At 55.6% G+C, this 115,343-nt stretch carries 106 protein-coding genes, 1 tRNA gene and 1 pseudogene (2 of these 108 cut by a window edge); 72 read left to right on the top strand and 36 right to left on the bottom strand.

Features of this window, described 5'->3' with window-relative positions; all coding sequences use genetic code 11:
* From pyrH to MDG893_RS20870, 15 genes are all read left to right on the top strand, one after another.
* Positions 1-723, top strand: partial view of a UMP kinase gene (gene pyrH, locus MDG893_RS00765; protein ID WP_007151790.1) — the 3' portion only. The gene continues 6 nt to the left of window position 1, outside the view; only the last 723 of its 729 coding nucleotides appear in the window; the start codon falls outside the window, past its left edge; its stop codon occupies positions 721-723.
* Positions 724-765: 42 nt separating this feature from the next.
* Positions 766-1,323 (top strand): ribosome recycling factor, encoded by a 558-nt coding sequence (frr, locus tag MDG893_RS00760; protein WP_040474182.1) that lies wholly within the window; start codon positions 766-768, stop codon positions 1,321-1,323.
* Positions 1,324-1,398: 75 nt separating this feature from the next.
* Entirely contained in the window at positions 1,399-2,169 is a 771-nt protein-coding gene (gene uppS / locus MDG893_RS00755) for a polyprenyl diphosphate synthase (RefSeq protein WP_007151788.1), read from the top strand.
* Between the two features lie 22 nt (positions 2,170-2,191).
* Positions 2,192-3,031, top strand: coding sequence for a phosphatidate cytidylyltransferase (locus MDG893_RS00750; RefSeq protein ID WP_040474181.1), 840 nt, complete (start codon positions 2,192-2,194; stop codon positions 3,029-3,031).
* The gene (ispC, locus tag MDG893_RS00745) at positions 3,025-4,218 is read left to right on the top strand and encodes a 1-deoxy-D-xylulose-5-phosphate reductoisomerase (RefSeq protein ID WP_007151786.1); all 1,194 of its coding nucleotides are present in this window, start codon (positions 3,025-3,027) and stop codon (positions 4,216-4,218) included. The genes MDG893_RS00750 and ispC overlap by 7 nt, the downstream gene beginning before the upstream one ends.
* Before the next feature lie 49 nt (positions 4,219-4,267).
* Positions 4,268-5,617 (top strand): RIP metalloprotease RseP, encoded by a 1,350-nt coding sequence (gene rseP, locus MDG893_RS00740; RefSeq protein WP_007151785.1) that lies wholly within the window; start codon positions 4,268-4,270, stop codon positions 5,615-5,617.
* Positions 5,618-5,660: 43 nt separating this feature from the next.
* Positions 5,661-7,979 carry an outer membrane protein assembly factor BamA gene (gene bamA / locus MDG893_RS00735; protein WP_007151784.1) on the top strand — a complete coding sequence of 773 codons (2,319 nt, stop codon included), beginning with the start codon at positions 5,661-5,663 and terminating at the stop codon, positions 7,977-7,979.
* 51 nt (positions 7,980-8,030) lie between these two features.
* Complete coding sequence (locus tag MDG893_RS00730) at positions 8,031-8,528, top strand: OmpH/Skp family outer membrane protein (RefSeq protein ID WP_007151783.1); 498 nt, start codon at positions 8,031-8,033, stop codon at positions 8,526-8,528.
* A gap of 50 nt (positions 8,529-8,578) precedes the next feature.
* The gene (gene lpxD, locus MDG893_RS00725; RefSeq protein ID WP_040474179.1) at positions 8,579-9,604 is read left to right on the top strand and encodes a UDP-3-O-(3-hydroxymyristoyl)glucosamine N-acyltransferase; all 1,026 of its coding nucleotides are present in this window, start codon (positions 8,579-8,581) and stop codon (positions 9,602-9,604) included.
* A gap of 11 nt (positions 9,605-9,615) precedes the next feature.
* The gene (gene fabZ, locus MDG893_RS00720) at positions 9,616-10,053 is read left to right on the top strand and encodes a 3-hydroxyacyl-ACP dehydratase FabZ (protein ID WP_007151781.1); all 438 of its coding nucleotides are present in this window, start codon (positions 9,616-9,618) and stop codon (positions 10,051-10,053) included.
* Complete coding sequence (lpxA, locus tag MDG893_RS00715) at positions 10,053-10,844, top strand: acyl-ACP--UDP-N-acetylglucosamine O-acyltransferase (RefSeq protein WP_007151780.1); 792 nt, start codon at positions 10,053-10,055, stop codon at positions 10,842-10,844. Before fabZ ends, lpxA begins: the two co-directional genes overlap by 1 nt.
* Before the next feature lie 19 nt (positions 10,845-10,863).
* Entirely contained in the window at positions 10,864-12,048 is a 1,185-nt protein-coding gene (gene lpxB / locus MDG893_RS00710; RefSeq protein WP_007151779.1) for a lipid-A-disaccharide synthase, read from the top strand.
* The gene (rnhB, locus tag MDG893_RS00705) at positions 12,045-12,722 is read left to right on the top strand and encodes a ribonuclease HII (protein ID WP_007151778.1); all 678 of its coding nucleotides are present in this window, start codon (positions 12,045-12,047) and stop codon (positions 12,720-12,722) included. The genes lpxB and rnhB overlap by 4 nt, the downstream gene beginning before the upstream one ends.
* 70 nt (positions 12,723-12,792) lie before the next feature.
* Positions 12,793-12,869, top strand: a tRNA-Met gene (locus tag MDG893_RS00700).
* Between the two features lie 330 nt (positions 12,870-13,199).
* Entirely contained in the window at positions 13,200-13,652 is a 453-nt protein-coding gene (locus MDG893_RS20870; protein WP_157132718.1) for a fibronectin type III domain-containing protein, read from the top strand.
* 45 nt (positions 13,653-13,697) lie between these two features.
* On the opposite strand, the gene MDG893_RS00690 is transcribed toward MDG893_RS20870, so the two are convergent.
* The 4 genes from MDG893_RS00690 to MDG893_RS00675 all read right to left on the bottom strand — a co-directional run bounded on the left by MDG893_RS00690 (position 13,698) and on the right by MDG893_RS00675 (position 20,943).
* Positions 13,698-16,265 (bottom strand): CHASE2 domain-containing protein, encoded by a 2,568-nt coding sequence (locus tag MDG893_RS00690; protein WP_007151776.1) that lies wholly within the window; start codon positions 16,263-16,265, stop codon positions 13,698-13,700.
* Between the two features lie 33 nt (positions 16,266-16,298).
* Positions 16,299-17,936, bottom strand: coding sequence for a FecR domain-containing protein (locus MDG893_RS00685; RefSeq protein ID WP_007151775.1), 1,638 nt, complete (start codon positions 17,934-17,936; stop codon positions 16,299-16,301).
* A gap of 1 nt (position 17,937) precedes the next feature.
* On the bottom strand, positions 17,938-18,663 hold the full coding sequence (locus MDG893_RS00680; protein WP_007151774.1) for a response regulator transcription factor: 726 nt from the start codon (positions 18,661-18,663) through the stop codon (positions 17,938-17,940).
* Between the two features lie 114 nt (positions 18,664-18,777).
* A complete protein-coding gene (locus tag MDG893_RS00675) occupies positions 18,778-20,943 on the bottom strand; it encodes a DNA topoisomerase III (RefSeq protein WP_007151773.1) in 2,166 nt (721 codons plus the stop codon).
* 123 nt (positions 20,944-21,066) lie between these two features.
* Here MDG893_RS00675 and MDG893_RS00670 point away from each other — a divergent pair, with 123 nt between their 5' ends.
* Positions 21,067-21,411 (top strand): BolA family protein, encoded by a 345-nt coding sequence (locus MDG893_RS00670; protein WP_007151772.1) that lies wholly within the window; start codon positions 21,067-21,069, stop codon positions 21,409-21,411.
* A complete protein-coding gene (locus tag MDG893_RS00665) occupies positions 21,408-22,031 on the top strand; it encodes an L-threonylcarbamoyladenylate synthase (protein ID WP_007151771.1) in 624 nt (207 codons plus the stop codon). Before MDG893_RS00670 ends, MDG893_RS00665 begins: the two co-directional genes overlap by 4 nt.
* Positions 22,032-22,036: 5 nt before the next feature.
* Here MDG893_RS00665 and MDG893_RS00660 read toward each other — a convergent pair whose 3' ends face one another.
* The 3 genes from MDG893_RS00660 to MDG893_RS00650 all read right to left on the bottom strand — a co-directional run bounded on the left by MDG893_RS00660 (position 22,037) and on the right by MDG893_RS00650 (position 24,793).
* Positions 22,037-22,690 carry a hypothetical protein gene (locus MDG893_RS00660; RefSeq protein WP_007151770.1) on the bottom strand — a complete coding sequence of 218 codons (654 nt, stop codon included), beginning with the start codon at positions 22,688-22,690 and terminating at the stop codon, positions 22,037-22,039.
* Positions 22,691-22,788: 98 nt separating this feature from the next.
* Positions 22,789-24,141, bottom strand: coding sequence for an ATP-binding protein (locus MDG893_RS00655; RefSeq protein WP_040474142.1), 1,353 nt, complete (start codon positions 24,139-24,141; stop codon positions 22,789-22,791).
* Positions 24,128-24,793 carry a response regulator transcription factor gene (locus MDG893_RS00650; RefSeq protein ID WP_007151768.1) on the bottom strand — a complete coding sequence of 222 codons (666 nt, stop codon included), beginning with the start codon at positions 24,791-24,793 and terminating at the stop codon, positions 24,128-24,130. The genes MDG893_RS00655 and MDG893_RS00650 overlap by 14 nt, the downstream gene beginning before the upstream one ends.
* Before the next feature lie 202 nt (positions 24,794-24,995).
* Between MDG893_RS00650 and MDG893_RS00645 the strand changes: the two genes are divergently transcribed.
* The 5 genes from MDG893_RS00645 to MDG893_RS00625 all read left to right on the top strand — a co-directional run bounded on the left by MDG893_RS00645 (position 24,996) and on the right by MDG893_RS00625 (position 32,006).
* Entirely contained in the window at positions 24,996-25,523 is a 528-nt protein-coding gene (locus tag MDG893_RS00645) for a cupredoxin domain-containing protein (RefSeq protein ID WP_007151767.1), read from the top strand.
* Positions 25,524-25,609: 86 nt separating this feature from the next.
* The gene (locus MDG893_RS00640; protein ID WP_040474141.1) at positions 25,610-27,391 is read left to right on the top strand and encodes a copper resistance system multicopper oxidase; all 1,782 of its coding nucleotides are present in this window, start codon (positions 25,610-25,612) and stop codon (positions 27,389-27,391) included.
* A complete protein-coding gene (locus tag MDG893_RS00635; protein WP_007151765.1) occupies positions 27,388-28,137 on the top strand; it encodes a copper resistance protein B in 750 nt (249 codons plus the stop codon). Before MDG893_RS00640 ends, MDG893_RS00635 begins: the two co-directional genes overlap by 4 nt.
* A 129-nt stretch (positions 28,138-28,266) precedes the next feature.
* The gene (locus MDG893_RS00630; RefSeq protein ID WP_007151764.1) at positions 28,267-29,622 is read left to right on the top strand and encodes an APC family permease; all 1,356 of its coding nucleotides are present in this window, start codon (positions 28,267-28,269) and stop codon (positions 29,620-29,622) included.
* A 29-nt stretch (positions 29,623-29,651) separates the two neighbouring features.
* Positions 29,652-32,006: a heavy metal translocating P-type ATPase gene (locus tag MDG893_RS00625; protein ID WP_007151763.1), complete on the top strand. Its 2,355-nt coding sequence runs from the start codon at positions 29,652-29,654 to the stop codon at positions 32,004-32,006.
* Between the two features lie 90 nt (positions 32,007-32,096).
* Here the strand turns inward: MDG893_RS00625 and MDG893_RS21020 are convergent, their stop codons facing one another.
* From MDG893_RS21020 to MDG893_RS00595, 6 genes are all read right to left on the bottom strand, one after another.
* Entirely contained in the window at positions 32,097-32,285 is a 189-nt protein-coding gene (locus tag MDG893_RS21020; protein ID WP_007151762.1) for a hypothetical protein, read from the bottom strand.
* Positions 32,286-32,434: 149 nt separating this feature from the next.
* The gene (locus MDG893_RS00615) at positions 32,435-32,722 is read right to left on the bottom strand and encodes a hypothetical protein (RefSeq protein WP_007151761.1); all 288 of its coding nucleotides are present in this window, start codon (positions 32,720-32,722) and stop codon (positions 32,435-32,437) included.
* Positions 32,723-32,926: 204 nt separating this feature from the next.
* On the bottom strand, positions 32,927-33,355 hold the full coding sequence (locus MDG893_RS00610) for a c-type cytochrome (protein WP_007151760.1): 429 nt from the start codon (positions 33,353-33,355) through the stop codon (positions 32,927-32,929).
* The gene (locus MDG893_RS00605) at positions 33,348-34,202 is read right to left on the bottom strand and encodes a beta propeller repeat protein (protein ID WP_040474140.1); all 855 of its coding nucleotides are present in this window, start codon (positions 34,200-34,202) and stop codon (positions 33,348-33,350) included. The genes MDG893_RS00610 and MDG893_RS00605 overlap by 8 nt, the downstream gene beginning before the upstream one ends.
* Positions 34,203-34,212: 10 nt before the next feature.
* A complete protein-coding gene (locus tag MDG893_RS00600) occupies positions 34,213-34,725 on the bottom strand; it encodes a DUF411 domain-containing protein (RefSeq protein WP_007151758.1) in 513 nt (170 codons plus the stop codon).
* A gap of 100 nt (positions 34,726-34,825) precedes the next feature.
* Positions 34,826-35,104, bottom strand: a complete 279-nt coding sequence (locus MDG893_RS00595; protein ID WP_007151757.1) for a hypothetical protein — start codon at positions 35,102-35,104, stop codon at positions 34,826-34,828.
* A 222-nt stretch (positions 35,105-35,326) separates the two neighbouring features.
* Between MDG893_RS00595 and MDG893_RS21015 the strand changes: the two genes are divergently transcribed.
* A complete protein-coding gene (locus MDG893_RS21015) occupies positions 35,327-35,464 on the top strand; it encodes a hypothetical protein (protein WP_167319380.1) in 138 nt (45 codons plus the stop codon).
* Between the two features lie 817 nt (positions 35,465-36,281).
* Here MDG893_RS21015 and MDG893_RS00585 read toward each other — a convergent pair.
* Together MDG893_RS00585 and MDG893_RS00580 are read right to left on the bottom strand one after the other, a co-directional pair.
* Positions 36,282-37,865: a multicopper oxidase family protein gene (locus MDG893_RS00585; RefSeq protein ID WP_007151755.1), complete on the bottom strand. Its 1,584-nt coding sequence runs from the start codon at positions 37,863-37,865 to the stop codon at positions 36,282-36,284.
* Positions 37,862-38,086 (bottom strand): hypothetical protein, encoded by a 225-nt coding sequence (locus tag MDG893_RS00580; RefSeq protein WP_007151754.1) that lies wholly within the window; start codon positions 38,084-38,086, stop codon positions 37,862-37,864. The genes MDG893_RS00585 and MDG893_RS00580 overlap by 4 nt, the downstream gene beginning before the upstream one ends.
* 170 nt (positions 38,087-38,256) lie before the next feature.
* On the opposite strand from MDG893_RS00580, the gene MDG893_RS00575 reads away from it, so the two are divergent.
* The 27 genes from MDG893_RS00575 (at position 38,257) to MDG893_RS00450 (ending at position 69,765) form a co-directional block, all read left to right on the top strand.
* Positions 38,257-38,658 (top strand): MerR family transcriptional regulator, encoded by a 402-nt coding sequence (locus tag MDG893_RS00575; protein ID WP_007151753.1) that lies wholly within the window; start codon positions 38,257-38,259, stop codon positions 38,656-38,658.
* Positions 38,659-38,730: 72 nt separating this feature from the next.
* Positions 38,731-41,217 carry a heavy metal translocating P-type ATPase gene (locus MDG893_RS00570; protein WP_007151752.1) on the top strand — a complete coding sequence of 829 codons (2,487 nt, stop codon included), beginning with the start codon at positions 38,731-38,733 and terminating at the stop codon, positions 41,215-41,217.
* A gap of 31 nt (positions 41,218-41,248) precedes the next feature.
* Positions 41,249-41,434, top strand: a complete 186-nt coding sequence (locus tag MDG893_RS00565; RefSeq protein WP_007151751.1) for a hypothetical protein — start codon at positions 41,249-41,251, stop codon at positions 41,432-41,434.
* A complete protein-coding gene (locus MDG893_RS00560; protein WP_007151750.1) occupies positions 41,412-42,161 on the top strand; it encodes a TVP38/TMEM64 family protein in 750 nt (249 codons plus the stop codon). The genes MDG893_RS00565 and MDG893_RS00560 overlap by 23 nt, the downstream gene beginning before the upstream one ends.
* Positions 42,162-42,804: 643 nt before the next feature.
* Positions 42,805-43,623: a thiol:disulfide interchange protein DsbG gene (dsbG, locus tag MDG893_RS00555; RefSeq protein WP_007151749.1), complete on the top strand. Its 819-nt coding sequence runs from the start codon at positions 42,805-42,807 to the stop codon at positions 43,621-43,623.
* Positions 43,623-44,813, top strand: a complete 1,191-nt coding sequence (locus MDG893_RS00550; protein ID WP_007151748.1) for a protein-disulfide reductase DsbD family protein — start codon at positions 43,623-43,625, stop codon at positions 44,811-44,813. Before dsbG ends, MDG893_RS00550 begins: the two co-directional genes overlap by 1 nt.
* Positions 44,814-44,829: 16 nt before the next feature.
* The gene (locus MDG893_RS00545; RefSeq protein WP_007151747.1) at positions 44,830-45,423 is read left to right on the top strand and encodes a protein-disulfide reductase DsbD domain-containing protein; all 594 of its coding nucleotides are present in this window, start codon (positions 44,830-44,832) and stop codon (positions 45,421-45,423) included.
* 44 nt (positions 45,424-45,467) lie between these two features.
* Positions 45,468-46,172 carry an SCO family protein gene (locus tag MDG893_RS00540; protein WP_007151746.1) on the top strand — a complete coding sequence of 235 codons (705 nt, stop codon included), beginning with the start codon at positions 45,468-45,470 and terminating at the stop codon, positions 46,170-46,172.
* Positions 46,173-46,229: 57 nt separating this feature from the next.
* Positions 46,230-46,811 (top strand): TlpA family protein disulfide reductase, encoded by a 582-nt coding sequence (locus MDG893_RS00535; protein ID WP_007151745.1) that lies wholly within the window; start codon positions 46,230-46,232, stop codon positions 46,809-46,811.
* A gap of 98 nt (positions 46,812-46,909) precedes the next feature.
* Positions 46,910-47,548, top strand: coding sequence for a peroxiredoxin (locus MDG893_RS00530; protein ID WP_007151744.1), 639 nt, complete (start codon positions 46,910-46,912; stop codon positions 47,546-47,548).
* Between the two features lie 81 nt (positions 47,549-47,629).
* Positions 47,630-48,430, top strand: a complete 801-nt coding sequence (lgt, locus tag MDG893_RS00525) for a prolipoprotein diacylglyceryl transferase (RefSeq protein ID WP_040474139.1) — start codon at positions 47,630-47,632, stop codon at positions 48,428-48,430.
* Positions 48,431-48,556: 126 nt separating this feature from the next.
* Positions 48,557-48,994, top strand: coding sequence for a MerR family transcriptional regulator (locus MDG893_RS00520; protein WP_244264359.1), 438 nt, complete (start codon positions 48,557-48,559; stop codon positions 48,992-48,994).
* Positions 48,995-49,088: 94 nt separating this feature from the next.
* Positions 49,089-49,484, top strand: coding sequence for a hypothetical protein (locus tag MDG893_RS20865; protein WP_157132715.1), 396 nt, complete (start codon positions 49,089-49,091; stop codon positions 49,482-49,484).
* Positions 49,485-49,563: 79 nt separating this feature from the next.
* Positions 49,564-51,090: an efflux RND transporter periplasmic adaptor subunit gene (locus tag MDG893_RS00515; RefSeq protein WP_007151741.1), complete on the top strand. Its 1,527-nt coding sequence runs from the start codon at positions 49,564-49,566 to the stop codon at positions 51,088-51,090.
* A complete protein-coding gene (locus MDG893_RS00510) occupies positions 51,083-54,229 on the top strand; it encodes an efflux RND transporter permease subunit (RefSeq protein WP_007151740.1) in 3,147 nt (1,048 codons plus the stop codon). Before MDG893_RS00515 ends, MDG893_RS00510 begins: the two co-directional genes overlap by 8 nt.
* Positions 54,226-55,467 (top strand): TolC family protein, encoded by a 1,242-nt coding sequence (locus MDG893_RS00505; protein WP_007151739.1) that lies wholly within the window; start codon positions 54,226-54,228, stop codon positions 55,465-55,467. Before MDG893_RS00510 ends, MDG893_RS00505 begins: the two co-directional genes overlap by 4 nt.
* Before the next feature lie 149 nt (positions 55,468-55,616).
* Entirely contained in the window at positions 55,617-56,402 is a 786-nt protein-coding gene (locus MDG893_RS00500) for an HpcH/HpaI aldolase family protein (protein ID WP_040474138.1), read from the top strand.
* Positions 56,403-56,443: 41 nt separating this feature from the next.
* Complete coding sequence (locus MDG893_RS00495) at positions 56,444-57,655, top strand: ATP-grasp domain-containing protein (RefSeq protein ID WP_007151737.1); 1,212 nt, start codon at positions 56,444-56,446, stop codon at positions 57,653-57,655.
* The gene (locus MDG893_RS00490) at positions 57,655-59,451 is read left to right on the top strand and encodes an IucA/IucC family protein (protein ID WP_007151736.1); all 1,797 of its coding nucleotides are present in this window, start codon (positions 57,655-57,657) and stop codon (positions 59,449-59,451) included. Before MDG893_RS00495 ends, MDG893_RS00490 begins: the two co-directional genes overlap by 1 nt.
* Positions 59,448-60,632, top strand: coding sequence for an MFS transporter (locus tag MDG893_RS00485; RefSeq protein ID WP_007151735.1), 1,185 nt, complete (start codon positions 59,448-59,450; stop codon positions 60,630-60,632). Before MDG893_RS00490 ends, MDG893_RS00485 begins: the two co-directional genes overlap by 4 nt.
* Positions 60,633-60,655: 23 nt before the next feature.
* A complete protein-coding gene (locus MDG893_RS00480) occupies positions 60,656-62,506 on the top strand; it encodes an IucA/IucC family protein (RefSeq protein ID WP_007151734.1) in 1,851 nt (616 codons plus the stop codon).
* Positions 62,499-63,695 (top strand): type III PLP-dependent enzyme, encoded by a 1,197-nt coding sequence (locus MDG893_RS00475; protein ID WP_007151733.1) that lies wholly within the window; start codon positions 62,499-62,501, stop codon positions 63,693-63,695. Before MDG893_RS00480 ends, MDG893_RS00475 begins: the two co-directional genes overlap by 8 nt.
* Before the next feature lie 105 nt (positions 63,696-63,800).
* Positions 63,801-65,909 (top strand): TonB-dependent receptor family protein, encoded by a 2,109-nt coding sequence (locus MDG893_RS00470; RefSeq protein WP_007151732.1) that lies wholly within the window; start codon positions 63,801-63,803, stop codon positions 65,907-65,909.
* An 89-nt stretch (positions 65,910-65,998) separates the two neighbouring features.
* Complete coding sequence (locus MDG893_RS00465) at positions 65,999-66,832, top strand: ABC transporter substrate-binding protein (RefSeq protein ID WP_007151731.1); 834 nt, start codon at positions 65,999-66,001, stop codon at positions 66,830-66,832.
* Positions 66,829-67,833, top strand: a complete 1,005-nt coding sequence (locus tag MDG893_RS00460) for a FecCD family ABC transporter permease (protein WP_007151730.1) — start codon at positions 66,829-66,831, stop codon at positions 67,831-67,833. The genes MDG893_RS00465 and MDG893_RS00460 overlap by 4 nt, the downstream gene beginning before the upstream one ends.
* Before the next feature lies 1 nt (position 67,834).
* Entirely contained in the window at positions 67,835-68,911 is a 1,077-nt protein-coding gene (locus MDG893_RS00455) for a FecCD family ABC transporter permease (protein WP_007151729.1), read from the top strand.
* Positions 68,912-68,925: 14 nt separating this feature from the next.
* Positions 68,926-69,765, top strand: coding sequence for an ABC transporter ATP-binding protein (locus MDG893_RS00450; protein ID WP_007151728.1), 840 nt, complete (start codon positions 68,926-68,928; stop codon positions 69,763-69,765).
* On the opposite strand, the gene MDG893_RS00445 is transcribed toward MDG893_RS00450, so the two are convergent.
* The 3 genes from MDG893_RS00445 to MDG893_RS00435 are packed head-to-tail and all read right to left on the bottom strand — an operon-like array spanning position 69,762 to position 71,950.
* Positions 69,762-70,697, bottom strand: a complete 936-nt coding sequence (locus MDG893_RS00445) for an NHL repeat-containing protein (RefSeq protein WP_007151727.1) — start codon at positions 70,695-70,697, stop codon at positions 69,762-69,764. The two genes, MDG893_RS00450 and MDG893_RS00445, sit on opposite strands and share 4 nt — an antisense overlap.
* 28 nt (positions 70,698-70,725) lie before the next feature.
* Entirely contained in the window at positions 70,726-71,643 is a 918-nt protein-coding gene (locus tag MDG893_RS00440; protein WP_007151726.1) for a transporter family protein, read from the bottom strand.
* Positions 71,633-71,950 carry a heavy-metal-associated domain-containing protein gene (locus MDG893_RS00435; protein WP_007151725.1) on the bottom strand — a complete coding sequence of 106 codons (318 nt, stop codon included), beginning with the start codon at positions 71,948-71,950 and terminating at the stop codon, positions 71,633-71,635. Before MDG893_RS00435 ends, MDG893_RS00440 begins: the two co-directional genes overlap by 11 nt.
* 464 nt (positions 71,951-72,414) lie before the next feature.
* Between MDG893_RS00435 and MDG893_RS00430 the strand changes: the two genes are divergently transcribed.
* The 5 genes from MDG893_RS00430 (at position 72,415) to MDG893_RS00410 (ending at position 77,557) form a co-directional block, all read left to right on the top strand.
* Positions 72,415-72,804, top strand: coding sequence for a GtrA family protein (locus MDG893_RS00430; RefSeq protein ID WP_040474169.1), 390 nt, complete (start codon positions 72,415-72,417; stop codon positions 72,802-72,804).
* The gene (locus MDG893_RS00425) at positions 72,788-73,816 is read left to right on the top strand and encodes a glycosyltransferase family 2 protein (RefSeq protein ID WP_007151723.1); all 1,029 of its coding nucleotides are present in this window, start codon (positions 72,788-72,790) and stop codon (positions 73,814-73,816) included. The genes MDG893_RS00430 and MDG893_RS00425 overlap by 17 nt, the downstream gene beginning before the upstream one ends.
* Positions 73,817-73,841: 25 nt before the next feature.
* Positions 73,842-75,326: an ArnT family glycosyltransferase gene (locus MDG893_RS00420; protein ID WP_244264358.1), complete on the top strand. Its 1,485-nt coding sequence runs from the start codon at positions 73,842-73,844 to the stop codon at positions 75,324-75,326.
* 378 nt (positions 75,327-75,704) lie between these two features.
* Entirely contained in the window at positions 75,705-75,947 is a 243-nt protein-coding gene (locus tag MDG893_RS00415) for a hypothetical protein (protein ID WP_007151721.1), read from the top strand.
* A 20-nt stretch (positions 75,948-75,967) separates the two neighbouring features.
* A complete protein-coding gene (locus MDG893_RS00410) occupies positions 75,968-77,557 on the top strand; it encodes a multicopper oxidase family protein (protein ID WP_007151720.1) in 1,590 nt (529 codons plus the stop codon).
* A 55-nt stretch (positions 77,558-77,612) separates the two neighbouring features.
* Here MDG893_RS00410 and sorU read toward each other — a convergent pair whose 3' ends face one another.
* The 6 genes from sorU to MDG893_RS20555 all read right to left on the bottom strand — a co-directional run bounded on the left by sorU (position 77,613) and on the right by MDG893_RS20555 (position 83,185).
* The gene (gene sorU / locus MDG893_RS00405; protein WP_007151719.1) at positions 77,613-77,927 is read right to left on the bottom strand and encodes a SorU family sulfite dehydrogenase c-type cytochrome subunit; all 315 of its coding nucleotides are present in this window, start codon (positions 77,925-77,927) and stop codon (positions 77,613-77,615) included.
* Between the two features lie 66 nt (positions 77,928-77,993).
* On the bottom strand, positions 77,994-79,223 hold the full coding sequence (gene sorT / locus MDG893_RS00400; protein WP_050776447.1) for a SorT family sulfite dehydrogenase catalytic subunit: 1,230 nt from the start codon (positions 79,221-79,223) through the stop codon (positions 77,994-77,996).
* 115 nt (positions 79,224-79,338) lie between these two features.
* A complete protein-coding gene (locus MDG893_RS00395) occupies positions 79,339-80,184 on the bottom strand; it encodes an anti-sigma factor family protein (RefSeq protein WP_007151717.1) in 846 nt (281 codons plus the stop codon).
* Positions 80,177-80,800, bottom strand: a complete 624-nt coding sequence (locus MDG893_RS00390; protein WP_007151716.1) for an RNA polymerase sigma factor — start codon at positions 80,798-80,800, stop codon at positions 80,177-80,179. The genes MDG893_RS00395 and MDG893_RS00390 overlap by 8 nt, the downstream gene beginning before the upstream one ends.
* A 44-nt stretch (positions 80,801-80,844) precedes the next feature.
* On the bottom strand, positions 80,845-82,296 hold the full coding sequence (locus MDG893_RS20860) for a cytochrome D1 domain-containing protein (protein ID WP_007151715.1): 1,452 nt from the start codon (positions 82,294-82,296) through the stop codon (positions 80,845-80,847).
* A 214-nt stretch (positions 82,297-82,510) separates the two neighbouring features.
* Entirely contained in the window at positions 82,511-83,185 is a 675-nt protein-coding gene (locus MDG893_RS20555; RefSeq protein ID WP_007151714.1) for a MerR family transcriptional regulator, read from the bottom strand.
* A gap of 163 nt (positions 83,186-83,348) precedes the next feature.
* Between MDG893_RS20555 and merT the strand changes: the two genes are divergently transcribed.
* The 4 genes from merT to merR all read left to right on the top strand — a co-directional run bounded on the left by merT (position 83,349) and on the right by merR (position 85,956).
* The gene (gene merT, locus MDG893_RS00370) at positions 83,349-83,711 is read left to right on the top strand and encodes a mercuric ion transporter MerT (protein ID WP_007151713.1); all 363 of its coding nucleotides are present in this window, start codon (positions 83,349-83,351) and stop codon (positions 83,709-83,711) included.
* A gap of 13 nt (positions 83,712-83,724) precedes the next feature.
* Positions 83,725-84,015 carry a mercury resistance system periplasmic binding protein MerP gene (merP, locus tag MDG893_RS00365; protein WP_007151712.1) on the top strand — a complete coding sequence of 97 codons (291 nt, stop codon included), beginning with the start codon at positions 83,725-83,727 and terminating at the stop codon, positions 84,013-84,015.
* 11 nt (positions 84,016-84,026) lie between these two features.
* Positions 84,027-85,430, top strand: a complete 1,404-nt coding sequence (gene merA / locus MDG893_RS00360) for a mercury(II) reductase (RefSeq protein ID WP_007151711.1) — start codon at positions 84,027-84,029, stop codon at positions 85,428-85,430.
* 97 nt (positions 85,431-85,527) lie between these two features.
* The gene (gene merR, locus MDG893_RS00355; RefSeq protein WP_007151710.1) at positions 85,528-85,956 is read left to right on the top strand and encodes an Hg(II)-responsive transcriptional regulator; all 429 of its coding nucleotides are present in this window, start codon (positions 85,528-85,530) and stop codon (positions 85,954-85,956) included.
* Between the two features lie 53 nt (positions 85,957-86,009).
* Here the strand turns inward: merR and MDG893_RS21335 are convergent.
* The 8 genes and pseudogenes from MDG893_RS21335 to MDG893_RS00320 form a co-directional block, all read right to left on the bottom strand.
* Positions 86,010-86,126, bottom strand: a pseudogene (locus MDG893_RS21335) (cytochrome c biogenesis protein CcdA); the annotation flags it as partial.
* Between the two features lie 344 nt (positions 86,127-86,470).
* Complete coding sequence (locus tag MDG893_RS00350; RefSeq protein ID WP_007151709.1) at positions 86,471-87,091, bottom strand: SCO family protein; 621 nt, start codon at positions 87,089-87,091, stop codon at positions 86,471-86,473.
* The gene (locus tag MDG893_RS00345; RefSeq protein WP_007151708.1) at positions 87,088-87,930 is read right to left on the bottom strand and encodes a cytochrome c oxidase assembly protein; all 843 of its coding nucleotides are present in this window, start codon (positions 87,928-87,930) and stop codon (positions 87,088-87,090) included. Before MDG893_RS00345 ends, MDG893_RS00350 begins: the two co-directional genes overlap by 4 nt.
* A 22-nt stretch (positions 87,931-87,952) precedes the next feature.
* Complete coding sequence (locus MDG893_RS00340) at positions 87,953-88,591, bottom strand: DsbA family protein (RefSeq protein ID WP_007151707.1); 639 nt, start codon at positions 88,589-88,591, stop codon at positions 87,953-87,955.
* Positions 88,592-88,840: 249 nt separating this feature from the next.
* The gene (locus MDG893_RS00335; RefSeq protein ID WP_007151705.1) at positions 88,841-89,746 is read right to left on the bottom strand and encodes a cation diffusion facilitator family transporter; all 906 of its coding nucleotides are present in this window, start codon (positions 89,744-89,746) and stop codon (positions 88,841-88,843) included.
* Between the two features lie 102 nt (positions 89,747-89,848).
* Positions 89,849-90,199 (bottom strand): DUF3703 domain-containing protein, encoded by a 351-nt coding sequence (locus MDG893_RS00330; RefSeq protein ID WP_007151704.1) that lies wholly within the window; start codon positions 90,197-90,199, stop codon positions 89,849-89,851.
* A gap of 12 nt (positions 90,200-90,211) precedes the next feature.
* Positions 90,212-90,748 carry a signal peptidase II gene (gene lspA, locus MDG893_RS00325; RefSeq protein ID WP_007151703.1) on the bottom strand — a complete coding sequence of 179 codons (537 nt, stop codon included), beginning with the start codon at positions 90,746-90,748 and terminating at the stop codon, positions 90,212-90,214.
* Between the two features lie 4 nt (positions 90,749-90,752).
* Positions 90,753-91,649: a cation efflux transmembrane domain-containing protein gene (locus tag MDG893_RS00320; protein ID WP_007151702.1), complete on the bottom strand. Its 897-nt coding sequence runs from the start codon at positions 91,647-91,649 to the stop codon at positions 90,753-90,755.
* 182 nt (positions 91,650-91,831) lie between these two features.
* Here MDG893_RS00320 and MDG893_RS00315 point away from each other — a divergent pair, with 182 nt between their 5' ends.
* The 4 genes from MDG893_RS00315 (at position 91,832) to MDG893_RS00300 (ending at position 97,457) form a co-directional block, all read left to right on the top strand.
* Positions 91,832-92,959 (top strand): saccharopine dehydrogenase NADP-binding domain-containing protein, encoded by a 1,128-nt coding sequence (locus MDG893_RS00315; protein WP_007151701.1) that lies wholly within the window; start codon positions 91,832-91,834, stop codon positions 92,957-92,959.
* 241 nt (positions 92,960-93,200) lie between these two features.
* Positions 93,201-94,190 carry a porin gene (locus tag MDG893_RS00310; RefSeq protein WP_050776441.1) on the top strand — a complete coding sequence of 330 codons (990 nt, stop codon included), beginning with the start codon at positions 93,201-93,203 and terminating at the stop codon, positions 94,188-94,190.
* Between the two features lie 248 nt (positions 94,191-94,438).
* Positions 94,439-95,845: a hypothetical protein gene (locus MDG893_RS00305; RefSeq protein ID WP_007151699.1), complete on the top strand. Its 1,407-nt coding sequence runs from the start codon at positions 94,439-94,441 to the stop codon at positions 95,843-95,845.
* 73 nt (positions 95,846-95,918) lie between these two features.
* Positions 95,919-97,457 (top strand): hypothetical protein, encoded by a 1,539-nt coding sequence (locus MDG893_RS00300; RefSeq protein WP_007151698.1) that lies wholly within the window; start codon positions 95,919-95,921, stop codon positions 97,455-97,457.
* A 30-nt stretch (positions 97,458-97,487) separates the two neighbouring features.
* Here MDG893_RS00300 and MDG893_RS00295 read toward each other — a convergent pair whose 3' ends face one another.
* Positions 97,488-98,801 carry an ATP-binding protein gene (locus MDG893_RS00295; protein WP_040474136.1) on the bottom strand — a complete coding sequence of 438 codons (1,314 nt, stop codon included), beginning with the start codon at positions 98,799-98,801 and terminating at the stop codon, positions 97,488-97,490.
* A gap of 202 nt (positions 98,802-99,003) precedes the next feature.
* On the bottom strand, positions 99,004-99,300 hold the full coding sequence (locus MDG893_RS00290) for a hypothetical protein (protein WP_007151696.1): 297 nt from the start codon (positions 99,298-99,300) through the stop codon (positions 99,004-99,006).
* Between the two features lie 336 nt (positions 99,301-99,636).
* Here MDG893_RS00290 and MDG893_RS00285 point away from each other — a divergent pair, with 336 nt between their 5' ends.
* The 8 genes from MDG893_RS00285 to MDG893_RS00250 all read left to right on the top strand — a co-directional run bounded on the left by MDG893_RS00285 (position 99,637) and on the right by MDG893_RS00250 (position 113,132).
* Positions 99,637-100,890 (top strand): DcaP family trimeric outer membrane transporter, encoded by a 1,254-nt coding sequence (locus MDG893_RS00285; RefSeq protein WP_040474135.1) that lies wholly within the window; start codon positions 99,637-99,639, stop codon positions 100,888-100,890.
* Positions 100,891-101,180: 290 nt separating this feature from the next.
* Positions 101,181-102,482: a TolC family protein gene (locus tag MDG893_RS00280; RefSeq protein WP_007151694.1), complete on the top strand. Its 1,302-nt coding sequence runs from the start codon at positions 101,181-101,183 to the stop codon at positions 102,480-102,482.
* Between the two features lie 49 nt (positions 102,483-102,531).
* The gene (locus MDG893_RS00275; RefSeq protein WP_007151693.1) at positions 102,532-103,716 is read left to right on the top strand and encodes an efflux RND transporter periplasmic adaptor subunit; all 1,185 of its coding nucleotides are present in this window, start codon (positions 102,532-102,534) and stop codon (positions 103,714-103,716) included.
* Positions 103,717-103,730: 14 nt separating this feature from the next.
* Entirely contained in the window at positions 103,731-106,838 is a 3,108-nt protein-coding gene (locus MDG893_RS00270) for an efflux RND transporter permease subunit (RefSeq protein WP_007151692.1), read from the top strand.
* Positions 106,839-106,855: 17 nt separating this feature from the next.
* Complete coding sequence (locus MDG893_RS00265; protein WP_007151691.1) at positions 106,856-107,200, top strand: P-II family nitrogen regulator; 345 nt, start codon at positions 106,856-106,858, stop codon at positions 107,198-107,200.
* Positions 107,201-107,427: 227 nt separating this feature from the next.
* Complete coding sequence (locus MDG893_RS00260) at positions 107,428-108,645, top strand: TolC family protein (protein WP_007151690.1); 1,218 nt, start codon at positions 107,428-107,430, stop codon at positions 108,643-108,645.
* A 24-nt stretch (positions 108,646-108,669) separates the two neighbouring features.
* A complete protein-coding gene (locus tag MDG893_RS00255) occupies positions 108,670-109,920 on the top strand; it encodes an efflux RND transporter periplasmic adaptor subunit (RefSeq protein WP_007151689.1) in 1,251 nt (416 codons plus the stop codon).
* Positions 109,921-109,934: 14 nt separating this feature from the next.
* Positions 109,935-113,132: an efflux RND transporter permease subunit gene (locus MDG893_RS00250; RefSeq protein ID WP_007151688.1), complete on the top strand. Its 3,198-nt coding sequence runs from the start codon at positions 109,935-109,937 to the stop codon at positions 113,130-113,132.
* Positions 113,133-113,219: 87 nt separating this feature from the next.
* Here the strand turns inward: MDG893_RS00250 and MDG893_RS00245 are convergent, their stop codons facing one another.
* Complete coding sequence (locus MDG893_RS00245; RefSeq protein WP_007151687.1) at positions 113,220-114,542, bottom strand: sensor histidine kinase; 1,323 nt, start codon at positions 114,540-114,542, stop codon at positions 113,220-113,222.
* A gap of 299 nt (positions 114,543-114,841) precedes the next feature.
* Here MDG893_RS00245 and MDG893_RS00240 point away from each other — a divergent pair, with 299 nt between their 5' ends.
* Positions 114,842-115,081 (top strand): hypothetical protein, encoded by a 240-nt coding sequence (locus tag MDG893_RS00240; RefSeq protein ID WP_007151686.1) that lies wholly within the window; start codon positions 114,842-114,844, stop codon positions 115,079-115,081.
* 59 nt (positions 115,082-115,140) lie between these two features.
* Here MDG893_RS00240 and MDG893_RS00235 read toward each other — a convergent pair whose 3' ends face one another.
* On the bottom strand, positions 115,141-115,343 hold the final stretch of the coding sequence (locus MDG893_RS00235) for a response regulator transcription factor (RefSeq protein WP_007151685.1). 466 nt of this gene lie beyond the right edge of the window; the window shows 203 of its 669 coding nt (coding positions 467-669); its start codon lies off the right edge, out of view; its stop codon occupies positions 115,141-115,143.

The raw sequence follows: 115,343 nt of genomic DNA, 5'->3' as shown, positions 1-115,343 counted from the left end.
AAGTCGTCCAATACCCAGCCCAGATACAAACGTGTCCTGCTCAAACTCAGCGGTGAAGCCTTAATGGGCGAGCACGATTTTGGCATCGATCCAAAAGTGCTTGACCGGATGGCATTGGATATTGGTTCGCTCATCGGTATTGGTGTTCAGGTAGGCCTGGTTGTTGGTGGTGGCAATCTCTTCCGTGGTGCGGCGTTGAACGCTGCTGGCATGGATAGGGTGACAGGCGACCATATGGGTATGCTGGCAACGGTCATGAATGGCTTGGCCATGCGTGACGCCCTGGAGCGATCCAATATCCGTACCCGGGTTATGTCTGCCATCCCCATGAGTGGTATTGTTGAGCATTATGATCGCCGGCGGGCGGTGCGCGACCTGAAAGACGGCGATGTGGTGATTTTCTGTGCAGGCACCGGTAACCCGTTCTTCACGACCGACTCAGCCGCTTGTCTGCGGGGGATCGAAATTGAAGCGGATGCCGTGTTGAAGGCAACCAAGGTTGATGGTGTTTATTCCGCCGATCCGTACAAGGATCCGACTGCGGAAAAATACGATCGGCTCACCTATGACGAGGTGCTGGACAAGAAGCTGGGTGTGATGGATCTGACCGCTATATGCCTTGCGCGAGATCATGGCATGCCTCTCCGGGTCTTCGACATGAATCGCTCTGGCGCGCTGACCCGTATCGTGACCGGGGAGTCGGAAGGTACATTGATCGAGTAATCTGATTGAGACATTTTGAACAACGAATCCGAGGACGCTGCAGTGATTGACGATATTAAAGCTGATGCTGAAAAGAAGATGAAGAAAAGCCTTGAATCCCTGAGCTGGGCTTTTAACAAGATTCGTACCGGGCGAGCGCATCCGTCCATCCTGGACAGCGTAACCGTGGATTACTACGGCCAGGAGACACCGCTCAAGCAAGTGGCGAGCGTGAACGTTGAGGATAACCGCACGTTAGCCGTGTCGCCCTGGGAGAAGCCGCTGTTACCGAAGATCGAAAAAGCGATCATGATGTCGGATCTGGGTCTGAATCCCTCTAATAACGGTGAGGTCATTCGGATTCCCATGCCGATGCTGACTGAGGAAACCCGTAAGGAAATGGTCAAGCAGGCCAGGGCTGATGCGGAGCACGGCAAGGTTTCTGTCCGCAACGCGCGTCGTGATGCCAACAGTACGCTGAAAGAGCTGCTGAAGGAAAAAGACATCAACGAAGATGAAGAGCGCTACGGTGAGGAAGAGATCCAGAAGTTGACCGACCGTTATATCGCTGAGATCGAGAAGCAGCTCAAGGCCAAGGAAGAGGATCTGATGGCTGTCTGATCAGCCGGTCCAATTCAGCACAATGATCAGCCGGTGCCATCGCAGTTGTCCGGTATCGGCTGAACAGGGGATTGCATGACGGAAAGTGTATCCGCAGAGATTCCGGTTTCGGCTGGTAGCCGACCCCGGCATGTGGCCATTATCATGGATGGTAACAATCGCTGGGCAAAAGCCCGGCGACTGAAAGGTGTCGCCGGCCACAAGGCCGGTGTGAAGGCGGTGAGATCGGTGGTTGAAACCTGTGCCCGGGAAGGGGTGGAGGTGCTGACTCTGTTTGCGTTTTCCAGCGAGAACTGGCGCCGCCCGGAGGATGAAGTGTCGGCCCTGATGCGCCTGTTCCTGTTTGCGTTGGAGCGGGAAGTCAAAAAGCTACACCGCAACGACATCTGCCTGCGCATTATCGGCGATCGCTCTGCGTTCAGTGCAAACCTGCAGGAGCATATGGAGCGCGCCGAGGCGCTTACCCGTGATAACACCCGAATGACGCTGGTTATCGCAGCCAACTATGGTGGGCACTGGGACATCACCCAGGCCAGCCGCAGAGTGGCTGAGAAGGTCCGTTCGGGAGAGCTGGCGCCCTCCGACATCACCGATGACCTGATTCAGCACCACTTGTCTATTGGCGACTTGCCCATGCCGGACCTGATGATTCGTACGGCTGGCGAGCAACGCATCAGCAATTTCATGCTTTGGCACCTGGCCTATACCGAGCTGTATTTTTCTCCCGTTTACTGGCCCGATTTCCAGGAGCAGGAAATGGGGCAGGCGCTGCAGGCATATGCGGGTCGGAAACGCCGTTTTGGTCAGACAGACGACCAGATAGCCAGTGTTTCGTCAGAACAATAACGACAAGATAGCGAACGATATCGTGCTTAAAACCCGTATTATTACCGCGCTTATCCTGGCACCCATCGCCATTGGTGGAATTTTCTTCCTGCCGCCTCTGGGGTTCGCCCTGTTTACCGGAGCCATTATCGCCGTTGGTGCCTGGGAGTGGGCCAACATGTCTGGCCTGACCGCGCCCGTGGCCCGAGTTGTATATGCCCTTATGGTTGCGGCGGTGTTATACGGACTGCTGAACGTTCCGGCGGTTGCGGTACTATGGCTGGCACTGTTCTGGTGGATACTGAGTTTCCTGCTGGTAAGAAATTACCCCAGCGGTTCTGAGCGCTGGGGCGGCGTGCCTGCCCGTGCCCTGATGGGTTTATTGGTTCTGGTTCCCGCATGGGTAGGGCTGAACCACCTTCGCACCGGCGGCTTTCAGTTCGGTGACAGTGCCAATAACCTCCTGCTTATTCTTTATGTTTTCTGCGTGGTCTGGGTGGCCGATATCGGCGCCTATTTTGCCGGCCGTGCGTTTGGCAAGGCGAAGCTCGCACCCAGAGTCAGTCCGGGAAAATCCTGGGCGGGTGTCTGGGGTGGCCTGGTGGCAGTCGCGATCTTCGCGATTATCATCAGTGCGCTGGCCTCAGCCAGCACCATGCAGTTGCTGCTACTGGTTGTTGCGAGTCTGATCACTGGTGCTGTTTCCGTACTTGGCGATCTGCTGGAAAGCATGCTGAAACGCTTCAGGGGCATTAAGGATAGCAGTCAGCTACTGCCTGGCCATGGTGGGATCATGGACAGGATCGACAGCCTGACAGCTGCCATTCCGGTGTTTGCCCTGATCATCACCCTGATGGGTTGGTTGACGACGGGGCAATGGTGACAATCGTGAAGCGTCGTGTTTCGATACTTGGGGCGACTGGCTCCATTGGCCTGAGTACGCTCGATGTCATTCGTCGCCACCCAGACCGGTTTTCGGTTTCAGCGTTAACCGCCAGCACCAGTGTCGACAGCATGGTGGAGCTGTGCCATGAGTTTCGTCCAAGGTACGCAGTCATGGCCGATGAAAATGCGGCCGCCGAGCTGTCACGTGCATTAGGTGATTTGCCTTCTGTAGCGGTTCTTGGTGGCTCTGAAGCGCTGTGCCAAGTCGCGGGCGATGGTGATTCCGATACAGTCATGGCAGCGATCGTTGGAGCTGTCGGGTTGCCGCCCACGCTTGCTGCAGTGCGGGCGGGCAAGCGTGTTTTGCTTGCCAACAAAGAAGCGCTGGTTATGTCGGGCAAGCTGTTTATGGATGCGGTTCTGGCGTCGGGTGCAGACGTTCTGCCAATCGACAGCGAGCATAACGCCATTTTTCAGTGTATGCCGCCGGACAAGATCCGGGATACCCGTGGCGCGGGTATTACTCGCATTCTGCTTACTGCCTCCGGTGGGCCGTTTCGTACTCACTCGGCTGAATCCCTGCGCAACGTCCTGCCTGCCGAGGCCTGCAACCACCCCAACTGGTCGATGGGGCAGAAGATTTCAGTCGATTCCGCGACCCTGATGAACAAGGGGTTGGAGCTGATAGAAGCATGCTGGCTGTTCAATACCACGCCGGAAATGATTGAGGTGCACGTCCACCCGGAGAGTATCATTCATTCGATGGTTGAGTACGCCGATGGGTCCGTTCTGGCGCAGCTCGGTAGTCCCGACATGCGCACGCCCATCGCCAACGGCCTTGCGTGGCCTGAGCGGATTGAAGCCGGCGTTGCCCCGCTGGATCTGTTTCGTATCGGGCAGTTTCACTTTGAGCGCCCGGACCTGGAGCGCTTTCCGTGTCTGAAATTGGCCGCGGAGGCGTTCCACAAGGGCGGAACTGCGCCAGCGGTCATGAATGCTGCGAACGAAGAGGCCGTTTCGGCCTTTCTTTCCGGTAACCTGTGTTTTGCGGATATCCCCCTTATCATAGAGCGTACGTTGGCAGCCACCGAGGTTGTACCGGCGGACAGTTTCGATACCATCTTCGCGAAGGATGCCGAGGGCCGCGTCGTCGCACGGGAACAGATACGGGCGCTGGCTGTCTGAAACAGGCGAGTTCTGAGAGGCGGTCCTATCATCACCAACAGAGAGCATTATGCAGATAGTTGAAACCGTATTAGCGTTGATACTGACGCTGGGCATTCTGGTGACGCTCCATGAGGCTGGTCACTTTTGGGTGGCTCGCCGCTGCGGCGTCAAGGTTTTGCGGTTTTCTGTTGGTTTCGGGAAGCCTCTGTTTTCGTGGTATGACCGGCAGGGGACCGAGTTTGCGGTTGCGGCTATCCCTCTCGGTGGTTACGTAAAAATGCTGGATGAGCGGGAAGGGCCGGTGCCCGAAGAGCTCAAGGATCAGTCGTTCAATTCCAAGTCCCCCTCGAAACGTATTGCTATTGCTGCTGCTGGGCCCATCGCGAATTTCCTGTTTGCCATTGCTGCGTACTGGCTGCTCAGCGTGGTGGGCTTCACCACGGTTGCGCCCATTGTGGGCGAAGTCAGTCAGGGCAGCGTCGCGGAACGGGTGGGGCTCACCAGTGGCATGGAAATCCACCAGGTCGACGGCCGTCGGGTGACATCCTGGCGCGACGTGAACATGCGCTTGCTTGAGCGCACGGGTGAATTTGGTGAAGTAATTATCGATGTCTCGCAGAACGGTAATCGTGGGACGCTGCGTGGGGCTCTGGGTGGCTGGAGTCTGAGTGAAGACACGCCGAACCCATTGCGTGAATTTGGTGTGACGCCCTGGCGGCCCGATGTGCCGGCAGTACTGGGGGAGATCTCACCGGGTGGCCGGGCTGAGGCCGGCGGGTTGAAGTCCGGCGACCGTGTGGTGGCGGTGGACGGAAAGCCAGTAGCGGACTGGTTCGAACTGGTGGCGTTCATTCGCGATGCACCCGAAACGCCTTTGGAGCTGACAGTCGAACGTGGTGGCCGCACGGAAGAAATTCGTGTCACACCCGCGGAAAGAACAGCAGACGATGGCAGTGTTACCGGTTTTGTCGGCGCAGGTGTCAGCGAGGTGACCTGGCCTGATCACGTACTCAGGGATGTCAGTTATGGCCCTCTGGCTGCGATTCCTAATGCGGTCTCCGAAACCTGGGGTGACACTCGGTTGACCCTGGTCGCGATCAAAAAAATGGTGACCGGATTGCTTTCTCCCACTAACCTTAGTGGCCCGATTACCATTGCCAGGATAGCGGAAGCCAGTGTAAGTTCCGGTTTCGAAGACTTTATTCGTTTTCTTGCCTACCTCAGTGTCAGTCTTGGGGTGCTGAACCTTCTACCAATACCGGTTCTTGATGGTGGGCATATTGTCTATTACACCATTGAAGCCATCCGCCGGAAGCCTCTATCTGAACAGGCTCAGGCATTCGGACTGCGTATTGGAATGGCAATGATCCTTACATTAATGGTGTTCGCACTTTACAACGACCTGATGCGGTTGTGAGAATTGCGAACTCCTTACGCGCATCAACAGGCGAAATTATTGAATGAGACGTTCTCTTCTGGGTATAGCTGTAGGCTTGGTAGTCGCCACCTCAACCATAAAACCGGCACTGGCTGATGAATTCACCGTATCCGATATCGAGGTAGAAGGCCTTCAGCGGGTATCCGCAGGGACGGTATTTTCTGCATTTCCCGTTTCAATCGGGGAACCGGTCGATGAGGTGGAGCTGTCCGATGCGATCAAAGACCTGTTTCGTACCGGCCTGTTTACCGATATCAAAGCCAGCCGTGATGGTGGCGTTCTGATTCTAACGGTTCAGGAGCGACCTTCAATCACATCCATAGACATTGAAGGTAACAAGAACATTGAAACCCCCATGCTGATGGATGCGCTATCCGGAGCCGGACTTCAGGAGGGGCAGGTCTTTCGCCGGGCAACCCTGGAGCGACTGGAGCTTGAGATTCTCAGGTCCTACATCAGCCAGGGCCGTTACAACGCGCGGGTGAAAGCCACCGCAGAGGAGCTTCCCCGCAATCGAGTTGCCATCAAACTGGACATTAACGAAGGCACGGTTGCGGCTATCCAGCACATCAATATTGTCGGGAACGACGCGTTTGACGACGAGACGCTGCTGGATCTGTTTGAGCTCCAGACCACCAGTTGGTGGAATTCCATCACCAGTGCTGACAAATATGCGCGGGAGCGCCTGAGTGGCGACCTGGAATCACTTCGGTCTTTCTACCTTGATCGCGGCTACATTGACTTTACAGTTGAGTCCAGCCAGGTCTCGATTTCTCCCGACAAGAAGCAGGTGTTTATTGCCATTTCGTTGAACGAGGGGCCCCAGTACACGGTATCGGACGTCAACCTGCGCGGCGAGCTGATCGTACCTGAGGAAGAGCTGCGGGAGCTTATTCCCATTGAAGAGGGCGACGTGTTCTCCCGTTCCCGGATGACGGCGATATCGGAAGCGCTTTCCCGTCGTCTTGGCCGTGAGGGTTATGCGTTTGCAAACGTGAATGCGGTGCCGGAGCCTGCCGATGACAATACAGCTTCGGTCACCTTCTTCGTGGAGCCTGGTAAGAGGGCGTATGTCCGGCGCATCAACTTTGATGGCAACGTGTCCACCCGGGACGATGTTTTGCGCCAGGAAATGACCCAGATGGAAGGCGGTGTTGCTTCCACCGACCGGATTGAATTCTCGAAAACAAAGCTGGAGCGGCTTGGCTTCTTCGAAACCGTCGATGTGGAGACGGTTCCTGTGCCCGGTACGGATGATTTGGTGGACGTTAACTATTCCGTAGCGGAACAGGCGACAGGCAGTCTGTCGGCGTCTGTCGGCTTCTCGCAGGCCTCCGGGGTAATCCTGGGCGCCAACGTGTCCGAGAATAACTTCTTTGGCAGCGGCAAGCGTGTGTCCTTCGGCGTCAATGTCAGTGATTCCATCAAGAGCGCCAACTTCTCCTACCAGGACCCATACTACACCGTGGATGGCGTCAGCCGCGGTTTCAGCGTGTTTGCCCGTGAAACTGACTTTGAGGAGCAGGATATTTCATCCTACCTGCTGGATGAGTACGGCGGCCGCCTCACTTTCGGCTATCCCACGGACAACATTACCCGCCTCAATTTCGGGCTTGGTTACACGCTGTCCAAGGTGAAGGCCGGCGCATTCACCTCAGAGGAAGTCAAAACCTTCATTGATGAAGAAGGCAACGATTTCAATAATTACTTCCTGTTCGGTTCGTGGCGGCGCAGCACACTAAACAGGGGGGTTCTGCCAACGGACGGCTACAGTCTGTCGCTATCTGCCGATGTGGCTGTACCCGGCAGCGACCTGACGTTCTATAAGCTGAATCAGAAAACCGAGTTCTACCAGCCACTGAACGAGAACCAGACCTGGGTATTCAGGGCGCGGTCAGAGATTGGTTACGGGGACGGTTATAGCGGTCGGAGCGTGATGCCGTTCTACGAGCACTTCTATGCCGGTGGCTATGGTTCGGTGCGCGGATATGAGGCAAACTCTCTCGGCCCGCTTGCCACCAACGCGCCGAACGACTTTTCCGATCCGGATCCATTCGGTGGTAGCTTGTTGACGGAAGGCAGTCTGGAACTGATTTTCCCCACACCGTTTGCTGGGGATACCCGTTCCATGAGAACCGCGTTCTTTGTGGATGCGGGGCAGGTGTTTGACGCCGATAGGAATTTTGATCCGGCCCTGGATGAAATTCGCCTGTCAGCCGGTGTAGGATTCCAATGGATCACGGCAGTCGGGCCGTTGGCGTTCAGTCTTGCCAAACCCTTGAACGACAAGAGCGGTGATGACACTCAGGTGTTCCAGTTCTCCCTCGGCCAGACCTTCTGATCGTCAGGGGCGAAGGGAGTGCGAAAGACAATGATAAACAGGAGAAACAACATGTTCCGATATTCCATTGCAGCGATTCTGTCAGTGCTGCTGGTCGCATTCCCGGTTGCTGCCGAAACCAGGATAGGTGTGGTTGATCTTCGCCAGGCCTTGTTTTCGTCCAGCGATGCGCGCGCGTTCAGCGAGACACTGCAGAAAGATTTCGCCGGAGAGGAAGCCAAGGTTCGTGAGGCCCAGGAAGCCGCCCGCAAGCTAAAGGATCGCCTTGAAAAAGACGGCGCCATGATGAACGAGTCCGAGCGCCAACAGATGGCAGCGGAGTTCCAGGAGAAGGTGAAGGAATTCAATTTCCTCAAGCAGCGCCTGGACTCCACGGTGGCCAGCCGCAAGCAACAGTTCCTCGAAGAAGCCCGCCCGGAGGTAGACGCAGCGGTAAAGGAGCTCCTGGAAGAGAACAACCTGGACATCATCCTGCCCAGCGAGGCGGTGGTGTATGTCAAACCTGAAATGAACCTGACAGAAGAGTTGTTAGAGAAACTGGACCGCTGATACAGAGGGCCGGATAATGGCCAGCCCGGATAAACCTTGTGGAGCTGAAAATGACAAAGCGTTCGTACCGGCTGGGCGACATTGCTTCTGAGCTTGGCGCGGAGCTCAAGGGTAATCCCGATACGGAAATCAACGGGCTTGCGACGCTTCAGGCGGCTTCTCCGGGCCAGATAGCCTTCCTGGCCAACCCGTCGTATGGTCGCTACCTGGCGGAAACCAGTGCTTCAGCGGTTATACTCTCGCAATCGACTGCGGACCAGTGTCCTACCAACGTCCTGTTACTGGACAACCCCTACCTCGGCTATGCTCGCCTGAGCCATTGGTTTGACCCCGCGCCGGTTGCAGAGCCCGGCATTCACCCATCGGCGGTTGTGGCGTCTTCCGCGAGGGTGTCGGATACGGCCTGCATCGGCCCCCAGGCTGTTGTTGAAGCCGAGGCCGTCGTGGGCGACAACGTCGTTGTGGGCGCCGGCTGTATTATTGGCGCCCGGTGTCAGATTGGCGAACAGACTATACTGCGTCCACGGGTAACCCTGGCCCACGATATCGTTATGGGTAAGCGTTGCCACATTCTCAGTGGTGCGGTCATCGGGTCCGACGGTTTCGGGTTTGCCAATGAGAAGGGCGCCTGGCATCGCATAGCCCAGCTTGGCCGGGTCATTCTGGGGGACGATGTTGAAGTCGGCGCGAACACCACAATTGATCGGGGCGCGTTGGACGACACGGTCATTGGCGATGGCGTGAAGCTCGACAACCTGATTCAGATCGCTCACAACGTCAGTATCGGCGATCACAGCGCCATGGCGGCTATGGTGGGTATTGCGGGTAGCACACGTATTGGTAGTCACTGTGTTTTTGGTGGCCAATCGGGCGTGGCAGGGCACCTGACTATTGCGGATCAGGTCCACCTGACCGGCATGACACTGGTATCTGGTGACATTCGGGAGTCCGGCGTGTATTCGTCGGGAACCAGCGCCGACAGCAATCGGCAATGGCGTAAAAATGCCGTGCGTTTCCGTCAGCTTGATGCCTTGGCGCGTCGGCTTAAAGAACTGGAAAAGAAAATGGAAGGCTGAGGCCGCTACTGATGATGTATATCGACGAAATCATGGAATACCTGCCCCATCGCTACCCGTTTTTGCTGGTTGATCGGGTAACGGAGCTGGAAAAAGGACAATCCATCAAGGGCTACAAGAATATCTCCCTTAATGAGCCTTTTTTTACCGGCCACTTTCCCAATAACCCCATTATGCCGGGCGTGTTGATCATTGAAGCCATGGCGCAGCTTTCAGGTATTCTCGGCTTTGTGACGGTTGGCCGGAAACCCTCTGACGGCGTGGTACAATATCTGGCTGGTTCCAGCAAAGCGCGATTCAAGCGCCCCGTGGTGCCGGGGGACAGGCTGTGCATGGAGTCACAGGTTATTTCCGGAAAGCGTGGAATCTATAAATTCGAGTGCCGCGCACTGGTTGATGATGAAGTCGTCTGTGTGGCAGAAATATTGACCGCTGAGAGAGAAGTTTGATGGCGACAAAAGAATGGTCGGGAGTCCATCCTCAGGCGATTGTGGACCCCTCTGCCAAGCTTGCCGACAACGTAACGGTTGGCCCGTGGAGCTACATCGGCCCGAACGTTGAGATCGGTGAGGGGACTGAAGTGATGTCCCATGTGGTCATCAAGGGCCCAACGAGAATCGGCCGCAATAACCGCATATTTCAGTTTTCCAGTGTCGGGGAAGAATGCCAGGACAAAAAATACGCGGGTGAGCCAACCACACTGGTTATCGGTGATGACAACATCATCCGTGAGAACTGCACCATTCATCGGGGCACGGTTCAGGATCGTGGTGAAACCTGTATCGGCAATGGCAATCTGCTCATGGCCTACGTGCATGTGGCGCATGACTGCGTCATTGGCAACAATACGATCCTGGCCAATTGTGCGACGCTGGCTGGCCATGTGTCCGTTGGTGACTTCGCGATCCTGGGTGGTGGCACCATGGTTCATCAGTTCTGTCATATTGGAACCCACAGTATGAGTGCTGGTGGAAGTATTGTGCTGAAAGACATTCCCGCGTACATCATGGCAAGTGGGCAATCTGCACAGCCGTTTGGTATGAACGTGGAAGGCTTGCGCCGCCGCGGTTTCAGCAAGGATGTGTTGCTGGCGCTCCGTCGTGCTTATAAGGTTATCTATCGTCAGGGCCTGACCACGGAGCAAGCCGTTGAAGAGCTCGAAAAAGCCTACTCGGATATTCCTGAAGTGACGCCCCTGATCGATTCCCTTCGTGGTGCAGACCGCGGCATCATCCGCTAACCAGGGAGTGAATGCCCCGGTGACGGACCATCACGAACTCCCCGTTGTCAGTTCCCGTAAGGTGACTTTCGCCATCGTGGCCGGAGAGGCGTCAGGAGATATCCTTGGCGCCGGCCTGATTCGTTCCCTGCGGCTCAGATATCCGAATGCGCGGTTTGTCGGTATCGGTGGCGATGAAATGATCTCGGAGGGCTTTCATTCTCTCGTCCCTATGGAACGACTTTCCGTAATGGGCCTTGTGGAAGTGCTCGGGCGAATAAGGGAACTGTTCGATATTCGCGCACGGTTGATGGACTACCTGCTGGCAACGCCGCCAGACGTCGTCATTGGTATCGACTCTCCTGACTTTACCCTTGGGATTGAGCGCAGGTGTCGTGATGCCGGTATTCCGACCGCCCATTATGTCAGCCCGTCCGTTTGGGCCTGGCGGCAGAAACGGATCTTCACGATCGCCAAATCCGTCAACCTTATGCTTACCCTGTTTCCGTTTGAGGCCCGTTTCTACGAAGAGCACAGCGTGCCCGTGGCCTTTGTAGGGCACCCTTTGGCGGATCGCATTCCGATGATGCCTGATACAGCCGGCGCCCGTCGGTCCTTGGGGCTTTTGCAAGACGCGCCAGTGCTGGCCATTCTCCCGGGTAGTCGGGGTGGAGAAGTGGAGCGCCTGGGTACTCTTTTTCTGGAAGCCGCCCGTTGGATTCAAGGCAAGCGACCTGATTTGCAACTGGTGATTCCTTGCGTAAACCGGGAGCGGGAAAAGCAGGTTCGGGCACTGGTGGAAGCCCTGGACGTGAAACTGGCGGTGACCATTGTGCGGGGCCGCTCTCGAGAAGTGATGGCCTCGTCCGACGTGGTATTGCTGGCGTCTGGTACCGCCACTCTGGAAGCCATGTTGCTGAAAAAACCCATGGTGGTGGGGTACCGGTTGAGTCGTGTCAGCTACGCATTGGTGTCCAGGCTGGTCAAGGTGCCCTATGTGGCCCTGCCAAACCTGCTGGCCAAGGAGCAACTGGTCCCCGAGTTATTGCAAGATGATGCTTCGCCCGAATCTCTTGGAGAAGCCGTGCTTGAGCGCCTTGAAAATGAATCCGAACGCGCCCGCCTGACAGTCGCTTTTTCACAGTTGCATGAACAGTTGCGACAGGGGGCTGACGAACAGTCCGCTGCGGCCATTTCCGCATTGATAGAAGGCGGAACAATATGAGTAAGCGCCCTTTGCCGCCGTTTGAGTGCCAATACCAGGGGCGCTTATTGGCCGGTGTGGACGAGGTAGGACGCGGACCGCTGGTTGGGGCTGTGGTGACGGCTGCGGTTATCCTGAACCCGGAAAGGCCAATACCGGGCCTGGCGGATTCGAAGAAGCTGACGGACAAGCGCCGTGAGGCGCTCTACGAACAGATCATTGAGCGCGCAGCCTCCTGGAGCCTGGGGCGATGTGAAGCCGATGAGATTGACCGCCTGAACATCTTTCAGGCGACCATGGTGGCTATGGAGCGTGCCGTGGCGGGCCTGCATGTTGAACCGGAATATGTGCTGGTGGACGGTAACCGATGCCCCCGATGGCGCTGGGCATCGGAACCTGTGGTGAAGGGGGATAGCCGGGTGGAGGCCATTAGTGCGGCGTCCATAATCGCCAAGGTGACTCGTGACAGGGAGATGGCCGTGCTCCATGAGGAATTCCCTGAGTACGGCTTTGCCAGCCACAAGGGCTATCCCACTCCCGTACACCTTGAAGCGCTCGGTCGACTGGGTGCAACTGCCTACCATCGACGTTCATTTCGCCCGGTCCAGGAAGCGATTGATTCTGTGGGTCTGTACAGCCACGCTAAGGATCAGGAACTGCAATATCCTGCCGATTTGTTTGAAAATATCGATTGACAGGTTCCGGTCGAATCCTTAGTATACGCGCACGTTGATCGGGGGAGGCCCCGGTAAACAACCAGTTTGATGCGGGGTGGAGCAGTCTGGTAGCTCGTCGGGCTCATAACCCGAAGGTCGTAGGTTCGAATCCTGCCCCCGCTACCAATTTAAAAAGCCGGTCTTTGACCGGCTTTTTTTATGCTTGTTCGATCTGCTTCAGGATTTAATTCCGCCCCGCATATTATTTGACCCTTTTGCAACTCCCTTTCAGTCGGCTTCCATCAAATCTAATACTTTCGTACCAAAAATAACCGTCATTTATCGCCCTTTGGGCAAAAAATTGCCCGGTTAATCAGTGCGCTCTGCCGTTTCATTACGATTATCTGTCGAAAAATTGACAAAATCGTAACTTGGGAAATGACGCCATTCACATCGATACTTGCCCACGTTTTATACAATTTAACAAATTCGGCAATTTATTGGTGTGAAAAACATATGAAGCGCGTCATCAAAGTGTCACAGGCATGGATAGCCGCGTTGTTTTTGGGATTGGTTCTTACAGGCTGTGGGGGCGGTTCTTCCGGTAGCTCTGACAGCACCGCCGGTACAGGCAATAGCACGGGGTCCGGCTCAGGGGGTTCCGAGGGCAATCCGCCACCGAGCGGCAGTGGTGAGGGAGTGGAAGACCGCTCCGCTTCACTTAGCTGGAATGCGCCCTTCACCCGGGAAAATGGTGATTCGCTTAGCATGGGCGAACTGGATGGTTATGTGATCCGCTATGGCAAGAATCCGGACGAGCTTTCCAAAACCGTACGGATTGGTAATGCCAGCACCATGGAATACACCGTCAATAATCTGGACAACGGCACTTGGTACTTCACCATTCAGGTGGAAGATGTTGATGGCTTGATGAGCGCGCCATCAGCACCGGTCAGTAAAACCATTTAACCAGGCAGCGGATGCCTGGCATGGAGTCCTTGTACGGCCTTGTTGTTACCCCAAGGGATGCGCTATCGGTAGTTTGAGGGTAAAGGCCGACCCTTCCCCAGGGCGGGAGCGAAGGGTTATTTCACCGCGATGCTTTTCGACCACAACGTTCACAAACGACAGCCCGAGCCCCGTGCCATGATTGCCGGACAGCTCACTGCTTTTCTGGCGCTGATAGCGGTCAAACAGGTAGGGGATCTCTTCCGGAGCAATGCCTTCTCCTTCGTCGCTTACCGTCAGGCATGCCTGATGGCCGGCCTGAAAGACCTGAATATTGACGATCGAGCCGGATGAGCTGTATTGCACGGCGTTGGTCAATAGGTTGATCACGGCCCGTTCAAGCAGTTCCGCATTTCCTTTCAGCCACAAATCCTCTGTTCCCTGAAGTAACAGCTGAATACCTTTCTCGGCAGCCTGCTCGCTGACGCTGTCGCGGGCGTTCTCAACGATGGCTAAAAACTCGCACTCGTAAAAGCGGGTTTCGGTTAACTGTTCAGCCCTGGCAAGCTGTACGAATTCTTCGGCAAGATGATAGCTGCGCTTCGCTAGCCGGCCCAATTGGTCGAGCTGTTCCGGTTCGATATGGCCACGGTTCCGTTTGAGTTGTTCGATCAGTGCAAGCTGCGAAACCAGGGGCGAGCGAACATCGTGAGAAATAAAGTCGATGGCCTCCCGATGCTGCCGCTGTTGTTCCCTGAGTTCCGAGATGTCCGATATGTTGGCGATAATGCCGTTCTGATCGCTGTCAGGAAGTGAAAATGGCGCGAAGTGAATCAGGAAATCCTTATCGCGAATTCGTAAATCCACCGTACGGCTCTGGGCCAGCGTGAGGGTTTCCGAGACAGTTTCATGCCAGGGCGGATTGTCCCTCGGGTCGTGTCCCTCCAGAAGTCTGGCCAGGGGCAGGCCGCTGAGGCTTGGCATGGGTTCGCGAAACCATTCTTCGATGTGGCCATTGGCAAAGCGGATAACGCCCAGTTCGTCGGTCACAATAATGCCGTCCGGCATGCGTTCGAAGCTGCGCCTGATAAATCTCTGCATCTGGCTCATGCGCTCGGTCGCCACGCGTACTCGCTCGATTCGAGCGGAGATGTTTTCCCGTGGCCCCGTTTTACGCACTGGCTCTTGGGTGCTGGATAGCGGCAAACGGCGGAGGTAGCGCTGGATGGCCTCCCTGCTCAGGTCGTTGGGGAGCTTGAGCCCGATTCTGTAGGTCACGCCATTGCGTACCAGGCTGACCCAGCTTTGGCCGCCAATGTGATGCCATTGCCCCGGGGTATCCAGTGGCGGGATATCACCGGCGGCCAGGCCAGACGATGTCATCACCTCATCACCTTCTGCCAGTAGCCAGCCCTCTGGTTGAAGCAGGGCCTGAAAATGACTGAGCAGTTGCGGTGGGTGCCTCAGCGACGGCTCTTCGAGTGTCATGGTGGGCCCGCGGGCAAGTTCGTCGAGCTGGCGGTTGAGGAAGCTGTTGGTCATGGCCAGCCGTAGTGCGCTGGATACGGGCAGTGCCAGCAGGGGAATCGCGATGGCGTGGGAGATCGGCAGCCAAAGCTTGGCTCCGATCAACAGCAGCGCATGCAGGAGAATCAGTAAGCCGAGGCTCGTCAAACAGAGCAGAATGCTACGTGCCGGTCGCATGCGGGGTAGGGTGAATGACAGTAGAACAATGACCAGAACGGCAAGCCCAATCGCAATAGGCTTCGATACCTGTGATATCAATTCGTCCTTCACCAGTGCGGAATAACTGTTGGCGTGGAACTCAACGCCGGACATGGGCTGATTGAGGCCCGAAAACGGAGTGGGCAGGATGTCGCCAAAACCCGGTGCGGTTGCACCTACAAACACCGTTTTCCCCCTGAAAACGTTCTTTGCGAATTGCCCATCAAGCACTTTGATGTAGGAGTGGGAAGGCAGTGTTCCGGCACTACCGGCCATTGGAATGGCGCGGTAGTGCTGTCTGACGTTTGTGTAGGGCGGCGCATTGGACACTATTGGGCTTGCTGACGGCGCTTCAGAGGCCGCCAGGGCCAGGCTGGGCCACAACTGATCACCCAGGCCATTGAACAGATAGAGCCCCCGTGCCAGGCCATCTTCGTCAAGCTCCACATGGGCATGTCCAAGCGTTGCTGCAGCGGACGCCAATGTCGGAGCGGGAAGTTGTTCGCTGATCAGGTAATGCCGGGAGGGCGGTGACAGATGAAGCGGCAGGATGACGTTGCCGTGTTTCTGCATGGCGTCAGCCATTGCCTGGTCTTCCGCCGATGGTTCGGGGAACAGGATGTCGAAGACAATGGTTTTGGCGCCGGCCTGGTGGAGTTTTTCAATCAGCTGCGCGTGGGTTGTCCGTGGCCAGGGCCAGCGCCCCAGGCGATCCATGCTCAGTTCGTCAATGGCGACAATGACGACATCATCGGCGGGTTCTGAGGGGATGGCGGTGATAAGGGTGTCGTAAAGCCAGAAATCCAGGCGCTCCGGAGCGGAGGTTGTCTGGAACAGTAGCAGAAATGTCAGTAGTGGCAGGCCCAGCGTCCAAGGTGTCGTCTTAATGGGAAACCAGTTCCGGGTCATGAGGCCTGCTGTCGGGTATCAGGAAGTTGTGGGTTATTCCAGAAACAATTCCCTCCCTGGTCCCCACCGGCTTTCAAGCGGACCGTCAGAGAGGGCTTTCAGGCGAACAAAATACCGTCTTCCGGGAATGAGGCGCAAGGCCGCTGTGGTATCCGACAGCGTCGCCTCTTTGATTATGTTGTTAAATCCCGGCTCTTCTGACAGCTGCAGGCGATAATCGGTCGCGGTATCCACTTTCTGCCAGAACACTCTTACCTGGCTGTCGACGTAGTTGACACTGATGATGCGAACCGGTGGGAGGGTCCCGTTCACGACCAGTGAGCGTGCCTCACTCGTGGCGACGGAATTGCCGCCGGCCTCGGTGACCACCCGCCAGTAGTATTGCCCGGGTGTCAGGGGTCGAGAAGGAAGCGCGCTTTCATCAGGCGCCCACTCACTAGTGGCAATCGTGTTTCCAAAGTCTTTGTTCTCCGAGATTTCCACCCGGGCGACTTCGTTTTCGCCGCGCAACTGCCATCGGAACTCGGGCATGTCGTCGTTAACGGTCGCACCTGGTTCCGGTTGTTCCAGTGCGGCGGTCCGGGCCTGTAAATCGACTTCAAAAGACATGACGCCGGGCATGCCAGCCATGCCACGATTGTCGATGGCGGCAAGGTGAATCTCGTAGCGGCCATTGTCCAGCAGGTTAATATCGAAACTACTGTCGCTGACCTTGCTGCTGTTAATCCAGCGGCCGGAATCGGCATCGAAGATATCCACACGATGGCTGTTGGCACCGTTGGGCGCCCAGCTCAGCTGTGCCGGAAGTTGCTTAAGCTGTTGCGGCAGGGGGTTGATCTGCGGAGCTGGGGGCAGGCGGCGGATGTTCATTCTACCCACACCTGCGGTTGAAACGCTGGCGCTATAACCGGCTGGAATTCGGCGTGTTTGCCCCGGCGGACCAAACGATACCTCACCCTCGGTGACCCGTAGATCGGTCATGCCGGGCGCGGTTCTGAGGCTGAACATGGTGCCCCTGACCGCCGCCACAGCGGAGGGCGTTTCAATCTCAAAGCGCGAGCCGCCTTCAATCACGGGCTTCACCTGGGTTTCGATTTCGCCCTGATTGAGGCGCAGGCGGGTGTCCACCATGCCGGACTTCCCGTACTGGGTCAGGCGATTGAAGGCGAGACGGGAATGCGGTGATATCCGCACCACGGAGCCGTCAGCAAGTTCGATGGTGGCCGTGCCAGCCTGCGACTGGATTTCATCACCCACCCGAATCAGAGAGTCGCTGTTCAGAGGGCGTTTGGTGCCGTCACTACCGGAAATCAGTTGTACCGATCCGGTCACCGAGTTTACTCGGGCAGGGTCGGGTTGGCGCTGAAGCCAGGCAAGGGGAATTCGCAGGTTGTCTCCGCTGGTCACCGTGGCGGGGTTGTCGATGCCATTGTGCTGGAGCAGGCGAATGGCGGGAATACCTTTGGCCAGCAATGCGTCAGCGATCCCCGCAAAATGTTCACCGGGTCGTACCGTATAGATCCACTCCGGCGTTGCGTTGGATTCCTGGGCAGCGGCGCCCACCTGGGAACCCCGGGTGACCGAAAGTTCCGCCTGTACTGGCAACGCCATCAGGGAGCCGAATAGTAGCAGCAAACCGGTGAAGGTTCGCAGGGTGACGCATTGACTCATGTCAGGCTTGTTCCATGACCGTTACGGTCTCATCCGGGCCGGAGGCTTTCATCGCTTCAAGACGATAACCGCGCTGGTAAATGGTCTTGATCCGGAAACCGTTCTCGGGATTAAGGCCCAGTCTGCGGCGAAGCCGGCTCATGTGCGTGTCCACGGTACGGGTATTGATGTCTTTCGCCAGTCCCCATACCCGCTCAAGCAGCATCTCACGGGTCAGCAACCGGCCCTGGTTCTGGAACAGGAACAGGGTCAGGTCAAAGTCCTTATCCGTCAGCGTCAGCACGTTGCCGTGAAGCGCAATGGTCCGAAGCTGGGTATTGATCTCGAACGGGCCGTACTGCAACGATTCTTTTTCGGCATCGGGGCTGGTGCGACGTGCCAGCGCATTGATGCGCGCCACCAGTTCTGCCTCGCGAGCAGGTTTGGCCAGATAGTCATCGGCACCGGCATCCAGCGCTCGCACGATATCAGTCTCGCTGTCGCGCTGGGTGAGAAACACCACCGGAATCTGCCAGTTCAACTGCGCACGTACGCTTTCCAGAACCTCTATGCCGGTCATGTCGGGTATTTGCCAATCCATCACCAACAGATCATAGCTGCGATGAAGGACCGCGCTCAGAAATGCCTGGCCAGACGGAAAGCTGTCGCAGTGGTGCCCGCGCTCGGACAACACAGACTGAATGTGCTGAGCCTGTTCATGTTCGTCCTCAAGCAGAGCAATTCGCATCAAACGTCTCCCGACATCAAATAGTGTCATATTCAGGCTTCCCGACGAAGGCGGGGAATAGTTATTGAATTCTGCTTCACATTATTACAAATCAGCAATTTCGCTTCAGTGTCGTTATGTAGTGTTGCGTAAACGGATCGCAGGTTTTCCGTTGTCGTCATCCAGTGTTTGTCGGCAGCCGGGGAAATTGCTGCAGCCCCAGAACCAGCCTTTTTTGCCTTTTCTGCGCACCAGAGGCGAAAAGCAGTGCGGGCAGGGAATGGGTTTTTCTCCCGTGCCATCCGCCGGCGACTGGTCCTCGATGGGCCGCGTGCCTTTGCAGTCCGGAAAGCGGGTACAGGCATGGAAGGCACCAAACTTGCCCTCGCGCTGGCGCATGGGAGCACGACACTTGGGGCAATGCGGCTGCCCCTCGCCTGGTGGGGCAGTCCTGGCTTCCTGCTCAGGGGTGTTGATGAACCCGCGTATCTGTTCTTTCAGGTCTGCAATAAACTGCTTGGGATTGCCCTCGCCGCGGCGAATACTTTCCAGGGTCGCTTCCCAAATGGCCGTCATATCCGGCTTGCTGACGGACTCCGGCAACGAATCAATCAACGCCTTGCCCTTCGGTGTCGACCGGATGTGGCGCTTGTCCCGATATAAATAGTCGCGCCGGAACAGGGTATCAATAATCGCGGCCCGTGTGGCCTCAGTGCCCAGCCCATCAGTTTCGCGCAGGGTTTTGCGGAGCTCTGGATCGCTGACAAAACGGGCGATGTTGGTCATCGCTGACAGCAACGTGGCGTCGGTGAAATATTGGGGTGGCTGGGTTTTACGTTCGGCGATCTCCACAGAGTCACAGAGTATCGGGTCACCTTTTTCCAGGCGAGGGAGGGGCGCTTTGGCGGCCTCTTGTCGGCTTTCCCGCTGACGAATTTCCAGGGTTTTCCAGCCGGGCTGGAGAACGGCGGTTTCGGTTGCTCTGAATGCGTGTTCGCCAATCCCGATCGCTAATTTGCCTTCCCGGTGTATGGCGTCGGCGCTGAACTGCATCAGATAATACCGGCTGATCAGTTCGTAAATGTTTTTCTCAGCTTCGCTCAGACGTCCATTGGGCGCCTTTCTGGCCGTGGGGATGATGGCATGGTGGGCGTCCACCTTTTTGTCATTCCAGGCTTCGGTGCGGCGGTTCAGGTCCGTCGCCTCGCAGGCTGTCGCCAGTTCGCCGGCGACATTGCCAATGGCCTGCACCACACTCTGACGCTGGTCAAAATGACCTTCCGGCAGATAACGGCAGTCCGAGCGGGGATAGGTAATCAACTGGTGGCGTTCGTACAGGTTCTGGGCGGTGTCCAGTACGTCTTTTGCGCCCATGCGGAACAGTCGCCCCGCCTCGATTTGCAGGGCAGAGAGTGAGAACGGCAGGGGCGGCGCTTCGTTCCTGTCGCGAAAACGGGATTCCGTAACTTTGCCAGGCCGTCCTTCTACGGCTTCGGCGATCTGCCTGGCGACATCGCTGTCCAACAAACGGTCTTCTTCATCCAGATATTCCCGGTAGGCTTCAGAAGGCTGCCAGCGCGCCGTAAACGCTTGCGGGTCCGATTCCTCATCCACTGCGTGGCACGTCGCTTGAACGCGGAAAAAAGGTTTCGGCTGGAAGTTCTCAATGGTGATGTCCCGCGCCACCACTAGCCCCAGCACCGGGGTTTGTACCCGGCCGACGGAATACACGCCCTGCTGACCCTGCTGCTGGTAGGACAGCGTGTAGAAACGGGTAAGATTAATGCCGTAGAGCCAGTCCGCCCGCTGGCGGGCAAGGGCGGAATGGGACAAACGGCGGAATTCACGATTGTCCTTCGGTGCCTGGATGGCCTTTGCCACCGCCGCCGGAGTCAGGTCATTGATCAGGATTCGCTGCACGGGGCAGGTGGCGCCTGTGTAGCGGATGACTTCGTCCACCAACAATTGGCCTTCCCGGTCCGGATCGCCGGCGTGGACGATGGTCTCTGCCTTGCGGATCAGCGATTCCAGTACTTTGAGCTGCTGGCGTACGCTATCTTTGGGCATCACCTCCCAGCGCTCGGGAAACAGGGGCAAATCTTCCGGTCGCCATTTTTTCCAGCGCGGGTCGTACTGGCCGGGTTCTGCCGGTTCCAACAGGTGGCCGATACACCAGCTAACGGTGCTTGCGTTGCTTCCGTCGCCGCAACGAATCCACCCGTTCCCCTTCTGATGGGGAGAGGGGAGGGCAGCGGCAATTGCCCGGCCCAGGCTTGGTTTTTCAGCAATGTACAGACGCATAAGTTGGAAGCAGTTTTCGGGTGGGGATGGAAGATGGCGCTTTGTCGGTATCCTGTCAAGGTAACACAGCGTTTGGTGTAGTAGACTGTTCCATAACACATTCGATCAGGAGCAGGCCTGTTTATGTCCACACAACAAGCCATTGAGCACAAGCTGACAAGCGCTTTCGACAGCCAACACCTCATGGTTGAAAACGAGAGCCACAAACACAACGTGCCACCGAACTCTGAAACCCATTTCAAAGTGACCCTGGTGTCTCCGGAGTTTGAGGGGCAGGGCAAGGTCAAGCGCCACCAGGCCATCTATAAAATACTGGCGGACGAAATGTCCGGTGGCGTCCACGCCCTGGCGCTGCACGTTTATTCACCACAGGAGTGGGAGGCGTCCGGCCAGGCAGCGCCCGATTCTCCCAATTGCATGGGCGGCTCCAAGAACGATCCGGCCTTTGCATCCGGAGGTGGCCAGTGAGCCAGTTCTTCCAGATTCACCCGGAAACGCCCCAGAAACGACTGATCAACCAGGCTGTGGATATTCTCCGCAAGGGGGGCGTTATTGTGTACCCGACGGATTCCGCCTACGCCATTGGTTGCCACCTCGGTGACAAGCAGGCAGCGGACCGGATCAAGCGGATTCGCCGCCTGGATGACAAGCACAACTTCACCCTGATGTGTCGGGACCTGTCGGACATCGGCGTGTTCGCGAAGGTTGATAACACCCAGTATCGGCTACTCAAGAACTTCACGCCGGGGGCTTACACATTCATTCTGGACGCCACCAGTGAAGTACCGCGCCGCCTGCTGCACCCCAAACGCAAGACCATTGGCATGCGGGTGCCGGACAACGCCATTGTGCAGGCGCTGTTGGCGGAACTGGGCGAACCCATCATGAGCAGCACGCTGATATTGCCGGGTGACGAGGACCCGATGACGGATCCTTATGACATCCGGGAAACTCTGGAGCACGAGCTGGATCTGATCATCGATGGTGGTTTTTGTGGCCTGGAGGCGACCACCGTGGTGAACATGACAGGGGATGCGCCTGAGGTAACTCGCGTCGGTAAAGGCGATCCCGAGCCCTTCCGGATTTAACGGAATCAGGCCCGGGCGTTCAGGCTCAGGGCGAAATTTTTGCGGTCTGCGTAGTTGGTGGCCTGATCAGTATTAATGGTTCTGCGCAGACTGTCGTATCGGTGCGCCAGGTCCTGCAGGCCGTTGAATTGCTGGTTTTCGCTGACCAGGGTGTCCAGCAGTGAATTGTTCACGCCGTAGGCCTTGTTCAACTTGAGCGCGTTGTCCACAAAGTGCAGGGTGGGCTCGCTGGCACTGAGCCGGCTGAACGCCTCCCCGAACGGCTTGCTGTTGTTCAGGTCCTGTTCGATACGGCTACGGCTTTCTTCCGGTATGCCACCACCAACGCTGATCTTGCCGTCGTCGTTCTTTGAGACTTCCACACTGGTTGCCGGGCTCAGTTTGTACTCGGCAAGTTTGTGCCGCAGAGTTTCCCGCATATAGGCAAGGTCCTGCCCGACGGTTTGTTTGTATTCCGCCATCTGCAAGCGACTGGACTTGGGGCGACCGGTTTCGAAGCTTGCCCGCTCCGACAGGGTAAACCGGTCATCGGTTGCAGAGGCCGGCACCTCCGGTGCTGTGGGCTTTGGCGACGCATTACCTGATGCCGCCGGCTGCTTCTTCTCCATGGCCTGCTGGAACTGGGTGCTGGCTTTGATCAGCGATGTGAGTAGCGACATGGCGTTGTTCCCCTCCCATGGCCAATGAGGAAATGTTGACGGTTTTGGTGTCTAGGGGAGGAATAAGCACAAAGTGGGCCATCAAATGCTTCGGGTTGCTACCTCGTGACCAATGCTGGGCTGGGTATTTCCACCATCACGCGCAGTCCGCACTCAGTCGCAGCGGAAAAATGAAGGTTTCCGCCGTAGCGTTCGACAATGTCACGCACAATGGCGAGTCCGAGACCGTGGCCTGGCGTTTGCTCGTCAAGTCGCAGCCCTCTTTGGCCGAGCTTGCCGATTTCGGCGTCTGTGACCCCCGGGCCATCATCCACGACTTCTATGTTCAGCCGGCCAGAGTCTTGCGACAGTGAAAGCTCTACGCAGCGTTTTGACCATTTGCCCGCGTTATCCAAGAGATTCCCCATGATTTCATTCAGGTCGTGCTCTTCGACCGGCCAGCGTGCATCGTCGGGGAGGGAGCTCGACAGTTCGAAAGATCTTTCCGTGTACAGTCGTCCCAGCATCCACACCAGATCCCGGGCCTGTTTCATGGGATAGGCGCTTTTCCCGACCTGTGGGCCTGCAAAGCGGCTCCGTCGCATTTCGGCTTCGAGCTGTTTGTCGATGTCGTTGAGCCTTGCGGTCATCTCGAGCCGTAGTTCGTCGGATAATGGGCGGCTGGTATCCTCAAGAATCTGTCGGACTGCTGCAATCGGGGTTTTCACGCTGTGAGAGAGATTTGCCAATGCGTCCCGTGAGCGTTCCAGTCGTTGATCCAGTGAGTCGAGAAGTTGGTTGAGCTGTTGTACCAGGGGGCGGAATTCTTCCGGTGCTTCGACATGAATCCGCGAGACTTTGCCATCCTGAAGTCGCTTTAGCGTAGCCCTGAGGGCTACAACGGGACGCATGGACAGGTTAATACCGAACCAGATCACGGCGACCAGCAGTAAAATGAGCAATATGGAGACGATTGCAGTCCATGCGTGCAGCTCGGCCTGGCTGCGTTTCAATGCACCCAGATCCTCGGACACAATGACCACGACGGGTGTGTCGCCCACGCGAAATGACTTCCGGTAAGCCAGAATATCGGCTGGCGTATCGGCCTTTCCAGAGTCCTGCACACGATGGGTTCCGTCCTGCCCAGATTCAATCAGTGACATCAATACTGGCGCCCAGGAATCCGGTGAAATTATGGTTCTTGACGGTGAATGTATAGCAAAGGCATGGTGAAAGACCTCCTGGAAATAATCACCCGTCTGAAGGGTATCCAGTTTGCCGTCGGAATCGCGAATCTGGTGTTCAAGGAATGCCACTTCATCTTTGAGTCTCGTCTCAACGAATTCCCTGGACATTCGGTCCAACAGAAAGCCGTGTACCAGCCAAGCGAGGCCCATCAGGGCTATGCCTGCAGGCAGTAGTAGCACCAGCAGAGTACCTTTTACGGAAGCTGGCTTTCTAAGCAATGTCATTAAACAGATATCCCTGGCCGCGACGGGTTGAGATAGTATCGTTGCCGACCAGCTTCCGTAATCTGCGAATGTAGGCTTCGATCACATTCTCACTGGGGGTATCGTTCAGGTTATAGAGCTGTTCCATTAACTGTTCTTTCGAGAAGACTTGGCCGGGACGGCTCATCAGGCAGCGTAGCAGGCGGAATTCGGTACCTGTCAGGCTGTGTTCGGTGCCATCGTCGGATTTCAGGCTCTGGCGGTTTTCGTCCAACTCGTAGCGCCCGGCTTTTACCAGAGAATGAATGCGGCCTTCGCTACGGCGCACAATGGCGTTCAGTCGGGCGATTAACTCCTCGGTTTGGAAAGGTTTGGCGAGGTAGTCATCGGCCCCGGCTTTCAGTCCTTCGACTTTATCATGCCAGTCACCCCTCGCGGTTAAGATTAACACCGGAAAGGCGATGTGATCCTTCCTCCATTTTCTCAGTACGTCCAGGCCGTTGCCATCGGGCAGGCCAAGGTCAAGAATAATGGCACGGTATTCCTCCTGTCTTGCCAGCATCATGGCTTCTCTGGCCGTGTGTGTTGTATCAACGCTGAATCCCGCCTTTTCAAGTTGCCTACTTAACCCATCAGCCAACAGGCGGTCGTCCTCAACGAGCAATAATCGCATCGGGCCATTCCTCATCACGTCATTAAAGTGGGTGTAAGTGTCGCTAATCAAACTGAATTCAGCCTGAACGATTAAATATCCGGCATTTTCAGCAAGGATTCAGGTAAGTGCGCGATGGTGTGATTCTTATTTTGGCATGGCTCAGTGTCCTGAGCTAACCAACAACCGTGTTAACGAACATGTCGCCATAGGAGAAAATGAAATGAATGCATCAAAGGTTTTTCTGGTAGCAGCGTCCATGTCTATGTCTGCAGCGGCTATCGCGGCCGGCGCCCATGGTGGTGGCCACGGTGCCGGTAGTGGTGAACCGGGCAAGGCATCGGAAGCCGCTCGCACCATCACTGTTGAAATGTACGACAACTACTATGAGCCGGAAGAAGTTAGTGTTGAGACCGGTGAAACCGTGCGCTTTGTTGTAAAGAACGAGGGCAGCTTGGTCCACGAGTTCAATATTGGCACTCCTTCCATGCATGAAGGCCATCAGAAAGAAATGATGATGATGGTAGAGCACGGCGTGATCCAGGGTGGGAAGCTGAATCACGACATGATGAGCATGGACATGGGCAACGGAAAAACCATGAAGCATGACGATCCAAACAGCGTGTTGCTTGAGCCTGGACAGAGCAAGGAAGTTGTCTGGAAGTTTACGGAAAAAGGTGACATTGAGTTCGCATGCAACGTGCCAGGCCACTACCAGGCCGGTATGTACGGTGACGTTAACTTTGAGTAAACCGGCGTACTGAAAACCCCGCGAATGCAAGGGTTGGGACTGTGTCCCAGCCCGGCTTCAACGAAGTGCAGTTTGGAGTAATATAGATGAAAACACGCCTACTGACAGGACTTTTGAGTCTGTTGATGCCAGCAATGGTATTAGCCGGTGAATACGATCTGACGGTCGACCGCGTTGAAATTGACACCGGTGATTTCGTCAAGGAGGGCATTGGCTACAACGGGAAATCCCCCGGGCCGGTTATGCGCTTCAAGGAAGGCGAAAATGTCAGGATCAACGTGACCAACAACCTGGATGAGATGACGTCCATTCACTGGCATGGCCTGATCCTACCTTTTGATCAGGACGGTGTGCCAGGTATCAGTTTTCCAGGTATCAAGCCGGGTGAAACCTTCACCTATGAATTTCCGATCCAGCAGGCGGGCACCTACTGGTTCCACAGTCATTCAGGCTTCCAGGAGCCGGATGGCGCTTATGGTTCCATTGTCATTGAGCCAGAAGGCCGTGAGCCGTTCCGCTATGACCGGGAATACGTCGTGCAACTCACCGACAAACATCCCCATTCCGGCGACCGCATTATGCGCAACCTGAAGATGATGCCGGATTACTACAATCGCGAGCAGCAGACTGTAGGCGAGTTTTTCTCTGACGTGTCCGAGAATGGTCTGATGAACACCGTTCGGGACCGTATGGCCTGGGGCGGCATGCGGATGATGAAAGCGGATGTCGAGGACCTGCAGGGCTTTACAGGGTTGATTAACGGTAAAGGGCCAGACCAGAACTGGACCGGACTCTTTGAGCCCGGAGAACGTATTCGGCTGCGTTTCATCAATTCCTCGGCCATGACCTACTTCGACATCCGGATTCCCGGTCTGGATATGACGGTTGTACAGGCCGACGGCAACAACGTACAGCCGGTTAACGTCGACGAATTCCGGATTGGCGTGGCGGAAACCTATGACGTCATCGTGCGCCCGAAAGATGAACAGGCTTACACCATCTTCGCCGAATCCATGGGGCGTTCAGGTTATGCCAGAGCGACACTGGCCCCCGAAGAGGGCATGGAAGCGGCAGTGCCTCAACTGCGTGAACCTGCGCGCCTGACCATGGCTGACATGAGCGGCATGCACGGCATGGACCATGGCAGCATGGCTGGTATGGATCATGGAAACATGGAGATGGGCAGCTCGGAAGATATGGCGGGTATGGATCACTCTTCGATGGAAGGAAAGGATCACTCCAACATGAGCAGTATGGATCATTCCAATATGAAAGGAATGGATCATTCGGGCATGGCCGGCATGGATCATGGTTCCATGGCGATGGGGAAGGAAAGCCCAAGCGATCCTTTCTATGCCAAGGGCAGCGGCCTCGTGCCTACGGCGGCCAATGGCGGCAAGTTTCTCTCCTACGCTGATTTGAAAGCCCAGAACCCATTGTACGAAGACCGTGAACCTACCCGGGAAATCGAGCTTCGTTTGACCGGCAATATGGAGCGCTATACCTGGAGTATTAATGGCGTTAAGTACGAAGACGCCGATCCGATTCGCCTGAAATACGGCGAGCGGGTTCGCTTCAAGTTTGTAAACGAGACCATGATGACACACCCCATGCACCTGCATGGCATGTGGTCCATCCTCGATGTTGGAGCAGGCCAATGGAACCCCATCAAGCACACGGTTAGTGTGCAGCCGGGCACCACGGTATATATGGAAACGGAGGTCGACGAACCAGGCCAATGGGCTTTCCATTGTCATCTGTCCTATCACGCCGCAGCCGGTATGTTCCGCAAGGTGATTGTTGAAGGTGGGCCAGAGTCGAAGCAGGCCAAAACAGACGTGATTGCTGAAGAAGGAGGAGAGGCATGAGCCGTATTCGATCAGTTGTTGCCGTCAGTTTTCTTGCCTCCATGGGATTCTCAACGGCAGTGACGGCCCAGGAAATGATCTCCGACACCACTGCTCGTAAACAGCCGCTCACAACCTGGGGTGTTCAGTTCGAGGAGTTTGAGTACCGCTACAGCGACGATGACGAGGAACTGGGAGTCTGGAACGCGGATGCCTTCTATGGCACCGACGATTTTAAAGTCCGGCTGCTTACGACCGGGGAATATGAGATCGCGGAACAGGCCTATGAAACACTGGAAAACCAGTTGGTCGGCCAGATCCCAATCTCCAAGTTCTTCGACGCCAAAGCGGGTGTGCGTTTTGATACCCCCGAAGGCCCGGATCGAACCTATGCGGTGCTGGGGGTTGCGGGGTTGGCGCCCCAGTGGTTTGAGATCGACGCCAATCTCTATGTCAGCAAGGATGGCGACACTTCTACGGAGCTTGATGCGGAGTACGAGCTGCTTCTCACTAACTACTGGATACTGGCGGCCACCCTGGATGCAACGGTGGCGTTCAGCGAGGATCGGGAGATTGGCGTTGGTAAAGGACTTGTTTCCACTGAAACCGGTCTCAGGTTGAGCTATGACTTGATCGACCGAGCGTTCTCACCCTATGTAGGCGTTGTTCATGAGCGTAAGTATGGTGATAGCGCTGACTTCGCCGAAGCGGATGGTGGCAGTACAGAAGACTGGTTTGCCGTGATTGGCGCACGCATCGCGTTCTGATCGGCTATGTTGGGGCCAAAGATATTTCTTTGGCCCGTTTTTCGCGATATTGATGTAAGTGAGGTATATCAAAGGCAGCACTGGCTATCTATTGAATATCAAACGCCGTTCAAAGCAACAGGAGGTTGAATGAGCAGCAAGCACGATAGAACCACGCGCTATCAGGAAGGCAGTCTCACACTCCCGGGAACCGTTATGCTGGGCACCGGAGTGATGATTGGCGCCGGCATCTTTGCACTTACCGGGCAGATGGCGCAGATGACGGGTGTTCTTTTCCCATTGGCGTTTCTGGCCGCAGCGGTCATCGTCAGCTTCAGCGCCTATTCCTACATCAAAATTTCCAATGCCTACCCGTCAGCCGGGGGCATTGGCATGTATCTGCATAAAGCTTATGGAAATAGGCTGCCGACGGCTTTCAACGCGTTGTTGATGTATTTCTCGATGGTGATTGCCCAGAGCTTCCTTGCGCGAACCTTTGGTTCTTACACCATGCAACTGTTCGGTGGCGATGAAAGCGGCCGTATGGTGCCCATTCTTGGCGTATCCCTGATCCTGGGCGCGTTCCTGATCAATCTACTCGGCAACCGGATGATTCAGGGAGTGGCTTCCTTTATCGGCATTCTGAAAATTGGCGGAATTCTGATCTTCGGACTGGTGGGCATCTGGATTGCCGATAGCCTATCGGTAGATTTTTCGAGCACCGGCGAAGCTGGAACTGTAGGCAACTTCCTGGGGGCAACTGCCCTTGGCATTCTGGCCTTCAAGGGCTTTACAACCATTACCAACAGCGGCTCGGAAGTGATAGACCCCAAGCGTAACGTGGGGCGCGCCATCGTTATATCCATTGCAGCCTGCGTGGTGATCTACACCTTGGTGGGCTTTGCGGTTGCCAGCAACCTGTCCCTGGCGGAGATCATCAAGACGCAGGATTACTCCCTTGCGGCCGCTGCGCGTCCGGCTTTGGGCGACTACGGCGTCTGGTTTACCGTCGCTATTGCCATGATGGCCACTGCGGGAGGGATTCTGGCCAGCATTTTTGCGGTGTCGCGCATGCTTGCCATGCTCACCGAGATGAAACTGGTGCCCCACCGTCACTTCGGCATGCCGGGTAGTATCCAGAAACATACTCTGGTTTATACCGTCGTCCTGGGGTTGGTTCTGACAGCCTTTTTCGACCTCTCTCGAATCGCTGCCCTGGGGATCGTGTTCTACCTCATCATGGACATTGCCATCCATTGGGGCGTTCTGCGCTACCTGCGTAAAGATGTGCAAGCTAACGTCTGGGTACCTGCAACGGCCATCCTGCTGGACTTGCTCGCGCTCGGCGGGTTTGTGTGGGTCAAGCTGAATACCGACCCGTTCGTCATTGGTGTGGCGCTCGTTACCATGATCGTCATTGCGATGGCCGAACAGTTCTTTCTCAAGAAGTCACGAGAATCGGCTCAAGCGGAAGAAAATGATGTTCATGCACATCATCACCACTAATACGTATTGGGCAAGGAGGCAGTATCCAAATGACTGATCACCAACATCGGCATCATGACCACGAGGCACCCGACTCGGCAGAACACACAGTGAAAGATCCGGTGTGTGGCATGGCCGTGGACCCGCACACAACAGAGCATCGCAGCCAGCACGAGGGTAAGACCTGGTATTTCTGTTCATCAGGGTGCCACGACAAGTTTGACCAAAGCCCGGAACACTACCTCGGCGGCGAACACGCACAGCAGGAATCGGCCGCCCCGGGCGCGATGTACACCTGCCCGATGCACCCCGAAATCCGACAACAGGGCCCCGGTGATTGTCCGATCTGCGGTATGGCTCTGGAACCCGAGCAAGTAAGCCTGGACGATGGCCCTTCGGCTGATCTAAAAGACATGACTCGCCGATTCTGGATCGGCCTGGTGCTGGCCCTGCCAGTACTGGTGCTGGAAATGGGCGGGCATCTCACCGGCCTTGATCAGATCGTTGCCCCACAAATGTCCAACTGGATCCAACTGGTATTGGCAACGCCCGTTGTGGTCTGGTGTGGCTGGCCTTTCTTTGTCAGGGGTTGGAAATCAGTGGTCAGCCGTCATCTGAACATGTTCACTCTTATCGCTATTGGTACCGGTGTCGCGTTGATCTATAGCCTGGTGGCGACTCTGGCTCCCCAGATTTTTCCCGATGCCTTCCGACAAGAGGACGGTTCGGTTGCCGTCTATTTTGAGGCCGCTGCTGTGATTGTCGTGCTGGTGCTGCTTGGCCAAGTGCTGGAACTGAGAGCCCGGGAAAAAACCTCGGGCGCGATTAAGGCGCTGCTGGATCTGGCACCGGCGACGGCTCGGAAACTGGATGATCAGGGTGGCGAGTCCGACGTGTCGCTGGATCAGGTCAAGGTGGGCGACCGTTTGCGAGTGCGCCCCGGAGATAAGGTGCCGCTCGACGGCGAGGTACTAGAGGGCGGCTCCAACGTGGATGAGTCCATGGTGACCGGCGAGCCCCTCGCAGTCAGTAAAAAAACCGGTGACCAGGTCATTGGCGGCAGCATTAACCAGCAGGGCAGTTTTATTATGCGCGCCGACAAGGTTGGCCGCGACACGATGCTGTCCCAGATTGTTCAGATGGTGGCGAGTGCCCAGCGCAGCCGCGCACCGATTCAGGGCCTGGCCGACAAAGTCGCAGGCTGGTTTGTACCGGCGGTGATTTTGATTGCCATTGTCGCCTTCATCGCCTGGTCAATCTTTGGCCCCGCGCCGCCCATGGCATTCGGGCTGATTGCGGCGGTCAGTGTTCTGATCATCGCCTGTCCCTGCGCACTGGGCCTGGCTACGCCCATGTCGATCATGGTGGGTGTTGGTCGTGGTGCCCAGAGTGGCGTGCTGATCCGCGATGCGGAAGCACTGGAGCGCATGGAGAAGGTGGACACCGTGGTGGTGGATAAAACCGGCACGCTGACGGAGGGCAAGCCCCAAGTCACTCGGTTGGTCGCGGCGAACGGGTTCAGTGACAGCGATCTGATGCGTTATGCCGGCGGCCTGGAAAAGGGCAGTGAGCATCCGCTGGCCCACGCCATACTCGACAAAGCCAAAGGCATGGAGCTGAAGCTTCCGGATGCCGAAGACTTTGATTCCCCGAACGGCAAAGGGGTGACCGGGCGAATCGACGGCAAGCAGGTGCTGCTCGGCAACCGTCTTCTTATGGAGGCAGAGAACGTCGACACGTCGCGATTTAACGATGACGCGGATGAGCTTCGCAAGGATGGAGCCACCGTCATTTTTGCCGCCGTCGATGGAAGCGTCGCTGGGTTGCTGGCCATTGCCGATCCAGTTAAGGAAACCACTGAGGCCGCTATTTCGGCCCTGCAAGAAGACGGTATTCGGGTGGTCATGCTGACTGGCGACAACCGCACCTCGGCCGAGGCGGTTGCTCGCAAACTGCATATTGATGAAGTGGAAGCGGAAGTCCTGCCGGAGGACAAGGGCAAGATTGTCCAACGCCTGAAAGACGAAGGCCGTGTTGTCGTGATGGCGGGAGACGGCGTAAATGATGCACCTGCATTGGCAACCGCGGATGTCGGTGTGGCCATGGGCACGGGCACGGATGTGGCCATTGAAAGCGCGGGCATTACTCTACTACGTGGCGACCTGATGGGTATCGTCGAAGCGCGCCGGTTGTCGCTGGCGACCATGCGCAATATTCGGCAAAACCTGTTTTTTGCCTTCGTTTATAACTCTGCTGGTGTTCCGATAGCGGCCGGGGTTCTTTATCCATTTTTAGGCGTGCTGCTTTCCCCAGTTTTCGCGGCGGCTGCCATGTCGCTGTCGTCGGTCAGTGTGATCGTGAACGCATTGCGGTTGAGGGTAGTACGGTTGGCGCCAAAGCGGTGACACGTCAATGTTCAGTTAGTGAGAGATAACCGACCTCCGCCATTTTTACGGGGGTCGGTTATTTGTTTCAATTAAATTATCTGGCTCGGATTATGAGTGTTCTTGACTCATTTTTTCGTCTTTCTTCATATGCTCCATGCATGTTTCCACTTTTTTATCTTCAACCATCTTATTGGGATAAGTGCGAGCCTCGTTAATACGGTCCGCCAAACCTGAATTGGCTGAGGCCATGGTTGAAAACAAAGCTACGATTGCCGCGATCACCATTACTTTTTTCATGACATTCCCCTTTTAACCGTAAAACCAGTTTAGTATTTCAGCCTGGTTTCAGGTTCGTATGGTTTAATTGTCCGTGTTGAATGCACCGTCTTTTCGCTTTTTGAGAAAGGCGGTGCTTATGTCTCCATGAGTTAACTTGGCCGCAGGGTTCACCCTGCGGTATTTTTCCCCGCATCTTCCAGCGCTCTGTGGTAGGCCCGGCCCTCTTCAGTGGTAATCATTTCCAAGCGAGCCTCCATTCCAGGCTCTGACATACCGTAGAGTGTCATCCGTTTGTGTAAGCGTTTCATTTCTTCATTGTTGAGAATGTTTTCAAAGGAGCGATTTTCTTTAGACTGGTCGTGTGCAGCTTTCGCATCTTCATTGGATGACATGTTGCCCGCGAGTGCATATGTTGAGAGCGTAATTGTGGCTGCAAATAAAAGTATATTATTCATAATCGACACCTCCTGATTGGTTGTCGATTATATTTAATCACTGGTTTCTGAAATGGTCCTGAAAACGAAAAATAAAAGAATCTATAAATATGTGGTGGATCGTTATTAATTATTAAATATAGATATGCCGATATGCGGCATAAGGATGCGGGATAAAGATATTAACGAACGCCCAAGTAGCGGGTCCCTTTGCTCGTGATACAGCTACTGGCTTTCTGTCGCTTGATACTCCCGTTGTTCATCTGTCCAGAGAGTCTTGAGGTACTCAATTACTGCGCCAATTTCCTGGTCAGTCAGACTCTCCTCGAACGCCGGCATGGTCAGCTGTTCAGTTTTGTTGAACGGGTGTCGCCATCCTTTCGTAATCATCTTGAACAGCATGGCATCGCTGTGGCGCCAGGTGTGGCCGCTTTCATCGTGAGGTGGCGGCGGCATTTCCCCCTTCTCATCCGGGTTTTTCCAGTTGGCAGCGCCTTCACCCTGCCATCCGTGGCAAGCAGCGCAGTATTGCTCATAAATCTGTCTTCCCTGAGAGACTTCCGTCGATGTACTGTCCGCACTCTCAGGTCCGCCCGAGGCGCCGGCAATGACCGGCGCGGCGAGCAGGATGAACGAGTAGATCCAATTATTCATGGACAGGCGCCCACTCGTCAGCAGCGCCACGGGCAAGCAGGTTCCCGTTTGCCGTACCTACTACAAGTCCTTGTGACGGCGAGAAGGCAAGGGCAGTCACGGGTTGGGGGACCTTGAGGCCAGTCCAGACTTCGCCGCCATCCGCACTATGATGAAGCTGCCCCTCGATCACCGCGTAGACGTTTTCCGGGGCGGCAGGATCATAGTCGATGGCGGAGACCATTCCGCGCAGGTCACCGGCATCGCCCCAGAAGCAGAAACAGTCCATGGAGCGAGCGACGCCGCGGGTGGTTCCCGCAAACAGCCAGCCACTTTCCATACTGCCGGGCATGTCCGAATGCAGGAATGTTTGCACCGGTTCCTGGGGGCCGCTATCGACTTTTACCCATTCGGCACCGCCGTTTCTGGACCGGAACATGCCATCTTTCCCAAGGTATGCGTAGAGCGTTCCGGGTTGTGTGGCGTGAGCGGCCATGGCAGTGACCCCAAGGTCGGGCAAGGTATTATTGAGGGACTGCCAGCTCTCACCGGCGCCGTCGTAACGCCAAACGCCCAAGCCCGGACCGGCCAGGTAGACGCTTCCGTCCGCTCCTCTGGCCAGGGTGGTGGGTTGAGCACTCTGGTCAGTTGCCGGTAGCGCAATCTTGGTTGAAGTTCCGCCTTCCATGGCAAAGAGATCACTGCCCTGTAGCATCAGGAGGGCGCCTGATGAGCTGATCGTAAGAGCCTTCACTGGTTGGGCGTCGTTTGCGGATTGGGCCTGAACCAGCGCTGGCGTAAGTATTGCTGCCGTGAGCACGCAAACCCCCCAGGCTGCCCTGATCGTAGAATGGACAATTGCTTTCATGGGACAAGCCTCAATAATCTTTGTATTCGCGGAACACACTTTGCTGGCCGTTGGCACTGAAGGCGATGACCTGGTAATCGTCTTTCCGGCCGGTCTCCATGCCGGGGGTGCCATGGGGCATACCGGGCACTGAAAGCCCCACAGTATTGAACTGGGGATTTTCCAAGTAGGCGACAATATCATCTGCCGGCACATGTCCCTCAATTACCAGATCACCGATCAACGCGGTGTGGCAGGAGGCCATTTCACGCGGCACGTCATATTGCTGCTTGATCTCGTTAAGGTTGTCGGTTTCTACAATGGTGGTCTCAAAGCCATTGGCATCGAGGTGTTCAGCCCAGGACTGGCAGCAGCCGCAATTGGGGCTCTTATAGATTGTGATGGCTGGACCAGACGTTTCTGCGGCGGCTATAGATGTCGATGACTCGGTGGGTTCATTGGCCTGGATCACTAACGTAGTGGCGCCAGCGGCGAGAACGATGGCGGCCACACCCGTATACAGGGCAAGTTTTTTGGTCTTCATGGTAAATCCTCGAATTGATTCGGTCATAGGCAGCGCTAAGCCCGGGGTCGCTTTGGCTTCCCCGGGCAATGGGTGTCAGTTCGGAGCGTTGCCCGAACGCTTAGCTGGCTTCGTCGTCTTTGCCATTCATGCCGCCGTCCATGTGGTCGCCACCGTGGCCCTGCATCATTTTCATGCAGGCATCGGTCATGGCTTTACGGTCTTCGGGGGACATGTCAGACATCATGTTCATCATTCCCATCATGCCGCCCATTCCCTGCATGCCTTCCGAGGACATCATATCGTTGCCTTCACCCTCGTGAGCAAAGACAGAGAAGGTGCCAATGGTGCCGGCCAGGAAAATCGTTGTGATCGCGAGCTTGATTTTTGAATTGCGCATTTGATTCACTCCAGTTAAAGATCCGTGATGAATAAAAGCACGGAGCTTTTCACAAAATCGTTGTAAGAAATAACGTCAATGGCTTTGCCGCAATGGGCAAAAACCCGGGTTACAACTTAGGAGTGATGTTCTGGAGGGGGCGTAGTAGAGGCCAGGAACGGATCCTGATAAAGGGCCGCGCGCGCGGTTAATACCGATTGGGAGCCGGTATCGGTTAAACCTATGGATTTTTCAGGTAAGAGAGCGAAGCTGACGTTGACGCCACATTTGCTCAACCCGCTGGCGCTCGGACAGACCATATCAGGAGCCGAGACACAATTAGTTTCGGTGTCTGATGAGGAACTGGCGCTTTCAGCCTGAGCCATCATCATGGAACCACAATCTGTCATCTCAGCGCCCGCCTGACTGTCCGTTAGTTTGGACATAGCCAACGCTGGCCCGCTTATCACCATAAGCAGTGATAGCAGCGCAGAAATGAATTGGCGGGTCGTTGCGGTCATCCTGATTTCAAGCACCAATCTATGAAGGTTCGAGTTTGTGACACACAGCTCGTCTTTTGGTTCACTAAATCGTAGCAGTTTTTTATTTCAGTGACACTACTACCGCAGTATCCGAAGTGGCGAAGGAAATTTATTCTGGCGCTTCTGATAAAACGCTTGACCTTAAACCTTGCTTCAACGTTATGTTTTTCCGAACTGCTCAACTGCAGGACTGCGTACCGCGTCGGCGGTGAATGTGAGCGATCAACAACGACCACGTTTTAAAAGAGGTGCCATAATGAGCTGCGGTAACAAGACGAGCTGTGGGGACAAGGGTAAGACGAATTCGGATGCCAGTTCAGGAGGGCTGATGGGTTTGCTGACTGGGCCACGGCGCTGGTGGTTGTTTGGCGCTATCGGGGTCATCGCTGGACTCATATTTGGCTGGGAACAATTGGTGTTGTTTGGACTCGCCCCCATACTGATCAGCCTTCTGCCGTGTCTGATCATGTGTGGTCTTGGGTTGTGCATGATGAAATGTAAGGACAAATCGAGCTCGGTGACTGCGATTGAGCAGACGAGCGAGGCCGGTGACGCTCAGTCAATAACGCCTCAGCCCAAGATTTCGGATGCTGCCCACTCAACGAGAGCATTCTGAAGCTGAATGCGCGCTATGATTGTCGAGGGAATCATGGCGCTTAGCTTTGCACCTGAAAATAACGCATCATCCCATTGTCTTCATGTTCCATGTTGTGACAGTGGTAGATGTAGAGGCCATCGAAACGCTCGAAGGTCATCGCCAACTGAACGGCTTCACCCGGCATTACAAGGACCGTATCGTGCCAACCGCTGTCCACCAGACCCTGGGTCAGGCCGCTCCAGCCACGGCCATTGCCTCTGGTCTCACGCCCGATAACGTTGAACTGCAAGCCGTGAACGTGCATGGGGTGGGGCATTGGTGTGTTGTTTCGGAATTCCCAGATTTCCGTGTCCCCCAAGCGGACTTTTTCGCTATCTGCAACCGTGGTTCCGGCAAAGCGCCGACCATTGATGGCAAAACCCCGCATCATCGCGTGGCTTAACTCAAACTGCCTGACCGGTGTGGCATCGGTAACGGGTATTTTCTTGCGTGCCCGGGCAAGCTCCGCCGGCAGCGGCTCGGTGGTGTTGGTTGAGTCGGTCACCTCCAGTGTCATCAGGGTGAAACGACTGCCGGCGGGCAGGGTGGCGTTACCCATCATCCCCATGCCCCCCATCATGCCGCCGCTCATCATTCCAGCTTCATAACTGTCGCTTACAAGTTCCAATGTGCTACCGGGTCGGGAATCGGAAAGATCTACCCAGAGATCAAGTCGCTGAGCCGGAGCCAGAACCACATAGGGTTTGTTTTCCGGTTGTTGAAGGAGGCCGCCATCGGCTCCGATAACCGTAATGGGGCGCTCGTCACTCCAGGCCAGCTTGTAAATGCGGGCATTGGAACCATTGAGAACTCGAAGTCGGTATGGGCGGGTGGCGACGTTGCGTGTTGTCGGGGGAGTTCCATTGACCAACATCCGATCTCCCAGAAAACCGCGCATGCGATCCATCATGGCACCCATGCCACCGTCGAGGTATACCAGTTCGTTGGCGCCCTCGAAGGTCCGATCCTGGAGCACCAATAACAGTTCATCACTACCGGCCGGCAGTCGTAGCCCCAACTCTTCGTCGTCTTCAACGATCAGGAGTCCAGCAAGCCCCGCGTAACTCTGAAACCCCACGCGCCCACCCTGCTCGCCGTGCGCATGGGAGTGGTACCAGAACAGTCCGGCGCGGTCCAACACCTCGAAGCCAACGGTCATCATTTCGCCAGGGCGGATCGGCAGCCTCGGTTGGCCGTCTACGTCGGACGGCACATGAAGCCCGTGCCAATGCACAGTGGTGTCTTCCGGGAGCTCATTGTGAATATGGATTTTTACTGTCTGGCCTCGGCGCAGCCGAATCGTTGGTCCCAGGTAGCTGTCTGGGTTTTCGGAGACGGTGCTTTCCGGGCCTTTGAGTAATTCCGCCCTGTAACGCCACACCTCACTGGGCGTGCCTGGAAGTATGGACACCGAGTCGGGTGTGGCATAAAGATTCAGTTCAACATCGTATTCTTCGGAATCAAGGCCGAGCGTTCCCAATTCAGTCGCTCTTACCCCGCCATCACAGCCTGTAAGCAGAAATCCCGGCGACAGAGTGAGAAGAAATCCGGTGCCTGCCATGGCCTGAAGGACTGTGCGCCGGTGGACTCTTTTCCGGCTCATCCCTTGTTCCTCAGGTATTTGATCAGCGCCAGAATCGCGAGTATCAGAAGCACAGCCAGAAGAATCATGATAACCATCATGAATATCCCCATACCGCCCATGCCTTGCATCATGTTGCCACCCATCATGCCCTCTCCCATGCGCCCGGGCTCTTCAGCAAGCGCAAAGAGTGGTAGGAAAAGCCCCACCATTAAAATAAATAGTTTCTCAAGAATCTTCATCGCAGTGACTCCGAGTTATTAGGTCCTCATGAAATAAAAGGCGTGTTGAATGAGTCTTGAGCACGTGCTCGGATTTTGCAATGACGAGTCGCTCAAAATCCCTTGACCTTAAAGTTCACTTAAAGGTTATGGTTACAACAATGATTGAGGACTTAGTTTGAGGTGAGTGAATGAAAACGTTCAATATCGGTGAACTCTCTGCCCAAAGCGGTGTGGCCAGTCATGCGATTCGCTTTTACGAGCGAGAGAGCCTCATGCCAGAACCTGCACGAACCCAATCCAACTATCGCCGTTACCCCGAAGATGCGATTGCCAGGCTGCAGTTCATCATCCATGCCAAACAATGGGGTTTCACTCTTGATGAGATTCGTGAACTCCTGATGCTTCAGGATGCCAATGGTGACCGTGCAGAGGCCAAGCGCATCGCGAGCGAACAACTGCAAAAAATCCGATACCAGATTCAGAACCTTTCCCGTATCGAGGCAGTCCTGTCAAAAACTCTGGAGAAATGCTCGGGGGAAGGCCCGATGGAGGGTTGTCCTATTGTCGAAGCCATCGCCGAAAAGGGGTGACGTTGCCGTTTGTTGGCGGGATGAATTTGTTAGAAGCGCGCTGGATCAGCCACGCGGAGGAGCAAAGTCAGGATGCAAAAAATAGAGATTGGTATTGAAGGAATGTCTTGCGCGTCGTGCGTCGGGCGGATTGAAAAGGCTCTCGCTGATCAGCATGGTGTTTCGTCAGCCCAGGTGAACCTGGCGACCGGTAAAGCAACTGTGGAATTCGATCAGCTCACCACGCCGGTTAGTCTGGTCGACTCAATCAAGGATACGGGTTATCAACCACGGGTACAGTCCGCGGAAATTCCGGTTACCGGCATGACCTGCGGCTCCTGCGTGTCTCGGGTTGAGCGGGCGCTGAACAAACAGCCCGGTATGATCAAGGCCAGTGTCAATCTGACCACCGGGAAAGCCTTTGTGGAGTTCCTGTCGGACACCCTGTCGCTGCCGCGAATCCATCAGGCCATCCGGGACGCTGGCTATGAACCTCAGGAACCGGATACCAGCACTCAAGCGGAAGAGCAGGACAAGGAGGGCAATGACCTTCGCCGGAAAGTGATCTTTGCTGCGGCATTGACCATCCCGGTGGTTCTTATTGCGATGGGCAAGATGATTCCTGCTCTTGAGGCTATCTACGCCAATGTCTTGTCTCATCGGGGCTGGATGGCTATTGAATGGCTACTGACCACGCCGGTGCTGTTTTACGCCGGGTCGCGGTTTTTCCGGTCCGGCTACGCTGAGCTGCGTCATGCCAACCCAGGCATGAACAGCCTGGTCATGATCGGCTCCAGCGCCGCCTATTTCTACTCCGTTGCAGCATTATTGGTTCCCGGATTTTTCCCCGCCGGCACCGCCGAGAGTTATTTCGAGGCGGCGGCGGTGATCGTGACGCTCATTTTGCTGGGGCGCTACTTCGAGCACATCGCCAAAGGCCGGACGTCGGAGGCGATCAAAAAGCTTTTGCAACTGCAGGCCAAGACCGCCCGTGTCATTCGGGACGGGGAAGCCGTCGAGGTTCCGATTGAAGCGGTAGTGCCTGGTGACCGTATCCAGGTCCGTCCGGGCGAACGCGTTCCTGTTGATGGCGTGGTGGAAGAGGGACAGTCCTACGTGGACGAGTCCATGATCAGCGGCGAGCCGGTACCGGTCGCCAAGCTGCAAGACGCCGAACTGGTGGGTGGAACCATCAACAAGAATGGTTCACTGACGTTTCGGGCTACCCGGGTGGGCGCGGACACCGTTCTTGCACAGATCATTAGCATGGTGGAATCGGCCCAGGCCGATAAGCCCCCGATTCAGGAGCTGGCTGACAGGATTGCCGGGGTTTTCGTACCTGTTGTGATCCTGCTTGCGATCCTGACGTTCATCACCTGGTTTAGCTTCGGGCCTGCTCCGGCACTGTCCTTTGCTTTCGTCACAACGGTCAGTGTGCTGCTGATCGCCTGTCCCTGCGCGATGGGGCTGGCCACGCCGACGGCCATTATGGTCGGAACCGGCAAGGGCGCCGAAATGGGCGTGCTGTTCCGCAAAGGGGCGGCGCTTGAGACGCTGGCTCGAATGGACACCATCGTCCTCGACAAAACTGGCACCCTGACCCGGGGCCGGCCCGAGCTGACGGATTTCATTCTGGTGGAAGGCCGTGAGGATGAGGTGTTGGCCTGGGTCGCAGCTGTGGAGACTGAGAGTGAGCATCCCATTGGAGAAGCTATCGTCAAGGGCGCCAGGGATCGGGGACTCACCTTGCCAGCGGTCAGTGATTTTCAGGCAGAGCCAGGCTACGGGATCCAGGCTCAAGTGGCCGGGCACCGGATCAATGTGGGCGCGGACCGTTATATGCGCCGCCTCGGTATCGATTTGGCCAGCGTGGCCGACAGTGCAGTGTCACTCGCCGAAAAGGCGAAAAGCCCGCTTTATGTTGCCGTCGACGGCCGCCTCGCCGCGCTGATTGCAGTGGCCGATCCGCTCAAGGATGGTTCGTTGGAGGCGATTGCTGCGCTTAAGGCCGCAGGGCTGAGTGTGGCCATGCTCACCGGTGACAATCGCGCTACCGCCGAGGCCATCGCGCGGCAGGCGGGTATTGAACGGGTGCTTGCGGAGGTATTGCCGGACCAGAAAGCGGCAGAAGTAAAGCGTCTGCAGGAAGACGGCGCACGGGTCGCTTTTGTGGGTGACGGCATCAATGATGCCCCGGCATTGGCCCAGGCCGATGTGGGCATTGCCATCGGCTCGGGTACTGACATTGCGATCGAGGCAGGCGACGTGGTTCTGATGCGCGGCGACCTTCGGGGAATTGTGGATGCCGGCGCGCTCTCCCGGCGCACCCGAAAAACGATCCTCGGCAATTTTGCCTGGGCCTACGGGTACAACCTGGCACTTATTCCGGTGGCAGCGGGTGTTCTTTTCCCGTTTACCGGCTATCTGCTCAACCCCATGCTGGCCGCCGGTGCAATGAGCCTGTCCAGTGTGTTCGTGGTGACCAACTCGCTCCGGCTGGGTCGGTTTAAACCTGCTAGTGGACAAACCGCAGCCAGCGACATGAACGACGGCGGTGCCATACAGGCAAGCGCCTCATGAGAGAGCCAGTACACAGAACCAGGAGATTGACATGATGACAAGTGAGGCATGCATGTTTGGAATGGCGGGAATGGGGTTGATATCCCTTTTGCTCATCGTCGCCCTTGTGCTCGGTGTCGCCGCCCTTGCTAAGTACCTGTTTTCCAGAAACAAAGATGATTCTGGAAGCGCGAGAAAGAACATGAGAGGGGATAATGAATACCACTCTGGCGCATGAAATGTATCGGGACCCCACGGCAAGTACTGGAAAAAGACTGAAGGCAAAAGCAAAGGTCGCCGGGGTTCTGCTTCTGTTGGTTGTTCTGGCCGCAACCTACTGGGTCATGCTGGAGACGGGAGCATTGGCCACAGTGACCAACAAAGTTGCGTTGCGGGAATGGATCGATCAACTTGGGTATTGGGGGCCGGTGGGCATCATCGGCTTGATGATCATGGCCATCGTCCTGAGCCCGATTCCCAGCGCCCCGATCGCTATGGTCGCCGGAGCGGTCTATGGTTCTCTCTGGGGGACGGTGATTGTGGTTGTCGGTGCCGAGGCTGGCGCATTGATCGCTTTTACCATTGCTCGGTCCCTGGGGTACGACGTTATCCATCGCTGGAGTCGGGTGCGCCCGATGTTGAGTTGGTTGGGTAAGGAGCGCTCTCAAAGTGCGTTGATGCTGGCCATTTTTGCGTCACGACTGGTACCCTTCATCTCTTTCGATGCAGTCAGCTATGCAGCAGGCCTGACGCCCCTCGCGTTCTGGCGTTTCGTCGTCGCAACGCTGGCCGGAGTTATTCCGACGGCCTATTTGATTACAGCATTTGGCGGATTGCTCATGGCATCCGAGTCAGGGCTGATGACGATAATGCTGATTCTCGTCAGCGGCATTACCCTGTCGCCGGTTGTAGCGAAGCTGTTTTTTTCTCGACGCAGTGTGCTTAAGAGAGCGCTCGAACAATAACATTTGGAGGAACTTATCTGCGCATGTCCTGTCCCAATTGGCCGACGGACTAATGTGGATAGACGAGGGTGAGTCGTTTCTGCCTGCTTGGCGACGCCCACTGATGTAGGCTATGGTACCAAGTGCTGTTTTACACGTTGAAGGCATTTTATTTAGCTGTTCTCTAATCGGGATATCGACGCGATGAAGAAGCGGTTTATGGGACTGGCAGCAATGCTGCTCGTAGCTTCTTTCCTTGTTTCACAGGGAGCGGCTGCGACCTCTTTTGAGGTGGGGCCCATGGCTGAGGCTTGTGTTCTTTTCCCAGATACCGAGGCGATGCCCGACTGCGAAATGCTTCAGGCTCAGGGTAGCTGTAGCAGCACGTGTATTTCTTCCCATGTCGCCAGATCTGTCATTCTGGATTTGCCATTATTATCGTCCTCTCCTTTTCCCAGGGGCTATTCTTCTCATTCCGGCCGTGTACTTTCAGGGCCTGACCCCTTTCCTCCCAAGTATTCAGCAACTTCCTGAACCTTTGATCGCCTGGGGTTCCCGCGTCGAGTGACTGTCGTTCGACCTTGAGCGGTATACCACCACGTAGTCAGTCACCCCTGGCGGTTTTACTGCCTGATGAATATCTAAAAATGGGAATGTACTTGTGATGTCACTCTTTTTGGAGCACTCCGTGCGGCGCATGACCATGCTCTGCCGTAAGTTTTCGATAGCACTTCTTTTGAGTCTATTTGCAGCTCTGGCGTCTGCGGCACCGACGATGGATCCAGGAGTCAAGGCGCTCCAGGAAAAAGTCGGTTTTACGGTGATCGAACGCTTCTCCACGCCAGCCGAGGGCGTTACCGGTTATGTCGTGAAGGCTGGGGACGGAAAAACCGGAATCGTCTATGGACTCGGTGACTTCGTTCTTTCCGGCGCGCTTCTGGAGGGTAACGGCAATGACCTGACCCGCGAATACGCTGCACGTTATATAGCGAATCCGGCCTACGCATCAGTTGCCGAGCAGCTTGCTCGGGATAGCCATCTGGTGAGCGAGGGCGGTGAGGGTGCTCCCGAGATCTACGTATTCGCGGATCCAAATTGCATTTTCTGCCACAAATTCTGGCAGCAGACCCGGAATTGGGTAGCGGAAGGGAAAGTCAGGTTGCACTGGGTCATGGTCGGGTTTCTCAAGCCTTCCAGTCCGGGCTTCTCCGCCGCAATCATGAACGCGGACGACCGAGCCGCGGCCCTGCGTATGTTCAAGGAGAATATCAGCAAAAACGGTGACGGCAGCGGAATTTCTGAACTTACCCCCATCCCGGCTGACCTTCAGAGGGCACTCGAACAACACAGTCAGTGGATGGCAGAGCTGGGTTTCAGCGGAACGCCAGGGTTACTGTTCAGGGACACGAACGGCCAATGGCGAGGCCAGACCGGTGTGCCCAAGCTGGAAGCGCTCGGTAGGATGCTGGGGATCGCTGAGTAATGGATCAGTTTCCCTCATTAATTATCGCCGGCCAGATCATGATGGCGGTTATGGCAGGTTTGCTGCTGAACCTGACGCCCTGCGTGCTGCCCGCGATTCCCATCAAGGTCCGGACCATCCTGCGGGAGGCGGGCAGCCAGCGGTCACATCGCGTGCTCGCTGCACTGGCGTTCAGCGCCGGCACACTCACCTTTTTCCTGACGCTGGGTGGCCTGACCGCGCTGCTGCAGTGGAATTGGGGCACGTTATTCCAGTCGACGGTATTCGTGGCCGTCCTGGTTGCGTTGATGGTCGGCTTTGCGGTGGTCACCTGGCTGGATCTGCCTATCCCGGTCCCTGCGTTTGCCGCCTCGGCCCATGGCCGGCGTTACTTTGAGGCATACGTCTCAGGGCTGTTGAGCGCGGTTTTGGCCGCACCCTGTGCAGGGCCTTTCCTGGGTGGCGTTCTGGCTTTTGCCGTCACTCAGCCAGCGCCGGTGATCATGGGGATATTCGGCAGTATCGGGCTCGGGCTGTCATTACCCTACGCGGTACTGATGCTTAAGCCTGAGTGGCTGAGTCGGTTGCCGAAGGCGGGTCCCTGGACCCTCGCTATTCGTGAAGTGCTCGCGCTGGTTTTGCTGGCCGCGGCCGTCTTTTTCAGCGCGAGCTTGGTCCCCAAAGCGGTTTACCCATGGGTATGGTGGGCCTGGCTGGCACTGGTCCTATTATGGGGTATCCGCCGATTCATCCAGGGTAACGGCGCCGTGCGTGTGATCGCAGCTACGGCAGCAGGCCTTGCCTTTGCGGTGGCTGTGGTATTTGCCTCCCCGTTGGGGAGCAGTGTGGGCGAACTTGTCTGGCAACCTTACTCATCAAAACTCCTGACGGACACAAAAGCCCGTGGCGCGCCTTATTTGCTGGAGTTCACCGCAGACTGGTGCATCAACTGCAAAGTACTGGAGCGCACGGTGTACAAGGAGCCCGCTGTGGCCGCCGCCGTGCGGCGCGCCAACATGGTACCGATTCAGGTCGACGTGACGGCGAGTGACCCTGAAAAGGACGCATTGTTAACCGCGACGGGTGGGCAGGCCTTACCTTTTGCGGCGGTGATTGACGGCGACGGTACTGTTATCGCCCGTTTCACGGGGCTCTTTGACGCCGACAGCTTGGTTGAGGCGATCAACCGCACCGGAAACTCACAACTTTAGATACTGGAGATCAAATATGGTGACCCGACCCAAGGCATGGCTGGCTGGAATAGCTGTTTTACTGATCGTGATCGCAGCCGCATTCGTGTTGATCGATAACAATACCGGAAATACCGCCAGCACTACCCAGACTGCACCGGCCAGTTCTGAAGGCCCGGCACCAGCTGCCAGAACCGAGTTGGCGGACTCTTCCGACAAGGTGCGGCTGAAAATTGTTGGCGAGAATAAAGCACTGATTGGTGATGCCGGAGAAATTGTTCTGGCACTGGACATTGACCCCGGCTGGCACGTGAACGCCAACCCGGCCTCCATGGAGTTCCTGATTCCCACGGTCGCGAGTTCCGCGGTTAACGGACAGTCGCTCGACATTCCGATTCAGTACCCACGTGGCCGGGTCAGTGACATTACCCTTGATGATACCGCCCTGGAGGTTTACGACAACGACGCGAGTATTCGGCTACTGCCTGACGAGAAACACACAGCCATGTTGAAAGAAGCCGGCAAGCTCGACATGACGGTGCGGGTACAGGCCTGCAGTGACGAAGGCGTTTGCCTGGCACCGGCGGACCTGCCCCTTACCCTGAATCTGGACGATACCAACACACAATGACCCCAAGATTTTCCTTCCAAGAAAGAATTAAACGGAGAACCACTGTGAACCGCATAATAAGAGTATTCCTGATTTCCGTGGTCGCCCTGGGGAGCCTCAAGGCTTATGCCCACTCCATGGAGGATGTCGAAGCGTCGTTAAATGAAAAAGAACGGTATGCCCAGTTTGTCGACCAACCGGCCCCTCCGTTCGACCTGACCGGCACCGACGGCAAGACACTCTCCCTGGCGGACTTAAACGGTAAAACCGTCGTGCTCAATTTTCTCTACACGCGCTGCACCGAGGCATGCCCTTTGCACATGAACCTGATCCGCCAGTTGCAGACCGGGGTTGAAGACGAAGGGCTAAGCGAAGAGGTGGTCTTCATCACCATCGCCACCGATCGTGAAGACGTCGCCGGGACCCGGGAAAACATGCGCGCTTACGGCGAGAACTTCGACCTCAACCGTGGCAACTGGCACTTTCTCTACCGGGCAAAGAACGAATCACCTGGGTTGACGTCGGAACTCGCTAAGGCCTATGGGGTTCAATTCACGGACACCGGTGACGGAGTCCAGGTACATGGTGTAGTTACTCATGTGATTGATCCACAGGGACAGATGCGTGCCCGCTTTCACGGCCTGAAATTCAAGCCTCAGCATCTGGTGACCTATCTTAAGGCCATCGCCATAGGCCCCAATGCCGCAGCCGATGATGGGTTCTGGAGCCGGCTGCATGGGCGTATCGAAGGCCTGATGCAGGGTGAGTAGTCTCTGTGGGCAGCAACGAGGCAAGAGGCCGACAACCGTGAACAGGAGCAACTGTCAATGTGGCAGCAACCTACACCTGTAGCCCGGGTACTGGCTGCAATGCTCGTTTTTGCTATTTCATTTGCCCCTGCTGTTTCGACGGCGGGGGACGTTCCAGAATCGGTCGGCCCACAGGGATTTCTGACCTGGGAAACAGCCCGGAATCTGCCCGAGCTCGCATTTGAAGACAAGAAGGGCAAACCTTTAACGCTGGCAGATTTTCACGGCAGAGTGGTGTTGCTCAACATCTGGGCGACCTGGTGCGCACCCTGCCGCGAGGAAATGCCGACACTGGACTCACTCCAGGCTCAACTGGGGGGCGAGCGATTCGAAGTGGTTGCTCTGTCGATTGACCATGCAGGCATCGGTGTTGTTGAAGAATTCTACCGGGAAACTGGTATACAACACCTTCGTAAGTATATTGATCCGTCCACACTGGCTACCTCAACCCTTGGCATAGAAGGCGTCCCTACGACCTTGCTGATTGATCATAAAGGTCGTGAAATTGGCCGTCTGACCGGTGCCACAGGTTGGGACAGCCCGGCCATGGTGGATTTTATTGCCCGTGCCATCGCCAGAGCTCCGGTTGACTCCTATTGAGAGTCTGCAACAAAGACCTTGACCTTAAAGTTGACTTTAAAGATACCGTCTGTGTTGACGAACCAAGAACGACAGCCAAAGAAGAGGAGAATGGAACGATGACATTGCAACTTGGAGAAACCGCTCCCGATTTCACCGTGGAATCCACCGAGGGAAACATCCAGTTTCATGAATGGCTCGGCGGCGATTGGGCCGTATTGTTTTCACACCCCGCTGACTACACGCCAGTCTGTACCACAGAGCTCGGCGCCTTCGCTAAACGCAAGGAAGAATTCGCCGGGCGCGGTGTAAAGCTGATCGGGGTGTCTGTTGACCCGCTCGATTCACATAACGACTGGGCGAAGGACATCGAGAAAACCCAGGGCGCAGGGCTCAATTTTCCGCTCCTGGCGGACAAGGATCAGGTTGTTGCAGACCTTTACGGAATGATCCATCCAAAAGCCGACCCCAAGGTGACCGTTCGTACGGTTTTCATTATCGATTCCGCGAAAAAAATACGTCTGATGCTGACGTATCCGCCAAGCACCGGGCGTAATCTGGACGAGATCCTGCGAGTCATTGACTCACTTCAACTGACCGACAACCACAAAGTGGCCACGCCGGTTGACTGGAAAAACGGCGAGGATGTGATCATCGTTCCGTCGCTTTCCGATGAAGAGGCCAAAGAACGTTTCCCTGAGGGATGGGATGAGCAAACACCGTATCTGCGGGTTACCCGTCAACCCGGTCGTAAGTGAAACGGAAACCGCTATAATTGAACCCCGGGTGTATTTGATTAGCGCCCGGGGGCACTTTCAAACATTTAATCAGGATAACCAATGCTGCAATACCCACAAATCGATCCAATAGCGATCTCTTTAGGTCCGCTACAGATCCATTGGTATGGCCTGATGTACCTTGTTGGCTTTTTGTCGGCCTGGTGGCTCGCCCGTCGCCGGGCTCACCGCTTAGGGTTGAGCTCCGAGGCGATCGAAACACTGATTTTCTACTGTGCTGTGGGCGTAATACTGGGTGGCCGCGTGGGATATGCGCTGTTCTACGGCTTTGACAAACTGGCGGACAACCCGTTCTGGTTATTCAAAATCTGGGAAGGCGGCATGAGCTTTCACGGAGGCTTTGCCGGAGTATTGGTCGCCGCCCTGGTTTTTGCTCGCAAACATAATCTGCGTTTTTTCCGACTTACGGACTTTATCGCGCCGCTGGTGCCGATTGGGCTGGGGGCAGGGCGCCTTGGCAATTTTATCAATCACGAGCTTCCGGGGCGGGTCAGCGATGCCCCCTGGGCCATGGTGTTACCGAATATTGGGCCAGAGCCACGCCACCCGTCGTCGCTGTATGAGTTTGCACTGGAAGGTGTTGTGCTGTTCGCTGTGCTGTGGTGGTTTTCAAGCCACCCTCGTCGGATGGGCGCAACTTCCGGCTTGTTCTCGGTGCTCTATGGAATTTTCCGTTTTGTGGTCGAGTTTGTTCGCCTCCCCGACCCGCAACTGGGGTTCATCGCCCTCGGCTGGGTGACCATGGGGCAGTTGTTGACCTTGCCGATGATCATCGGCGGACTCGTCCTAATTGTTTGGTCTAGATATCAGCCGGCAAGCAACACAAAGACAGTGAATCCCTGACAAAGATTGCCGGCACCCAGTTATGTCTGGGATGTCGTCGCTCCTATCAGAAAACGGTTTATGCCGGCGTTCAGGCCCGAATTTAATGGGAAGGAACTTTTCCTCAAGATGTGGCTCAGAGCAGACATGGCCAAGCGCCGATTTGTTGGGAAGGCGGTTACTATGCGAGTTAAAGAAATTGCGAGATGTGCAAACGTCTCCGCTGACACTGTTCGTTTTTATAGTCGCGAACGTTTGCTCCGTCCACGGCAGAACCTGCGAAATGGTTACTACGTGTATGGTTCGGAAGACCTGAGACGACTACGTTTTATTCGCGAAGCCCATAAATTGGGCCTGGGGCTGGAGGAAGTCAAAACCATACTCACCCAAACGACGGAAGATGGTTTATCCAACAACGAACTGAAGAAACTGTTTACAGATCGTCTTTCCCGGCTCGAACAGCACTTAATTGAGCTAGAGCGGCTTCGAGACGATATGAGAGCGAGCGTTGACGTGTGGAAACATCTGCCTGAAGCCGCCCCTGATGGGTATTCTGTCCAGCAGCTAATACGGCAGTGGAGCTGATGCCAGCCGGCATGATTATTCGCTTGACGATTGAGGCGCGCGCGCCGTACTATCTCGAAAATTCCCGTAAACTCAATAATCTGGGTCACTCCGTTTGCCGCGCTCAATAACGCCTAAAGCCATTGTTAACCTGCTGTTGCTGATCATGACGATACAGCCGGTGCTGGCGTTTGGGCAGTTTACGGCAGACAAAACGGAACCTCCCGTCCGTTTCAGCCAATTGGCGACGATGGATTGTTGCAACGCTGGTTTAGCCTCAAATAATGGGCGTTCAGAACAGAATATGGCTTGTGGCGATATGACATCGGTGGATTGTGCTATCGCTGCCAATCAGGGCAACTGCGGTACGATGTTATGTGCACTGGTTTCTGAAAAAGCAGTCGCGCCGGTGCAATCTCTGTCAGACTCCGCCCATCGTCGTCCCCATGAAGGCTATCTCAGCATCATCCTCGATACCCTCACACCTCCCCCCAATTCCTCAAAAGCCTGAACTGAGTCTTTAATTTGCACGTTAACCCTGCTCCCAGGGCACGAGCGAGCGTTCAAAAGCTTTAAACGAGGAAATACCAATGCGCATTGCCCTGATCGTGACAGTGATCGCTGTCGCCTTTGGTCTTGGCTGGCTGTCCAGTCAACAAACCATGTCGATGTCCGAGTCAGCCGGTTCTGGCAACCCTGCTGAGGAATCATCTGATAGCAAGCCCTTGTACTGGGTTGCACCCATGGACGCCAACTACCGCCGTGACAAGCCCGGCCAGTCTCCCATGGGTATGGATCTGGTGCCGGTGTATGCCGAGGAAAACAGCGGAAGGGACGATGGTGGGGTGACGATAAGCGCCGCTGTCCGGGCCAATCTGGGCGTTAAAACCGAGGCGGTGTCCCGGGGTGCCGTTTCTGTGCCGGTTCGAACCGTGGGCTACGTTACCGACGATGAAGACCAACTGATCCACGTTCACAGCCGCATTGCCGGCTGGGTTGAGGTACTGCACGTACGCTCACTGGGGGAAACGGTCAACCGTGGTGAGCCGCTGTACGAGATCTATTCACCGGAGCTGGTAAACGCCCAGCAGGAATTTCTGATGTCTGAGCGCATGAGCCGGGGTTCGCAGTCGGGGGCAGCTGGCGGCAAACTGCGTGCGCTTGGCATGACCGACGCCCAGATCGCCAACCTGAAAAAAACCGGAAAGATCCGCGAACGCATCACCGTGTTTGCCCCCGGCTCTGGCTATGTGGCCGCCTTGCCCGCCCGTGCCGGTATGTACGTGCGCCCGGATACCGAAATCATGGCCATTGGCAGCCGCGATACGGTGTGGGTGATTGCCGAGTTTTTCGAACGTCAGTCCGGGCTGGTCATGGCCGGCCAGGCCGTTGAATTCGCCACGCCATCCATGCCGGGCACCCGTTGGGAAGCCACCATTGATTACGTCTATCCGGAGCTGGATGCGAAGACGCGGACCCTGCGGGCTCGGGTGCGCGTCCCCAATCCCGATGGCCGGTTGCGCCCGAATATGTTCGTGAATCTCACCATGGACGCTCCCATCGGTGAGAACCTGCTCACCATTCCGCGCCCGGCGCTTATCCAGCGAAGCGACAGTCAGCACGTGCTACTGGCCGAAGACGACGGCTATTTTCGTCCGGTGCCCGTCAAGACCGGCCAGGAAGCAGGCGACAGGGTGGTTATTCGCGAGGGGCTGACGGAAGGGCAGCAGGTGGTGGTGTCCGCCCAGTTCCTGATTGATTCAGAAACTAGCCTTGAGGCCGCTATGTTGCGCCTGGAACCGGAGGAGCAAAACAACGCCAGCATGGCCGACAACGGTATGAATTCGATGTCCGGTATGGACACCAACGAGGCCGCGGGCCCGATCCAGAGCCGGGGTGTGATTACCGAGATCAACACTGAAAAACGCAAGGTAACGCTGAATCACGAGCCCATTCCGGCGCTGAACTGGCCGAGCATGACCATGGGGTTTTCAGTTGCGCCCGAAGTAACGCTGGATGGCCTGAGCAAGGATGACACGGTGGTCTTCACCCTGACGCCCGCTGGCAAGGGCCAGCAGGTGACTTCGATCACCAGACCGGACTCAGCTCATGATTAACCGTATTATCCAGTGGTCACTCCATAACCGTTTTTTTGTGCTGCTCGCCACCCTCATCCTGACGGGGTGGGGATTGTATTCCGTCAAGGAAACGCCCATTGACGCCATCCCGGACCTGTCGGATGTGCAGGTGATCGTCAAAACTCCCTATCCGGGCCAGGCACCCCAGGTGGTGGAAGACCAGGTGACCTACCCCCTGACCACCGCCATGCTCTCGGTACCGGGCGCCAAGACGGTTCGGGGTTATTCCTTCTTCGGCGATTCCTTCGTTTACGTGATTTTTGATGACGACACCGACCTGTACTGGGCCCGTTCCCGGGTACTGGAATACCTGAGCCAGGTGGCCGGGCAATTGCCTGATGCCGCCAAACCAGAGCTGGGGCCGGATGCGACCGGCGTCGGCTGGGTATACTCCTACGCCCTGGTGGACCGCACCGGTCAGCATGACCTGTCGGAACTGCGGGCCATTCAGGACTGGTTTCTGAAATTTGAACTGCAAACCGTGCCCGGTGTGTCCGAGGTGGCCAGCGTTGGCGGCATGGTCAAGCAGTACCAGGTGGTGGTGAATCCGGACCGACTGCGAGCCCACAACATCACGCTGCAGCGCATTCATGTCGCTATCAACAGCGCCAACCAGGAAACCGGCGCCTCCGTGGTGGAGATGGCCGAGGCGGAATACATGGTCAGGGTTACCGGCTATCTGCAGAACGAGGATGATCTGCGCCAGGTACCGCTGGGTGTCAATGACAATGGCAAGCCCCTGTTACTGAAGGATGTGGCAGATATCCAGTTAGGGCCCCAGATACGTCGGGGTATCGCCGAACTGAATGGAGAAGGCGAGGTGGCCGGGGGCATCGTGGTGATGCGCTTCGGCGAAAACGCACTGGAAACCATTCAGGGGGTCAAACAACGGCTTGAGGAGATCAAGGCCAGCCTCCCGGATGGGGTAGAAGTCGTGCCCACCTACGATCGTTCGACGCTGATCAACAACGCTGTGGACAATCTGTATGGAAAGCTGCTACAGGAATTCCTGGTGGTCATCCTGATCTGCGCGGTGTTTCTGTTTCACCTTCGCTCCTCGCTGGTGGTCATCGTCAGCCTGCCCGTAGGTATCCTTGCGGCGTTCGTGGTGATGCACGCCCAGGGCATCAACGCCAATATCATGTCCCTCGGGGGTATTGCCATTGCCATCGGTGCCATGGTGGACGGGGCCATCGTGATGGTGGAAAACGTCCATAAACACATGGAGCGAACCCCGCTGACACCGGAAAACCGATGGGCCGTGATGTCGCGGGCCGCGGGTGAGGTGGGGCCGGCGCTGTTTTTCTCACTGATGATCATCACCGTGAGCTTTCTGCCGGTCTTCACACTAGAGGCTCAGGAGGGCAAGCTCTTCGCGCCCCTGGCGTTCACCAAAACCTACGCCATGGCGGCCGCTGCAGGGCTGGCCATTACCCTGGTGCCGGTACTGATGGGCTATTTCATCCGTGGCAAGGTATTGCCAGAGCATCGCAATCCCATCAACCGACTGCTGATCGCCCTGTACCGACCGGCTATCGGCTGGGCTTTGCGGCGGCCGGCATTGATGCTTGCCGGAGGCCTGGTGGTGCTGATCATCGGCTTCTGGCCGGCCAACAAGCTGGGCAGTGAATTTATGCCACCCCTGGACGAGGGGGATCTGATGTATATGCCCACCACCTATCCCGGCATTTCCATTGGCAAGGCCCGGCAGATTCTGCAACAGACCGACAAGCTGATCGCCAATATTCCGGAAGTGGAAACGGTATTCGGCAAAATCGGCCGCGCCGAGACGGCCACCGATCCGGCACCGCTGACCATGATTGAGACCTTTATTCAGTTCAAACCACGGGACCAGTGGCGACCCGGCGTGACGCCGGAATCCCTGCGCCGGGAACTGGACAAAACCGTCAGACTTCCGGGCCTTACCAATGCCTGGGTCATGCCCATTAAAACCCGCATCGACATGCTATCCACCGGCATCAAGACCCCGGTGGGCATCAAGGTGGCCGGTCCTGACCTGACGGTGATCCAGGGTATAGGGGAAAAGCTCGAGGGGGTGTTGACTGACATACCCGGCACAGCCTCTGTGTTTTCCGAGCGGGTGGCCGGTGGACGCTACATCAAGGTGGATATACAGCGCGAGGCTGCCGCCCGTTTCGGGCTGAATATCGCAGACATTCAATCGGTCGTACGCACCGCGATTGGCGGCATGAACGTGGCCAGCACGGTGGAGGGTCTGGAGCGCTATCCCATCAATCTGCGTTACCCGCAAGGGTACCGGGATTCGGTGGAGCAGATGCGCCTGCTGCCGATGGTGACACCCAACGGCCAGCGTATCGCGCTGGCGGATGTGGCGGATATCCGGATCGACAAGGGGCCGCCCATGATCAAGTCGGAAAATGCCCGTATCAATGGCTGGACTCTGGTGGATATCGAGGGCCGGGATCTGGGCAGTTGGGTAAGGGAAGCGCAGTCCGTGGTGCAGAAACAGATCGATCTGCCCGCCGGCTATTCACTGGCCTGGTCCGGCCAATATGAGTACATGCAGCGTGCCAAGGAACGCCTGACGCTGGTGGTCCCACTGACCCTGGCGATCATCATCATTCTGTTGTACCTGAACTTCCGCAACCTGACCGAGGTGGGCATTATCCTCGGCACCCTGCCATTCGGCATGATCGGTGGCATCTGGCTGATGTATCTGCTGGGTTACAACCTCTCCGTGGCCGTGGCCGTCGGTTTTATTGCCCTGGCCGGGGTGGCGGTGGAAATCGGAGTACTGATGCTGGTGTACCTGAACCAGTCCCTGCAAAACGCTTTGGAAACTGTCGATCATCAGCCAGGGAAGTTATCGGCGGATGCCCTGCGCCAGGCCATCAGCCACGGTGCTGCGCAACGGGTGCGCCCGATCATGATGACTTTTGCCGCCATTGTGGCTGGCCTGGTGCCGATCATGCTGGGCAGTGGGACCGGCTCGGAAGTGATGCAACGGATTGCCGGCCCGATGATCGGTGGCATGGTCACCACGTTGATACTGACCCTGCTGCTGATTCCGGTGATTTTCTATCTCTGGCAGCGCGCCCGCTTGAAAAAGCTTGCCCAAAAAGGAGCAATCCAATGATTCGACGCCCTGGAATTCAGGCAACTCTGGCGGCATTCATCGCACTTTCGATGCCGGCTGTGGCAGAAACCCGTGAAACGTTGGAGCAATGGATTGCGGAGGCGCTGGCCAACAACGCCTCCCTGAGTGCGCAGCAAGCCGCAATCGAGGCAGCGGAGGCGGACGTGGAAGGTTCAGGTACCTGGGCTGACCCCGTCGTCAAGTACGGCATCGCACCGGAAACGCTTGAAGGCCCCAATGTGGTCGGGCACCGGTTTGAGGTCAGTCAGAAGCTGCCCTGGCCGGATCAGCTATCGGCGTCCCGTGGCGCCTCGGAGGCGGGCGTGCGTGCTGCAAGGCAGGACACCCTGTGGCAGACAAGAAAACTGACTGCCTCCGTTAAGGAGGCCTACGCCCGCTTGTGGTATTCGGCCCAGGCTATTGAGTTGCATCACGAGACCCGCGCCCTGGTGGAACAATTAGCGGACATAACCCGGCAAAGACTGGAATACGGCGAAGGTACCCAGAGCGAGTTGCTCAGGACAGAAACGGAACTGGATACTCTGGATGCGCAACTGGTTGAGCTTCAGGCTGATCAGACCCGCCTCTCCGCCAGCCTGATTCCTTTGTTGGGGCGTCGTCCGCAACCATCCGAGCTGGAGTTGCCCGTGCCTCCCCGCATGCCGATGGTGGCGGATATTCCCGTGGAAACCGATCACCCACTGGTTCAGGCCGCCGAGGCGCGAACCGCTGAAGCGCGGGCCCGACTGGACGTCGCAGAAGCCAACCGCAGGCCCGTGTTTACCGCGAGTGCGGGCTACAACAGCCTTTGGGCTGACGAAAGCAAGCGCTGGATGGTGGGCGTGGGCGTTCAGATTCCGTTCAGCGGGCAACGACAGAACAGTACCGTTCGCAGGGCGGCGGCTGAAGTCTCTCAGCGACAGTGGCAAACCACTCAAGCCCACCGCGATTTGCTGGCGTCAATTGGTGATGTAAAGGCGTCCGTTCAGGCAGGCTATGGCCGCCTTGAAATCCTCGACCAGCGACACCTTCCCAATCAGCGCGCCCATTGGGAAGCCAGCCTGAACGAGCTGGCCAGCGGCACTGGCAGACTGGAAAACGCCATCAACAGCGCAAGACAGCTCACTGGCGTAAAGCTCCGTCGGGAAGCCGTTATTCGCGACCTGTTCAGTGCCAGAGCGCGATACGAAGCCTTGCGCCCCCTGATGCCGGGTTCTGGGAGGCCTATAGTTCCATGATGTCCGGCATGGGCTGGAATGTTCCGCAACATGGCAGTCCCTCACATTACCCCGATGTCATCCGCGTAGCGCTTGATTTTAGAATCGATATATCTTTAAATACGAATGAAAATGATTAACATTTAAATTATATTGATTGCGGAGTATATGTGCTGACAGTTAACCAGACGCGCCAGAAGGTCGCCCAGGGCCGCTCGGCGTATGGACTACTTAACGCTGTGCCAACACCATGGATGGTAGAGATGATCGGCCATGCCGGCTATGACTTTGTCATACTGGACACCGAGCACATGTCCACGAACCCGGAGTCCCTCGAACACATGATTCGCGCCGCCGAGTGTGCCTCCGTCACACCTCTGGTGCGCGTGCCGGGGGTTGATCGTGCTGCGATTACCCGGGCTCTGGACAGTGGTGCCCAGGGGATTGTTGTTCCCCGTATCCGTAATGCAGAAGAGGCGCGCGACGTTGTTCAGATGGCACGTTACGCGCCGGCAGGGCAACGTGGTATTACCGGCGGCCGGACGACCGGTTTCGGAACCCTCCCGCTGAAAGACTATCTCAGCCAGGCGAACCAGGAAATCCTCATTGTGCTCATGATTGAGGACCAGGAAGGCATGGATAACCGCGAAGCCATTCTGGGTGTTCCCGGTGTTGACTGGGTGCTTCCGGGAGCAGTCGATCTGTCGCAATCACTGGGCTGCCCGGGCGACCCGTTCCATCCTTCTGTCAATCATGCCATTACGGAACTGGCAGCGAGTTGCCGCCGGTGTTCAGTGGAGTTTTGCGCCTTGCCCCGAAGTCCTGACCAATTAACGGAATGGCAGGATTGGGGGGCAAGGGCCTTTCTCCTGGGAGAAGACCGTAGTTTGCTCTTTAAATATCTCAAGTCCCACCTTGCGACCTGCCGTGCCGAGTCGAGCCCGCTGTCTCCCTGAGGCAATCGTTCTTTTTCTTCAAGCCTGACAAGAGTTTTCCTATGCGTGATACCGTTCTTTTTCTTGCTCATGTTCCAACGGAAGCCCTGAACCGGGGATTTCTGCCAGCGGCACAGTCGATGGGGCTGAAAGTGATCCTGCTGACCGACCAGGCGGCGACGCATCACCACTACTTCAGTCAACCGGACCTTCCCGCCTATCCGGAACAGATTCTCCAGTGTGATGTCTTTAATCCCCTGTCTGTTATTGATCTTCTCTCAGAACTCCCGGCGCCGGTGGGCGTATTCTCCAACAGCGACCACCTGCAGACGGTGACCGCCCTGACCGCAGCCTACCTGAATCTACCGGGCAAAGACTGGCAAGCCTGCTACCGGGCAAAAAACAAGGCGGCCATGCGCCAGTACCTGAAAGCGCTCGATGATGGCGCATGCTGGTTCCGGGTGGTGAATGATCAGGCATCCCTGGCGGAAGTGATCAACGACGTTCCATTCCCATGTATCGCCAAGCCCCGTGAGGGCGTCGCCAGCCTCAATGTCAGGCGCCTCGACAACGCGGCGCAACTGCAATCGTTCTGTGATCAGTTCTGGCAAGGGCAAGCCGGGCAACCGTTGTTGCTGGAAGAATTTCTGTCAGGCCCCGTTCACACTCTGGAGACCATTGGAGACGGAAACAGCCTGATGGCGCTCGGAGGATTTGAAGTACGGCTTTCCGAGCCGCCGCACTTTGTCGAACTTGAAGCGGCATGGGTGCCCTACCAGCCGGACAGTCCTCACCTGCAGGAGATGTTCAGGCAGGTACGGCGCTTCGGTGTCGGCCTTGGCTCCTGTCATTCCGAGTTTGTGATAACCGCCAATGGTCCAAGACTTATCGAGATCAATTATCGCACGGTGGGAGACGGTCGCGAATTCCTGCTTGACCGTATGATGGATCATGGACTGTTCCGTGCCATCCTTCAGACCCATCTCGGCAACCCTCTGGAGTTATCCGCTCCCAAGCAGGCCGCTCAGATACGCTATCTCAGCGCTTCAACCAGTGGGCGGGTTCGCCGTTCAGCCCACAGTCGCAGTGAGCCGTGCGGCGATGGTATTGCAGAGTTTGAACCGCTGAGGGAAGTGGGGGATGACGTCCACTTAACCCATTCAAACAAGGACTACCTGGGTGTGTTGCGGTTGTTTTCAAGCGATCCCTCCCGGGTAAAGGATACGTTGGCCGAATGGGCCACCGATCTTGAAGCAGAGTGGGAGATAGGCTGATGACCAGGGACACCGCTCTGTCTTCAACCGACCCCGGGCAGTATCTGACCCGGAGGCTGATCGATGCCCTGATCCGCGAGGACGTGGCTGGCTGCCAAAGTGATTCTCAGGCCGTCGGGACGGCCACAGTGCCCGGCTCCCCCGAAAGGCCAGCCACCTGGTTACGGTGGACGTTGGCGCGAGGTGTTCTGTGGTTGCCGGTCAATCCGGCAACCTTTATGCAGCGTTGGCAGTGGAGTGGTGACGCGCTCATCTGGCAGCCCGCAGATCAAACCGAAGGCGTCTCAGAAGTGGATCACTACGAACAGGTTCTGGCATGCCTCACCGCGAACGAACACGACGACTCTGGAGAGCAGTTGGCGGTCTATGCCGACGAGTGTAGAACGGCGGAGTCTCACGCCGCCTTCTGCCAGAAGGAGCGATTAAGGTGGTTTGACGAAATTCGCCACCAGGGACAAAGCTGGAAGGACCTTTCCCGACTATCCGAGCGCCTGCTTTACTTTGATCGCCTCGCGGCCTTTCTAGATCACCCATTCTATCCCAGCGCCCGCGCCAAGAGCGGTTTTGATGAGGCGGCACTGGCGGCGTACGCGCCTGAATTTGCCCCGCGTTTCCAGTTACGGTGGCTTGCCGTCCCAGGCTCGGAAGTCACTGCGTTGGGCGAGCTCCCGGGTTGTTGGCCGGAGTTCAGCGAGGTAGGGCTGGATAACCAGCTTGCTGACAGCCACCACTTGTTGCCGGTACACCCTCATCTCTGGGACACCGCGCTGAGTGACTATCTGTCGAACACAGAGATCGGTGCCAGGGTCGTCCGCGCACCAGCGCCTGCGCTTTGGGTTCGGCCAACACTGTCAGTACGCACCCTCCAGCTTGAAGCCGCGCCCGATGTTCACGTGAAAGTCCCTTTGACCATTCGCACACTGGGCAACCGGAACATTCGAACGGTCAAACCGAGCACGCTTTACGATGGGCATACGGTTCAGCAAATCCTGCAGGAGATATCCGGTAGCGACCCCGCTCTTCAGGGGGCCTTCAACGTAACCGACGAATCCTCAGGCCTTCACGTTGGCGATTTGCCGTGGCTAGGCTGCATTGTGCGCCGGTTTTGCGGGTTTTCCGACCAGCAGCAAATTGTGCCGGTTGCCTCTTTGTTAGCCGACAGCCCGGACGGCCGTTGCGTCGCCCAGATGATGGCGGACGAGTTCAATCATGGCGACCTGACGAAGTGGGTGCGCCAGTACGTTGCGCTGACGTTGACGGTGCACCTGCGACTTTGGCTGGTCTACGGCATTGCACTGGAATCCAACCAGCAGAACTCCATGGTGTTGCTCACGCCAGGACGGCCACCGCAGTTGCTTTTCAAGGACAACGACGCCCCCAGGGTGTGGCCAGGCAGACTATGCGCCCGGATGCTGTCCGTGGAGCCAATAGTGGCGCAACTTCGGGACCGACGCATTCTGGTCAACGATGAAACACCCCTGGCACAGATGTTTACCACCATCACCCTGCAACTGAACCTGGCCGTTATCCTGGAGGGCCTGGCCGCACGGGGGCTCGGATCACGGACCCAGTGGTACAAGTTGCTCCGTGAGGAACTGATCAGCGTACTCGGTCAGCTGGACGACGATGGTGTTAATACCCAGTCAGCGCGTGAGGTGCTACTGGAGGATCGCCAGCTTTATACCAAGTATCTTCTCAGGGCTGGCAGCCTGGAAAGCAAGTCCCGCACGGGTGCCGCTGACATCAATAAATTCTATGGCAAGCTGGCTCCAAATTTTCTTGGGCAGGTGTCATGAGCCAGTCTGTTCTGCCAGTGGTCCTGCTCAGCCACTTTATCGCGGCCTTGGTGGCGCTGGGGATGCCACCATTTTTTGGGCTGATCCTGACCGACACATTTGCGGTTGAACACACCGTTTGGGTGGGCTGGTTCTATATTATCCCGACGGTTTGCACCGCACTGGCGGCGCCGTTCTGGGGAAGGATAGCGGACCGTTTCGGCCGCCGCTGGTCGCTGCTGCGGGCCCAGATTGGTCTGGCCGTGGCCTTCGTAATCGCCGGATTGGCGCCGGGCGTGGTCACCTTTGCCATGGCACTGATGGTTCAGGGCTTTCTGGGTGGAACCTTTGCCGCATCGAGCGCGTACCTCTCCACCGTTGCTCGCGGTCAAAACCTGACCCAGTCACTGAACTGGATGCAGGGCTCGGCCAGGTCGGCCATGATACTGGCGCCCATCCTTTTCGGTTTTTTCATGACCTGGGTCCCGGCTCAGCGTCTGTACCTCTACATGGCCATCCTGCCTCTTCTGTCGGCACTGCTGGTATGGAAACTCGCTCCCCCGGACCCGGTTTCGGGTGGGCCTGGTGACCAGAAACATTCCCGTGAAAGGGTTTCGGCATCCGCCAGTTGGCTGCGGTTAAGGTTGCTTTACTTCGGTTTCAATTTCGCGCTGGTGGCCAGTTTTCCCTACTTTATTCCCTGGACCCAGGAACGAACGGGCAGTACCGCCGCTATGGCCGGCGTTCTCTACAGCCTCCCTCATGCCATCTACCTGATCATTCTGGTCAGCCCACTGCGACGAAGCGTGTTTTTCGGTAACCCGTGGACCTTGCCAGCGGGCCTGACACTGTTTGCACTGTCCTACGTTATTCAGGCGACGGCCGGAACAACGGCCGCCATTCTCGCCGGACGATTGGTCATGGGGTTGGGCATGACGACCTGTCTTTTTGCCCTCAACGCCGAAACCGCACGTCTCACACGAACGGAAAACGCGGGCCAAAGCTTTGGCGCTCTTGACAGCGCTGGTAAATGGGCCGGTGTCGCGGCCGGGGTGCTCGCGGGTGTCGCCACGGGTATGAGCAACCAGACTGCGCCACTCTGGCTGGGCGCTGTGGCGACCCTTTTCACCATCACTCTCACCGTCACTCTCCGTCAATCTCGGCGGCTACCGGGCCAACGCCCCGGCCGTCGACAACCATGAACGCTTGGAAAAGGAATGAAGCCATGTCAGTGACAGCGTCACACCATTATTTCAGGGATCAGCACTGCGACTATCAGGCGGATCAAGCCAGTATGGAAGCCCTGTTGAATTGCTACTGCCGGGATATTGCCCAGCCGTCTGGGGAGTTGTTGGTTCAGGTCGGCGACGGGAGCCGGTCCTGGCCCCAGGGGCTTCGGGTCCGTCTGGCGCTGGAGCCAGCCAGTGTACTGAAAATCGGATTCCCCGATTGCGAAGAGGTCCTGCTGGTTCTGGTGGCGGGAGACTCACGGACATGCAACTACCGCTACCTGTCTGCGCCATATTACAAGTCTGCGCTTAAGGGATGGCGGGTACTGGGGCTGGAGCAACTGGGCCGGATACTGCTTCATAAAATGGCGCAGCGCTTCAATGAACCATTCAACAGCGAACTCTACCGGCAGATTCTCCTCAGCCGGAATGTCATGCAGAGCATTCTTGCATATACTCGCGTGCCCGCCGATTGGGGGCAGGGGCTGGAGGCGTTCCGTTGGTCTGAGCAGTCCCTGAGTTTCGGACATCGTTATCATCCGGCGCCAAAATCCCGGGAAGGGTTCGACACCGAGGACATCCTGCAGTACTCCCCTGAAATGGGCGCGGGGTTTGCCCTCTATTACTTTGCGGTTCACCCGGACGACCTTCGTACCCGGGGTGACGTGGCCGGGCCGGTAGCCGGGTCAGACGCGGATATTGAGGTGGATGTGCCAGACGGATGGGTCACCGTTCCTGTGCACCCCTGGCAGGCGCGCTACCTCATGCGTCTGCCCATTGTTCGCAGCGCCATCCGATCCGGGCGGATCTTGCCGCTGGGCCAGGCCGGCCAACGATTCTACCCAACCGCATCGGTTCGTACGCTTTACCAGCCGGGCAACCCCTATTTCCTGAAATTCTCAACCCATGTTCGCCTGACCAACTGCATCCGGAAAAACGCCGTCTATGAATTGGAGAGCGCTGTGGCCCTCTCCGCAGCCCTGAAGGCTCACCTTGCGCCCTCACTGGCCCGGTGGCGAGGATTCCGGTTGCTGTACGAACCGGCTTACCAGACCCTTGATTTCACCGACCACTCCGAGCCGGATCGCCGAACCATTGCGGAAGGTTTCGGCGTTATCCTGCGGGACAATCTGGAACCCTACCTCGACACAGGCGTAACACCGATGCTGGCCGCAGCGTTGTTCAGCGATGATCGCTTTGGCCGCTGCCCAGCCACGGAGGCAGCGGGAGCCTGGGCTGCTGCCACAGGAACCACGGATCAGGAAGCCAGGGTGCAATGGTTTGAGCAGTATCTCGCCTTGCTAATTCCCCCTCTCTTTGAGTCGCTGTTCCACCACGGTGTGGTTTTTGAACCACACCTTCAGAACGTGGTGGTTGGCATCCGGGAGGGATACCCTGCTCAGGTCTTTATCCGTGACCTGGAGGGAACAAAGCTGGTGCCTGGTCGCTGGTCAGGAGCGCTGCCTGACTCTCTTGATGAACAAACGCTGGCGTCTGTTCATTACAGCCAGGACAAAGCCTGGAAACGCATTGCGTACTGTCTGTTGGTGAACCATCTGTTTCAGGCCGTGGCCTGCCTATCCCGGGGGGAGAACCACATCGAACTCCGGTTGTGGGACGCGCTTGCCAGGGAAGTACGCGACTGGCTCGCAGGCACCGACGATCCCTGGGCGGCCGATGTTCTGGGCCGGCTATTGGCTGGCGAGCCCATTCCGAACAAAAGTAACCTGATGACTCGATTGTTCAAGCGTCCGGATCGGGAATCTCAGTACACCCGGGTCCCGAACCCGCTGGCGATGACGCCGCCTCGTGCCGTGGACAACGGGGGAGGGCAGCGCGATGCCTGAAGTACCTGTTTCCGTTCAGCGAGCCATCAACGAACTGAAAGTTCAAAACAGCGACCCGCTGTGCGCCTATGTGTATGACCTGCCTGAGCTCCGTAACCGGGCGCAGAACATTGTTGGGTGTTTACCACCCGGCTGTGAGATGTTCTATGCCGCCAAAGCGAATCCCGCTTTACCGGTGCTCAGCGCTTTGGCGTCCTTTGTACATGGCTTTGAAGTGGCATCTGGCGGTGAGCTGGACTGGGTGCGCCGTCATTTTCCAGACACGTCTGTGATTTTTGGTGGTCCCGGCAAACTGGCCTCCGATCTGGAAAAGGCCATCGATCAGAACGTTGAACTGATCCATGTGGAAAGCCTGCTGGAATTGCAGCGTCTGTGCGACATTGCCGGTCGCAGGCAGGCTAACCAGGACATTCTTCTGAGGATCAATCTCGAACTGGCAGATACACCCTCTACACGGCTTACCATGGGCGGTGTGCCTACTCCGTTTGGCATGGAAGAGGCTTGTATACCCGACGCGCTTGCGCTGCTGGCAAGGCAGGGGAGGGTCAGGCTGCGTGGTTTTCATTTCCACCTGATGTCGCATCAACTCGATGAGAAACGCCACCTGACGTTGATAAAGCACTACCTGGAAACCGTTCGTACCTGGGAGGCCCAGTATGGACTGAGTCTTACCGAGATCAATGTCGGGGGCGGAATCGGGATTAATTACACCCAACCTGATCAGCAGTTTGACTGGTCCGGATTCTGTACCGGCCTGGATGAATTACTTCAGGCCTACGTGGACCGCGCCTGGAGGATCCGTTTTGAATGTGGCCGTTTCATAACCGCTCCCTGTGGTTACTATGTTGGCGAGGTTCTGGATGTTAAACGCTGCGGCGAGGAATGGTTTGCCGTCTGCAGGGGCGGCACTCACCACTTCCGGACACCAGCGGCCCAGGCCCACAACCATCCGTTTGACATACTGCCCACCAACAACACGGACGCTGCAACGCCATGCGTTACTGATCATTCCGTCACCCTGGTCGGTCAGTTGTGTACGCCCAAAGATGTGTTTGCCCGCCAGGTTCATATTGCGTCGCTCGGGGTTGGTGATCTGGTCGTATTCCGTTATGCCGGTGCTTACGCCTGGAACATTTCCCATCAAGCGTTTCTGATGCACCCCCACCCAGAAGAGTACTTCATAGAATAACCCGGTAAGCGGATCTTCAAGTCGCAATAATCTATTTTAATTGTAATGCGAATTATTATCAGTAGAATGCTCAATCAAAATTTATACCACGTGCTGGAGAACACAATGTCGAAGTCCGAAGTCTCAAAATCGCTGCGCCGCCACCGACTGTCTGTTGCCATAGCCATGCTCCCCGTGTCGCTCCTGGCTATTGGCTCAGCACCTGTTCTGGCACAGGAGCAGGCTGATGCGCCCGTCCAGCTACCCGGTATCAACGTTACCGCCGACTGGCTGGGGCCACCGACTGAAGAGTCCGAGAGGACGTACACTGGGGCGCGCACGGTAGTGGAGGAGGAACAGCTCCAGGCGACCGGAGCGCTGAATCTGGACGATGCCCTGCGCCCGGTTCCAGGGCTTACGGTGCTTGATGAAACTGGCACCGGCATTCTGCCCAACATCGGCGTACGGGGTCTGAACCCGCTGCGTAGCGAACGGCTTCAGATTCTGCTGGATGGCTACCCAATTGCCATCGGCCCCTACAGCAACGTCGGCGTGTCGCTGTTCCCGGTGACGCTGCCGAGCCTGGAAGTTGTGGACATCGTTCGGGGCGGCGCCTCCGTTCACTACGGCCCCAACAACGTTGGCGGAGTGGTGAATTTCGTCACCAAACCGATTCCGGCGGAAACCTCCCAGACCCTTCGTGAGCGGGTGACCATCGCGGAAGAAACCGGCAACGTCTTTACCGATACCTATTACCGCGTCGGCGGCCGGGCGACCGACAAGCTCGACCTTCAGTTTCAGGCCAACGTCCAGCGTGGTGACGGATTTCGCGACCACTCCGACACCGAAGTGGATAATCTGATCCTGGACGCCCGCTATTACCTGAACGACCAGCATGAACTGGCCACCCAGCTGCAATACTACCGCGTCGAGGCCGAACTTCCCGGAGCCCTGACACCGCAAGCGTATGAGCAGGACCGTAGCCAAAGCCAGCGACCTCACGACGGATACGAAGCGGACATGAGTCGCGCCACCTTCACCTGGACGTACACGCCGGTCGACAACGTGGAATTCCAGTGGCGCAACTTTGTGCATGACGCCGACCGCACCTTCTTCTTCGGCCAGAACCTGAGCGGCACCGGCCACTGGGCGGACCCAGGGCTGGATTCGACCCACGTTGCGGATTCACCGCGTTTGTTTACGGTATTGGGCACGGAGCCCCGGCTTGCTATTCGCCATGGCCGCCACGACATTACTCTGGGTGCACGATTTGTCAGCGAGGATGTGGAGTTCGACGTTAATCGCCTGGAATTTTCCTCCGGTAACCGTTCCGTGGCGCGCGACTGGCACCTGGACACCCGGGCTATGGCATTTTACATCAGTGATACCGTGTCGTTCCTGGATGACCGCCTGACGGTGACGCCGGGCCTGCGTTATGAAGATGTCGACATGGACTTCCGTGACAACCTTACCGGCAACACTGAGGAAAACAATGCTGATGAGCTGTTGCCGGGCCTGACCGTAGGCTATCAGGCGTCTGACGATCTTTTTGTCTTTGCCAACAGTCAGCGTTCCCTGGTGCCGGTCCAGATTGCCCAGACCACCCGTGAGGGTGCCGTTGCCAATGAAACCTCGTGGAACCACGAGCTGGGCGCCCGCCTGCAAGTCACACCCGACCTGCTGTCTTCAGCAACCCTGTTCCGCATCGATTACGAGGATCAGATTCAGTTTAACCGTTCGACCAGTCGTTTCGAAAACCTCGGAGAAACCCGCCACCAGGGTGTCGAGCTGACAAACCGCTGGAATCTCAACAGCCAGTGGGAGCTGGGCCTTGGCTATACCTTCCTCGATACCGAACAGTTGACCGGCGACAACGAGGGCAACGAGTTACCCAATGCTCCCACCCATAAAGTCAGCGCCGATGCGGTGTACAGCTACCAGGCCTGGGATGCCAGCCTGAACTGGGTGTATGTCAGCTCAAGCTATAGCGATGCAGACAACACGGAAGAAGAAACCAGCAATGGCAGCGCCGGTGAGTTGCCGGACTACCATCTGGTCACCACCAGAGTCGGTCGCGATTTCGCCATTGGCGGTGATCGTGTGCTGAACCTTGGCCTGGCCGTCAACAACCTGCTGGATGAGGATTACTATTTCCGGGGCGTGGACGTGAGTCCCGTCGGACGTGTACCCCAGCCCGGCCGAAGCTTTATCCTTGAGGCACAGCTCGACTTCTGATGGCCTGCTTACGGAACCGGATCGTAAAGATCCTGCTCGTTGTTTTGCTATCGCCTGCGTCAGGATGGGCGCAGGATGAGACTATCCGGTTGACGGACGACCGCGGGGAGACCCTGCGGTTGTCCGCACCGGCGGCCCGGCCCGCTGCGATCTCAACCTTTGGGGCGGATGTCGCACTGGCGCTGGATAAACCGCCGGTGGCGGTCACCGACTACGGACTGCAGGGCGTGCCCGACTACCTGGCGTCACAGTTGGATGGGGTGACGGGGCTAGGCCCCCGACATCAGCCCAATCTGGAAGTGCTGTCGTCGGTCCGGCCGGACCTTGTCATTGCCATTCGTCGTTATACCGAGAAAGACGGCGACCAGATCGAAGCCATCGCCCCGATGCTGGCCCTGGATCTCATCACGGTTCAGGACAGCCTGCGGGGTGTTGAGTTAGCGGGGCAGGCACTGGGTGCACCGGCGAAAGCCAGCGCACTCAATGCCCGCTTTCTCGATCGCGTTCAGTTACTCGCGGATCGCAACACATCGAAGCCTACCGAGACGGTGGCCCTGCTGACCAGCGGTAGTGAAACGCCCTTTGTCTATTACGATCATTTTCTGCCGACGGCATTGCTGGAGAGTCTGGGTTTCGACAATGTCGGTGGGCAGACGCCGAATCCCGACAGTGGCGTCCCACTGGGCTACCGGATTAGTCTTGAAGCCCTGCTGGAACTGAACCCGGATACCATTCTGCTGTTGCCCACCAGCCGTCAGCGCGCGTTCACGATGAACCCCATCTGGCCTTATCTCAAGGCCGTGCGGACTGACCAGGTCTACGAAGTGCCGCACTACTGGAAAGAGGGTGCCGGTCCGATTGCCCGGGAACGTATCCTGGACGATATCCAGCGACTGTTGCTGACGTCGGAAGCCGAAAAATGACGGGTGACGATTCAACCACACGTCCCATGGGCCTTTATGGAACAACGGTACTTCTTCTCGTGCTGTTGTTCTTCGTTGGCCTGATGGCGGGCTCACGATGGGTGTCGCCGGCCTTGTTGTTGTCAGCCATCGACGGCAGCAGCGACTTGCTGACGCGCATCACCGTGCTGGAACTGCGGTTGCCGCGCAACCTGCTCGGTATTCTCGGTGGTGCCGCTCTCGGGGTTGCAGGTGCTGTCATGCAGGGCGTTACCCGGAATTCACTGGCATCCCCCGGTCTGACCGGCGTGATCGCCTCCGCAGCCCTGGCGATCGTGTCGCTTCGAACCCTGAGTTCACCGGGCGCCATGTGGCTGCCGTTGATGGCCCTTGGCGGCGGCCTGCTGGGCGGAGCCCTGACGTTCGCCATCGCTGGCCGCCGCCAGCTTCAGCCCGAACGGGTAGTACTGGCCGGCATCGCTGTCACGTCACTGGCTACGGCACTGACCACGGGCCTTCTGTTGGTTTCCGGTGCGGAAGCGGCAGAGCTCTACTATTGGCTGGCGGGTAGCCTGATGGGGCGGGGCTGGCTTCAACTCCAGATGGTGCTGCCCTGGCTGCTGCTTCCGCTCGGTGCCCTGTTTGTGATGCAGAGGCCCTTCCGTTTGCTGCAACTTGATGATGATCTGGCGCTGGCCATGGGGCTGGCCGTCGGTCGCTGGCGCCTGATTTTTCTGATGCTGGCTTTACTGCTGGCTGCTGCACTGGTCGCTTTCACCGGCCCAATCGTTTTTATTGGTTTGGTGGCGCCACATATAGCCAGGCGGCTGGCCGGCAACCAGATCCAGCACTGGCTGCCCCTGAGTGCTCTGTTTGGAGGGATGTTGTTGCTGGCGGCGGATATCCTGGCTCGGCAACTGGCCTTTCCCCAGGAGCTACCCGTCGGTATGCTGACGGCCCTTATTGGGGCCCCCTGGCTGATCTATCTGCTCAATTCGCGAACCTCACCCCGGAGTGCATAAGGTGACCCACCCGGCTACGACAACTCCTCGGGCAGGCCGCCGCGGCATTCGGATTCCAGGCACTGGCTCTGTTGCCCGGCTGCTTCTGGCTGGTGGGCTCAGTCTGGTTGTTGTCGTCGTCGCGGGCGTCCAACTCGGAGCGGTGGACCTGACATGGTCCCAGGTATGGTCCGGGTTGACCGGTGACAGTTCGCAACACGTTCAGCGAGTGGTCTTCGAATTACGGTTGCCCCGTACCCTGACCGGCGCCCTGATTGGTGTTCATTTCGCCCTGTCGGGTTGGTTGTTACAGTTGCTTAGCCGCAACCCGTTGGCAGAAGCCGGCATTCTCGGCATCTCCGCCGGCGCCAGCCTGGTGGCGGTCGTCGCTTTTATTATCGGAGACTGGGTGGTATCCAGTGCCGATCCTTACAACAACACATCGTTTGCCCTTCAGTATTTGCCCCTGTTTGCCATGGCCGGCGGGTTGGTAACGGCGCTCGCGGTTTATTTCCTTGGCATGCGGCATGGCCAGTTGTCACCGGTCAAAATGACACTGACCGGCGCAGTCATTGCCGGTATGTTGCATGCACTGACCACCGGTGCGCTGGCGTTCTGGGGCCACGCCCATACTGAGCTGGTTGCCCAGTGGCTGGCCGGATCACTGTACGGTTCGCAATGGCAACACCTCCGCACGTTGCTGCCATGGACAGCTATTGGTCTTGTCGGTGTCGCGCTGCTAGTACGCCCCCTGGAAGTCATGCAGCTTGACGATCAACACGTTCGCACCCTGGGCCTGGGCCTGAACCGTTGGCGAGCCTTTGCTCTGCTGATTGCCACCCTGCTGGCGGCCAGTGCTGTCGGAGTGGTGGGGCCGGTTGGCTTCATCGGCTTGTTGATCCCTCACATCAGCCGACGGCTGGCGGGTGCCAATCTTCCGGTTCAGTTGGTCTTGTGTGTACTATTGGGAGCGGTGCTGGCGGTACTGGCGGATTTACTCGGCCGGACGCTGTTTACACCGTACGAAGTGCCCGTGGGCGTGGTTTCCGCTGTCCTTGGCGTACCGTTTTTTCTCTATCTGTTATCGCGTCAACCCTGAGGCCCGGATCCTCCATGTTACGAACCGAGCATCTCTCTCTTGCCTACGGCGACAAGCCGGTTGTGAACAACGTCTCGCTGGCCATTCCCGAAGGTGGGATTACCTGCCTGCTGGGCCCCAACGGTTCTGGTAAAAGTACCTTGCTGAAAAGTTTCGCGGGCCTGCTATCGGCCCGGTCCGGCCAGGTTTACCTGGATGATCGACCCGTCGAACAATGGGACCGAAGCAAGCTGGCCTTAAGACTTGCCATGCTTCCCCAGAAACCGATTGTGCCCGATGGTATCCAGGTTCAGAATCTGGTGGCGCTGGGTCGTTTTCCACATCGCAAATGGTGGCAACGCAACCTCACCACCGACAACAACGCAACCTTCGAAGCCATGGCAATGACAGGGGTCTCCGAGTTGGCGGAACGACCGGTGGAAGCGCTGTCCGGAGGGCAACAGCAGCGGGTATGGATCGCCATGGCGCTAGCTCAGGAAACCGACATTCTTCTGTTGGATGAACCCACCACGTTTCTCGACTGGGGTTATCAGTTGGAAGTGCTGGAGTTGTTATCCACGCTGAATCGCGAGCACGGGCTGACCGTGGTTATGTCACTCCACGATCTCAACCAGGCCGCGCAATTTGCGGATCGGATTGCGGTGCTCGCAGGTGGCCAACTCGACACCATCGGTAGCCCCCGGGAGGTGATAACCGAACCCCTGATCAACCGTGTGTTTCGGGTACAGACCAGCGTCACCCTGGGGCGGGACGGCCGTCCATTCTGTTCCGGATTTTCCGAATCCGCCAGGGGCAACCCGCCAGCGAGTGAATCGAGTCCGGTCCACGCCACCGCTCAGAGTGAGACAGGCTAATCCGGTTGCCACTTTTCGACACGGTTGTCGGCGAAATTGACGCTCCACACGGTTCCTTCATTATCAACGGCAACCGCCATTGCGGTATGCCCGGCGTTAGCCGGCTCGCTACCAAATGCGGTGAGATAGTCGCCTTCAGCCGTGAATTTCTGAATGCGGTCGTTGTAAAAATCGGCTGCGTAGACACTCCCTTCTAGCCCTACGGCGACCGACGTCACTGTGGTAAACCAGCCTTTGAACGGCCCGTAGATGTTCATTGCGAACGGGCCGCCCCATTTGCGAACGAACTCTCCGTCTGGGTCGAACTGCTGGATCCGGTCGTTATAGCCGTCGGCGACGTAGAAACCACCATCAGGCGCAATGGCGATATCCGTGGGGTAGTTGAAGTCGCCTGCACCGATGCCAGTGCCTGCCCAGCTTCTGAGCACTTCGCCATCTGGTGCGAGATGGACCACCCGCTGTCCGTAGGTATCGGCAATCAGCAACGTGCCGTCATCGCGCACCGCCAGGCCCCCCGGGCTGGTTAATCCGTCGTCCGTTTTGATCGCTTCGCAGTACTCGCCGGCCAGCGTGAAAACGTGAATCACGTCCTTGAAATAGTCAGGAACGTAAAGTCGGTTGCCGGCGATATCCATGTTCATCGGGCGGCCGAGTATGTCCCCCCCAAAGGCCCGCCGGAACTTGCCTTGCTTGTCAAAGACCTGGATGCGGCTGTTGCGTGCATCCGCGATATATACTTCATCGGCCGTCACTGCAATGCCGGTAGGGTCGTTGAACTGCCCCGGGCCGCTGCCTTTTTCACCCCACGCAAGAGACCGCGAGTAGGGCGGTTCCTGGTTCCAGTTGATGGCGCCGCCCGCGCAGCCGAGCAGGGTGAGTGCTATCGCGAGCCCGAGCGTGCTGTAGGCAAACCGCTTACCCATTTTCTTCATAGTGCCCTCAAAATCGTGCCCTCAAGTCCTAGAAATTGCGGCGAAAGCCAACGCGAACAATGTAATCGTCCTGAATGGCGTCGCCATTGGGGTCCTCGGCCACGGGCAGTTGTATCGTGCCCTCAACGACCCAGCGCCGGGTGATGAACTGAAGACCCGGCGCCAGCAGCCACTGGGTGCCGCCGGAGTTGGCATCGGTACCAGTGCTAATCTCGTTGCGCTCGCGGTGAACAAGACTGGATTCGAGCAGGGCGTAGGTAAAGCCGGGTGTGCCGGAGATGCCTTCAAGGCTGAAAGGCCAGATCCGGTATTGCAGTGAGGCGTCGAGGCGGGTCTCGTCGCCGTGGGCGAAGCCGTCGTGGCGCCCGTTTCCGCGGTAAAGTAACTGCGCGTCCATTTGGTATTGCAGTCTCTGATAGGTGGCCACCACGCCGGCAAAGCCATCCCAGGCCCCGTCGCCGACCTGCAACGGTCGCGGCAGTTCGCCGAAACGATCGCGATCGTCACTGTCTCCAGTGGGCGCAGTGACCCCAAACAGTGGCGCGACCCGAAAGGTTCCGCCGGTGAAATCGTATTGGTAAGCTGTGTAACGACCGAACAACGAGACGTCGCCGATGCCATTAGTATCACGGCTAATCCGGCCCATTGGCGTGGAGACATCCAGTTCCTTGTTGAAGAAGTAGGGGACGACCCCAAACACCGCGAGCTTCGGGGTCACGCCGTAACCCAGTACGCTGCCCAGGGCCTGTACCGAGACTTCGCGGTCCATGGGCCCGTCATCGGAGCGTTCCCGCAGCACCAGTTGCTCGCGCCAGATGGTTTCGCCTTGTGGCACGGGTAGGGCAGTGTTGAACGTGTTGGGGGCGGCTTGTACTACAGATACACCGGTCAGTATCAGAGCGCTAGCCAGCATGGAATTGCGAACGGAATGGTTGTTATTCAGCATTGCCACCTCCGGTTTCGCCGTCAACCTCTGCGTAGGATCGCAGCGTGAAGCCAGCCTCATCAACGGCCCGGCGCGCCTGCTCTTCGGTGAGTGTGTTGCCCTCTTTCAGGGTTACCTGTACCACGCTGTCACCAATGTCCACCCGCACCTCGGTGACACCGTCGATCTTGTTCAGGCGCTTCTCAATGCCATAGGCACAAAACGGACATGCCAGTCCGTTTACGCCCAGTCGATAGTGATTTTCGGCCGCCAGCGCGGAAACGCTGAACACCAGAGCGGCTAACAGCAGGGACATTTTTGTGAACATGACGAACCTCTCTATGGATATATGCATACAGCTTGACACTTGGCGCTGACTCTAGCGCATGAGCTGAATCACGCACTTTTTTGACAACCAGCTTTTTTAGTCACTCACGCTCGCCACCGTATTGAAAAACAGGGCCGGCTTCTGCCAAGTGTAGGGTCCGTACCATGATACGGAGTCAAGGGTCTGTAGAGTGTGAAGCCCGGCGAAACAGGGCTCAACGAAGGCCATATACTCAGGGCCGATGGCCAGAGGCAAGGCAACTGAAAATTCCAAGGGGTTACTCTGTTGTCTTCATGAAGTTTGCTGAATAGCCCACGCCGCTATGGTCAAAAGCCGTTGGTGTCATACGCTTTTACTTTGACACTTTTTTGATGAACCCCCCACGCAGCCCTGACATCGGACGGGCTAACCTTTGCACCCATCGTTTGTCCGTCTTTCCCGGGTTCAATATGGTTGCGCACGTCATGAACAAGCGCCGATTTCTCCAACTAAGGGGGTTTCTTACCGCTGGCGGTCTGGCCACGCTGTTTCATTGGTTTGTCATGGCCGGACTGGTTGGAGTCGGGCTTGAACCCACTCTTGCTACAGCGGGTGGAAGTTTTTCCGGTGCGGTAATGAACTACGGGCTTCAGCGCCATCTGGCTTTCCGTAACGCCGGCCCCCACCGGTCTACTGTATGGCGCTATCTGGCGTCATGCGGCCTCGCCTGGCTTTGCAACCTGGTTTTTTTCTACATGCTCAATCACGCCCTTGGCCTGTCAGTCATGCATTCTCAGTTGGCTACTACAGGCCTGGTAGCGGCATTGAACTACGTGGTCTATCAGAGATTGGTGTTTTATGAACAGAAATACTGAATATTCCGTCGGCCGGGCAGGCCGAAGCCTGGTGTCGGTGGTGGTGCCTGTTTTTAATGAGCGAGTGATGCTGCCACTGTTCTTTGAGCGTGTTCTACCGATTCTCGCTGCCCTTGAGGAGCATCACGAGATTGTATTGGTGGACGACGGCAGTGAGGATGGTAGCGCCGGATACATACGTAGCCAGGTCGCGCGCAATCCCGACATTCGCCTGGTTAAGTTAAGCAGGAATTTTGGCAAGGAGGCCGCAGTAACGGCGGGGCTGGAGCATGCAAGAGGCGACGCAGTGATTGTGCTGGATGCTGATCTGCAGGACCCGCCTGAGCAGATACCGGCAATGATCAAATGCTGGCAATCCGGTTCCGACGTCGTCTTGATGCAGCGCCGTTCCCGCTGCGGGGAAACCTTTCTCAAGCGCTGGAGTGCCCACCTGTACTACCGGTTGTTGAACCGGACCAGCCGGACCGATATCCCGGTTGATACTGGGGACTTTCGGCTGATGAGCCGAAGGGCAGTTAATGCGTTGCTTACCCTGAAGGAGCGCAACCGCTACATGAAAGGGCTGTTTGCATGGATAGGCATGCCAACCCGGGTGATCCAGTACGACCGCGAACCAAGAGCAGCCGGGGAAACAAAGTGGGATTACCCCGGATTGGTCGGGCTGGCGCTCGAAGGATTGACGTCGTTTTCAGTATCACCACTGCGCTGGGCGACAATCATCGGGCTTATTGCCGCAAGTATCGGGGGGATGTTCGGGCTGTGGATTGTGGTCAAGGCCTTGATGTTGGGGGATGCTACCAGTGGTTACCCGTCACTTGTCGCCATTATCAGTTTTCTGGGAGGGATTCAGTTGGTGAGTATTGGCATCGTTGGAGAATACGTTGGCAAGACCTACCTGGAAGCGAAGCAACGCCCCGTCTATCTGACCGAAGATGTAGTAGAAAATCCGGTTGGCGCGAGTCGCCAGGTTAGCGAAAACCCGGTGGAGACGCGTCATGTCAAAGCGGTTTAACCTTTGGCTACTGGTGCTGGCAGCTGTGTTGATCAGCCGGTTTATCGGTATGGCGTTTTTTCCCTTTGCCGACACCACCGAGCCCCGCTACGCGGAAATCGCTCGATGGATGGCCGAAACCGGTGACTGGATTACCCCCTGGTTTGAGCCCGGTGTGCCGTTCTGGGGCAAGCCACCATTGTCTTTCTGGGCTCAGGCTGCGGCTATCAAGGTGTTGGGTCTGTCGGAATTCTCGCTACGTTTGCCGTCCTGGCTGGCAACCATTGCCATGGTTTGGCTGGTTTGGCGTTTGGCCCGGCAAATCTGGGATGTTCAGACGGCGAAATGGAGTAGTCTGGTCTTTGCCACCATGGCTCTGACCTACATCAGTGCCGGCGCGGTAATGACGGATTCTTTTCTGGCCCTTGGAACGACCCTGGCGCTGGTCAGCTTTTGTCTGGTGATGTCGGGTGAGCGCGGCCCTTGGCAATGGCTTTTCTTTATAGGAGTGGTCATCGGGTTACTTTCGAAGGGCCCGCTGGCTGTTGTGTTGATCGGAATTCCAATAGTCTCGTGGCTGTTATTGTTCCGGCAGGAGGTTGGCAGTTTACGAAAGCTCCCTTGGTGGAGAGGGAGTGTGTTGACGATTCTTTTGGCCGGTCCGTGGTATGTGCTGGCGGAGCTTAAAACGCCTGGATTTTTAGACTATTTTATTGTCGGCGAGCACATTCGACGGTTTCTGGACCCGGGGTGGGCTGGCGATCTTTACGGCAGCGCTCATGACCAACCAAAAGGTATGATTTGGGTATTTTGGTTTTGGGCTTCGTTTCCTTGGGGCGTTGTCGCTCTGATGGGCTTGGTTGTTGGCTGGTCTCAAGGCCGGGGCTTAGACGTCATGCGCAAAGCCGTCTCGGTCTCCGGCCCGTGTTTTTTGCTGATGAGCGCCCTGGCCCCGATGTTGTTTTTTACAGTTGCTGGCAATACGCTTTGGACATACGTGCTGCCCTCGTTGCCTTTTACGGCCCCCTTGATCGGACGTTGGGTAGCGAAACTGGAATCTGGTTGGTTGTTTCGGGGGCGGGCCGTGATGGTGGGGCTCGTTCCCCTCTTACTGACCGTATTTGTGGGCGTGGCCGCGACAGGCTGGGAGACACTGAAAACAGAAAAAAAGCTGGTACTCTTCTATCAGCAGACAAGAAAGGCCGATGACAGCCCATTGCTCTATTTGGACGATATCCCATTTTCGGCCAGGTTTTACTCGCAGGGAGCGGCTCGGGAGGTCACTGAGGAAGGAGTGATCGATATGCAACAACAAGGTGACTATCGACACCTTTATTTGGCAGTTCCCCGAGACTGGTCTGCCCGGCAGGTAGCTGAGTTAACCGGGTCGGCTACCAGAGTCCTTGAGAATCGCCGCTACCAATTGCTGGCAATTGAGGTTTTGCAAGGGAGTCAGCAATCCGTCTCTGTCGCCAGCGCAGTCGTCAGGACCTGCAATATGCGGTTCCTGTTGCTCTGGTGCCTCCCTTAGTGCTCTGAGCGAGAAGAAAAAGGGTTCGATTGCGGTGCGGATGGTTATCTCGTAAAACTGTTTGAACTGAAGGCGTTGCAGTTGGGAATCGAATCGCTTCGTCTTTGAATCCCGGGGGATAACGTTGGCTGCTCATGACAGTTCCTCCTATGTTCCTATCATAGGTTAGGAGGGTCTAGTGAACGGGGTAAGTCCAGTCACCCGGTGAAGTCAGTAACCAAATCTTTTGTTCTAGGGCGCTCTCACTGCATGACCGAGTTCGTGAGCACCAGGTATGACGATTAGGTGATTGAATTGCCAGAAAGCCTGTCTCTTGACCCTTGAGCTACTCATAAGTTTATTCTGAATCTCTCCGGTCAATCTTTTGAGGTGCACACCATGGTAATACTCAGCCGATTCGCAGCGCTGGTTTTGTTCTTCTACTCTGCCGTCACGTTTGCCGACACCTCGTCTGGCCCGGGCCGTATGGGCGAATCCGGAATGATGGCCGGAATGATGGATGGCAGCATGATGGGCAGTGGCATGATGATCTTCTGTATGCTGGCGGGTCTGCTGCTGCTGACTCTGGTGGTGCTTGGGATAGTGGCGCTGGTCAGGCTTCTGCGGCGCGGAAGGTCCTGAATCCGGGCGGGGCAGCCATAATGCGAGATTTTATTCCGGCGCGACGAACCTTTTTAAAGTCGGTGGGCGGTCTGTCTACGGTTGCACTGCTGCCCGCGCCGTTGTTGCTCGGTGGCTGTCAGCCGGGAGGTGCTGCAACCCATGCGGAGACGTCGGGCCTGGAGCAGGGGCCTTTTGATGTCGAATTGACGTTGTTTGCGCGCCCGGACGTCGCGCCGATTCTTCCAGGTGCTGCCAGTGAAGTATGGCGTTACACCGCCAGTTTGCTCAAGGGGCCGGATGATACACTCACCCGCCTGGGCGACGGTTATCTCGGTCCGCTGATACGTTTACGCCGTGGTCAGCGTGTCCGGATCCATATTGACAATCAACTGCCTGAAGCCACAACTGTGCACTGGCACGGGTTGCATGTGCCACCGGACGTGGACGGCCAGCCGCGCTTTCCCATTCAATCGGGCGCTCAAAAGACCGTCAGTTTTGTGGTGGATGATCGCGCGGGGCTTTACTGGTATCACCCGCACCCCCATGGCAAGGACGGCGGACGTGTTGGTTTCCAGTCCTATGCGGGGCTGGCAGGCCCGTTGGTGATTGAGGATGACAACGAGCGCGGGCTGGATTTGCCCCAGGGTGATCAGGAACGGATTCTGGTGCTCCAGGACCGCAGTTTCGCCGGCGACAACGAATTAACCTATCTCAGCGGTGGCATGGGGTCGATGATGACCCGCATGCACGGATTCAGGGGAGAACACCTGCTGGTGAATGGCAAACCGGCAACGATGCAAGAGGTGTCAGCAGCGGCTCACCGTCTGCGAATCATGAACGGCTCCAACGCGCGCATCTACAAGCTGGCCTGGAGTGACGGTCGCCCTGTTACCGTGATTGGGACAGACGGCGGGCTGCTGGAAGCGCCGGAAGATTTTCCCTACATTACCCTGGCACCAGCGCAGCGTGTTGATATCTGGATCAGTTTCGAGAAGGCTGCGCAAGGCACCCGGATCCAGTTGCTCAATAGACCACACGATGCAGGCGGCATGATGGGTGGTGGCATGATGATGGGCGGCATGATGGGTGGTTCTGACACCGCTTCTGACCAGGCTACGCCGTTACTTACCCTGGAGGTGAATGGTCGGGGTGAAGACGGTGTATCCACACGCCCTGAGCGGCTGAGCAATGAACTGGCCGACCTGCCACGCCCGGACAAGACCACAGCCCCCCGATTGTTCAGGCTTGGCATGAAAATGATGCAAGGCTTTACCATCAACGGTCGTCAGTTTGAAGGTGCGACGGTGGCCGATGGCGAAGCTGTTTCGTTGGGCGAAAGCGAGGTTTGGGAGTTCTTCAACGACACCATGATGCCGCATCCCATGCATGTCCATGGGTTGCAGTTCAGGGTGCTAAGCCGACACTACGCCGATGCACGGTCTGCCGGGCAGTTGGCGGCCGGCATCGTGGATTCAGGGCTGCACGACACCGTGCTGGTGCTGCCCGGAGAGAGGGTCCGGATTGCCCTGACCTTCACGGACTTCCCGGGACTCTATCCCTACCATTGTCACAATATGGAGCACGAGGACAATGGCATGATGCGCTATTACGAGGTGCGCAAGGTCTAGGCAACGCAGCAGGGTAGGGTGAGCTTCGGGACCGGCACGGCGGTCCTTCCTGCGTTTATTTCCCGGTTACAGATTCAACATAGTGTGCAACCGCCTTGATCTGCTGCTCTGACAGCGAATCACCGAAGGCCGGCATGATACCAACGCCACTCTTCACCGCATTGCTGACCTGCTCCGCAGAAGGTTTGAGTTCGTCCAGATTGGGGCCGATTTCGCCAGCCGATCCTGCGTCGTTCAGTGCGTGGCAGATGGTGCAGGAAGGTTGAGCCTGCTCGGTGAACACTTTCTTGCCGAGTTCGAGTTGCTCGTCCGCCATCGAAGTGGCAGACGCAGAGGCAAGTACAGCGAATAACAATGTGCGTAGTGACATAGAAAATCCTGGTTAGGTCAAGGAAACAGGCGGCCCGATGGGCGGACCGCCACAGGGTTCACGCGTTCATGAAACGGTGACGGTCACGCCATGGTCTTTCCAACTGGTGTTGCCGTAACCGCGCTCGTTTTCAGTACGTGTGGGCGGCTGGGTATTGCCGTCGGTGTCGGTTGCGCGGCTGACAATCCGATGATCGCCGGCGCTCAGGTCCATCGACACCACAAACGGCCGCCAGGCATAGCGCCCCATGTCGGGTCCCAGAAAGCGGGCCTTCTTCCAGGTTTCACCACCGTCGGCTGACACCTCCACCTTGCTGACAGCGTTCATGCCGCCGAAGGCGACGCCGTATATCAGGTTTTTGCCCTGGCTGGCGGTGGTCAGGGGAGCCGTGACCCAGGATTTAACGGACATTTCCCACATGGACGGCTGGTCGGGTGCTCCTTTCTCGCCAATGGGACGAATGCGATAGCCGGAGGCCTGAATCTTGGCGTCCGACTGGCCCTCGGTGAATGCAACCCGGTCCACGTATTTCACGTTGTTGACCCCGAAATAGCCGGGCACAACCATACGCAATGGGCCGCCGTGGGCCAGAGGCATGGGCTCATCATTCATGTCCCAGGCCAGCAGCGCTTGATCGAGCGCTTTTACCGGAACAGACCGCTCAACCATAATGGTGTTCGGATCCAGTCCCTCGGGAAGGGTTTCCCCGCCAGTGCTGGTGATGTAATTCATCCCGGGTTTAACGCCGCCGAGTTTTGCGACAACCTCCCGCAGTGGCACACCCGTCCAGATCAAGCAGCCTGCTGCGCCCGTGCCCCACTGGGTGCCACCTGGCCCATGCTCGTAGTAGGCCCGCCCGTTTCCTGAACACTGAAGCACAGTGGTCACGGTTTCGACGCCGATCTTTTTAAGGTCGCCAAGAGTCAGGGACTGCGGTGAGTTGACGCCTTCGAACGTGATTTTCCACGCATCCCGGTCCGCCACGATGTTAGCGTCGGGGGCTGGTAGGTTGTTTCTGACATAAAGCTTGTCGCTGGCAGTCACCACACCGCTACCAACGGCACCGCGCTGGGTTTCGATGGTATTGGCGCTGTGCACGATCATGTCATTGGCGTTTTTCCAGCGCACGTAGTCGGGCAGGGTTTTGGGTTCTGCCGCTTTGGCCAGTGGGCTGAGCCCGAGCAGGCTGACGGATGCCATGGCACCGGCGGAGCCCAATAAAAGGCGTCGACGGCTCATTTGGACTGGCTCTGCCGGAGACTGGGAGGCAATGGCGGGCGAATCATTGATCGACATGGTATTTCCCTCATTGTTGATCATCCCGGACTGAATCCGGTTTTTGTTGTTGGGCTGATTGCGAATGCATGAGTTAAGTGTAGGGGGTGATTAGAAAATAACCACCGAGGTCGGGTCAGGAAGCACTCATCGCTGACTTGTCGATTGGTGGCAGATTACCTGATGGCGCCACAACCAATAAGCCCGATGCCTGCATCGGCACCCCAATCACTTCCAGCTCGTTGTCACGAGTTCGAAAATCGCCGGCACGGGCCACGGCCTGTCGCACGTCCGGATTTCGGAAGAACACGCGCTCTGAGATTTGGTACTGAACGATCAAGCTGTTGCCCAGCCGCACGGCGTAGGCCTCGGCGGGCTCGCCACCTACGCTGGTTGTCCAGCGGGCCAGAACGCGGCCATTGGGCCATGGCATGGGAGGCGACAGGTCGGCGTCGCGAGACGGCGTTGGCAGGTCGTTGCCCACCGCACGCTGATAATCGGCCAGCACGTCGCTGACCATGGGAATGTGATTGGCCACCGCAATCTGATTGGAACGGTCGGGCGCCAGGTTGGGTACCAGAAGCATCGCCGCCAGCACCATGGCCACCGCCCAGCCGCCGCCTCCGATTACAGCTGATGGGCTCAGGCGGGCTAGCCAGTGTTTCAGGCCCGTCAGTGGCCGGTGGCCGATCGGGCGCTTGTTACTGGCCTGGGCGCTTACAAGCGTGTCGTCGAGGCGCTTGGCAAATGCGGGGGACAATCTGGGCGCGGGTATCTCTTGTAGTCGTTCAGAAAGCATCCGCTGGCGTTCGACATCGTGTCGGCAGGCCTCGCAGCCAGCAAGGTGAGCTTCAACCAGAGTGGTGTGATGCTCATCCAGCTCGCCATCGGCATAGCCCGCCAGCCAGTCCTGAATCTGGTCGTGCAGGTCAGACCATTGACGGTTTTCCGTAGCGGAGGTGAAAGGAGGCGTGTCACTCATGGGGGTTCACCCTTGTGTGCGTGTTGTTACTGGCAGCCGGGTTGTCGGATGCCACCTTGATCAGTCGCTCGGCCAGCAGGCGGCGGCCTCGTGACAGGCGGCTCATCACCGTGCCCGGCGCCAGGTCCAGAATCTGCGCAATGTCCTGATAGCTCAGATCCTCAAAGTCCCGCAACAGAACCACCTGCCGGAAGCTGTCCGGCAAGTCGTGAACGGCGGCCGTCAACTGCGCATCGGTCTGATGTTTCAGTGCCTGCTCGAACGGGCCGGGAGCGGCGCAGGGGTGTTCGTTCAGTGCGGCGTCTTCGGTTGTGAGCACCGGGGCCAGTTGCTGCCGCCGATTGTCCCGGCGGTAGCCATCGGCAACCACACGGTTGAGAATTCTGAGCAGCCAGGCATAGATTGCTACGTGGTCGTCCAACTGGCCAAAATCCCGCCAGGCCCGAAGCAGGGTCTCCTGAGTCCAGTCCTCCGCTATTTCAGGCGAGGCGGACTGGCGTTGCGCCACACCGTACAGCCGATAACGCCAGGGACGTACCAGGGTGTCAAACTGCTGCCTGCTTCCGGTGCTGCGCATTTTAAGTACCCGTTTGGAATCGGTGGACTTGTTGACCAAGGACGTCGCCTGTGTTCAGTTTATTCCCTGTCCCGACACTTTTCTTAAGGGTTGCCGGGAACCGCAATCCAGAACGGGAATTTGCCGTCCACGGGTTGCCGGCGAACGACCTTCAAGGATTGACTATCAATCACGGCGATCTGGTTATCCGCCGTGACCGAGGCGTAAATGAACCGGCCGTCACGGCTGGCGCGAACGCCATGGGGGCCGACGCCCACATCGACGTTCTTGACAATTTCCAGGCTTTCGGGGTCGATCAGGGTCACGGCGGACGCGGAAATCGCCCCTGTTGCGACGTATTGCCCGCCAGGCACCACGTCGATACCGCCATGCCCACTACCCACCTTGAAGGTTTTCAGCATGGTTTCGCTTGCCAGGTCCATCACGCCCACATTGCCCGTAAAGTCGCGCAGCCACAGCCGTTGGCCGTTGGCGCTGATGTCAACGTTGTGAGGCGTCTCAAGCCCCGGCGTCGGAATCTGATGCTGTTTTTCCAGGGTCTGCATATTCACTACCGCCAGCGCGCCTTCGCCCTGCAGAGTGACGTAGGCAAATTCGCCGTCGGCGCTGTAGATGAGGTTATGGGGTACCTTGCCAACCGGAATTTTCTTGACCAGTTCCAGAGTGTTCATGTCGATCACCGCAACGTCGCCCTGGGTCGGCGCAACAGCGAGGCCATAGCGGCCATCCGGTGAGATCTTGACGCCCTGGGCCACCTCGCCAATCGCCACACTGGCCATGACGTCGCCATTGGCCGTATCCAGAACATAGACGTTGCCGGTTTTAAAGCCAGACACCATCAGGCGAGAGCCATCCGGGCTCAGGGCATCGTAGTGTGCCCCTGCCACGCCGGGCCAGCCTTGTTTTGACGGTAAGGCTCTTACAATACCGCTGTTCTGGACGGCCACATAAAGCGGATCGCGGATGGCCTTCTTCAGGCTCAGCTCTGGCGCCGACTGGGCGGTGGAATCATCCCGGGATGGCGCTGTTGACTGACCCAGCACCGCCTGCCGTAACTGGTACACGTCCTTGCCGGACAGGTTCTGGCTCGCAATCGCCTTTATCTCCTCAGCGGTGTAGGGCTGAAACTCTCCTGCAAGACGCTGCTCGTTGCCGAAGGCTGTCAGCACGTAGTTCAGCACATCCGCGATCTGCTGGTCCGTGAGCGCACCGCCCCAGGCGGGCATGTTGCCGTTGTAGGTCGTGCCCTCCACTTCGATGGAACCCGTCAGGCCGTATTGCAGCACGTGGCCAAGATACTGGCGGCCACCAATGCCGTCGGTGGCGTTGTACAGTTCAGCGGTGTGGCCTTTCTGGGGCGGAAACGAACCCGGTATGCCCTGGCCCTGTGCCTGATGGCAGGCTGCGCACTGCTGGCTATATACCTCACTGCCGCGCTCAAAACGGGTATTTGCCGTCGCGCTCACGGGCATAGTGGCAATGAGTATGGTTCCGGCGACGAGCGATGTGATGGCATGGTGGATCTGTGGAGGCATGTTACAAACTCCAAGTGCTAAATGAAGTTCGACCGGAGTGGTGTTTTGGCAAGATTTCGTCAGCAACTGGCCGGTCGAAAGCGATCTCTGGTGCCAAAGGCGTCATCTGACCGGGATTTATTCCCGGAATGTTCGGTCCGGTCCCAAGCCGCGGGAAAGGTTCATAGTTCAGGGCCTCCGGTCAGAGGCAGGGCCGCCGAGAATTCCAAGAAGGTTACTCTGGTATGTTCATGATGTTTGCAGAATAGCCCGCGCCACGCACAGCCTCTGCAAGCTGCTCGTCCGAAATTTCTGATTCGTCAACTGCCACCCGCGCTTCACCGCTTTCGTGGGAAACAGAACATCCCTTTACACCTGTTTGCTGTTCGAGAACATGACGGACAATTTCCTCGCACCCGTGGCAATGCATGCCACCGATTGAAAGCCTGATTGTCTGCATGCCTATCTCCTCACTCACTGTCGGCCTGCTAGCAGGTACTGCGTTCTGCTCCAGCGCTTCAAATATGGAGCAGCACCGCAAAGGGCCCTGCCCGGGACACCGGTCCACAAGTGCCGCAAGTCCCTGTCGGATTTGTCGTAGCTGGTCAATCTTCTGGTCTACATCGCGCAGCTTTGCCATTGCCCGTTGCTGCACATTACTTGCGTCGGCGCGGGGGGCGTCGGCATCTCGCAGCTCAAGCAGCTCGGCGATCTCTTTCAGGGAGAACCCCAACTCTTGCGCACGGCGAATAAAATGTAATCGCTTTACCGTGGCGTCCGAGTAAATCCGATAGCCACCTTCCCTGGGACGTGACGGTTGTTCAATGAGCTTGCGGCGTTCGTAAAAACGAATCGTCTCGACACCGACACCCACCACGTCAGCCACTTTGCCAATTGTCATGTCAGTCATGGCGGCATCCTCAACTCGCGAATTCTCAGCTCACATTAGTGCCCGTACCACGGTACGGGGTCAAGAGTGCTGAACATTCTATAGGAGTGCAGGGCTTGACTCCGTAGCCGACTACGGAAGTATTTTGAAGATAGCCAGAAAAGTCATGAAAGGAACCATCGTAATGTCAGAGTTGAAATCAGAGTCCAAATCCGGTCGCGGATCGTTAGTCGCAGGGGGGGTGGCAGCAGTGCTCGCATCGGCCTGCTGTCTTGGCCCCCTAGTTCTGATCTCGCTGGGTATTTCCGGCGCCTGGATTGGCAACCTTGCCGCTCTGGAGCCCTACCGGCCGTGGTTCATTGGTGCTGCTCTGGTGGCGATGGTCTTTGCCTGGCGTCGGATATACCGGCCTGCACAGGATTGCGATCCGGGCGAGGTCTGCGCAGTACCGCAAGTGCGAACCGCTTACAAGATCACCTTCTGGATCGTCGCGCTGCTCGTACTGATCGCGTTGGCATTCCCTTTCGTCTTACCGCTATTTTACTGAGAGGCCATACATCATGAAAAAGTCCCTGATCACTGCCGTACTGTTCACGCTGTTCAGCATGCCTGCCTTGGCGTCGCAAAAGACGGTGACCTTGTTGGTTCCCGGAATGACTTGTTCGGCTTGCCCGATCACCGTCAAAGCCGCTCTCAAGAGGGTCGATGGGGTAAGTTCTGTCCAGGTCCGCTATGAGGAGCGTGATGCGACGGTTACTTTCGACGATGAGAAAGCCACCGTTGAAGCAATAACTGAGGCCACGAACAACGCGGGCTACCCGTCCACACTGATACAGTCCGGGGCGAAATAGGAGTAGTGTTTATGAGTGATAACGATCTGCACATTGCCGTGATTGGCAGTGGTGGTAGTGCCATGGCCGCCGCGTTGAAATCGGCGGAACGTGGAGCCCGGGTGACGCTGATAGAACGCGGCACCCTGGGTGGCACCTGCGTCAATATCGGCTGTGTGCCCTCGAAGATCATGATCCGCGCCGCCCATGTTGCCCATTTGCGCCGCCGCAGTCCGTTCGACGAGGGCATTGCGGCGGTCGAGCCTTCTATTAACCGGCCCCGGTTGCTGGCCCAGCAACAGGCCCGGGTCGATGAGCTTCGTCACGCCAAGTATGAAGGAATTCTCGAAGACAATCCGGCCATTACGGTCTTGCGGGGTGAGGCTCGGTTTATCGATTCCAATACCTTGCAGGTTACCGAAACTGACGGCACGGAAAGCGAAGTACGCTTTGACAGAGCGTTCATTGGTGCCGGTGCGCGGCCAGCTATTCCTCCGGTTCCGGGCCTTGCCGATACGCCGTACTGGACGTCCACCACGGCGCTGGCCAGCGACACCATTCCAGATCGACTGATTGTCATCGGGGCGTCTGTCGTGGCAGTGGAACTGGCCCAGGCGTTTGCCCGGCTAGGCAGCGAGGTGACCATCCTGGCGCGCAGCCGGCTGTTTTCCCGTGAGGACCCGGCTGTTGGCGAGGCCATTGAAACCGCGTTCCAGGCCGAGGGTATCAAGGTTCTGAATAACACGCAGGCGAGTCAGATCAGCTATACCAATGAAGAGTTCGTTCTCGCCTCGAACGCGGGGGAGCTGCGGGCCGATCGGCTTCTGGTGGCCGTGGGACGCACACCGAACACAGACAGACTGAACCTGGAGGCTATCGGCGTCGAGACGGATCGCGGGTCCGTCATCGTCAATGAGAAGCTCCAGACCCGGGTGCCGGGCATATACGCCGCCGGCGACTGCACCAATCAGCCCCAGTTTGTCTATGTGGCGGCCGCCGGTGGCAGTCGGGCAGCGGTCAATATGACCGGTGGCAATGCACGGCTGGATCTCAGCGCCATGCCAGAGGTGGTCTTTACCGATCCGCAGATTGCGACCGTCGGTTTGTCTGAAGCCGACGCCGAGGTAAGGGGCTTCGTCACCGACAGCCGTACTCTGACCCTGGACAACGTGCCACGGGCCCAGGTCAATTTTGATACCGGAGGCTTCATCAAAATGGTCGCGGAACGTGAAAGCGGGCGGTTACTGGGTGTGCAATCCGTGGCGGGTGAGGCCGGCGAACTGATCCAGACCGCGGTGATGGCGCTACGTGCGGGCATGACCGTCAACGAGATCGCCGATGAGCTGTTCCCGTACCTGACGATGGTGGAAGGTTTGAAGCTGTGCGCTCAAACCTTTACCAAGGACGTCAAACAGTTATCCTGCTGTGCGGGATAAGGCAAGCCAGCCCATGGATTGCATGGGCAAATGCTCTATTAGTGACCTTGTTTGATGAAGTAAACTGATACCGTAGTCAACTACGGAGTAAGCCCGCATGGTGAATTACGTAAAACCACTGACTATCGGTGGACTGGCCAAGGCGAGCGGTGTCCATATCGAGACCATTCGCTACTACCAGCGGCGGGGCCTGTTAACGGAGCCCCAACGGCCTCCCGGTGGGATCAGACGCTACGGTTCTGCCGATATTGATCGATTGACGTTCGTGAAATCGGCGCAGAACCTGGGCTTTAGCCTCGACGAGATTATCGACCTGCTTCGACTGGAAGATGGCGCCCACTGCCAGGAGGCCAGTGTCCTGGCCGAGCACAAACTGGAGTCCGTGCGTGGGAAGATCAAAAAATTGGAAAGAATTGAGAGTGTTCTGAGCGATATGGTTGCCCGGTGCCATGAACAAAAAGGGGACATTGCCTGCCCTCTCATCGCGTCATTGCACACCGGGATCAGCAAAGCCCCGGAGGTTTGAGGGGATCGGTCATTGAGATTCTAAAAGCGGGCGCCTCCAGTTTATGAAAAACATTATCCGAGCCCTCCCAGTACTGGGAACGTGGATAGCATCCGGGTAGCAAATCGGGTCATCTGGCCTGTTAATACCATCACGCCCATTACAATTAATACCAAACCAGAGGCAGATCTTTAACCATATGATTTTATTGCTGGTATGGTACCCCCGGCAGGACTAATATCTATCGCTAAATAATTGTTTATAAATGTAAATTAAATTCAGGTAGTTTATTTATGCCCCCAAAAACATTTGTGTCATCGGAAATGGTTCCCACCTATGTGCCCTAAGATTCGATTAGTTCCTCAATTGGCATCTCGCAACTAAACGGAGCGAAGAGAGCTGTGCGTTGAAAACAGGCTATTTAAAGGTAACGAGGCAGTCCTATCATCGGCTGCCTTTGCGGGTGCTTCAAATTTTGCAACAACGGTGACCGTGGACGTGGAAATGTGAACCGAGGCATCAACTCCGACTGAATTCAGGAACCCTCTTGAATGAGAGCTACGAGGTCATGCCGAATTTCTTCTCCACTCAAATCGGGCCGTATTAGCAGGCGGGGGTTACCTTCGCGATCAAATACATAAATCGCGCTACTGTGGGAAACAGCATAGTTGCCGTCTGGGCCAGGTTCCTCATAACCAAAGGTAGTCCGATATCGTTTGGCCAGTTCTCGAAGTTGCAGCTCTTCCCCGGTGAGACCGACAATATCGTCACCGAAAAAATCGACGTACTCTGCCAGGCGCTCAGGATTGTCACGTTGCGGGTCGACACTTACGAACAAAGTGAGCACTTCCTCTTGAAGCTCTGGGGACAAGCCGCTAGTTACCTGATTGAGTTTTTGCAGAGTCGTCGGGCACACATCGGGGCACGAGGTAAACCCGAAAAACAGCATTCTTACGCGGCCACTGTAATCATTGCTAGATACTGGATCGCCCTGGCTGTTGATCAGGTCAAATTCCAGCTCAGGCATCAGGCCACTGATGTTTTTCCCATGCCAGTCCTCTTCGTTGCCAAGGCAACCAGTCAGCAATATGGCCATTACTACCGTTGAAATGGCCGGTATGATTTTGGTGCGGTGTCGACGGAAACGGGTGCTCATGATGCTTTTCTCTCAAGATTTTTGGAATGATTCGTGTATTTCCCATCTTCGTGCATGGCACGACGGAGAATAAGGAGAATGCCGAGAATGCTCATCATGGCCGGTGGAATATAGGTCAGCATACCGCCGAGGAGTTGGTCGACTTCCGGGTCCAGGGGCCAGGCCCTGCCACAGACTTCGTAAACGTCGTAGACCATGTCACGTGAGAACACGATCCACGCACCAAGAAACATCTGAAGTACACCTGCGGCAGCCAGAACCAACATGCGTCTGCCATATCCCAGCGACGAGGTGATCGCTGGCGGTCTTGGGTCAAAGATCAACCACCAGAACAGCAGGCCATCTAGCAACATGCTCCAGTTCATGACCCAGTACAGATCCCGGCTGAGCATGGCGTCGAAATGGATCGATGGCCACAGCCAGAAATAAATGAGCCCAACAAACAGGAAAAGGGCGATGAAGGGCTGTTGCAGAACGTGATAAACGCAACCCAGAGGCTGGAGCGTGCGCCTCCAGCCTGGGCTTATCTTTTCAAACCAGAACCGCATGACCGGCAAGGGATTGGAAAGCGCGATCAGGATAGGCCCGATGTGATGAAGAATGAGGTGCTGGCCCCGATGGACGAAGAACATGTATTGCGCGTAGTAATCGAAGCGCGTCTGCATCACCGCATAGCAAATGATTACACCCAAGGTGAACGCAAAGATCCGCAGCGCGCCAGGCCGATCCTGATCCGGTATCCGAAGCAGTCCGATGCCATAGAACCCCATAACGAGCATGTAGCTCAGCACGGTCAGCGGCGAAAAATCGTAGGGCAGAAGGTAGTCAAGCAGTGACATAGCGTTGCCGGTTCTGGTGTTGTTATTTTGATGACTCTACCTTGGACGTCACCAAGTCGTACAGTTCCTGAGGCCCCAGCCGGCTCAACTTTTCTCCGTTGACGTAGAATGTTGGAGTTCCGGAAATTCCAACCGCTTTAACGTCCGCAGCATCCTGTTGAACAATACCGTCGATTTCGGGCGAGTTCATACTGGCCCGAGCGGCTTCTACATCCAGCCCGGCTGACTCCGCCGCATCCCATGCTGCGGTGACATCGGGATCGTCATGCCACTGGGGCTGTGCTTCCATGACAGCGTCAAGCACCGGCTCGTAGATCCCCTGTTCGCCGGCGGTTTCTACCATTCTGACGGCCTCTTCCGAGCCTTTGTGAAACAGCACATATCGCAATACCAGGCGCACTCTGTCTGGGTAAGCCGCCCTAATCTGTTTTACGTAGGGGTACATGGCGCGACAGCCTTCGCAAGATGGGTCGAAGAACTCGACAATGGTTACCGGAGCGTCCTCAGGGCCGATAACAGGAGAGTAATCCCTCACCAATGGCGTTTTTTCAACAACGGCGGGTTCATTAGTGCCCTGAGAGCGATCGTAATAAATAAAAGCGGCTGCAAAGATAACCAGACAAAACAGAACGAGACTTATGACCAGGGTTCGGGTACGCAAGTGAGATTTCCCTATTTTAGATGAGTTCAAAGAGTGTCAGACTTTTCAGGTGTTCGGTTGCAGCCGATTGGGCGCCCACCTCAGATAAACATCATTCCAAACGGTTCCATCGGTGACTGCACCACACTCATCATGACCGTGAGAATGCCCGCTTTGATTTCTACTAAGTCCACGCAGGAACGCAGCCCAAAAAACAGCAAGCGTACAATTTCTGTGTCGCCTTCCCGCTTGCATGCCTTGTCAGTGAGCCTACGTTCCGCAGTGGGCAGTGTTCGGGCATTGATCGTCACCGCGCTCCCATTGGATGGTTGTATGCTGGATGCCGAAGCGCTCGTTCAGCATGTCAGCGGCCTCGCTAAGGACCCGGTCGTCACTTTCCGGGTCCGGTTTCACCAAGTGAACGGTTAGTGCATTTTCAGTGGTACTCAGTGCCCAGATGTGAAGGTGATGGGCCGATTGAACGCCAGGTAGATTCTCCAGGCGTTCATGGACGGCCGAAGGATCAATGCCCTTGGGAACAGCATCGACGGCCAGTTTTACGGAATCTTTCAGCAACTGCCAGGTGCCCATAAAGATCACAACGGCAATAATGAGGCTGACGATGGGGTCAATCCAGGTCAGGTTGGTAAACATCAGTACCGTGCCAGAGATCACGACGCCCACCGAAACCGCCGTATCTGCGGCCATATGTAAAAAGGCGCCGCGGATATTGATATCGCCTTTCTGCCCTTTGAGAAACAGCATCATAGTGGCACCGTTGATCAACACGCCAATACCAGCCACGATCACTACAGTGAGACCAGCAACATCAGCAGGCTCTGTCAGACGTTGAATGGCTTCCCAGGTGATGCCACCGACAGCGGCGATCAAAATCAAAGCATTGAAAAGCGCCGCCAGAATGGTGGTTTTCTTCAGACCATAGGTTTTGCCGTATGTTGCGGCTTTACTGGCGAGCCAACTGGCCACCCAGGCCAGAATCAGGCCCATCACGTCGCTCAGGTTGTGTCCAGCATCGGCCAGCAACGCCAGAGAGCCGGAGATAATTCCATACACCGCTTCGATAACGACAAATAGCGTATTGAGTATGACCGCAATCGCAAATGAACGGTTATGAGTGTCGAAATGATGGCTATGATCGTGACTGTGGTCGTGCATGTCTGCCTCTATCAACGAAGATTTGTTCACAGTTATGAGCCCTGTAGTAGCTACAGGGTCAAATGTTTGCCGTTGGTTTCTTCCGCTCTCTGGGGAGCTAACCTACGGTCCGCGCGTTTCCTTTAGTACACGTGCTAAATCCTCTGGCACTGGCATGCGCGCAAATGCACTGACGTTTGCGCGCCCTGTGTTCCCAGCCGGAACCCAGATGCGGGAGAAGAGTAGGGCGGCAATCGCTCGAGTAAACTGCCCAAGGACTTCGCGAACATTTCTCGTCCGCCACCCCAGTCTGAGCATCCGTATATGAGTTGCTGCGTGCGCCAGAGTGAATTTCTGGCTGAGGATATGGGCGCGTTCAAGATAGGTGAACGCTGCCTGAAAATCGCCCCTTTTTTCTGCCTCGTCGGCAGCCTGAAGTTCCACGCGAAAGAAGTGCTTCAATTCACTGTGCATTGATTCCTCCTCCTACTCCCTTCTGTAGTCGCCCGGTTGTGAGGGTGAGTCTTCCACCTGTTTGTTGGGACTTTTGTTGGCCCTGAAGCTCATGGCCAAAATCATGATCATGCCCAGGACTATAAATACGTCGGCAAGGTTGAACGCAGGCCAATGCCAGGATTGCCAATGGAAATCCAAGTAATCGACAACGTAGCCTCGAAAAACTCGGTCGATGACATTTCCTAGTGCGCCTCCAAGCACCATAGCGCAAGCCAGGGCTTCTGCTCGTTGACGGCTGTCCTGGATTAATTTGACGAGAACAACCGAGACGACAATGGCTATTGCGATAAAAAAGTATCGCTGCCAGCCACTGCTATCGGCAAAGAGACTGAGAGCCGCGCCTTCATTCCATACGTGCACCCAATTAAAGAAAGGAGTGATCTCAATGGATTGGCCATAAGCCATGGATTGCTGGACGAGCCATTTAATAATCTGGTCGGCTAGCGCTACCAGTGTGGAAAAGCCGAGAAAGGTAAGCGTTGATAAACTAGCGCGGTCTTTAAACATCGAATTATCCTTTTAGCGCAAGTATGCGCTTGGCACCAATGAGTACGATGCCTCCCACAATGCCGCCAATAACCAGGTCCGGGTAATTGGAGCCGGTCCAGGCAACAAGAAGCCCCGCAAGGATAACCCCCAGATTGATAACCACATCATTGGCTGAAAAGATCCAACTGGCTTTCATGTGGGCGCCGCCGTCACGGTGTTTGGCGATCAGGAGCAGGCAACTGATGTTGGCAAAAAGGGCCACGGATGCGATGGCCATCATCATCAGTGACTGTGGATCACTGCCAAATAGAAAGCGCCTGCCAACTTCAATCATTACTCCGGCGGCAAGGATAAGCTGGAGAATGCCAGCAACATGGGCCGCTCTGACCTGCATTTTGATGCCATGCCCAACGGCGTAAAGCGCGAGACCATAAACGGCCGCGTCAGCGAGCATGTCAAGCGAGTCTGCAATCAAGCCAGCAGACTGGGCGATCAGGCCCATCGTCATCTCGACCAGGAACATCAAACCGTTTACTGCCAGCAGTATCCATAGAGTGCCGGATTCCTCGGTCTCGTTGGCACTCGACGATTCAGCCGCCCTGACGGATTCAAGGCTGGCGTGTTCCGTCGTCTGCAGTGAAGCGCCCAGACCCAGGGTTTCCAGTTTGCTGGTGATAGCTCCGATTTCGCCTAGATGGATAATTTCCAGCTTTCGATTCGATAGGTCGAATGAGAGTGCCTGAATGTTGTCAAAGCCAGTGAGCGCCATTCGAATCATTCGTTCTTCCGAAGGGCAATCCATCTTGGGCACCTTGTAAGTGCTGAGATGGGCGTCAGATTCGGTGATAGTGGGTTTTTGAAAGTTATTGTCTGTGACAAATTCTTTACTGCCACACTTTCCATTACAGTCGCTCCTCATTTTCACGTCCCCGGTGTTCTTTCAAATAACGTTATCTAAAACCCTGTAGTAGCTATAGGGTCAATAGGCAGTCTATGGCTGGATACGAGACTCATGAACCAGCACATATCTAAGAGTCACCGCTTGACCTTAGAGTAGCTACCGAGTTGAAGCTTTCGAAATATAGAATGGGGTAGCAAGAAGTGAGGCAGGGCAATAAGAGCGTACTTGTCCTTGGTGGCTACGGAGCTGCAGGGGCGGCGATTGCAACTCTCTTGGGGCAGCGGATCGAAGGCAATATCGTCTTGGCAGGCCGGTCACTGGAAAAAGGGCGCAAACGGGCGGATCAGTTAGATCGCGAAGCCGGTGTCACAGGGCGCTTCGGTGCTAGGTCAATTGATGTGGCCGACGCCGAACAAATCAGGCAATGCCCGCATGGGCAGAATGTCGTTATTGTCGCGTGTGGTCTTTCGGTGTCTGCTATTGAGAACCTGATTAAAGGCTGTATCGCGAATCGAGCCGATTACATCGATATCACTCCGAATCCGAGCAAGCTTGGAGTATTCCAGAGCATGCGAACACTCATTGAAGCGAGCGATAGCCGGTTCATACTGGATGCAGGTGCCGACCCGGGGTTGCCAGGATGGCTAGCGCGATGGCTTTGTGGCGGTAGCTCAGGGCGAGTGAACGAGATTGCGATGTATGGGCGATATCGTTCCACAGGTATAGGCTGGGGCGGGGTTGCCGACATCCTTGGTGCGGCCAAAAGCCAGGGTTGGAAATATGATCGTGGGTGGACACAATCCCGTCTTTGGGACATCCGCTTTCGAAGGTTCGAAGGCGGGTTGGGAAGCAGTATCTGTGTTCCAGTTTTCCTGGATGAACTCCAAACCTTACCGAATGAGCTCTCCCTTGATCACTTCAGCTTTTACCACGCCGGCCTAAACCCGGTTACCGATGCGCTGATGACATTTGAGAGAACTGGAATGCTTGGCTGCTTTTCCTTCGAGACGCGCCAACGCGCATTCTATTCAACGCTTCAGCGCTTCACTAAAGAACCATTCGGTCTGGCATTGACTGCAGAGAGCCGTGGTGATCGCGCATCGCGCCAAGTATCAATTGGTCACCATGAGCTTTATCGCGCCACCGCAATCCCTACCGCGATTCTTTGCGAGTCTCTTTTGGGAGATTCCGGTATGCGTCCGGGCTACGGATATCTGGGTGAGTGGGTCAGTCAAGATAAGTGGTTTCTCGATAAACTTCAGGAAGAAGGCTTCTGGTATCGCTTTAGTGAGCAGTACGGGAATCGAACGTCAAAATTTGACGGATGAATTTTGAGTCTAGTGGAAAGTGCTTTCGTGCTCATGAATAAATTTACGAAGATGATCTCTTAGATTCAAGTTCAATTCAGTGTCAAAGGATATAATAAAAAGTTTTTGAATTTTATGTTGTTGAAATAAAGAGAAAAATATCGCAATTTAACAATTCTGCAATAAGTGACAAGCACCATCTATTCAGCATTTGAAAGACTTCAAGTGTCATTTTGAATCTATCTAATCTGAAGAGGTGTTCATGAAAAAGTGTCTATCGATGTTGGTGATTGGTGGGGTTGCAGCAACTTCAATGAGTGCACTTGCGGCGGACGGTCCTATCCTGTACGGCAAAGCGAATGTTTCGTATGAAAACCAGGATGACGGTAGCAGCGATGCCTGGAAGCTTCAGAGCAATGCTTCCCGTCTGGGTGTAAAAGGGGTGTTTGATACCGATCTCGAAGGCCTGGAGGCAATCTACAAGGCGGAATTTGAAATATCGATTGATGATGGAGATAAGGATGGCCAAACCTTCTCGCAGCGTAATATCTACGGTGGCTTCAAGCAGGCGAATCTCGGTGCACTGATTGCGGGAAAATTTGACACTCCTTTAAAGTCAGCGCAGGGCAAGGTTGACCAGTTCAACGACCTACAAGCGGATATAAAAAACATCATGGCTGGCGAAAATCGGACCAGCAACATTGTTCAGTACAGTTCCCCTCGTCTGTTTGATGCTGTGGGCGTCAATGTTGCTGTTATCCCGGGTGAAGACCAATCAACCGGAGCAGAGAACGACGGACCTGCGGATGCAATTTCCAGCTCTTTTACGTTTGAAAATGATCATTTCTACGGAAGTATTGCCTACGATTCTGATATCGAGGATTCACTGGAAGCCGATCCAAGTGGCGATAGTCGTCTCAATATCCTGCGAACTGTAGGGAAGGTCCGATTGAGCAACTTTGAGATCGGCGCAGTTTACCAGTTGGCAGAAGAAAGCGATGGTCCTGGAGAAGATACGTCTTATCTGGTTGGCGGTGCCGTTAACCTTGAGCGTTGGAAGATCAAGGCGCAGTACGGACTGACAGAAGCTGAGACCACAAACGAGGAGCTAACCCTGCTGGCCTTGGGGCTCGATTATAAACTGGCTAGTAAGAGTAAGGTTTATGCTTACGTGTCTCGGGTGGAGGCGGACTTGGCTGACTCTGAGGACTCCACATTTGGCGTGGGCTTCGAGCATAAGTTTTCCATGTAGCGTCGAGCGTGATCGCTGAATACAGGGAGAGCGACGTATCTGAAATATTTTCCGGATTTCAAGTTCATTTAAGGTTCGTGTGAGAGCCTACTTGCGAGTTAACGAAGGTTATTTAATGGCGGGAATGCTTCATTCCCGCCTTTTTTTTGACCTTTAGTCCGGTGTTCTAGCTGGTTTTAAAATTTACGCCACTATCCGTACGAATCGAATATCACAAACAATCAAGAAAGAAACTGGAGGGGAATACGTTGAAACGCAACATTCTGGCCACTGCGATTGCAGGGATTACAACATTGTCGGGAAGCTGGACCGCGACGGCAGCGGAGATTGAATTCCACGGTGATATGGACAACCGATTTCAAGCTTACACCAATCAAAGAGACTGGTTTGTTGGTGGTAACTCAGGTGGCGGTACGCTGAAAGATGACGAGCCGACCGAGAGCTTTGGTGAGGTCAAATACCGGTTTTGGGCGAAAGCAACATCCGATGACAAAAAAGTTACCGGTGTATTCGCGACGGAGATTGGTGGCATCCGATACGGCGAGGGCTCTGGTGGGGACTTTTCTGGTGATGGTGTTAATGTTGAAACACGGTGGGCCTACGTGGATTTCTTGGTGCCCAACACGCTAGACCAGCGTGTATCGCTGGGTTTGCAGCCAGTGTCAGTGAACCGACATGTCTGGACTGAAACCGCCACCGCCGCTGTTTGGAAAGGCTCACTGGGTTCCGGAATTAACTATCAGTTGTTGTGGGGGCGGGGTGACTCTTCCAATGAGAGCGGCGTCGACTCAGAACAGGACGAAGGCTGGGATGGCGCGGACAACTTCGCGATCAACCTGAACAAGCGTTACTCACCGAACTTGAGTGCGGGCCTCTTCTACCTCTATCAGATGAATGATCAAATTGCTGAGGGAGTAGGTACGGTAAATAGCAGGGAATATGAACTGAAGAGCATCGCTGATAACTCCAAATATTCCGTTTCCAGCGTTGGGGTGGAGCTGGATTACGGTCAGGAGACGTCGCTGGGACGCATGTTCGTGAAGGGTACGGTGATTGGCCAAAGCGGAACAATAGAGGGTGTAAACTTCGTTCCTTTGAATGGTGCTACTAATCCCAATACGAACTACGACCTTTCGACCTTTCTGGGGCGCGGCGAGCTCGGGCTGCAATTTGGGCCAAACCAACTGACGTACACCGTGCTTTACGCATCGGGCGATAGCAATGAGCAAGATGGAGACTTCGACGCCTTCATCGCCACGGATGTCGACTTCAGTGACAGTATGATTTTTCAGGAAAACATGACGAGCGATGACTACTTCGCCGAAACGCCCTATATTCTCGACAAAGGGTATTTCATGAACAAACTTCAGCTCGATCACAAAGTAGCGGCCAATATTACGGTCAGCGGAATGATTGTCTACAACCGCTTGGCTGAGAATATTGCACTTGCAGATGGATCGTCCTCAAAAGATCTCGGGCTGGAATTTGGTTCCAAGATCTCCTACTTCCCATACCCTTCGCTGGAGCTGTCGGCAGAAGCTGCATACCTGGTATCAGGCGATGCCATGGATGCGCTGGAGGAAACTGCCCTGCAGGATGGCAAAAGCGATCAGGACATTGTTCATGTTGCCGGTCGGGTAAGGTACAAGTTCTAACAAACACTGGGTGGTGGTAACGCCACCCCGTGTTTGCTCTCCAAAATGAATTCGCATTAGGTGACTTTTCCCTATGATTACTCGTTCTGCTGTATTTGTGTTCCTGACGCTCCTACTAGCCGGTTTGGTGCAGGCTGTTGAGCGTGGGCATCCAGCAAAGGCAGAGGTCACTGAGGTAGATATTGATCAAAAAGTGCTTTCGCTTACAGTTGATGATGCCACTGTTGAGGTAGGTGATTTATTTGCTGTGTTACGGGAGCCTGAAGATGCAGGCATCCCGGTAAAAAACCTTGCAGTCATCGGCATCGAGAGTATTGGAAAGGATCGGGCGGTAGGGAAAGTGCTGTTTGGAACGATGCCATCCGTTGGAGCTGTATCGAAACGCTTTTACGGTATCCCGGCAGTGTTTACTAACAGAGCCGGCGAACCCGGGCCGGCAACGCCGGCGTTGAAATCCAGATTTCCTGATCTTTTGTGGCAGGACGAGCCAGCGGCGTCAAGTGATGTGCCATTGGTGCGTTTTCAGGTTACCGGGAGAGGTCAGGCCGTTGCGACCTACAACAACACCTGGTTGGTCGGCATCGTACAGACCGATGCTGAAGAACGCCGGGTAGGTTCAGTTGAGGGGGAGGCTTCAGCACCTCCAATTGCCAGGCTGCCCATCAACGCAAAGTCGTTGTCTGCGTTTCGTTCTGGCAACGACTACTATTTTGCGGCGGAGCATGGAAATAAACTCAGCTTTTTCCTTGTTGATTCCAGTGGGGCTGTTCAGAGCCTGGCGTCCATTGAGGTGCCCCGTCGGGAGAAAGTCATCCGAATGGACTGGTACGTTTCAGAAAACTCATACTACCTCATTTTAAATCAGTGGAATGGCCGTCGCGTTTCAAGTTCTTTGATTCAGTTGGCCGAAGGGAAGGCTAAAGCCATCGGTTTCATGCCCTTAATGTTGGGGTTGCAGGATTTGGATGCTGACGGTCGCCGGGAAACTATTCTTGGGCAGTCTTTCTACTCAGAGCAGGGATTTGGTTCAGAGATTTATGAGATATTAATCTCACCGAACAGGCCAGATCTTGATAAGGCCGTTCATGAAGAATTAAGCCGATACACACCAGTGTTTCGGGTGATCGGTGCCGTTGTTCGGAACAAACCGAGACCTTTGAATATGGTGACCGTCTCCCAAGGAAAGGTTTCATTTTTCCCTGCTGGCACTGAGGGGCCACATCTGGACTATGAGATTGGAAACCGGGTGGCAGGCACGAGTATGACTTACGACGTGTCGCCTGAGTTGGTGTTTAGTCCGAGGCAAACACTATTCTTGCCGAACCTGCTCGTACGCTCCGGTGGGGATGCCGTTAATATCGGGATTCCACAGGAATCCATTGCAGCCGAAGATATGATAGGTGTTTATGATACTCGAGTTGATTGGTTGACGCTGAGATCCGGGAAATCTCCCAAAACGCAGTCAACAAGTCTTCTAACGTCGGCTCCGGTGTCCCCAGTATCAGGCAATACAGGGTTGTTTTTTATGTCGCCTGATGAGAACTCAGTTCAAAACGACAGTTTTGACGTCGAGACGTTGGTGTATCGGGCTGCTATGCCTGCAGGTCGCTGACTAAAACTGGATAAACTGTCTTAGTCGTCGTCAAATGCTTCTTGGAAGCTCGATTAGAACCCGAAGACCACCTTTGGATGATATAGAAAAATGCATGGCGCCACCGTAGTCATTGATGATTTCCTCAACGATTGATAGGCCAAGGCCATAGCCAGGGGTTTTTTCGTCCAGTCTTTTCTGGCGCCTGGTGAGATCGGCAAGTTGGTGTGGGGCCACTCCTGGGCCGTCATCTTCAACAAGAATAGTCAAAGTGTCATCGTCAAGCTTCAGGTGTAAATGGACTTCCTGAGAGCACCATTTGCTTGCATTATCAAGCACATTACCCAAAATCTCATTAAAATCACGCTCATCAATTGGCCAGACAAGCTCTCTGGGTAATGTTTCTTGAAGGTGGATCTGTTTGTAAGGATAGATTCGACTGACTACATCCACCAGTGCCAGAGCTTTCTCAATGATTGGTGTCGCCTTCCCAATGTATTGACCAGCCATCTCGGTTTTTCTCATCTGAGTGTCGATCAGCTCGTGTATTTCAGACAGTTGAGACTTAAGTTGACTCACGATTGTGGTGGGGACAGCTTCGTTATTGATCACGGAGTTTATGACGGCAAGCGGTGTTTTCAAGCTATGAGAAATATCCGCGGCTAGGTGGCGAGAACGGGTGAGTTTTTTGTCGTAAGACTCTAGTAGGCGATTAAGATGCTTGACAAGTTCATTGAACTCTTCAGGTACATTCTCATCCAGTCTATTGCGCTCACCTTTTTTAAGCGACGTTAATTGGGCGCTCATCAGTTTTAGAGGTTTTAGTGCGATATTTACCCCAAGAAATATGATCATTGATATCGTAACTAGAATTGTAAAAGATATAATCCATATAACAACATGGAGTTTGTCAAGTGTGTTCGGTGAGTAGGAGTTTCTTTCAATTATAGTAACGCTTATTTTATCTTTTCCGTCATTAAATATTTTGTTGTAACCAAGTATTGATCGACCGTCGTCCGAGATGTGAAAAATTCCGGGTTTTCTAAACTCCTCTACTATGTGTAATTTTGGTTTAATGTTTTCACTTGTAAAATTCTGGCTTTGACTGCCTTCGATGTGAAAAGAATATTGAGACAAAGAAAAATTTCTGAGAGAAGATTTTGTAATTTCTTTCTTATTGTTTATTAGTACCTTTGAGAGCTGGGTAGCTGCGGTTTGTAACTGCTGTCTGTGAAGTTCATCGTGGATATAATCGATTAAAAGGGTGTGTGAGATAAATACTAGCCCCGTACACGCGAAACCCGTTAGTGTCAGGAAAGTAAGTAGTTTCCGTTTTATTGAAGGGCGTTGTTTTTTTCTGGGCATGTGGTCTGCCAAGCAAGTGGTTAGGAGTTGTTATCGACTAAATCTAGGCCTAAAAAAGCCGCACTACAAAAGTAGTGCGGCAAGACGGAATGGTGGAGACCATTCACGATGCAACTGGTTTTTAAATATTATCTATTGGCAAAATTGTCTTCTTAATTCACCGGCCATATTCAATCGGCAGGCGCTTAGTTCTAAATTCGTTCTAATGAATAAACTGATCTTTCGAAAACTGGTCCAATTGAGATAGATTAATATCTCCCGATTTGATCATCTCGTGATAGATATCGTCCTTATTCGATAACATCAATTTCCGTCGTGCCTCCATGCCCACTTCAGATGAGGCCGCCTGTGTCATCACCCTATGCTGTCTCTTCATGTCCTGAACGCTGCTTTCGGAGAGCTTGTTTTGTTCCAGGTTGTCATCATTAGCCTCAGACGCATGAAGACTTCCTGCAGCCAAGGTTAGTGCTAGAGATGTGAGCAATAGATGTTTTCTCATAGAGTCACCTTAAAGTTGAATGATCTGTACCCAGATGGAAACAGATGAACTTTAACTCAGCTTGAAAAAATGAAATTAGATGTTGAAAAGAGAACACGGTTAGAAGAACGGTTGCGACGCGATCGTTAATACAAAGGTATTAGAGGGGCATTGTTTTCAAGTTCGTTTCAAGTTCATCTGCTATCAATGGCAAGTCGTTGTTCTGGCGAAAAGTGCGAGATCAATGAACCACTTACCGGTAGTGGCCAACAACTGAAGCGAGCTAGCGGTCGGTTTGTTCGGCGTCAATTACCGGCCAGGTGACTTACAACGAAGGCTCATGGAGACTGATTTACAATGCAAACTAATAAACTCAGGTTAGCGATAAGAGCGACTCTAGCGCTTGCTGCTGCGGGTCTGGTGTCCACGTCTGTTCAAGCGCAATCCGCAACTGAACTTCAGACACAGATTAATGATTTGCAGCGCCAATTGGATGATATGGCAGATAGTAAGGGAGCGGAAGGTTGGATGGTGCCCGGCACCAATACCACCGTAACAATAGGTGGCTATGTCAAACTGGATATGATCTATGATTTCGATCAGGACATGGGAGACAGTCTGTTCGTAGCAGGTCTTGACACTGCTAATAGCGAAAGCGACCCTTCATTCCGAGCCCATGCTCAACAATCACGGGTTCGCATTAAGACAACCACGCCAACCGACGTGGGCGATGTCAAAACGACCGTTGAAGGTGACTTCTTCGGTGGTGGCGGCAACGAAATTTTCTCGAACTCCAGAGGGCTGCGTCTTCGTCACGCTTATGGTGAGCTGAACGGTCTGCTCGCAGGTCAGACTTGGACCAACTTCATGCAGTTTACCGCCTATCCGTCCACCGTTGATTTTGACGGCCCTGTAGGTGTTTCGTTTATTCGTCAGGCACAGCTACGCTACACCATGCCTCTGGGTGGCGGTGCTAATTTTTCAGTTTCCGCTGAGAATCCTGAGACAACGGGTTTTGACGGCTCTCGCGATAATGCGCCGGATCTAACCGCCAAATACAAGTGGGCCGGTAGTGCTGGTGGCATTGAAGTTGCCGGTCTTGCACGTTCGTTTCAGACTGACTCTGCCGCTGCTACGGGCGACGACAACGCCTTTGGTTACGGTGTTTTGGTTGCTGGTCGGCTAAACCTGACCGACACCACCACGGTCATGGCAGGGGCAATCTTTGGTGACGGCGTGGGTCGTTACATTTATAGTTCCTTCAGCAATAATGATAGCAGCGCTAGCCGCACTGGTATTGGCGAGGCATACGTTGACGCCAACGGAAACCTTGAAACCATTGAGGCATATGGCGCCAACGTTGCTATTAGTCAACAGTGGACGCCAAAGTTCTCCTCTGGTCTGTCCTATGGGCGCGTAGAGGGTGATCAGCCAGAAGATTTGTTCCCGAACTCCTTCGAAACTCTGCAAAGCGTTCACTTCAGCAACTTTTACAAAATTGCTGACCCGGTAACGCTGGGATTGGAGCTTTCCTTCGCGGACAAAGAGCTGGCCAACGGCGAATCTGCTGACAACACTCGACTGCAACTGGCTGCACAGTTCGATTTTTAATCGTTCATAGTGTTGCTCCACACCATTGGACCCAACGACGGGCTTAGATAAGCCCGTCGTTTTTTATCTCCAGTTCCCTCCGATGCGCTGGATGAAGTTCTCCTCTTTTATCCCTTTCTTTCCCCGATTTTTGACTATATCTCGCCATAGTTCCGTCGCACTCCGTACGAGTTAAGGTCTGATGACGCCGAATTCAGACTGATTTAAAGGTCTATCTGTAGGGTCGTCCTGGCATTTACGGCGAAAACGCTGATTCATGTATCTCAGTCAAATAGCCAGGATGATATTGAATGAACAAACGACTGTTGTTGTGGGTGCTGATAGTACCCGGAGTCTTGAACGTCATGCCTTCGGCGGCGGCCACGGCCGGGGAGAGCGTGTCACTCAAGGAGTACCAGCAAGCCAAGGGCAGCCAGGCTGTCTCCTTGAACGAGGCAATGGTAATGGCATTTGAGAATAGCCCGGTGTTGGCTTTGAGGCGGGCTGCGGTGTCCATGCAGGAAGCTGGGCTCGATCATGCCAGCCGCTGGGCGCCCAGCAACCCCGAGCTTGAGCTGAGTGGCCGTGACAACCCAGATCAGGCGGATCAGTCACTGAATTACGAGGTTCGGGTTACTCAGGAAGTCTGGATGGGCAATCGGGGCGATCTCGGTCAGTCGCGTGCTCAGAGCACTCTCACTTCTCAACAGCAGGAACTTGAATACCTGAAGGTGGCGATTAAGGCCCGAGTGCGGTCAGCCTACTTCAAGATACTGCTTGCACAGAAAGAGCTGGAAACCGCAACCCGCACCGTTGAGCTGATGCAGCGAACCAAAGAGCTGGTTGAGGTGTCCGTTGAGCGGGGCAAACAGACCCGGGTTGAGCTCAATACCGCCGTCATTGGCTTGGCAAGAGCTAAGAACCAAAAGGCCGAAGCGGCGCAAAAGCTTAGGCAGTCAAAAATTGACCTGACGGAAGTTCTTGGAGTGTCCCCCTCCGATGCGGTAGGGGTCGCGGGAGAGTTCAATGTAGCTCGTGCCAATTTGCCACCAACTAATCGGCTTGTCGCGATGGCTCAGCGCCAGAGAGGGGATCTGAAGGCGGCAGCAGCCAGAATTGCTGCGAATGAGTCCGGCCTGGAACTGGCCAAGAGTCTAACGATTCCGAACCTGAAAGTGTTCGGATTCTACGAGCGGGAGGAAAGCTCCAACCTTTTTGGTGCAGGTGTGTCGATGCCTCTGACCGTGTTTCATGATTATTCCGGCGAAAAAAGGAAGGCCTCGGCTCAGTTGAAAATCTCCGAGCTTGAGGCCGAGGCGCTGCGTTTGGCGACTGAACGCCAGGTCGTATCTGCTGTAGCTCAGTACGAATCCGCCGTACGCAGATTGCGCCAGATGAACGAGTCGATTCTCGAGCGTTCGGAGGAAACGCTGCAACTTATGCAGAAAGCTCTTCAAGCGGGAAAAGTCGATGCTTCCGATGTCCTGTCCGCTCAGGACAATCTTTTGTCAGTGAGGAAGGAATACGTCCAAGTGCAACACGACTATATCGACGCCGTCCGGGCGTTGGAAGTGAGCACCGGCGGTGCCCTTTCAATGTCATCCGGTTCCTGATGACAAGAAAATTAATGGTTGAACGTTCTCTTATATCGAAGGTGTTTAGATGATTCGAAATCTGCAGATATTGTTTGTCGCGATCAGTTTTCTGGTCTATCAGCCACTGGCGTACGGCGCCGAAGAAGCCGAAGGAGGGCAGCACCAAAAGGGTGAGGCTGGGCACTCGGCTGAAGGCAGTGAGGCTCGCGAAGTTCATCTGACTCCAGAGCAGAGGGAGTTGCTCTCCGTGCAGACTGTAACGGTTCCCCGAGGCCGTGCTGACAATATCGTCACTGCGCCAGCTGAAGTTCACTATGTTCCGGATCGCGTCGCTGATGTAGGGCCGCTATTGCAGGGAAAGCTTACGAGACTGGCTGTTGATCTGGGGGACCAGGTTGAAAAAGGCCAGTTGTTGGCCGCGTTGAACAGCGTTGAGTTGGCACGCATTCGTTCCCGCCTGAACTCGTTGAATGCTCGGAAAGAAGCCGCGACTGCGGAGTATCAGCGAGAAAAGCAATTGCGGAGTGAAAGCTTCACCAGCGAAGAAGAGTTCCTGGACGCCAAGGCCGCTTATCTGGAGATTACGGCCGAGTATGATTCGATTCGTGAGCAACTGGAGGTTTTTGGCAGTGATTCTTCTGGCTCAGATAGCAGTCTCGCACAGTACGCGCTCCGTTCTCCTATCCAGGGGCGCATTGAGCGCATGGATGCCCGGTTGGGGCAAACCTTAAGCTCTTCAGATACGCCTTTTACCGTAGCTGATACCTCTGTGGTGTGGGTGATGTTGCAAGTTGCCGAAACTGACATTGGAAGGGTATCCGTCGGAGATGAAGTTCAGGTCTTCTCAAAGTCGGTTGCAGACCGCTTTCACACCGGGGAAGTGTCCTGGATCTCAAATGAGCTTGATGAGGAAACCCGCACCATTCCGGTTCGCGTTGTACTCGAATCCCCCAACGGCGACCTTCGTCCAAATACCTATGCCAAAGCGAGAGTCATGACTCAATCGGCGGCATCACTGCCCCTAGTTCCACACGATGCCGTGCAAACCATCGATGACGAGTCCGTTGTATTTGTTCCGGGTAATGAAGGGGGAGCCTACAAGGCGGTTCCAGTCACTCTCGGTAAGGAGGCTAACGACTGGATAGAGATTAAGTCCGGCATCAGCGCAAACACGGAAGTGGTTTCAGTGGGCGCTTTTGATCTGATGTCGGCCATTACCGCCAGTGGCCGCAGCGCCGCTCACGGACACTAATACTCGGGGGGAGCATGATCAACGCAATTGTGAATTATGCGCTGAACAATCGTCTGATGACGCTTGTCTTTGCTATCGCCGTGATCGTTGCCGGCGTATTTTCATTTCAAAAACTGCCGGTGGATGCGTTTCCGGATGCGACACCGACCATGGTTCAGGTATTCACTACCAGTCCTGGATTGTCGCCGGTTGATATCGAAACGCTGATTTCCTATCCCGTTGAGATCAGCATGTATGGTATTCCCAAGTTAGAAAAAGTGCAGAGCACTTCGATTTTCGGACTTTCGCGGGTGACCATCTATTTCGAAGATGGCACCGATATCTACTTCGCCAGGCGGCTAGTTAACGAACGGCTATCCGAGGCCAAGCGCCAGATTCCCGAAGGGATGGGGGAACCCGAACTCGGGCCCATCGCAAGCGGTCTTGGGCGCATCCTGATGTATTCCCTGGAAGCTGAGGATAAAGATCAATACAGCCTGCAGGAAATTCGCACGATTCAGGACTGGATTGTCAAACCCCAGCTCAGGACCGTGCCGGGCGTAACCGGTGTGCTTTCTATCGGCGGCGAGGTAAAGCAGTACCAGGTCAATATTGATGCGCAGAAGCTTCAGGCAAGGAACCTGACGGTGTCTGATGTTCGCGGTGCCCTCACCCAGAATAATCGTAACGTCGGCGCCTCATTCATTACTCGAGGAGGTGAAGAATACATTGTCCGTGGTTACGGCTGGGTCAACTCCGGTACCGCAGGCATCAAAGATATCCGGAACATCATTGTGTCCAAGAGTGAGGGAGAATCTCCTATTTACGTCAAGGATGTGGCGGAGGTAGGCCTTGGACCGGCAATTCGCCGTGGCGCAGAGGTGTCCTCAGGTGAGGAGTCCGTGGGCGGCTACGTGATGAAATTGATTGGCACCAACACCAGTAAGGTTCTAGAGGATGTCAACGCAAAAATCGATGATCTGAACAAGTCACTTCCCGAAGGGCTGAAAATAGAAGCGTACTACTCTCAGGCAGACTTGGTGGGCAAGGCTATAGGCACTGTCGAGAAAGCGCTGCTTGAAGGCTCGGTTCTGGTGCTGGTTTTTCTCTATCTGTTCCTAGGAAATATTCGTTCCACACTGATCGTGGTGGCGACGTTGCCGTTGTCTGTACTCTTTGCGTTCATTGCTATGCGCATGTCGGGCCTGTCGGCCAACCTGATGAGTCTGGGGGGGCTGGCTATCGGCATCGGCATGATGGTGGACGGCGCTGTCGTGATGATAGAGAACATCTTCCGACACCTTGAGGAGCGATCCGATGAAAAGATCAGCGTTCTGAGGCTTGTAGGTGAGTCAGCCCGGGAAGTGGCCCGTCCGATCGTATTTGCGATTGGCATTATTATCATCGTTTTTCTTCCGTTGTTTACGCTACAGGGCGTTGAGGGCAAGCTGTTTTCGCCCATGGCATACACCATCAGCTTTGCGTTGATCGGTGCGCTGTTACTCGCGTTGACGTTGGTGCCTGTTCTGGCCTCTCTGTCATTCAAGATGGGCGGGCGTCACAAAGAGCCGAAGCTGGTTCTGTTCTTGAACCGGCTATACAAGCCGGTAGTGAATACTGTCGTCAAAGCCCCTAAGATTGTGATGGGCGTTGCCGTCATTGCTTTTGCCGGCAGTCTTCTGCTGTTTCCCTATCTCGGGAGCGAATTCGTGCCCACGCTCAGGGAAGGCACGTTCCAGATTCGCTCGACACTGCCTCCTGGAGCCAGTCTTGAATCCGCCATCAAATATGGCAAACGGATTCAGTCCGTTGTAGACGAATTTCCAGAGGTCACCGGCACCTATGCCAGGATCGGTCGTGCCGAGGTCGGTGGTGATCCTGAACCTGTGAACGTTGTCGCGACGCTTGTCAATCTGAAGCCCCTGGATCAGTGGCGAGAGGACGTGAGCTACGAGGATCTCCAAAGCAGGATTGCGGATGCTTTGGATGAGCGGGTTCCCGGGCTTGCCAACAATCTGTCCCAACCGATTCAGCTCAGAACCGACGAACTCCTGTCAGGCGTTCAGGCGCAACTGGTTGCCAGCATTTTCGGCGACGACCTGGACGAGTTGGGCCGGATCGGCAGGGAAGTGGCGGCACTGGCGCAAGAGGTGCCGGGTGCAACGGACGTCCGCGCTCAGCAGAGTGCGGGTAAAAAACAGATCGTTATTCGCCCCGACCGTGAAGTGCTGGCGCAGTTCGGCATCAGCGTCGATAACCTGATGAGTACCGTTGAAACCGGTATAGGTGGTAAAGGCGCCGGGCTGGTCTTCGACGGTGTCCGTCGATTTGAGATTTTTGCCCGGCTGCAAGAGTCCTATCGCGGGTCCATCGATGAAATCAGAAAGCTTCCCCTCAGGGGCAACAGTGGCGAGCTTATCCCGCTTTCACGGGTGGCTGATGTTGAAATGTACGCAGGCCCCAAGAAAATTTCACGCTCCAATGCCAGTCGCCGACAGTACGTGCAGATGAACGTACGTGGTCGCGATATGGGCGGTGTTGTTCAGGATTTGCGCAAGCGGATCGAGGAGCAAGTGGATATGCCGCCGGGGTATTTCGTGGAGTTCGGCGGTCAGTTCGAGAATCAGGAAAGGGCCATGGCGCGGCTTGCGATCGTTGTACCCATTACCCTGGCGCTCATTTTCCTGCTTCTCTTTTCGGCATTCAGTAGTCTGCGCTATGCGGCGCTGATCTTCATGAACGTGCCCTTTGCGATTACCGGTGGCATTGTCGCGCTGTTTGTGACTGGGCTTTACCTCTCCGTGCCCGCTGCGGTGGGGTTCATTGCGGTGTTTGGCGTAGCCGTACTTAACGGTGTGGTGATGGTGAGCTACATCAATCAGTTGCGGGACGAAGGCTACGAAGTCATTGAAGCGGTCAAGCTGGGCGCTCAACGCCGTTTGCGGCCGGTTCTGATGACCGCCTCTGTGGCTATTCTGGGGCTGATTCCCCTGCTGCTGGCCGATGGCATTGGCTCTAATGTCCAACGGCCACTGGCAACGGTTGTGGTTGGTGGTCTGATCACGTCAACGTTGCTGACGTTGGTAGTGTTGCCCAGCGTGTATCAGTGGTTTGCATCCGAACGTCGTGACGTTGAAGTCTGATAGGCAGGAGAAGGCTTATGTATGAAATAAAGGCGTATGTCAGGGAAGTGATGGCAGAGCATGTGGTTGATGCTCTGGCCAAAGTTAAAGGAGTGGCAAGCATTGCCGTAGTGTCTCTCAACGAATTTGGTCATCTGGTTGGCGATGAATCGCCTCTGGAAAAAGTGCAGATGGTCAAGCTGGAAGTAGATGTAGCGACCGATGCGGTTGCCGATGAAGTTGTGGACATCATTGTGCGAACGAGCAGGACCCGGGATGGGCACCCGGGGGATGGCAAGGTACTGGTATCCCGCCTGGTTCAGGCCGTTCGTATTGAAGACGGTGCGACCGACGAAAGCGCACTCCAACCCACTTCAATCTAGCCCCTTCCTGGAATGAGACGGTGGCATCGCGGCGATTGGTCGCGAGCTGCCGTTCTTAGCCTCATTGAGAAGCGTTACAAAGAGTTTTTAGCGACTCATATCTGAACTGTTTTTCCGAATTCAAACTCATTTCAAAGTTTGCACTTATTATTTCGATCTTTTCCTACCTCGTCATAGGCGCCTTACGCCTACGATTTTTGGCTATTAATCGCTTCGGGAGAAAGACGATGAAGGCAAGCAAGCACTCGCCTCGGGCGTTGCTGTGTTCAGTACTATTGTCCATTCCTCTGTTAGGTCAAGCGGAGACTGTTAATTGGGCGAATTGGCTCAATGGCCAGATAAGCAAGCACCCAGAGGTACTGGCAGCGACAGAGCAGGCGGCAGCGCGGAAAGAGGACGCTGAGGCAAGCGAACAACCGCTGTATAACCCGGAATTGTCCGTGGGAGCAGACAGAACGGGCAGTGAGAATAACTTTGAGGCAGGACTGTCACAAACGATCGATTGGTCTGATCAACAGGGCGCATTAAAGGAGAAGGCAAAGCTGATCAGGCTTTCTGCGCAAGCTGGCTTGAGCGAAGCAGTTCTGACACAAACGTCTGAATCATTGTTTGCGCTTGTCGAGTGGCGCGCTACTGAGCTGTTTGAGGAAATTGCTGAATCCCAACAGCAGCGCCTGGATGCCTTGCTGGACCAGGTTGAACAGCGCCAGCAGGCAGGTGATCTGGGGCGAGCCGACGCAGAGCTTCTGTTTTTAAATCTATCCCGTCAGTTGAGCGAAGTTGCCCAGGCAAAGGCCGCAGTTGATCGGGCAGAAACTCAGGTTAGAGAACGTCTGCCGGACTGGAAGCCTCAGGATGGGGGAATCCCCGAGTATATCTGGCCAGCGCTGGAGTCCCAGATTGGTGAGGCTGATCTGCTGGCACACCCCTCCGTTGCAGTCGCTCGAGCCGAGTGGCAGGTGCTGAAAAGTGAGGCAGAGGTTGCCAGACGTAAAGCCAAGGCATCGCCGACAGTAGGGCTGAGCGGAGGGCGTGACGGGGGCGAGAATGTGGTTGGCCTGACATTCTCGATCCCTTTGAATGTCCGTAACAACTACAGCGCTGAAATCCGGGCTGCGAATCGACGGGCTTTGGAGGCTGAAGCGCGGTTTCAGGCACTTTATCGGAAACAGCAATATGACCTATCGGGCGCCCGGGCTGCCTGGAAGCGATACGACAAGCAACTCCGTCGATGGAAAGAGCTGTCCCAGGGGCGTGTACAGCGAAGTGCCGACTTGTTGGAGAAGCAGTGGCAGGTCGGCGACCTCTCCACCTCTGAGTATCTCCAGGCGCTGGGCCAGCGCGCGGAGAGCCTGAAAACCGGTATTGAACTGGAAAAGCTGGCGCAGCTGGGCCTGATTGAGCTCTTGAGACAGTCTGGCGAACTGACCACCCCCTTCCAATAATATTCTGGAAACTGGATATTCATCATGAAAAAAACTCTGATTTCAGTATTTGTTTTGACGCTGTTTATAGCTCCCCCTTCATTGGTGCAGGCAGAGGAAGATGCTCATAACGAGGCGGGCCATGATCATGCCGCCGGTGGCGACAATCATCGAGAAGGCACCGGTGAAGAGGATGAGTATGAGGGCGGGCATGCTGAAGAACGTGAGCATGAAGAGGAAGAAGGTCATGGCCACGAAGAGGAGAGCGATGGTGGGCATGAAGAAGCAGCTACCGCAAGCATCAATGCCAAACAGAAAGAGCTCGCCGGCATTGAGGTAGCAACCCTCGAGAGCAAGCGCGTTGACTATGAAATCTACGCTCCCGGTGAGCTGCTGACCAACGGCTATACCAGCTATCACGTGTCCCCCCGGGTTGCCTCGGTGGTGTTGAGACGTCACGTGGAATTGGGTGAGCACGTAACCAAAGGTCAGCAACTGGTAACCCTGTTCAGTGAGACGGTGGCACAGGCGCAGGCCGATTACAGGAAAGCTTTTCCTGAATGGGAGCGAATCAGCGGGCTGGGTCGTTCCGTGGTTGGTGATCAACGGTTCAATACCGCGAAAGCCAATATTGAAGCGGCGAGGGCGACTCTTCTTGCTTATGGGCTAAACGATGATGACATTGGTGCGTTGAAGGCCAGCGGCGTAGGTAGTCTCGGTGAATACACGCTCAGGGCTCGCGTGGATGGCGCAGTGCTGACCGATGAGTTTGAGCAAGGACAAAGAGTTGAAGCAGGCCAACCGCTGGTGACTCTGGCTAATGAAAGCGAACTTTGGGTAGAGGCTCACCTGCCAGCAAACTCCGACATTGTTCTTAAGCAAGGGGCAGAAGCGGAAGTAAGAGTTGCAGGTCGTGTAGCTGTGGCAACGGTATCCCAGGAAGCTCATACCATTGACGCTGTGACCCGCACGCGGATTGTTCGGTTGGAACTGGACAATCCTGAAGATCGTTTCCATCCCGGAATGTTTGCAGATGTGTATTTCCTTTTTAAAACCAGGGAGCCGGTGCTTGCGGTGCCGGAGAGTGCGTTGATGCGAGGCGCCGATGGCGACTGGACGGTCTATGTGGAAGAGGCTGAAGGGGAGTATGAGCCTGTTGAAGTGAAACTGGGTCGCTCAATTGGCGGACTCCGTGAAATTTTCGGCCTGACTGCGGGCCAACGGATCGTTTCGCGGGGCGCGTTTTTTGTGGCCTCTGAAATTGCCAAAGGCGGCTTTGACCCACACAACCACTGATTCCGGGAGCCATTATGTTCAACCGAGTTGTCGACTGGGCGGTTCAGAACCGCCTGTTGGTTCTTATTGCGCTTGCAGTGCTTATCGCCACGGCCGCGTTTCAGATCCCAAAACTGAATCTTGATGCTTTCCCTGACGTTACAAACGTCCAGGTTGCTGTTAATACAGAGGCACCCGGACTTGCGGCTGAGGAAGTCGAGCAGTTGATCACCTATCCCATTGAAGCGGTTATGTATGCATTGCCGGATGTTGAGGAGGTTCGGTCCATCTCCAAAACCGGGTTGTCTGGTGTCACCGTGGTCTTTAAAGAGGGCACGGATATCTATTTCGCGCGCCAACTGGTATTCGAGCGGTTGCAGGCCGCGCGGGAGCTGATTCCGGACGGGGTCGGGGTGCCTGAAATGGGCCCGAATACGTCCGGTCTCGGCCAGGTCTACCAGTACTTGCTAATAGCTGACCCGGATTCTGGGTACGACGCAATGGAATTACGCAGCTTGCACGACTGGCTGGTCAAGCTGTTGCTGATACCCGCCGAAGGGGTAACAGAGATTCTGTCGTTTGGCGGGGAGGTCCGTCAATACCAGGTCAACCTGAACCCGGCGCGAATGCTGTCCTATGACTTATCACAGAACGACGTCATGGACGCCCTGGAGAACAACAACTCCAATGTTGGGGGCTGGTATATGGGCCGCGGACAGGAACAGTTGGTTATTCGCGGTATGGGCTGGCTGGGTAATGGCGAGCAGGGGCTGGAGCAGATCGGTCAAGTGCCCGTTAAAACCAGTGATGGCATTACAGTGACGGTGAGCGATGTCGCCCAAGTAGCGCTGGGCACTGAAATTCGCCAGGGTGCGGTGACCATGACCCGGAAGGATGAAGACGGTCAAGTTGAACAACTGGGTGAAGTGGTTTCTGGCATTGTACTCAAACGAATGGGGGCCAATACAAAAGCCACCATCGACGGCATCGAGGCCCGCATTGATCGCATAAATCAGGCGCTTCCGAGTGGGGTTCGTTTTGAGCCCTATTACAACCAGGCGGATCTGGTGACCAAGGCCGTAGAGACGGTGACCAATGCGCTTCTGTTGGCTTTTGTGTTTATTGCGATCGTGCTTGCCCTGTTTCTGATGAATCTCCGGGCAACAACGCTCGTGCTGCTTTCTATACCGATTTCTATCGGTATTGCGCTGATGATCATGGCCTGGTTCGGTCTCTCGGCCAACTTGATGTCTCTGGGCGGCATTGCTGTGGCAATTGGCATGCTGGTGGACGGCTCTGTTGTTATGGTCGAGAACATGTTCAAACATCTGACGCATCCCGATGCTGAGCATGACGCCCATCGGGATGAATTGGTTGAAAACGACCCCGATCCGTTGGACGCGTCACACGATGATCATGGCATTGCGCTTAGACTCCAGGAAGCCGGCCGGGAAGTGGCGCGCCCCATCTTTTTCGCGACGGCGATTATTCTGGTCGTTTTCATGCCTCTGTTCAGTTTTGAAGGTGTGGAAGCCAAGCTTTTCCAGCCAATGGCGATCAGCATCATGCTGGCCATTGTGTCCGCTGTGATCGTCGCTCTGGTGGTTGTGCCTGCGTTGGCTTCGTTTCTGTTTCGCAAGGGTATTCGGGAGAGGGAAAGCTTCGTTTTAAAACCTCTTGAGAAGCTCTACCGCAAAGGCCTTGACTGGTCGCTGAAACACACCAGATCTGTTGTCGGTGCTGCCGCTGTTCTTGTGGTGCTGGCGGCTCTGGTCGTGCCTCGACTCGGCACGGAGTTTGTCCCTGAACTGGAGGAAGGAACGATCAACCTCCGGGTGACACTGGCCCCTTCATCAAGCCTCGATACGGCGCTTGAAGTGGCACCAAAACTGGAGGCCATGCTGATGGAATTTCCAGAAGTGACTTACGCTTTGTCCAGGGCTGGCCGAGCAGAAATAGGCGGCGATCCGGAGCCCGTTAACAATATAGAGATCTATATTGGCTTAAAACCAACTTCGGAGTGGACCAGCGCCAGTAATCGCTATGAATTGCAGGCCTTGTTTGAGGAGAAGCTCGAACAGCACCCTGGGCTACTGTTTAACTTTTCTCAGCCTATCGCGACTCGGGTTGATGAATTGTTGTCGGGTGTTCGTGCGCAGTTGGCCATCAAACTCTTTGGCCCGGATCTCGACGTACTGGCAGAGAAAGGCCAGATGATTGAAGCGGCGGTCCGAACAGTTCAGGGAACACGAGACGTGGCCATGGAGCAGATTGCTGGTGAAGCGCAGTTGGTGGTTCAGCCTGACCGTCAGGCACTCTCCCGGTACGGACTTGCCGTGTCTGATGTGATGAGTGTCGTCCGGGATGGACTGGGTGGTGCCGCTGCGGGACAGATCATCAACGGAAATGAGCGGTACGATATCTATGTGCGTCTGGCCAAACGTTTCCGGGAAGACCGGGATGCCATTGCCGATTTCAGGTTACAGGCGCCGTCCGGAGCCTGGGTGAGACTCGGTGATGTGGCCGATGTGTCTATTGAGTCCGGCCCACCGCAGGTGCGCCGCGATGACGTTCAGCGCCGTGTGGTTATTCAGTCCAATGTGCAGGGTCGTGACATGGGCAGTGTGGTTGCCGATATTCAGGATACCATCACGTCAGAAGTGAACCTTCCCCCCGGCTATTCGGTTGACATTGGTGGTCAGTTTGAAAACCAGCAGCGGGCCCAGAAACGATTGACGATTGTGGTACCTGTATCTCTGGGCCTGATCGCGCTATTGCTGTACTTTGCTTTCAGTTCGGTCGGTCAAGCATTGTTGATTCTGGTCAACGTGCCGCTTGCCGTTATTGGTGGCGTCTTTTCACTCTGGATCTCCGGTCAGTATCTTTCAGTGCCCAGTTCCGTTGGATTTATCACACTGTTTGGTGTGGCGGTGCTTAACGGGGTCGTTATGGTCGAAAGCATCAATCAGCGAATACAGGATGGGTTAAGCGTGGATGCCGCGGTGTTTGAAGGTGCCGTCTCCCGTTTGCGTCCTGTCTTGATGACAGCAATAACCTCGGCACTCGGTTTGATACCGATGCTATTGTCGACGGGCGTGGGTGCGGAAATCCAGAAGCCATTGGCCAGCGTGATTGTAGGTGGTCTCGTGACTGCGACTTTCCTAACGCTTTTTGTTTTGCCGGCTCTATTCACGCGCTTCTCAAGGGCTAAACTCGATGATATGCAACGGTAGAAGAGAGGTGGAAATACACAGTTTTGATTGCGAGCAGGGGAGGGTGATCCCTCCGTCATAGCGGGGCGGAGGAATTATGGTTGTGCTCTACTCTGGGAAAGGAAGCACAACTGTAATTCTGGCGCCCCCTGTTTCTGAGGGGCCAATGTTCATCCATCCGAAATTGTCTTCTAGTATTTCGGACACGATGGACAGTCCCAATCCAAATCCAGAAACGGTTTCGTCAAGCCGGGAACCTCTATCCATCACTTTCGAGGCCGCTTCTGGAGTAATCCCAGGGCCGTCGTCTGCAACTTCTATCGTTAGCCCGGAATCGGTCTGGCTTATTGAAACGTCAATCTCCGCCTGACTCCACTTCCCGCCGTTTTCGAGCAGGTTACCGAATAACTCTGATAGGTCCTGACGCTCCATGGGCCAACTGAAGTTATTCTGCAAGGGGGTATTGATACGAAAACTCTTGTCGGGAAAGATTTTTTCCATGACAGAAATGACGTTGTTTGCTATTTCAATTGGCAAACATGATTGCCCCATCTGCCTGCCGGATATATCTGCCTTGCTCATGCGGTAGTTCAAGGACCGGCTTAGATCCCTTAAGTTGGACATCATGAAATCTATGTCGTCGCGGGACGGAGGTAATGAATCAGTGTCTGACAAGATTGCGAGATTGGCAGAGATTGAGGTCTTTACCATGTGAGAAAGATCAGAATTGAGGCGGCGGTGGCGGTCAAGACGGCGACTTGCTAGTTCAAGTAGGTTATTGAACTGTTTGATCAGCGGACTGAACTCCTCTGGTGCGTCAGGATTCAAGCGAGGTTGTTTGCCAGATTGCAGGCGTCTCATGTCGTCCTTGATGTGTTCGATCGGTTTCAAGGCCAAATACGTAGTGGCGCCTACGAGGGCCAAGAGAACAACAAGTAATAATGCGGAGACAGCAAGCAAGGTCAGGTGAGCCCCAATGGATCGCTCAGCGAGTCCACTTTCCATTTCCAGGATGGTGATTGACGAAAGCGAACTATTAACTCCGACACCGCGTTTCAATCCAAGAAGGCCATCTGCACCTTGGGATATTTCTACAAAGCCCGCAGGCTTTTCTGAAACAATGCGCAACGTTGTTTGATCTATGTTGCTACTGGCAATGATGCTTCCATCTTTCATTTCGACGATCAGGGCATGTTCCAGCAGCAATTGGAATCGATCAATCATGCTGCTGATCTGGTCGGGCGTGGGCGTCTCGTTTTCAATGATGGTTTGAAAACTCTCCACCTCCTTTTCAAGGCGATGTTTTCTGGATTCGTTCGAAAGTTGCTCTATGACATAAGTGTGCGAGAAAAAAATAAGTAGAAAATACAAGAGGCTGAAAATAATGCCATATTGGAGTGCAGTTTTTCGGATGCTCTTCTGCGCTGTCATGGTGTTAGTTATGGTCGGTTGAGCGGGAGGCGCTAGCTGAGGGCTAGAGAGGCGACTGAGCCTAAAATCATAGATGGGATTGGAGCATGTCGCAACTCACCTGACTCTGAAGGGGGGGGCTGGTCGTTCGCGTAAGCTCGCCACATCCTGCCTGAATAGCTGTGGGCCTGAAGTTCAAGTGATGTGAAGATCTTTAAAATACGTCCACTTTCAAATGTGTTTAAGGTTTCGATGTTCTACTGACTGGGTAAGGCGATTGAATTTCGTTGGTTGAATAGAATTACTTATCGGAGCTGTTTATGAAAAAAGTGTCTGTGATTTTAATAGCATCTTTTCTAGGAACCGGGGCTTCCATAGTCCTCGCAGGGGACAATGGCGGGCAGGCAGATAGGTATAACGAAGCAAGAAGCTACCCTGATAAGAGTATCGATGAAAGGACTTCCGACTATCGCTTTGAAGAAAGCGAGACGGTTAAGAAACTGAAGGAAGAGCATCGAATAATCAAGGAGCTAGTTGCTGATCTTCTGGAAAAGCAGTGATTTTTTGATTTTTCTGCGAGTCAGGTTAGAGTTACTGACATGACTCGCGATACGGATTTTTAGCTAATGTCTCTCGCGAAATAGTAACCTTGCCCTCTCAATGTTTTTATTCTGCTTTTTCCAAGGATCTTCCTAAGCCTCGCAATGTATACTTGAACAACATTTCGAGTTGGGCATCTTTCGATATTGTAAAGCGATTCAACAAGGTCATCCTGGGAAAAGACTCTGTCAGGAGATCGAAGGAAGCATTGAAGAAGCCGAT

It is taken from the genome of Marinobacter algicola DG893, from assembly GCF_000170835.1.
In the GTDB taxonomy this organism is placed as follows: Bacteria; Pseudomonadota; Gammaproteobacteria; order Pseudomonadales; family Oleiphilaceae; genus Marinobacter; species Marinobacter algicola.
Note: the sequence above shows the minus strand (reverse complement) of the source record. Positions and strands in the feature narration are given on the sequence as shown.

Bases quoted from the DNA above. Each gene is read 5' to 3' on its own strand.
- uppS (WP_007151788.1), top strand. From the start codon at position 1,399: ATGACGGAAAGTGTATCCGCAGAGATTCCGGTTTCGGCTGGTAGCCGA.
- ispC (WP_007151786.1), top strand. From the start codon at position 3,025: ATGGTGACAATCGTGAAGCGTCGTGTTTCGATACTTGGGGCGACTGGC.
- rseP (WP_007151785.1), top strand. From the start codon at position 4,268: ATGCAGATAGTTGAAACCGTATTAGCGTTGATACTGACGCTGGGCATT.
- bamA (WP_007151784.1), top strand. From the start codon at position 5,661: ATGAGACGTTCTCTTCTGGGTATAGCTGTAGGCTTGGTAGTCGCCACC.
- MDG893_RS00730 (WP_007151783.1), top strand. From the start codon at position 8,031: ATGTTCCGATATTCCATTGCAGCGATTCTGTCAGTGCTGCTGGTCGCA.
- lpxD (WP_040474179.1), top strand. From the start codon at position 8,579: ATGACAAAGCGTTCGTACCGGCTGGGCGACATTGCTTCTGAGCTTGGC.
- fabZ (WP_007151781.1), top strand. From the start codon at position 9,616: ATGATGTATATCGACGAAATCATGGAATACCTGCCCCATCGCTACCCG.
- lpxA (WP_007151780.1), top strand. From the start codon at position 10,053: ATGGCGACAAAAGAATGGTCGGGAGTCCATCCTCAGGCGATTGTGGAC.
- rnhB (WP_007151778.1), top strand. From the start codon at position 12,045: ATGAGTAAGCGCCCTTTGCCGCCGTTTGAGTGCCAATACCAGGGGCGC.
- MDG893_RS20870 (WP_157132718.1), top strand. From the start codon at position 13,200: ATGAAGCGCGTCATCAAAGTGTCACAGGCATGGATAGCCGCGTTGTTT.
- MDG893_RS00690 (WP_007151776.1), bottom strand. From the start codon at position 16,265: ATGACCCGGAACTGGTTTCCCATTAAGACGACACCTTGGACGCTGGGC.
- MDG893_RS00685 (WP_007151775.1), bottom strand. From the start codon at position 17,936: ATGAGTCAATGCGTCACCCTGCGAACCTTCACCGGTTTGCTGCTACTA.
- MDG893_RS00680 (WP_007151774.1), bottom strand. From the start codon at position 18,663: ATGCGAATTGCTCTGCTTGAGGACGAACATGAACAGGCTCAGCACATT.
- MDG893_RS00675 (WP_007151773.1), bottom strand. From the start codon at position 20,943: ATGCGTCTGTACATTGCTGAAAAACCAAGCCTGGGCCGGGCAATTGCC.
- MDG893_RS00670 (WP_007151772.1), top strand. From the start codon at position 21,067: ATGTCCACACAACAAGCCATTGAGCACAAGCTGACAAGCGCTTTCGAC.
- MDG893_RS00660 (WP_007151770.1), bottom strand. From the start codon at position 22,690: ATGTCGCTACTCACATCGCTGATCAAAGCCAGCACCCAGTTCCAGCAG.
- MDG893_RS00655 (WP_040474142.1), bottom strand. From the start codon at position 24,141: ATGACATTGCTTAGAAAGCCAGCTTCCGTAAAAGGTACTCTGCTGGTG.
- MDG893_RS00650 (WP_007151768.1), bottom strand. From the start codon at position 24,793: ATGCGATTATTGCTCGTTGAGGACGACCGCCTGTTGGCTGATGGGTTA.
- MDG893_RS00645 (WP_007151767.1), top strand. From the start codon at position 24,996: ATGAATGCATCAAAGGTTTTTCTGGTAGCAGCGTCCATGTCTATGTCT.
- MDG893_RS00640 (WP_040474141.1), top strand. From the start codon at position 25,610: ATGAAAACACGCCTACTGACAGGACTTTTGAGTCTGTTGATGCCAGCA.
- MDG893_RS00635 (WP_007151765.1), top strand. From the start codon at position 27,388: ATGAGCCGTATTCGATCAGTTGTTGCCGTCAGTTTTCTTGCCTCCATG.
- MDG893_RS00630 (WP_007151764.1), top strand. From the start codon at position 28,267: ATGAGCAGCAAGCACGATAGAACCACGCGCTATCAGGAAGGCAGTCTC.
- MDG893_RS00625 (WP_007151763.1), top strand. From the start codon at position 29,652: ATGACTGATCACCAACATCGGCATCATGACCACGAGGCACCCGACTCG.
- MDG893_RS21020 (WP_007151762.1), bottom strand. From the start codon at position 32,285: ATGAAAAAAGTAATGGTGATCGCGGCAATCGTAGCTTTGTTTTCAACC.
- MDG893_RS00615 (WP_007151761.1), bottom strand. From the start codon at position 32,722: ATGAATAATATACTTTTATTTGCAGCCACAATTACGCTCTCAACATAT.
- MDG893_RS00610 (WP_007151760.1), bottom strand. From the start codon at position 33,355: ATGAATAATTGGATCTACTCGTTCATCCTGCTCGCCGCGCCGGTCATT.
- MDG893_RS00605 (WP_040474140.1), bottom strand. From the start codon at position 34,202: ATGAAAGCAATTGTCCATTCTACGATCAGGGCAGCCTGGGGGGTTTGC.
- MDG893_RS00600 (WP_007151758.1), bottom strand. From the start codon at position 34,725: ATGAAGACCAAAAAACTTGCCCTGTATACGGGTGTGGCCGCCATCGTT.
- MDG893_RS00595 (WP_007151757.1), bottom strand. From the start codon at position 35,104: ATGCGCAATTCAAAAATCAAGCTCGCGATCACAACGATTTTCCTGGCC.
- MDG893_RS21015 (WP_167319380.1), top strand. From the start codon at position 35,327: ATGGATTTTTCAGGTAAGAGAGCGAAGCTGACGTTGACGCCACATTTG.
- MDG893_RS00585 (WP_007151755.1), bottom strand. From the start codon at position 37,865: ATGAGCCGGAAAAGAGTCCACCGGCGCACAGTCCTTCAGGCCATGGCA.
- MDG893_RS00580 (WP_007151754.1), bottom strand. From the start codon at position 38,086: ATGAAGATTCTTGAGAAACTATTTATTTTAATGGTGGGGCTTTTCCTA.
- MDG893_RS00575 (WP_007151753.1), top strand. From the start codon at position 38,257: ATGAAAACGTTCAATATCGGTGAACTCTCTGCCCAAAGCGGTGTGGCC.
- MDG893_RS00570 (WP_007151752.1), top strand. From the start codon at position 38,731: ATGCAAAAAATAGAGATTGGTATTGAAGGAATGTCTTGCGCGTCGTGC.
- MDG893_RS00565 (WP_007151751.1), top strand. From the start codon at position 41,249: ATGATGACAAGTGAGGCATGCATGTTTGGAATGGCGGGAATGGGGTTG.
- MDG893_RS00560 (WP_007151750.1), top strand. From the start codon at position 41,412: ATGAATACCACTCTGGCGCATGAAATGTATCGGGACCCCACGGCAAGT.
- dsbG (WP_007151749.1), top strand. From the start codon at position 42,805: ATGTCACTCTTTTTGGAGCACTCCGTGCGGCGCATGACCATGCTCTGC.
- MDG893_RS00550 (WP_007151748.1), top strand. From the start codon at position 43,623: ATGGATCAGTTTCCCTCATTAATTATCGCCGGCCAGATCATGATGGCG.
- MDG893_RS00545 (WP_007151747.1), top strand. From the start codon at position 44,830: ATGGTGACCCGACCCAAGGCATGGCTGGCTGGAATAGCTGTTTTACTG.
- MDG893_RS00535 (WP_007151745.1), top strand. From the start codon at position 46,230: ATGTGGCAGCAACCTACACCTGTAGCCCGGGTACTGGCTGCAATGCTC.
- MDG893_RS00530 (WP_007151744.1), top strand. From the start codon at position 46,910: ATGACATTGCAACTTGGAGAAACCGCTCCCGATTTCACCGTGGAATCC.
- lgt (WP_040474139.1), top strand. From the start codon at position 47,630: ATGCTGCAATACCCACAAATCGATCCAATAGCGATCTCTTTAGGTCCG.
- MDG893_RS00520 (WP_244264359.1), top strand. From the start codon at position 48,557: ATGGCCAAGCGCCGATTTGTTGGGAAGGCGGTTACTATGCGAGTTAAA.
- MDG893_RS00515 (WP_007151741.1), top strand. From the start codon at position 49,564: ATGCGCATTGCCCTGATCGTGACAGTGATCGCTGTCGCCTTTGGTCTT.
- MDG893_RS00510 (WP_007151740.1), top strand. From the start codon at position 51,083: ATGATTAACCGTATTATCCAGTGGTCACTCCATAACCGTTTTTTTGTG.
- MDG893_RS00505 (WP_007151739.1), top strand. From the start codon at position 54,226: ATGATTCGACGCCCTGGAATTCAGGCAACTCTGGCGGCATTCATCGCA.
- MDG893_RS00495 (WP_007151737.1), top strand. From the start codon at position 56,444: ATGCGTGATACCGTTCTTTTTCTTGCTCATGTTCCAACGGAAGCCCTG.
- MDG893_RS00490 (WP_007151736.1), top strand. From the start codon at position 57,655: ATGACCAGGGACACCGCTCTGTCTTCAACCGACCCCGGGCAGTATCTG.
- MDG893_RS00485 (WP_007151735.1), top strand. From the start codon at position 59,448: ATGAGCCAGTCTGTTCTGCCAGTGGTCCTGCTCAGCCACTTTATCGCG.
- MDG893_RS00480 (WP_007151734.1), top strand. From the start codon at position 60,656: ATGTCAGTGACAGCGTCACACCATTATTTCAGGGATCAGCACTGCGAC.
- MDG893_RS00475 (WP_007151733.1), top strand. From the start codon at position 62,499: ATGCCTGAAGTACCTGTTTCCGTTCAGCGAGCCATCAACGAACTGAAA.
- MDG893_RS00470 (WP_007151732.1), top strand. From the start codon at position 63,801: ATGTCGAAGTCCGAAGTCTCAAAATCGCTGCGCCGCCACCGACTGTCT.
- MDG893_RS00460 (WP_007151730.1), top strand. From the start codon at position 66,829: ATGACGGGTGACGATTCAACCACACGTCCCATGGGCCTTTATGGAACA.
- MDG893_RS00450 (WP_007151728.1), top strand. From the start codon at position 68,926: ATGTTACGAACCGAGCATCTCTCTCTTGCCTACGGCGACAAGCCGGTT.
- MDG893_RS00445 (WP_007151727.1), bottom strand. From the start codon at position 70,697: ATGAAGAAAATGGGTAAGCGGTTTGCCTACAGCACGCTCGGGCTCGCG.
- MDG893_RS00440 (WP_007151726.1), bottom strand. From the start codon at position 71,643: ATGCTGAATAACAACCATTCCGTTCGCAATTCCATGCTGGCTAGCGCT.
- MDG893_RS00435 (WP_007151725.1), bottom strand. From the start codon at position 71,950: ATGTTCACAAAAATGTCCCTGCTGTTAGCCGCTCTGGTGTTCAGCGTT.
- MDG893_RS00430 (WP_040474169.1), top strand. From the start codon at position 72,415: ATGAACAAGCGCCGATTTCTCCAACTAAGGGGGTTTCTTACCGCTGGC.
- MDG893_RS00425 (WP_007151723.1), top strand. From the start codon at position 72,788: ATGAACAGAAATACTGAATATTCCGTCGGCCGGGCAGGCCGAAGCCTG.
- MDG893_RS00415 (WP_007151721.1), top strand. From the start codon at position 75,705: ATGGTAATACTCAGCCGATTCGCAGCGCTGGTTTTGTTCTTCTACTCT.
- MDG893_RS00410 (WP_007151720.1), top strand. From the start codon at position 75,968: ATGCGAGATTTTATTCCGGCGCGACGAACCTTTTTAAAGTCGGTGGGC.
- sorU (WP_007151719.1), bottom strand. From the start codon at position 77,927: ATGTCACTACGCACATTGTTATTCGCTGTACTTGCCTCTGCGTCTGCC.
- sorT (WP_050776447.1), bottom strand. From the start codon at position 79,223: ATGTCGATCAATGATTCGCCCGCCATTGCCTCCCAGTCTCCGGCAGAG.
- MDG893_RS00395 (WP_007151717.1), bottom strand. From the start codon at position 80,184: ATGAGTGACACGCCTCCTTTCACCTCCGCTACGGAAAACCGTCAATGG.
- MDG893_RS20860 (WP_007151715.1), bottom strand. From the start codon at position 82,296: ATGCCTCCACAGATCCACCATGCCATCACATCGCTCGTCGCCGGAACC.
- MDG893_RS20555 (WP_007151714.1), bottom strand. From the start codon at position 83,185: ATGACTGACATGACAATTGGCAAAGTGGCTGACGTGGTGGGTGTCGGT.
- merT (WP_007151713.1), top strand. From the start codon at position 83,349: ATGTCAGAGTTGAAATCAGAGTCCAAATCCGGTCGCGGATCGTTAGTC.
- merP (WP_007151712.1), top strand. From the start codon at position 83,725: ATGAAAAAGTCCCTGATCACTGCCGTACTGTTCACGCTGTTCAGCATG.
- merA (WP_007151711.1), top strand. From the start codon at position 84,027: ATGAGTGATAACGATCTGCACATTGCCGTGATTGGCAGTGGTGGTAGT.
- merR (WP_007151710.1), top strand. From the start codon at position 85,528: ATGGTGAATTACGTAAAACCACTGACTATCGGTGGACTGGCCAAGGCG.
- MDG893_RS00350 (WP_007151709.1), bottom strand. From the start codon at position 87,091: ATGAGCACCCGTTTCCGTCGACACCGCACCAAAATCATACCGGCCATT.
- MDG893_RS00345 (WP_007151708.1), bottom strand. From the start codon at position 87,930: ATGTCACTGCTTGACTACCTTCTGCCCTACGATTTTTCGCCGCTGACC.
- MDG893_RS00335 (WP_007151705.1), bottom strand. From the start codon at position 89,746: ATGCACGACCACAGTCACGATCATAGCCATCATTTCGACACTCATAAC.
- MDG893_RS00330 (WP_007151704.1), bottom strand. From the start codon at position 90,199: ATGCACAGTGAATTGAAGCACTTCTTTCGCGTGGAACTTCAGGCTGCC.
- lspA (WP_007151703.1), bottom strand. From the start codon at position 90,748: ATGTTTAAAGACCGCGCTAGTTTATCAACGCTTACCTTTCTCGGCTTT.
- MDG893_RS00320 (WP_007151702.1), bottom strand. From the start codon at position 91,649: ATGAGGAGCGACTGTAATGGAAAGTGTGGCAGTAAAGAATTTGTCACA.
- MDG893_RS00310 (WP_050776441.1), top strand. From the start codon at position 93,201: ATGAAAAAGTGTCTATCGATGTTGGTGATTGGTGGGGTTGCAGCAACT.
- MDG893_RS00300 (WP_007151698.1), top strand. From the start codon at position 95,919: ATGATTACTCGTTCTGCTGTATTTGTGTTCCTGACGCTCCTACTAGCC.
- MDG893_RS00295 (WP_040474136.1), bottom strand. From the start codon at position 98,801: ATGCCCAGAAAAAAACAACGCCCTTCAATAAAACGGAAACTACTTACT.
- MDG893_RS00290 (WP_007151696.1), bottom strand. From the start codon at position 99,300: ATGAGAAAACATCTATTGCTCACATCTCTAGCACTAACCTTGGCTGCA.
- MDG893_RS00285 (WP_040474135.1), top strand. From the start codon at position 99,637: ATGCAAACTAATAAACTCAGGTTAGCGATAAGAGCGACTCTAGCGCTT.
- MDG893_RS00280 (WP_007151694.1), top strand. From the start codon at position 101,181: ATGAACAAACGACTGTTGTTGTGGGTGCTGATAGTACCCGGAGTCTTG.
- MDG893_RS00275 (WP_007151693.1), top strand. From the start codon at position 102,532: ATGATTCGAAATCTGCAGATATTGTTTGTCGCGATCAGTTTTCTGGTC.
- MDG893_RS00270 (WP_007151692.1), top strand. From the start codon at position 103,731: ATGATCAACGCAATTGTGAATTATGCGCTGAACAATCGTCTGATGACG.
- MDG893_RS00265 (WP_007151691.1), top strand. From the start codon at position 106,856: ATGTATGAAATAAAGGCGTATGTCAGGGAAGTGATGGCAGAGCATGTG.
- MDG893_RS00260 (WP_007151690.1), top strand. From the start codon at position 107,428: ATGAAGGCAAGCAAGCACTCGCCTCGGGCGTTGCTGTGTTCAGTACTA.
- MDG893_RS00255 (WP_007151689.1), top strand. From the start codon at position 108,670: ATGAAAAAAACTCTGATTTCAGTATTTGTTTTGACGCTGTTTATAGCT.
- MDG893_RS00250 (WP_007151688.1), top strand. From the start codon at position 109,935: ATGTTCAACCGAGTTGTCGACTGGGCGGTTCAGAACCGCCTGTTGGTT.
- MDG893_RS00245 (WP_007151687.1), bottom strand. From the start codon at position 114,542: ATGACAGCGCAGAAGAGCATCCGAAAAACTGCACTCCAATATGGCATT.
- MDG893_RS00240 (WP_007151686.1), top strand. From the start codon at position 114,842: ATGAAAAAAGTGTCTGTGATTTTAATAGCATCTTTTCTAGGAACCGGG.